Source organism: Nonomuraea sp. NBC_00507 (genome assembly GCF_036013525.1).
In the GTDB taxonomy this organism is placed as follows: domain Bacteria; phylum Actinomycetota; class Actinomycetes; order Streptosporangiales; family Streptosporangiaceae; genus Nonomuraea.
In genome coordinates, this window is record NZ_CP107853.1 from 6164649 (window position 1) to 6279991 (window position 115343).

Here is a 115343-nt window from a genome sequence, read left to right on the forward strand (position 1 = left end):
CCCCCGCGAGCTGCGCCGTCTGCGTCGCTTGCGTCGTGCCCGCCGATCGCGCCGCCCGCGCCGCCCGCGCCGCCCGCGCCGCCCGCGCCGCCCGCGCCGCCCGCGCCGCCCGCGCCGCCCGCGCCGCCCGCGCCGATCGCGCCGCCCGCGCCGATCGCGCCGATTGCGCCGCCCGCGCCGATCGCGCCGCCCGCGCCGATTGCGCCGCCCCCGACGGTCGTGGAGCCGGGAGGCGTCGTGAGGGCGGGCAAGCTCGGCGCCCCCGCGGCGGCCGTGCTGAGGCCGGCAACCCCTCGCGTGCCGTAGGCCCCGGCGGGAAAGCCGTTCATGCCGGGCGGGGCGAAGACGCCCACGATGTAGCCGTGGTCGGCGCTCGCCCACTGGCGGGCGCCCGCCCCGCTGGCCAGCTCGGCGTTGAACAGCAGCTCCGACACCGCCTTGGCGCCCGAGGCGAAGCGCCACTGCTCGTCCCCGAGCAGCGCTGTGATCGAGGCGATGAACGACGACTTACCGGCGCCGTTGGAGTCCTTCGGCCCGGCGCCCGCCACGACGATGAGCGTGCCGGGGACGGTGGGCACCGGATGGGTCGACAGCCGCGAAATGTTGACCGCCTGCACGGCGATCAGCACCCGGTCCCCGACGACGTTCTCCACCTGCGACACCTGTGACCCCCGTAGACCTTCCAGAGAACATGCTCATTGCGCGGATCTCCGCGCCCGGACAGCGACCGCCAGCGGCGTGTTCGGCCCCGCCGCCAGGATCAGCTCCTCCTGCAGCCGCCGCCGCGCCGCCGGGGTGAGCCGGTGGAACTGCGGCCCCGGCACATAGCCGCCCGCCTCCTCACCGGCCTTCACCTGGCTCAGCAGCCCGGCGTGCCGCAGCGTCCGAAGCGCCGCCTCCAGCTCGCCGATCGGCAGTTGCGTGTGACGGCGCAGCTCGTCGGCCGGGGTGGGGTGCGGCGACAACCACGAGTCCTCGGGCAGCAGGCCTTCGGCCCGCGGAATGGCCACCGAGTGCACCAGCACCAGCGTCAGCACCGCCCGCTCGCTCACCCCCAACGGCGTTGCGCCAGGCTCCACGGTGGTGAGGGCGTCGTCGTAGCCGGAGATCCAGCGATCGCGGTGCTGGATGAGAGTGCGGCCGCGCCGGGCCAGCATCTCGCCCAGCGTGCGGCGCAGCGCAGGGTCGCGCAGGGCGGCGAAGCGGACTTCCTGCACCGGCTCGGCGGCGTGCTCCACCACCATGAACGCGGCCACCAGCTCGGCTCGCCGCCGCTCGTCGTAGCCGCCCAGCAGATCGTCGAACTCGGCCGTGCCGCCCTCGGCGCGCACTCCGGCCTCCGCCTCCGGAGAAGGGGCCGCCTCGGCGGGGCGGGCGGTGGCCACGATGTCGGCGTCGCGCACCACGGTGAGATCGGGCCGCTCCGGCTCGGGCAGGCGCCGCACCAGCTCCTGGAGCTGCGCGTGCGACTCCACCGGCCACAGGGCGCAACGCGGGCCCAGCACCACCACGCCGTCATCCAGGACGATCCACGCCGAGTCGTGCAGGCGACGCAGCGCCCCGATCGCCCAGTTGCGCATCAGATCGTCGGTACGCCCGATCAACGCCCGGTAGGTGTCCAGCACCAGCTCCACGGGCGCCGGATCCCCCGGCCACGGATCCACGGACAGGTCCGTCCAGCAACACTTCAGCACGGCGGCCAGAACCCGCCTGGTCTCGCCGGCCCGCTCCACGGGGACGGCCGCCACCTGGTATTCGTCCAGCAACGACGGCGTCACCCCGTCGGGCCACACCGGCACGGCATGCCCGGTGGAGTCCGGCCACGTCAGGCGCACCATCCCGGCGGGCGCGGCCACCGAGGCCCCGAGCGACAGCGGCCCGCCCGAACGGGCCCGTGCATGCGCGACCCGCCCCTCGAGCGCCCCGGCAAGCGTCTGCGCGGCGCCGGGCTTGTCCGTCGTGCTCATTGGACCCGCTCCAGCCATCCGTGCGACAACCACGCCGGCTCGCGGCCGGGGTCGATCGTCAGCTCATCGGACCAGGCCAGCCGGTAAGGCAGCTCGGGACGCAGGTCGACCGTGGTCAGGTCGGCCAGGAGGCGGCGGGCCGACGGCCAGTCGGGGCCGAGCACGTCGGCGAGCGCCACCCGGGAGGCGTCGCCCAGCAACGACTCGGCCACCGATCGAAGCCGCTCCATCGCCGCGCCCGGTGAGGAGTCGAGCGCGTCGGAAGGCCCGGGATCGGGCAGGGTGGAGCGCGGGGGAGTGGGCTGGGCAGGCGCCGGTCGCGGCGCCTCGTCCACGGCGCGGGCGATGGCGGCCGGGTCGTGCCACGGCGCCGGCGCGTCGAACACGAACCCGTCGAGCACGGCGGCCAGCCGCTCCTTCGTGGCGGTCTGCGCGAACGTCCGCCACGTCTCCGTCGGCAGCAACGTCAGATTGCGCGTGGTGCCCGCCGAGTCGGCCAGGCGACCGGCGGCCCGGCGGGAGGCGTCGCTGTAGGAGTAGATCGCCGCCCGCAGATCGGTGCACACCCGGTCGAGCTCGGGCCAGCGGGTCAGGATCGTGCCATGCAGCCCCTGCGCGCGCCGGGCGATCTCCTCGGTGCCCCACAGCTTGGGCGCCTGCTCACGCAGCTCCTCGATGGTGCCCGTGGTGAGCGTGATCAGCTCCAGCGCCCACAGCCGGAACGCCCGCGCCAGGTTGACCGCGCTCTGCCTGGCCTCCTCCATCGTGGTGCGCGGGTCGGCGACATTGAGGTCCTCGAGGGCCAGCAGCCGGTGCATCTCCGACTGCCCGCCGTCGTCCATCATCCGGCGGATGAACATCAGCCCGACCACGCTCGTGAACGACGCCCGATAACGCAGCTGGTTGGGCTTGGGGAACACCTCGCGGATCGCGCCCAGCCCCTTGAGCACCCGCAGCCGGTTGTCGAACTGGTCGCTCGGGTAGGCCCGGCAGGCGAAGCGCATCTGCTCGTGCGTCAGCCACTCCTCGCCCGCCTCCGCGAACGCCGCGAACAGCGTCTCGGCGATGTCCACCAGGGCCGGGTCGTCCACCACGGCGCCGCTGTCGCGGGCCAGCGCGGCGAACATGCGGCGGTAGGTGGACAGCACCGCCTCGTCGGTGAGGACGGTGTCGAGGGTCAAGGGCTGTTCGGGCACGCGCACTAAGGTACGACGTCCGACCGACACTCACGGAACCCAACGCGGCTACCAGCCGGTACGCACACGCCGGCGGCGCAGCGGGTGCCCACCACTCGCCTGCGCCGGCGACTGCTCCTACGATGATCCACGCGATGAGAAGCATCGAGGCACAACTCCTGCACCGCCCGTCCGGCCTGACCGCGGGCGAGATCGTCCGACGCCTGGTGGCCGTGCAGGCCCAGGACGTGCCCGCCGCCCTTCTCGCCTTCCGCGCCCGCTCGGCCACCCTCAGCCCGGCCGACGTCGAGGCCGCCTGGCACGGTCGCGAGATCGTGAGGACCTGGGGCCCGCGCGGCACACTCCACTTCGCCCACATCGACGACCTGCCCTGGGTCCATGCGCTGACCAGGCGCGACACGCACATCCTGCGCCGCCTGCGCGAGGAAGGCGTCACCGCCGACGACCCCCTCGGCCTCATCGCGGGAACGCTCGACGGCCAGGGCCCGCTCACCAAGGCCGACCTGGAGGACCGCCTGACCGGCCGCGCCCGCGGCCAGGGGATCGTCGCCCTCGTGGCGCTGGCCGCGTACCACGGACTGGCCGTGCTGGGCCCGCTCCACGCGGGCAAACCCACCTACGTGCACGCGGCCGACTGGCTGGGCGCTCCCGTCGTCCCCGAGCCTGACCACGAACGCGCGCTCAAAGAGCTGGCCATCCGCTACCGCCGTGCCCACCACCCCGCCGCGCCCGAGGACCTGGCCGCCTGGTCGGGCCTGCCGCTCGGTCAGGCCCGCGCGGCCTGGGGCATGAGCGCGGACGAGCCGCCGCCCGACCGGGAAGGGCCGGGGGCACGCCTGCTGCCCGCGTTCGACGAATACCTGATGGGCTGGCGGAGCCGGGACCCGATCCTGGCCGCCGAGCACGCGAAGCAGGTGTTCCCCGGCGGCGGCGTCCTGCGGCCCGTCGTGCTGGTGGACGGCGTGATCAAGGGTGTCTGGGGGAGAAAGGGCGCGCAGGTGAGCGTGCGGCCGTTCGAGTCACTGCCGGCCGGCCTGCTCGACGACGAGATCGCCGACGTGCGCCGCTTCCTCGCGGGGGAGCCGTGAAAGCAAACCGGTGTATCGGGAGATAACAAACGACCACTGATACATCGGAAGGGTGCACATGACGGGGGAGACCATCGCGGCGGCGGTGCCGTGGGCCGCACGCGCACCCGGGGCCCTGCACGCCGACGGGTTCGCCGAGGTGTTCGGCGCCTACTTCGGGGAGATCCACACCTATGTCGCCCAACGGCTCGGCCCCGACCACGCCGAGGACGTCGTCGCGGAGACGTTCCTCATCGCGTTCCGCAAGCGCGCCACCTATGACCCGTCCCGCGCGGCCGTACGCACCTGGTTGTACGGCATCGCCACCAAGCTCATCGGCAAACACCGCCGCCTCGAGGCCCGCGCCCTGCGCGCGCTCGGCCGCTGCGGCCCCGACGGGGACTCCCCGGGGCACGAGGACGCGGTCGCGGTCCGGGTCAGCGCCCAGAGCCTGCGCCCCGAGCTGGCCGCCGCCCTCGCGGAGCTGGATCGGCGCGACCGGGACGTGCTGCTGCTGGTCGCGCTCGCCGGGCTGAGCCACGACGAGATCGCCACCGCGCTCGGCATCCCGTACGGCACCGTCGGCTCCCGGCTGAGCCGGGCACGGAAGAAGCTGCGCGCCCTGCTCGGTGAGGCGGTGCTGGTCCATGGATGACCTCGAGCTCGTCCGCGACCTGTACGGCCGGCCGCGGCCCGGCCCGGACGCCCAGGACAGGGTGTGGCGGCGCGTGGTGTCCCGGCGCCGGCGACGGCGGCTGTCATGGCTGGCGGTCGTCCCGGCCATGGCGGCGGCGCTCGCCCTGGTCTTCACCGTCCACCAGCCCCAAGAGCTGTCCGGCCGGTCGATCCTGCTCTCGGCGGCCACCACGGCCGCCTCCGGATCGGGCGGGACGTACTGGCACGTCAAGAAGCTGCACGACGGCGGCCGGGTGACCGAGCTCTGGGTGACCAGGCAGGGCCAGGCGTGGGCCGCCGAACAGGGCAGGATCACGCGCGTCACCGGCAGGTCGCCGTTCAGCATGGCCGGGCGGGACCTGACGGTCCAGCAGATCCAGAGCCTCCCCGCCGAGCCGGGCGCGCTGCGGAAGCGGGTTGCCGCGATGTTGCCCGCCGGCTCGGAACGGCTCCTCGCCGACGCGCTCGCCGGCCTGCTGTGGACCAAGCCGTCCGCTCCGGCCGTGCGCGCCGCCGCCTACCGCGCGCTCGCCGACCTGCCGGAGGTCCGCTACCTCGGCGCCCGTACGGACACGCGGGGCCGCGCCGGTGAGGCGTTCTCCTTCAGCCTGCCCGCCGGCGGCCGGCGCACCCTGATCATCGACCAGGCCACCTCACAGGTGTTGTCCAGCGTGGACAGCGGCGGCCGCGCCGAGATCGTGCTCGGCGCGGGCTGGACCGACCGCGGCCCCGACCTTCCCTGACCCTTCCCCCCGCAACAGGAGCCGCGAGGTGTTCTGGCGTGCCCGCACGACCTCAGGCAGGGCCATTTGCCTGAGCGACCGGTTTCCCGTGATCAAGGTGGAGGAGGTGATGCGCGGCCGGGTCACGTTCGCCGGGCTGCCGCCCGTCGAGCTCGGCGCCGACGTCGACTGGACCGCGAACCCGCTCGGCAACCGCTCCTGGGCGCTCAACCTGCACACCCTGCGCTGGCTGGGCGGCCTGGTCGCCGCATACGAGCGGACCGGCGAGAGCACGTACCTGGACCGCGCCCGCACCCTGGCCGAGCACTGGATCCGCGAGAACCCGCGCGGCGCCCACGGGATCAGCCCGTGGGCGTGGGCCGAGCACGCAGTCGCCCTGCGCGCCCCGGTGCTGGTGTGTCTCAGCGAACACCTCCGCACCGGCGTGCTGTGGGACAGCCTGGCCGAGCACGGCGAGATCCTCGCCGACCCCGCGCTCTACCGGTCCGGCCACAACCACGGCCTGGACCAGGACATCGCGCTGCTGGTCGTCGGCTGCCGGCTGGGCCGCGGCCGCTGGCGGGACCTGGCCGTGCGCAGGATGACGGCCTCCGCCGAGTTGGCCATCGACGCCCAGGGCGTGCTGCACGAGCAGGCCCCCCGCTACGGCCTGTACGTGCACCGCCGGCTCGGCATCGCCCTGCGGGCCATCCGCGAGAGCGGCGCCGAGCCGCCGGAGCGGCTGGTGGCCAGGCGGACGGCGCTGGAGGCGTACATCGCGCACGCCACCCAGCCCGACGGCCGGCTCGTCCCCATCGGCGACAGCCCGGCCGACGTGCGCGCGGACGGGTTTCCCCATGATGGGCCGGTGGTGCGAGTGTTCGATGGCGGGTACGTCTTCGGGCGGACCGCCTGGGACGATCCGCGTTCCGCCTACTACTCGATCAGGTTCGGCCCGGGGCGGCGGCTGCACGGGCACGAGGATCACCTGGGCGTCACCTACAGCGCCCAAGGCCGCCGGATCCTGGTGGAGGCCGGGTTCCACTCCTACGAGCGGACCGGCTTCGTGGAGTGGACCCGCTCGCCCGAGGCGCACAACGTGCCGGTCGTCACCGGGACCTTCAGGCCCGGCACGGCCACCCGCCTGACCGGCTCCACGATCGGGCCGTCGCGCCAGGCCTTCGAGCTGGCCGACGAGGCCTACGGGGTGCGGAGGACCCGGCACGTCCTCGTCAACCACGGGCCCGACCTGATGGCCGTGCGCGACACCGTCCGGCGCGGGACGCTGCGCAGCTTGTGGCACTTCGACCCGGCGCTGGAGGTGGTCTCCCGGGGCGACGGCGCGGTGGTGCTCGGCGACGGGGACCGGCGGGTGACGCTGCTCCAGCTGCCGGGGGACGGGCAGGCGGTGCGTCCCGGGCTGGTGTGCACCGGGTACCTGCGTACGGCGGAGGCGGTCACCGTGCTGTCCCCCGAGGCGGTCGGCGTGCTGACGGTGATCGTCCCGGGCGAAGCCAAGCTGTCCGCATCCGGAGACGTCGTGACCGTCCACACGCCGGATGGCCCCGTTCAGCTGCCGTACAGCCAGTCGACGTAGGTGTGGCTCGCCATGTCCCTGGTGCGGAACAGCTCGTTACGCAGCACCCTCGCCACCCCGTCCACGTGCCAGATGTCGCCCCACAGGCGGGCCGTGGTCTGGACCCGCGCCGTGCGCGGGACGCGGATCTCCTGGTAGGCGGCCAGCGCCCGGTCCCAGTCCCCGCCCGCAGCCTGCTCGGCCAGGACGTGGGCGTCCTCGATCGCCTGGCAGGCGCCTTGGGCCAGGTACTGCAACATCGGGTGGGCCGCGTCCCCGAGCAGGGCCAGCCGTCCCCGTACCCACGTGTTGATGGGCGGCCGGTCCAGCATGGGCCAGTGGCGGTCCCGCCACAGGTAGGGCAAGCCCTTGCCGATCTCCGCGCAGCAGCCGCCGAAGGTCGCCTCCAGCTCGCCGGGGCCGCGGAAGACGGCGACCTGGTTGAGCAGCTCGCCGCCGCGCAGGGCGTACTGGACGAAGTGGCACTCGGGCCCGATGTACGCGACCACGTCCGCGGTGTCGAAGTCCCCCGGAAGCGGACACGTACCTCTATAGGCGACATATCCGGAATTCTCGGGTTCGTCGGACGCCAGCTGCGCACGCAGACCCGACTGCAGCCCGTCCGCCGCCACCACCACGCTGCCCTCGTGCACCGACCCGTCCACGCAGTGGGCCCGCGCCCGCTCGCCCTCGGTCGTCACCCGCTCGACGTGCTGCCCGTTCAGCAGCTCGACGCCTGCCTCGGCGCAGGCGTCGAGCAGGATGGCGTGCAGATCGCTGCGGTGTGCCACGACGTACGGCGCGCCGTAGCGCCGCCTGAACTCCTCGCCCAGGTCCAGGTGCGTGAGCTCCTCGCCGGTCAGGGCGTCGCGGAAGACCAGCCGCCGGGGCAGCACCCCGGCCGCGACCACCCGGTCGAGCAGGCCCCAGGCGGCCAGCGCGCGGGTGGCGTTCGGGCCCAGTTGCAGGCCCGCGCCGACCTCGCCGAACTCGGGCGAGCGCTCCAGCACCCGCACCGACCGCCCGGCCCTCGCCTGCGCGAAGGCCGCCGCCAGCCCGCCGATCCCACCGCCGACGACCAGCACCTCACTCACGACCACACCTGTCTCCCGCGCGCCGGCCGGCACTCATCGGCCATGGCGGCGCGCCATGTTCACCAGCTCCCCGACCCCGGCGATCCGCGTCACGACCTTGCTGCCGTCCGCCAGGTAGCGCGGCGGCTTGCGGGCATGCCCGACGCCGCCCGGCGTGCCGGTGGCGATGACGTCGCCCGGCCGCAACGTGAGGATCTCCGACAGGTACGCGATCAGCTCCGCGGGCGAGAACACCAGGTCGCCGACGTCCGCCTGCTGCATCCCCTCCCCGTCCACCTCGCACACCATGGTCATCGGAGCCCCGTCCACCTCGTCCGGTGTCACGAGATAGGGGCCGAACGGCGTGGTGGCCTCGAACGTCTTCCCCTGGAGCCACTGCAGCGTGCGGTTCTGGTAGTCCCGGGCCGTCACGTCGTTGAACACCGAGTAACCCGCGATGCACGCCGGCGCCTGCTCGGCGGGCACGTGCCGCGCCGTCGTACCGATGATCACCGCCAGCTCGGCCTCCCAGTCCATGGCCTGGGAGACGGCCGGCAGCACGATGTCGTCATACGGCCCGATCAGCGCCTCGGCGAACTTCGCGAACACCGTCGGATGCTCGGGCAGCTCCCGCCCCATCTCCAAGATGTGGTTGCGGTAGTTGAGCCCCACACAGATGATCTTCCCGGGCCGGGGCACCACGGGCGCGAGATCAGCCGTGGACAGCGGATGCCTGGGGCCGTCGGCGGTGGCCGCGATCTCCCGCCACTGCGGATCGGCCAGCAACACGCCGACATCGGGCGCGCCGATCTCCACAGCGTGATCATCGTCGATGCGGGCGGCCGTCGTCCGGCGCGGCAGCCGCAGTGTCGCGAGCCTCACCCGAGCCCTCCTTGGGGCGTGCCGTCGAATAGGAGCGTCATGGGCCCCCACGCTATGAGATGCGTTCCGCGCGCCGCATCAGCGTTCTGCTGTGAAGAACGAGCCCGTGCTCGCCCTCGGCTATCCGCCGTCGCCCACGGGTGGAGCCGGAGTGAAGCGCACGGGCATGGACTCGTACCCGGAGACGAAGTTGGCGGCGCGGTAGGCGGGCTCTTCCTCCTCGACCGGCTCCATGTCCGGGAGGCGGGACAGCAACCGCTCGAACATCACCCGCAACTCCAGCCGGGCCAGGCTGTTGCCGAGGCAGAAGTGGCCGCCGAGCCCGAACGCGATGTGGTCGTTGGGCCGCCGTCCCACGTCGAAGCGGTCCGGGGCGGTGAAGACGTCGGCGTCGCGGTTGGCCGAGGGGTAGAGCAGCAGGACGTTGTCACCCTTGCGGATGAGCTGGCCGCCCAGTTCGACGTCCCGGGTGGCGGTGCGGTTCATGTTCTTGATCGGTGACACCCAGCGCAGCATCTCCTCCACCGCGACGGGAATGCCCTCCGGGTCGTCGATCAGCTTCCGGCGCTGCTCCGGATGCTGAAAGAGCTGGTACGCGCCTCCGGACAGGACGTGCCGGGTGGTCTCGTCCCCGCCGATCAGAATGAGCAGCGACTCGTACACGAGCGAGTCGTGGTCGAGCCGCTCGCCGTCGGTCTCGGCGTGCACCAGCACGCTGATGAGGTCCTCCCGCGGCCCCGCGCGGCGATCGGCGATCACCGTGCTCACGTAGGCCTGGTATTCCTCGAACGCCTCACCCGCGCGGATCAGCTCCGTGTCGTCGGAGATCCCCGTCAACCCGCGCAACATGTCGTCGGACCACCTCATGAGGTCCTCGCGGTCTTCCGGCGCGACCCCGAGGGCGTCACCGATCACGATCAGCGGCAGCGGCGCGGCGAGGTCCCACACGAAGTCGCAGGTGCCGCGCTCACAGACCCGGTCGATGAGGCCATCGCAGATCATCCGGATCCGGTCCTCCTGCGCGGCGACCCGGCGCGGTGTGAAGCCGCGGTTCACCAGCCTGCGCCGGCTGAGATGCTCGGGGTCGTCCATGTCGATCATCATGGGCAGCCGGCCGGTCTCCACCCGGATGCCTCCGGCACTGGAGAAGATCTCCGGGTGCAGCGACGCGTATCGCACGTCGCGGTGTTTGGCCAGGCCCCATGCGTTGGATTCGTCATCCCGGTACACCGGGGCGTTCTCCCGCATCCACCGCAGCTCGTCGTGCGGGTTACGGCCCCAGAACGCGCCGCTGATGAGCGCGATGGCGTCGTTGGTCGGATGGTCGGCCATGAGACTCTCCTTTGCGGAACCGGAACCGGTGTCGCGCCTCATGGCGATCATTACTCGACTTCCCGATAGACGCCATCGCCCTGTCACGCGACCTTGGAAGCGGCTGCCGTCCAGGTGTTGCACGCGCCCGGCCGGCCCGACTCGTACCCCTTCTTGATCCAGGAGAGGCGGTTGGCGGTCGTGCCGTGGAATCGGTTCTTCCAGAAGTCCGGCACCTTGATGACGGGCTTCCAGTCCTTGACCACCCGCCCCACGCTCTTCGCCGAGACCCCCGCGAAGCAGTCGATCTGCAGGTAATACCGGCGGTTGTGCTCATCCATGACGGATTCCACGGCGCCGTTCTCCAGCGACCACCATGCCTCGCCGATGCCGGTCTGGCCGGTGACGACCCCGCTCCACGTCCTGACGATGGACGTGAAAACCTTGAGATCGTCCTTCGCCTTGATCCAGTCATCGGCCAGCCGCACGCTGATGGTGGTGGCGCAGATCTCCGACATGGAGCCGGAGAGGTCCATGCCGGTGGAGCAGGACCGTTTGTCAGAGGTCCCCTTGAATGTCACCTCGACCGGCTTGAAATCCTTGATGGCCGGCTTCCACGCCGTGTTCAGGCAGCCGACAAGCTTGGTGACGTATTTCCTGGTCGAGGCGGAGCTCGTGCCCTTGCTCAGCTTGCAGGAAACCTTCGGGAGCTTGGCCGCCTTGTAGAGCTCGTTGTGGGTCAGCTCAGGGGCGCCCTTGATCGGCTCGGCGTGCGCCGCCGCACCGGAAAACAGCGCCAGGCCGGCGGCCGTCCCCGCTAATACACGATTGATCATGAACGTGCATACTAGAGCCAATCCCGCCGTTTGAAGACCACGTAGAGAACGAGGCAGACGACGGCCATGAGCAGGATCGCGAACGGATAGCCGAACGCCCAGTGGGTTTCCGGCATGAAATCGAAATTCATCCCGTAAATGGTCCCCACCAAAGTCGGCGCGAACAGGATGGCCGCCCAGGCGGAGATCTTCTTGACCTCTTCGCCCTGCTGGATGCTCGCCTCCGTCATGCGCGCCATCTCCGCGTTCTGCGCCTGCGTCACCAGTGTCGAGTTGACGACCAGGATGTTCTGCAGCATCTGCCGGAAGGCCGAGATCCGCTCCGCGACCGTGATCGCGTGGTCGGCCACGTCACGCAGGTAGCTCTGCAGCTCGTCGTTGACCCCGTACTTCGCGGCCCCCGCGATGAGGCCGTGGATCATCCCGACCAGTGGCGCGGTGGCTCGCTGGAACTCGATGACCTCGCCGGACAGCTCGTACACGCGGCGCGACACCGACGGGTCCCCGCCGAAGACCTGGACCTCGATCTCCTCGATGTCCTTCTGCAGCCCGGCCACCACCGGCGCGTAGCCGTCGACCACGGCGTCGAGTATCGCGTAGAGCACCGCCTGCGGGCCCTGCCGGAGCAGGTCGGGGTCGGACTCCATGCGCTTGCGCACCGCGTGCAGATCGGGCGCCTCGGCATGCCGTACGGTGATCACGAAGTTGGGGCCGATGAAGACGTGTACCTCGCCGAAGGCGACCTCCTCCACGTCGTCCAGGTAGCGGGCGGCGCGCAGCACCACGAACAGCGTGTCTCCGTAGCGGTCGGCCTTGGGTCGCTGAGAGCCGACGATGGCGTCCTCCAGCGCCAGCTCGTGCAGCTCGAACTCCTCGCCGAGCTTGACCAGCTCCCACTCCTTGGGCCGGTACAGCCCGATCCAGGCCATGCTGCCCGGCATCTCCTTGAGGCGTTCGAAGGCGTCGGCCAGCGAGCCGGGGTTGTCGACGCGCTCACCGTCCTGGTAGATCGCGTTGTCGATGACCGTCGGCCGGTACGGACGCTCTTCTGCGGCGCGTGGGTCCATCGAGTGTTCGGGCGCCTCCTCGCGGGCCTCGCCGCTGCGCCTGAAACCTCTGACCCTGGCCATGTTCACACTCCCGAACGACTGCTGTGCGGGGCCGAGTTGCTGCGCGGTCCGGCCCCTGATGGTCTTGCGCCATATCGGCGTCCACCCGAAGGGCACCGCGTGCGGTCGGCCGCGACCAGTGCCGGACCTCGAGCCTGTCGTGATGGCGGACAATTCAGATTGTCGTCGAATCTGAACTGTGCGTCGATTTCGCCATCCATCCCGGACTACCTGCCCGTGGTCCATACCCGGCCAGAATGTTGTTCTGTGGCCGCGGCCGAGTCTTTGCCCGGATAGGGTTTCTCCTCGATGGACAACTTCTGGGCCCACCTGATCAAGGTTCAGCCTGACCCCGACCCTTGGGTCGTGGTGGTCTCGGCTCTGGTCGCGCTCGTGATCGTCGGTTTCCGCATGTCCTGGCAGCTGTCCCGGGGCCTGATCACGATCGCCCACGAGGGCGGCCACGCGCTGATGGCACTGGTCACCCGGCGCAAACTCGAAGGCATCCGCCTGCACTCCGACACCTCCGGCGTGACGTTGACCAGGGGCCGGCCCACCGGGCCCGGCATGATCCTGACCGCGCTGGCGGGCTATCTGGCGCCGCCGCTGCTCGGTCTGGCCGCCGCCTGGCTCACCGCGCAGGGGCGCATCACGCTGCTGATCTGGACCGTCCTGCTGTTCCTGGTCTGCATGCTGCTGCTGATCCGCAACCTCTACGGCGCGCTGATCCTCCTGACGACGGGCGGCGCCGTGTTCGCCCTGATCATGTACGCGGCCGCCGAGATCCAGCAGGTCGTCGCCCTGGTCGCGGTGTGGTTCCTGCTGCTGGGCGGGATCCGGCCGATCATCGAGCTGCAGCAGAAGCGGCGCAGGCGGCAGGCGAGGGACTCCGACGCCGACCAGCTGGCGCGGCTGACGTTCCTGCCGGGCGGCTTTTACGTGTTCTTCTTCTTCCTGGTGTCGCTCACCGCCGCGGTCTTCGGTGGATATCTCATGAATCCGCTCTAGTCCCGGACATTCGCACAAGCTCTCACCCGCAGCACGGCGAGAGGCGCACGGGCCTCAGCCGAGGAGCTTGCGTGCCGCCTGCTCGATCTCCTCCTCCGACAGCAGCACGTGATCGGCCGCCGCTCCCAGAGGGATGAAGCTGTCGGCCGAGGTCACCCGGGCCACCGACCCGGTGTATCCGGCGTCGGCCAGCTCGGCCATGATGCCCTCCGAGACGGCCCCGGTGTGCCGGGTCTCGTCGGCGATCAGCACCTTGCCCGTCAGCTCGGCGGCCCGCAGCAGGTCGTCCAGCGGCAGCGGCGCCAGCCAGCGCAGGTCGAGGACGCGGCAGCCGTATCCCTCCTGGGTCAGCCGCACGGCGGCCCGCAGGCTCATCCGCAGCCCGTTGCCGAACGTCACGATCGTCAGGTCGCGCCCGTCGCCGTAGGAGCGCGCCCGCCCGATCGGCACGTGTGTCTCCGCCCACCGCGCGGGCGGCACGTAGGGCGACAGCCACCCCCCGTCGCCGTCGTCGAACAGATCCCGCGTGTGGTAGAGCGCGATCGGCTCCAGGAACACGCACACCGACCCGCACGTCTGAGCCGCCGCCAGGCACGTGCGGAGCATCGCGGCCGCGTCGTCCGGCCGCGACGGCGAGGCGATGACCAGCCCCGGGATGTCGCGCAGCGCGGCGATCGCGTTGTCGTTGTGGAAATGCCCGCCGAACCCCTTCTGGTAGGCGTAGCCGGCCACCCGCACCACCATCGGGTTGCGGTAGGCGTGGCGCGAGAAGAACGACAGCGTGGCCGCCTCGCCGCGGATCTGGTCGAGCGCGTTGTGCAGGTAAGCCAGGTATTGGATCTCCGGGACGGGCAGCAGGCCGGACACGCCGGCGCCGAGCGCCAGCCCCAGGATGGCCTGCTCGTCCAGCAGCGTGTCGAACACCCGCGCCGCCCCGAACCGCTTCTGCAGCCCCCGGGTTACGCCGTAGACACCGCCCTTCTTCGCGACGTCCTCGCCGAACACCGTCATGTCCGGGTAGACGGTCAGCGCGTCGGCCAGCGTACGGTTGATCGCCATCGAGAGCGTCATCGGCTTGTCGTTCTCCGGCAGCGACCCGGCGAACGCCTTTTCCCTGGCCTGACCCGACGCCGCCATCGGGCTGATCTTGGCGATCAGCTCGGGATTGCGCGGCGCGATCGGCTCCATGATCTCCCTGGCGGTGCCCAGCCGCGGGCTGCGCGTGGTCTCCAGCGCGATGCGCAGCACGTGCTCGCGCATGGACTCGTAGGTCTTGAGCAGCTCCTCCGGAGTCTCCAGTCCCGCCTCGACCAGCAGCGCCGCCGTGCGCACCAGCGGGTCGCGCTCGAGGTCGGCCCTGATCTCGCGCTGCGTGCGGTAGGCCACCTCGACGTCCGACCCGGCGTGCCCCATCAGCCGCACCATGGACAGGTGCAGGAACGCGGGGGAGCGGTGGGTGCGCACGTGCTCGACGGCGCGTACGGCGACGTCATAGGCGTCGGCCAGGTCGCAGCCGTCGGCGGCGAAGTATTCGATGCCAGGACGCCGCGCGGCCGCCTCCACCCAGCCCTTGGGCGTGCGGACGCTGATGCCGATGCCGTTGTCCTCGCACACGAACAGGATCGGCAGCGGCTGCCCCTGGAAGGTCGCATAGGAGGCGGTGTTGAAGCCGGACAGCGCGCTCGCGTGGTTGATCGAGGCGTCGCCGAAGCTGCACACCGTGATCGCGTCGTCCTGCTTCCACCGGGAGGGCGTGCCGAGGGCCCTGGCCCGCTCGATGGCGAAGGCCACTCCCACAGCCCTGGGCAGATGGCTGGCGATCGTCGAGGTCTGCGGGATGACGGCCAGGTCGGGGTGGCCGAACACCTTGTGCCTGCCGCCCGCGATCGGCTCTTCCGCCGATGCGGCCACGCCCATGAGCACATCTCTGATGCCCTGCTCGGGGACCCGCTCGGCCTGCTCCGACCGGGTCAGGTAGAACGCGCCGGAACGGTAGTGGAGCAACGCGGGGTCACCGGGCCGCAGCGCGGCGGCGACGGCGGCGTTGCCCTCGTGGCCGGCCGAGCCGATCGTGTAGAAGCCCTCGTCCTGCTCGCGCAGCCAGCGGGCGGCGATGTCGAGCAGGCGGCTCTCGAGCTGGCGGCGGAACAGCGACCTGCACTGCTCGCCGGTCAGCGTCGTGCCCGCGCGGACCGGCAGACCGGGATCTCGCGCGGGACCTGCCGTCAGCGTTGCAACCGTCTGGGTGAAATGAGTCTCAACAGTGTCGCGCGCCACACCATCGATTATGTCTTTGATCGGCGCTGCCGTCTGCTGGACGCCGGTGACATGTTGTGGACCGGTGTTATTGACCCCGATCAATAACGGTTTGTCAGTATCCACAACTTTCTCGGCCGTGTGCACGTCTACTGAGATGACACACGTGGCACCCTCAATGCCGCGTTGGACGACAGGGGTCTCCAGAAAGGAACCCACATGTTACAACGCATCCGTGTCGCCGCCCTCGCCGTCATAGTCGGCGCGGGGGCCCTGGTAGCCCTCGCACCGACCGCCGCGACGGCGGCCCCGGCACCCATCCTCACTCCCGTGGGCATCAGTCCCAGCCCGCCGATCGACGTCACCAAGGGCGCGGTCACGGCGACGTTCAGCTTCCTCACCAAGAACGCGGGGAAGGCGGAGCTCATGCTCAAGCCGCCCGGCGAGGTGAGCGTCGAGTCGCCCGTCACGCTGACGCCGTCCCCGCACGGCACCTGGACGAAGTGGACCGGCACCAAGTCCTTCGACTCCGCGAACGCCGGCAAGTGGAGCTGGCGCGCCCTCGCCCAGGGCGATGGCGACGCCTCCCGCAGCGGCACGTTCGAGGTCGTCGTCAAGAAGGTGCTCGACACCAAGATCGTCGACTTCGACGCCCGCCCGGACCTCGTCGACCGGGGTGACCTGATCAAGGTCTCCGGCCGGCTCCTGGCCGACGGCGAGGGCTACCCCGGTCAGAGCGTCTCGATCACCTTCCGCGAGCGCGGCTCCGACACCTACCGCGAGGTCACCAAGGTGACGACCGGCCGCGGCGGATGGTTCGGCGCCACCGTGCGGGCCAACGCCACCGGCTGGTGGCGGGCCGAGTTCGCGGGCACGTCGGCGGCCAAGCCCTCCGTCAGCGACGCCGACCGGGTCGACGTCAAGCGCCGCAACCTCGGTAGCAAGATCGTCGGCTTCGACGCCAGGCCCGAGCCCGTGGACAAGGGCGACAAGCTCTCCTTCACCGGCGCCCTGCTGGTCGAGGGCCGCGGCGGCGTGGCCGGCGAGCGCGTGTCGATCTTCTTCAAGGCCGGCGGCTCGTCCAGGTGGGAGTACGTCACCAGTGACGTGACCGGCCGCCACGGCCGCTTCTGGGCCTCCGCCGAGGCAGCCACCTCCGGCTGGTGGCGCGCCGAGTACGCGGGCACACGCGGCGTCAACGGCTCGGTCAGCGCGGGCGACTGGGTCACGGTCGAGCAGCCCGCCCCGCCGCCCGTGGAGAAGGCGGACACGCGGCTGTTCAAGTTCAACGCCTATCCTGAGCCGATCAAGCGCGGTAGGTACCTGAAGTTCACGGGCAAGCTGCAGATCGACGACGAGGGGTCCTGGGAGGGCTACTCGGGCAAGGTGGCGCTGTTCTTCAAGCCGCTCAAGTCGAAGAAGTGGCAGTACGTGAAGTCGTTCTGGTCCAGCGACAGCGGGCGGCTTTACACCAAGGTCAAGGCCTGGAACTCCGGGCACTGGAGGTTCGTGTTCGGCGGTGACGAGGACACCTACGGCTCCAGCAGCCGCAAGGACTATGTCCGCGTGAAGCGCTGAAAGTCATGAAATGAGCTGAGGCCCGGGGCACACCACCCCGGGCCTCAGCTTTGCCCGGCTTAGTTGACCTGCTGGTCGGGCAGCTTGCTCTCGATGCGGACCAGGATGGTCTTGATGTCGGCGATCTCGCCATCGACGGCGTTGAACCGCTTGTCCACCGCGTTGAACCGCTTGTCCACCGCGTCGAACTGCTTGTCCACGGCGTTGAACCGCTCGTCCACGGACTTGAACCGCTGGTTCACCTCGCGGGCCTGCTTCTCGATGAGCGCTTCGAGGTGCTGGAACCGCCCATCGTGCTGGTCCAGCCGGACGTTGACCTTGTCGAGCCGCAACTCGACTCTCGAGATGTCGCCGTCGACTCGATCCAGCCTCGACGCTGTTGCCGTCGTCAAGCCGTCGATCCGCCGACTCATGTCGCGGATCTCCTCATCGACGGTGCTGAAGCCTTCGCTCATCCGCTGATCGACATCGTTGAACCCCTTGCTCATCCGCTGATCGACATCGCTGAAACCCTTGCTCATCTGCGTCGTGATTTCGGCTGCCTTTTCGTCGATCTTGGCGAGGATGTTCTGCCCGACGAGGCTGACACGGTTGTGGAGCCCGTCGAAGCGTTCGGCGATGCTGTTGCCAGGCACGCCACTAACAGTAGCCTTCTCCAGCGCTGCGACTCGGACATCGAGCTCACGACACTTGGCTCGGAGATCGAACATCATCGGGTGTGCTCCTTTTCGAGCGGAGGGAGACAGAAAGCCGCGCGGCGCATCAGGAAAGTTACCCTCCGTACATGATCGACCGCAGCCCGAACCCGAAAGCCCGTCCTATTCCGCGCGCCGGAACTCCGCGATCCCGATCCCCAGCAGCACGGCACCCAGCGCCGCCACGACCCCCAGCTCCAGCGGCACCGGCACCTGGTAGCCGAACCACTGCACCCCCGGGTTGAGCATCGCGTTCACCTGCGGCGGCACGTCCAGATGGGCGAAGACCGCCTGCCTCATCGGATCCACCGCGTACGTCATCGGATTGACCACGGTCAGCACGTGCAGCCACGAGGGCAGGTTCGCCAGCGGGAACATCGCCCCCGACAGGAACATCATCGGCATGATCGCCATCTGCATCAGCCCGAAGAAGGTCTGCATGTTCTTCATCCGCGCGGCCAGCATCACCCCGAAGGCCGTGATCGTGAACGCCGCCAGGAACATCTCGGCCAGCAGCGTCACCATCAGCACGGGCGAGTAGGGCACCCCCACCAGCCCCGCCATGGCGAGGATGATGATGCCCTGCGCGGTGGCGACGAGCGCGCCGCCCAGGCACTTGCCGACCACGATCGCCCCGCGGGAGACCGGTGCGACCAGCATCTCCCGCAGGAAGCCGAACTCGCGGTCCCACACGATGGACCCGGCCGAGAACATGCCCGTCATGATCACGGTCATCGAGATCATGCCGGGATACATGAACGTCCGGAAGTCGATCCCAGGGATCGAGCCCTGCACCAGCGACCCCAGCCCCGTGCCCATGACGAACAGCCACAGCACGGGCTGCACCAGCATCGAGAGCATACGGGTGCGGTCGTTGACGAAGCGCAGGATCTCCCGGTGGAGAACGATCTTGATAGCCCGCAGGTCGTGCCCGGCACTGCGCGCGGGCACCCGGACGCTTATCGCCTCAGTAGCCATGACGTCATCGCCTCGCCATCGCGCGCATGAAGGCCATGTTGCCGTCGCCCGCCTCGGCGTCGCGGATCGTGGAGCCGGTGTACGACATGAACACGTCGTCCAGGGACGGCCGCGCCACGCTCACCGCCTTGATCGGCATGCCGAGCTCCGCGAACAGCCTGGGCACGAACTCCTCGCCCGACGCGACCGCGAACGTCACCGCCCCCTCGCGCACGGCCGCCTCCAGCCCGAACTGCTCCCGCAACGCCTCGATGGCCTTGGCATCATCGAGGGTGTGGATCTGCACGCGGTCCTTGCCGACGCTGGCCTTCAGCGCCTCAGGCGAGTCGATCACCACGACCTCGCCGTGGTCGATGATGGCGATCCTGTCGCAGTACTCGGCCTCGTCCATGTAGTGCGTGGTCATGAAGATGGTGATGTCCTCGGTGAGGCGCAGCTGGTTGATGTACCCCCAGATGGCCGAGCGGGTCTGCGGGTCCAGGCCGACGGTCGGCTCGTCCAGGAACAGCACCCGCGGGGAGTGCAGCAGGCCGCGGGCGATCTCCAGCCGGCGCTTCATGCCGCCGGAGAAGGTCATGACCTTGGCGTCCTTGCGGTCCCACAGCGCGACCATCTCCATCACCTGGCGGATGCGGTCGCCGACGACGTCCTTCGGCACGCCGTACAGCTCGGCGTGGAAACGCAGGTTCTGCTCGGCGCTCAGGTAGCCGTCGAGGGTGGGGTCCTGGAAGACGAGGCCGATGTTCCTGCGTACCTCGTCACGCTCGCGCACCACGTCGTGCCCGGCCACGGTGGCGCTGCCGCCGGTGGGGTTGACCAGGGTGCAGAGCATGCTGATGGTGGTGGTCTTGCCGGCGCCGTTCGGGCCGAGGAAGCCGAACACCTCACCGGGACGCACCTCGAAGTCGACGCCCTTGACGGCCTCGACCTTCCCGTACGTCTTCCTCAGGCCCCGTACGGCGACGGCCGGTTCGCCGCTCATCAGTCCTCCGCCAGAATCTGGAAAACGGCTTTGCGGGTCTTCTTGATCAACTGTTTGGCCTCCTCCACCTGCCGGTCCCCGGCCGTGCGCACCAGATGGGCGAAGGCCTCGTTGAGCTGGGCCCACAGCAGGCGCAGCTCGTGGCGGTCGTCCGAAACCGACCTCGCGACCTCCTCCCACGGCGCCTCCTCGGCGTGCCGGGCGGCCTGCTCGCGGCCCTCCTCCGTCAGCTGGTACGTGCGGCTGCCGCCCGACTCGTTCGCCGTCACCAGCCCCTCGTCCTCCAGCTGCTGGAGCGCCGGGTAGACCGAGCCGGGGCTGGGGCGCCACACGCCGCGGCTCCGTTGCTCGATGTCCTGGATCATCTGGTAGCCGTTCTGCGGCCCCTCCAGGAGCAGGGCCAGCAGGGCCGCCCGGACGTCGCCGCGGCGTACGCGCGGAGCGGGCGCCTCCCAGTGGATCATCGCGCCGAACTCCGGCGCAGGCGGTGCGAACGGGTGGTCAGGCCCGAACGCCGCCCGCCGTAACCTCTCCGGGCCGGGCGGTGGGCCCGGTGGGCCCGGTGGGCCCGGCGGGCCCGGCGGGCCCGGCGGGAACGGGGGAGTGGGAGGGGCAGGGGGCGGCGGGGCGTCCCAGAAATCTGGATCTCGCATGACGTCCTCCAACTATCGAGATACCGTGACGATATATCTAGATAGTTGGGCCAACAAGGCCTTTATGGACGAAGCAGATGAGTTAGCGTTCGCTAACAACGGCGGCGATCGCCGCCTTCGCCATCGCGTGCAGCAGCGGCCGCATGTCCCGGCCCGGCAGCTCGCCCGCGCTGTGCGGGGTCGAGTTGAGCAGGCCGAAGACGGCGTGGGTGGCGGCGCGCAGGCGGGCCGCCGGGCACCCGGGGTGCAGCTCGGCCAGCACGGTCACCCACTCCTCGACGTAAAGCCGCTGCAGTCGCCTGATCTGCCGCCGCTGCGGCTCGGGCACGTTGCTCAGCTCCCTGTCGTGCACGGTGATCAGCGCCGGCTGCTCGATGGAGAACGTGATCTGCACGTTGAGCAATGCGTCGAGGGCCTGCCGCGGGTCCGGGGCGGACGTGGCGACCGCGACGGCCGACTCGCGCAGCCGCGAGCTGATGTCCAGGAGCATCTCGGCGAGCAACGCGTCCTTGCCCCTGAAGTGCCGGTAGAGGGCCGGACCCGAGACGCCCACCGCGCCGCCGATGTCCTCGATCGAGACGCCGTGGAAGCCGCGTGCCGCGAACAGCCGGGCGGCCGCGTCCAGGATCTCCGCGCGCCTGTTGCGCCGAGGGCGGGTAGAGGTGGTGGGAGCCGTGGTCACGTCTCACATACTAGACGGCTACGTTAATGATGACTAACATCCGTGCCATGAGAGGGGACTCATGAGCAGCGACTGGCCGGTGCTGAAGTCGGTCGCCGACCCGGGGAGCGAGGCGTACAAACACAACGCCGAGCTCAACGAGCGGCTCGCCGCCGAGCTGCTCGAACGCCTCGCCGTCGCCGCGCTCGGCGGCCCCGAGCGGTCCCGGCAGCGGCATGTCGAGCGCGGCAAGCTGCTGCCGCGCGACCGCGTCGACGGCCTGCTGGACCCGGGCTCCCGCTTCCTGGAGCTGTCGCCGCTGGCCGCGAACGGCCTCTACGACGACCAGGCGCCCGCCGCCGGGATCATCACCGGGGTCGGCCGGGTCTCCGGCCGCGAATGTGTGATCGTCGCCAACGACGCCACCGTCAAGGGAGGCACCTACTACCCGATCACCGTCAAGAAGCACCTGCGCGCGCAGGAGGTGGCCCTGCACAACCACCTGCCGTGCGTGTATCTCGTGGACTCCGGTGGAGCGTTCCTGCCCAAGCAGGATGAGGTGTTCCCGGACCGCGAGCACTTCGGGCGCATCTTCTACAACCAGGCCACGATGTCGGCTCGCGGCATCCCGCAGATCGCCGCGGTGCTCGGCTCCTGCACGGCGGGCGGCGCGTACGTGCCCGCGATGAGCGACGAGGCCGTCATCGTGCGCGGCCAGGGCACGATCTTCCTGGGCGGCCCGCCGCTGGTGAAGGCGGCCACCGGCGAGGAGGTCACGGCCGAGGAGCTAGGCGGCGGCGACCTGCACGCGCGGGTCAGCGGCGTCACCGACCACCTGGCCGAGGACGACGCCCACGCCCTCGCCATCGTCCGCGACATCGTCTCCACGCTGGCCCCGCGCCCCCCTCGGCCGTGGGAGACGATCGCGCCGGAGCCTCCCCGGCACGACCCGCGCGACCTGTACGGGATCGTTCCCGGCGACACGCGGCAGCCGTACGACGTGCGCGAGGTGATCGCCAGGATCGTGGACGGCTCGCGTTTCCTGGAGTTCAAGGCGGAGTACGGCTCGACGCTCGTGACCGGGTTCGCCCACGTTCACGGCCACCCGGTGGGGATCGTGGCGAACAACGGCATCCTGTTCAGCGAGTCCGCCATGAAGGGCGCGCACTTCATCGAGTTGTGCGACCAGCGCCGCATCCCCCTGGTCTTCCTGCAGAACATCAGCGGGTTCATGGTCGGCAAGGCGTACGAGGCGGGCGGCATCGCCAAGCACGGCGCCAAGATGGTCACGGCCGTGTCCTGCGCGCGAGTGCCCAAGTTCACGATCGTGATCGGCGGGTCGTTCGGGGCCGGGAACTATGCGATGGCCGGGCGGGCGTACGCGCCCAGGTTCCTGTGGATGTGGCCGAACGCCCGCATCTCGGTCATGGGCGGAGAGCAGGCCGCGAACGTCCTCACCACTGTCGGCAACGCCGACGCCGATGCGATCAGGGCCCAGTACGAGCACCAGGGGAACCCGTACTACTCCACGGCCAGGCTCTGGGACGACGGCGTGATCGACCCGCTCGACACCCGCACCGTTCTCGGCCTGGCGCTGTCCGCCGCGGCCAACGCCCCGCTCGAGCCCGCAGGCTACGGCATCTTTCGGATGTGACGGATGTGACCATGTTGTTCGACCGTGTTCTCATCGCCAACAGGGGCGAGATCGCCGTACGGATCGTCCGCACCTTGCGCGGGCTCGGCCTGACATCGGTGGCCGTGCACACGGCGTCCGACGCGGGCGCCAAGCACGTGCTCGAAGCCGACATAGCCCTCCAGGTGCCGAAATATCTCGATATTGAGGCGATTGTGGGGGCGGCTCGGGATTCCGGGGCGCAAGCCATCCATCCCGGATACGGGTTTCTCGCCGAGAACGCCGCGTTCGCGCGGCGGTGCGCCGCGGCCGGGCTGGTCTTCGTCGGCCCGCCGGCCGAGGCCATCGAGGCGATGGGCGACAAGATCCGCGCCAAGGCCACCGTGTCGGCCGCCGGAGTGCCAGTGGTGCCGGGCGCGGCCGAGCCGGACGAGGCGCTGGAGAGCTGGCGGGACTTCCCCGCGCTCATCAAGCCGTCCGCCGGCGGCGGTGGCAAGGGCATGGTGCTGGTGCGGTCGGCCGCTGAGCTGCCCGACGCGCTGGAGTCGGCCCGCCGTACGGCACGGGCCGCCTTCGGGGACGGCACCCTGCTGATCGAGCGGTTCGTCGAGCGCCCCCGCCACATCGAGATCCAGATCCTGGCCGACGGCCACGGCAACGTCGTGCACCTGGGCGAGCGCGAATGCAGCCTGCAGCGCAGGCACCAGAAGATCATTGAGGAGGCGCCGTCGCCCTTCGTGACGCCGCCGATGCGCGCCCGGATGGGGGCGGCGGCGGTAGAGGCCGCGCGGGCGGTCGGGTACGTCGGCGCCGGCACGGTCGAGTTCATCGTGGACGGCGCCACCGGGGCCTACCACTTCATGGAGATGAACACGCGCCTGCAGGTCGAGCACCCCGTCACGGAGCTGGTGACCGGTGTGGACCTGGTGGAGCTGCAGCTGCGGGCGGCTGCGGGGGAGCGACTGCCGTTCTCGCAGGAGGACGTCCGGCTCGACGGGCACGCGGTCGAGGCCCGGGTGTACGCCGAGGACCCGGCCCGCGGCTTCCTCCCCACAGGGGGCCGCGTCCTTCTCCTCCGTGAACCAGGTCATCTCCCTCCCGGCGGCGTTCCTTCGCGCGCCCCTGGGCACCCTTCCCGCGCGCCTGGCGGCCTTTCGCACACGTCGTCTGGCGACCCGTCCCGCGCGCCTGGCGACGCGCCGCTCGGGCCGCCGGCGGGGGGCTCGGGCGGGCCGGCTCAGGCCGGTTGGCGCAGGGCGGCCGCGTCGGTCGTGCGGGTGGACTCCGGGCTGGTCGAGGGCGGGGTCGTGGGCAGCGAGTTCGACCCGATGTTGTCCAAGGTCGTGGCCTGGGCGCCGGACAGGGAGGCGGCGCTCGGGGCGCTCGATCGGGCCCTGGCCGGCACGGCCGTCCTGGGCGTGGTCACCAATGTCCCGTTCCTGCGCGCTCTGGCCGCCCACCCGGGCGTCGTGGCGGGCGAGCTGGACACCGGCCTGGTCGAGCGCGTCCTCCCGGGCCTGATTCCCGGCGTTGAGGTGCCGGACGAGGTGCTCGCCGCCGCCGCGCTGGTCTTCCACGCCCTCCCGCAGGGCGACGACCCGTGGGAGGTCACCGACGGCTGGCGCGTCGGCGAGCCCGCGTGGACGACCTGGCGGCTGGAGTCCCGGGACGGCGTGCACGCGGTCCAGGTGCGCGGCCTGCCCGAAGAGTCCGCCGAAGTCCTGATCAACGGTGAGAGGGTGGCCGCGCGGATCCGGAAGGGCAGCGGTGAACAGGCCGGGCTGGCGGTCAGCGTCGGCGGCCGTACCGAGCACTACCTACATGTCCGTGACGCCGACACGCTCTGGCTCGGCAAGGACGGCCGGGCGTGGGCGTTCACCCGTCACCTCATCGGCGACCCCGGCGACCGCCCAGGCGCGGCGGCGGCCGGCGACGGCGTGGTCAGGAGCCCCATGCCGGGCACCGTCCTGGTCGTCAAGGCGCAGGTCGGCGAGCGGGTGAGCGAGGGGCAGCCGCTGGTCATCGTGGAGGCGATGAAGATGGAGCACACGGTCACCGCCCCGTGCGACGGCGTGGTCTCCGAGCTGTCCGTGGAGCCCGGCCGGCCGGTCGACATGGACGCCGTCCTGGCCGTGGTTACCAGCGAGGAGGCGTGATGCCGTACCCGATGGAAGGCCTTCCGCAGCAGGTCACGATCTACGAGGTCGGGCCGCGCGACGGGCTGCAGAACGAGTCCGCGGTCGTGCCCGTCGAGGTCAAGGCCGAGTTCATCGACCGGCTCGCGGACGCGGGGCACAAGGTGATCGAGGCGACCAGCTTCGTGCACCCGAAGTGGGTGCCGCAGCTGGCCGACTCCGACGAGCTGCTCACCAGGCTGCACCGTAGGCCGGGCGTGCGCTACCCGGTGCTGGTCCCGAACCTGCGCGGCCTGGACCGGGCGCTCGACCGGGGCGTGGACGAGATCGCGATCTTCGCCAGCGCCACCGAGACGTTCGCGGCCAAGAACCTCAACCGGAGCCTGGAGAGCCAGTTCGAGATGTTCGAGCCGGTCGTCGCCAGGGCGGTGGACAACGGGGTCAAGGTGCGGGCGTACGTGTCGATGTGCTTCGGCGACCCCTGGGAGGGGCCGACGCCGATCTCTCAGGTGGTCACGGTCGGCGAGCGGCTGCTCGGACTCGGCTGCTACGAGCTGTCGCTCGGCGACACCATCGGCGTCGGCACGCCCGGCCACGTGACGGCGCTGATCAAGGCGTTCCGCCGGCCGGACCGGCTCGCCGTGCACTTCCATGACACCTACGGCCAGGCGCTCGCCAACACGCTGGCCGCGCTGCGGGCGGGCGTGACCACCGTGGACGCCTCCACGGGCGGCATCGGCGGCTGCCCATACGCCGAGTCCGCCACCGGCAACCTCGCCACCGAAGATCTCGTGTGGATGCTGCGCGGACTCGGCATCGAGACCGGGTTGGACTTGGGCAAGCTCGTCGCCACCAGCACTTGGCTGGCGGAGCTGCTCGGCCGGCCCAGCCCATCCCGCGTCGTGCAGGCCCTGTCCAAATAGGCCCTGTCGAAATAAGCGCTGTCGAAAGGCTGACATGCTCAAGGACGAGTACGAAGAGCTGCGCAAGACGGTCGAGGCGTTCGCCCGCGACGTGGTGGCGCCCGTGATCGGCGACTATTACGAGCGCGAGGAGTTCCCGTACGACATCGTGCGTCAGATGGGCGCGATGGGTCTGTTCGGCCTGCCGTTCCCCGAGGAGTACGGCGGGATGGGCGGCGACTACTTCGCCCTGTGCCTGGCCTTGGAGGAGCTGGCCCGCGTCGACTCCAGCGTGTCGATCACCCTGGAGGCGGCGGTGTCGCTGGGCGCGATGCCGATCTACCGGTTCGGCACCGAGGAGCAGCGCGCACACTGGCTGCCCAGGCTCACCTCCGGCGCCGAGCTGGGCGCCTTCGGCCTGACCGAGCCGGGCGGCGGCACGGACGTGCCGGGCGGGATGCGGACCACAGCCGTGCTGGACGGCGCGGAATGGGTGATCAACGGGACGAAGGCGTTCATCACGAACTCCGGCACTGACATCACCAGCGTCGTCGGCGTGGCCGCGCTCACCGGCGAACGGGAGATCTCCACGATCCTCGTCCCCAGCGGCACCCCGGGCTTCACCGTCTCCAAGAAGTACTCCAAGGTCGGCTGGAACGCCTCCGACACCCGCGAGCTGTCCTTCGCCGACTGCCGCGTGCCCGCCGGGAACCTCCTCGGCGGCCGCGGCCGCGGCTACGCGCAGTTCCTCCAGATCCTGGACGAGGGCCGCATCGCGATCGCCGCGCTCAGCGTGGGACTGGCCCAGGGCTGCGTGGACGAGTGCCTGAAGCACGTCAGGGACAGGAAGGCGTTCGGCCATCCGATCGGCCACTACCAGGCCATCCAGTTCAAGATCGCCGACATGGAGGCGCGGGCCCACACCGCCCGTCTGGCCTACTACCACGCGGCCGAGCGCATGCTGGCCGGGCAGCCGTTCAAGAAGGAGGCGGCGATCGCCAAGCTGGTGGCGTCCAACGCGGCCATGGACAACTCCCGCGAGGCCACGCAGGTGTTCGGCGGGTACGGGTTCATGAATGAGTTCCCCGTCGGCCGCTTCTACCGCGACGCCAAGATCCTGGAGATCGGGGAGGGCACGAGCGAGGTCCAGCGTATGCTCATCGCCCGCCAGCTCGGCCTCGGCGACCTGTAGGGGGTATTTGCGCAGGCGATGCAGCACCGTCTAGTGTCATTGCTCATGACGGCTGACGATCTTCTCATCAGGAGGGCGGAGAAGTCGGACGCGGACGAGGTGTTCGCGTTGGCGCGCGACTTCGGGCTGACGTTCCGGCCCGAGCGCGAGGCTTTCGACGCCGCCCTGCCCGAGCTGCTGGCGAACCACGACGCCCTGCTGCTCACGGCCGTCGTGAACGGGCACGTCCACGGTTACCTGCTGGGGTTCGTGCATTTGACGTTGTTCGCGAACGGGCCCGTCGCCTGGGTCGAGGAGGCGATGGTCCAGCCGGGGTCGCGCCGGCAGGGGCTCGGGCGGGCGCTGCTGGAGGAGTTCGAGCGGTGGGCCCGCTCACGCCAGGCGGGATACGTGGCCATGGCGACGCGACGGGCGCCGGAGTTCTACCACGCGCTCGGATACGAGGCCTCGGCCACGTTCTTCCGCAAGGTGCTGCGCTAGCTCCTGCTTCCCGCATCCGGCGCCGGCCGCCGGCCAGGGCTGCCACCAGAGCGCGGCCGTCTCAAGGGCTGGCGGGCCGGAACTTCTGTCGGAGACGGATGGCATCCTTGCCTACGTGAGTATCCACGCCGTGAGCCCCTTGTTCGTGGGGCGTGCCCGCGAGCTCGCCGTGCTCGGAGACGCTCTGGCCAGAGCGCGTGCCGGGGTGCCGTCCACCGTGCTGGTCGGCGGCGAGGCCGGGGTCGGCAAGACGCGGCTGGTCGGCGAGTTCGCCGGCCGGGCCGACGACGCCAGGGTGCTCGTCGGCGGCTGCCTGGAGCTGGGCACGGAGGGCCTGCCGTTCGCGCCGTTCACCGCCGTTCTGCGCGGGCTCGTGCGGGAGCTGGGCCGCGACGGGGTCGCGGCGCTCGTGCCCGGAGGCGCGACGGGCGGTCTGGCGCGGCTGCTGCCCGAGTTCGGCGAGCCGGACAAGGACGGCCCTGAGGCCAGGGCCCGACTGTTCGAGCTGGTGCTGGGACTGCTGGAGCGGCTGGCCGAGGAGCGCGCCGTCGTGCTCGTGGTCGAGGACGCGCACTGGGCCGACCGGTCCACCCGTGACCTGCTGTCGTTCCTGGTCCGCTACCAGCGCACCGCGGGCCGGTTACTGATCGTGGTCACCTACCGCACCGACGAGCTGCACCGCACCCACCCGCTGCGGCCGATGCTCGCCGAGCTGAGCCGGGTGGAGTGGGTGGCCAGGGCCGACCTGCGCAGGCTGACCCGCAGGGAGGCGGTCGCCCAGGCGGCCAGCATCCTGGAGCGGGAGCCGTCCCCCGCCGACATGGACCTGATCTACGCGCGCAGCGAAGGCAACCCGCTGTTCGTCGAGGCGCTGCTCAGCGAGGCCGGCGGCGGCGACGCGCTGCCCGAGTCGCTGCGCGACCTGCTGCTCGCCAGCGTCGAGCGGCTGCCGGAGGAGACCCAGGAGCTGCTGCGCGTGGCCAGCGCGGGCGGCCAGCGCCTCGAGCACGACCTGCTCTCCGCGGTCGCCGGGCTCGACGAGAGCGCGCTCTCGCGCGCGCTGCGGCCCGCCGTGGCCGGCAACGTGCTGGTGGTCGACGGCGAGGGCTACAGCTTCAGGCACGCGCTCATCCGCGAGGCGCTCCACGACGACCTGCTGCCCGGCGAGCACACCCGCCTGCACGTGCGCTACGCCGAAGCGCTGGAGCGCGACCTGTCCATCCTGCCCGCCCCGCGCGGCGCGATCGAGCTGGCCCACCACTGGCACTCCGCCCACGACTCCACCTGGGCGCTGGTCAGCGCATGGCACGCGGCCGCCGCCGCCCGCAAGTCCACCGCCTACGACGAGCAGCTCGGCATGCTGTCCAGGGTGCTGGAGCTGTGGGACCAGGTGCCCGACGCGGCCGAGCGCATCGGCTGCGACCGGCTCGACGTGCTCAAGCAGATCGCCACGGTGGCTCACCTCGCCGGCGAGTACGAGCGGTCCATCGCCCTGGCCAGCGCCGCGCTGGCCGAGCTGGACCAGGAGGCCGACCCGATCAGGACCGCCGTCGTGCTGCGCCAGCGCGGGCTGACCCGCTACGACCTGGGACGCTCCGGCTACCTCGACGACCTGCGCCGCGCCGCCGCGTTGGTGCCCGCCGACCCGCCGAGCAAGCTCCGCGGGCAGGTGCTCGAGACCCTGTCACGCATGCTCCACGGGCCCGAGGACTGGCCGGAGAAGATCGCCACGGCCGAGCAGGCCAGGCAGATCGCCCGGGAGGTGGGCGACGCCAACGTCGAGGCGCACGCCCTCATCAATCTCGCCTGGGCGCGCTTCGGCTATTCCGAGGTCGAGGCCCAGATGGCGGCCTTCGCCGAGGCGCGAGGCATCGCCGCCGGCGGGGGCGCGTACAACGCGCTGATGCGCTGGGCCATCTCCGAGTCCGACGCGCTGGAGGGCGCGGGCTGGCACGAGCGGGCCGCCCAGGTCGCCAGGGACGGCGCCGAGGAGGCCGCCCACTACGGCCTGGCCCGCACGTCGGGCACGTTCCTGGCGATCAACCTGGCCGAGCCGCTGGTGTCACTCGGGCGGTGGGACGAGGCGCTCCAGGTCATCGAGCACGCGCTCGACCTCACACCGCCGGCTCCCTACCGGGCCAGCCTGCAGGGATTCGTCACGGACATCGCCCTCGCACGTGGGCAGTTCGACCGGGCGGAGCAGATGCTGGGGGCCTCGCGCAGCGTGTTGTCGCGGGGGACCTACCGGGATCAGACGGTGCTGCCGCATCTGTGCAGGGAGGTGCAGCTGCTGCAGGGGCGGGGTCAGATGGAGGAGGCGGTACGCGTGGCGGCGCGTGTGCTGGAGGAGCGCGATCTGGTGTCCAGCCCGCGTTATGTCTGGCCGGTGCTGGTGACCTTCGCCCGGCTCCTGCTGGCCGTCGTGCCGCCCGCGCTGCGCTCCTGGTCCACCGCCGGTCTCGCCCAGTCCGGTGCCGGTGTGGACGCTACTCAGTCGGGCACCGGCGGGGGCGCTGCTCAGTCCGGCTCCGCCGTGGGCGCTCAGTCCGGCTCCGCCGCGGGCGCTCAGTCCGGCTCCGCCGCGGGCGTGGGTGCGGCGCACGCTTCCGGCCCGCTCGCGCAGTTCGGTCTGGCGCTCCTGCCGCGGCTGCGGGCGCTGGGGCAGGGGCTCGCGGTCGTGGGGGATCTGCAGCAGGCGCACCGGCTCACGTTCAGCGCGTTGACCGGGCCGGAGACCCCGATCGAGGACGCAGCGGAGCTGGCCGCCTGGCAGGTCAAGGCATGGGATCTGGCGGCGGGGGCGTGGGCGGCGCTGCGACAGCCGTACACGGAGGCGAGGAGCACGCTGGGGGCCGCGCAGGCGGCGCTGGCGACCGGGGACCGGCAGGAGGCGGCCGTGCGGCTGACGCGGGCGCGGGAGCTGGCCGCGCACCTTGGGGCCACGCCGCTGCTGGAGCAGATCGACGTCTTCGGACGGCGGGCCAGGATCGGGGGCTCCGAGGAGTCGGCCGCGGACGGGCAGCCGACACTGGGTTTGACGGCGCGGGAGCTGGAGGTGCTGCGCGAAGTGGCGAACGGGCGGAGCAACCGGGAGATCGCCGAGGCGCTGTTCATCTCGGTCAAGACGGTGAGCGTGCACGTATCGAACATCCTGGCCAAGCTCGGGGCCGCCACCCGCGGCGAGGCCGCTGCCACCGCCCACCGCCTCCACCTCTTCGACGCCCCGTGACGGGCGCACCTCCCGCGCCGAACGGCCGCTCGTGTTATCGACCGCCCACCTATCGACCGCCGCGTCCGTGACCCGGCCTCGTGCCGGTCCCGTGCCGGTCCCGTGCCGGTCCCGTGCCGGTCCCGTGCTGGCCCGCCCGTGCCAGCCCGGCCTGTCTGGTCCGTGCCCGTGCTGGCCATGCTGGCCCGCCCATGCTGCCCCGCCCATGCTGCCCCGTGCCCGTCTGCCCCGTGCCCGTCTGCCCCGTGCCCATGCTGCCCCGTGCCCGTCTGCCTCGTGCTGGCTGGCCCGTGCCGGACGTGTCCGTGCTGCCCCGTGTCCGTCTGCGTCGTGCTGGCCGTGTCCGTGCTGCCCTGCCCATCTGATCCGTGCCCGTGCTCGCCCGTGGCGTCTCGTGTCGGCCTATGCCGATCGTGTGCTGGCCCGCGTTGGTCGCACGCTGGCCTGGCGCTGGCTTGGTGGTTTGGCTTTGTGCGGGCCGGGGCCCGTGCAGCCGTTGCGCCGCTTGTTGTTCGCGCTTCGGCAGTGCGGCCGATCTCGCACCTTGCGTCACGCGGCCGTGTGGCTTCGTGCGGGGCGTGGTTCGGTGCTTCTGCGTCGTGCCGGGCTGTGGCTCGTCTCATGGCACGGCTACGCGCCTTGGCCGCTGGGGTCGACAGCGCGCGTCGGCGGCCGCAGCTCCCCAGACGCGGGCTTTCCGATCCACCCCATCTTGTACGGCTTCGCCACGTGGACCGCCACCCGCCGCACGTGGCCGGGGGCCTCCAGGAAAACGCCCTCTGACCCCGCACGGGGCCGGGCGCCGTTACGTGCGCACCGGACCCGATGGCCGTGGTGAGCGCTCAGGCGGTCAGCTGGGCTTCCAGGCGATAGCCGTCCACCGTGACGTACACCTGGTCGCCCGGGCGCGCGTTCAGCCGCATGAGCACCGGCTGGAGCGAGTCGAAGACCGGTTGGTGACCTTGCCAGACCAGGACGATGGCGTTGTCGCCGGGACCGGTGACCGACAGCAGGGTGCCGGGACGCATGCCGAGTTGCGCGGCGTAGCCCTCGGGCACCGGCACAGGGCCGCCGCGCAGGTGCTCGGGGGTGACCTCGATGCGCTGCCAGCGGCGCGGGTCCGAGGATGGGCTCGGCAGCGGCGGGGGCGGGGTGGCCGGGGCGCCCGCCACGGGCAACATGCCGGAACGGCCGCTCGACAGCGCCGACAGCGTGGCCAGAGCGGCGGACGGGTCGATGGAAGCGGTGGTCGCGGGCGGGATGGGCTGGCCGCCCCGGTGGTGGTGGCCGTTGGCGCCCGGGGTGCGGCGAGGCAGAGGCTGGGCCGGTGACGGCGACGAGGCGACCGGGTCGGGCGCGGTCTCGGAGGGCAGGGCGTCGAGCCACGCCTTGGCCGAGTGGGCGCGGATGCCCAGCTCCGCCATCAGCTCGACGACGTCGGCGTCGGGCGGGCTGGAGGCCAGGAGTTGCCGCGTACGGGCCTGCAGGCCGTGGATATCGCCCACCACCAGCCAGCCGTCCTGGAGGCGCCGGTCGGGCATGAGCGTGACCAGCACCCGCCACAGCGGGGTACGCAGCGACGGCACCGTCACCGGGTGGGCCGGGTCGGCGCCGATGAGCTGGTCTTCCGTGGCGGCGGCGCCGAGCCACTCGGTCAGGCGGAACATGTGTCCCGTGACCGGGGCGGACTCCGACGAGCGCAGCCAGTGCAGCACACGCTCCTCAGCGGTGCGCTGGGCATGCGAGAGCGCATCCCGGTCGACCAGCATCTTGTGTGCGAGGGTGCGCAGGCTGACCGGGTCCTCGGCGAACAGCCGGTGCACGGCCACCGCCAGCTCGAGTTTGTCCAGGCCGCGGAACAGGTTGTCCACCACTCGAACCATGGCGTGGTCGGTGTCGGACGGCACGGGGCCGGCGGATGCCGTGCCGGGCGTCGGGTACGCGGGAGTCCGCGGGGCGCCGCCCTTGGAGGCGTCCCCCCCAGGGACGGCGGGCAACGATCCGGTGCTCGGACCGCCGGGGACGGCCGGGAACGACCCGGTGCTGGGACCGCCGGGGACGGCTGGCAACGACCCGGTGCTGGGACCGCCGGGGACGGCTGGCAACGACCCGGTGCTCGGACCGCCCGGGATGGCCGGGAACGACCCGGTGCTCGGACCGCCGGGAACGGGCCCGCCCGAGCTCGGGATGCGGGGCAGGGAGCCGGTGTCCTGGCGGCCGGACTGGGGGCCTGCGGGGCGCTGCGGGAGGCGTTCGGGCTGACCGGGGCGCTGGGGGAGGCCGCTCTCGCCAGCGTGGCCCTGGCGCGGGCTGCCGCCGCCTTGCGGTTGCGCGGGGAAGGAGCCGGTGTGGCGCTGTGGGCCGCTCTCCGGTTGCGCGGAGCCGGTCTGGCGTTGCGGGCCGCTCTCCGGCTGCGCGGGGAAGGACCCCGCCTGGCGTTGCGGGCCGCTCTCCGGCTGCGCCGGGAAAGACCCCGCCTGACGCTGTGGGCCGCTCTCCTGCTGGGCGGGGACGGACCCGGTCGGACGCCCGCCGTCCGATGGAGGCGCCGTCTGGTGCTGGGAGCCGGCATCCGCGGCAGAGAAGGGGGTCGCCTGACGCTCCGGCGGCTGGCCGGGGAAGCCGGCGTTCTGGCGTTGCGGCGGGCCGTCACCCTGGGCGGCGGCGAAGGGGCCGGCGGTTTGCGGTTGCCGCGCGGGGCCTTCCGGCCGCGCCGCGGGGGAACCACCCTGGGCGGGGGCGAACGGACCGCTCTGGGCGGCGAACGAGCCGGTCTGCGGCTCCGGCCCCGTCCTTCTGGTCTCGTCCTGAGCGGGGGTGGCGCCGCGCTGCAGCGGGCGCGTCACCTCCGGGTGATCCGGCTGTCCGGCCTGGCGCTGGACGGGGATGCGGCCGAGGATCTCGCGGAAGATCGAGCCGATCACGACTTCGGGCGTCGCGGACGGGGTGCTCAGGTCGCTGGGGGACAGGCGGCGCAGCCGCTGCCAGCCGCCGAGACCGGTGATCGCCGTACGGGTGGCCTCGGGCCAGCCGGGCAACGCCGGGTCGACTTGGTGGACCGTCAGCGCGGGCAGCAGGTCGATCAGCGGCAGGTGGTCCCAGCGAGAGAAGGCCAGCCTGGCGAGGCGTTCGCAGATCCAGTCGAGGCCCGCCATGCCGAGCGCCTTCGACAGGGCGAGCGAGGACCACCACCCCGCGGGCAGGCGCGGATCGCCCAGCGCCTCGGCCACCTGCTGTGGTCGGCTCCAGCGCAGAGCAGGGACTAGGTCGCTCAGGCAGATCGATGACTCGACTTCCATCGGCGGACCTTATCCTCCCCAGTGAGCCGCGTGGTGGCGCCCGTTACGCATGTGGCTAATGGTGCAGCCTACGCGGCAAGCTATCAATCAGTGTGAATTGGGTAAAGACGGTTCAGATCCAAACCGTACCGTGGACGGCCGCCCACCTGGGCCACACATGCGGCACCCGCACGGCAACCTGACTCCAAAGCGCCCCGCTCGCCGACCCCCTGCAAACTTGCTGTGAGAAACCCCGCGGCGAAGGCGTCACCTGCTCCGGTGGAGTCTACGACCTCGGCGGGCAAAGCGGGGGCCGTTGCCACGATCGCGCCGTCCACGGCGGCCAGCGCGCCCTCGGCGCCCTGCTTCACGACCGCTGTGCCATTTCTCTCACTCAGCAGTACGGCGGCGCGCTCCGCGGTTGAGGCACCGGTGAGCAGAAGGGCTTCGTCGAGGTTGGGGATGACCAGGTCGGCAGCGGCGCTCTCACACAGGAAACGTTCAACGCCGAAGTCCCGCAGCGGTCCCGTCGAGGCCGGGTCGACGCTGATCGCCACGCCCGCGGCCGCCGCGTCCGCCATGGCGACCCTGGCCAGGCGCAGACCAGGTGCGGTGAAGAACACGTATCCGGACAGATGGAGCCGGCCGACGCCGTCCAGCAGGGCGGGGTCCCAGTCCTCGTCGGAGATCAGGCCGCCCGCGCCGCGGTTGGTGAGCATCGAACGCTCGCCGCTTCTGTCCACCATCGCGATCACCACGGCGGTGGGATGGTCGGGATCCACCGTCACGTGGGGGCGCACCCCGGCCTTGACCAGTTCGGCGGTGTGCCAGTCGCTGCTGTCGTAGCCGAGCCTGGCCAGCAGGCGGGTATCGGCGCCCAGGCAGGCGGCCCAGGCGGCGGTGTTCGCGCCGGAGCCGCCGGGGCGCAGCACGATGTCGGCGGTCGTGTCGGTGCCCGACATGACCGGCGAACCGTGCAACGCCACCACATCGGTGACCACGTCACCGATGACCAGCAGGCCCCGGTCCGTCACAGCGGCCTCAGATGTCACCGTCGCGCCCAGGCAAGGGCGATCCGGGTGGCCAGGGCGGTGTTGCCGCGTACGGCGGCCAGGTTCGCCTCCAAGGAGGCGCCGCCGGTGCCGTTCACCAGGTAGCCCAGCAGGAACGGGGTGATCGCCTGCCCCTTGACGCCCTCGCGCTCGGCGGCGGCCAGCGCCTCGGCCAGCACGCGGTCGTGCAGCTCGGGGTCGAGCTGCAGGTCCTCGCGGACAGGGTTGGCGACGATCAGCGCCGTCTCCTGGCCGCCGAGCGCGTCCTGGCCGCGCATGATCTCCGCGGCCTCCTCGGGCGACTCGATCCGCCAGTCGATCGGCTGACCGGAAGAGTGCAGGTAGAAACCGGGGAAGGTGTCGGTGCGGTAGCCCACCACGCTCACGCCCCTGGTCTCCAGCCGCTGCAGCGTCGCCGGCACGTCGAGGATGGACTTCACGCCCGCGCACACGACCGTGATCCGGGTACGGGCCAGCGTGTCGAGGTCGGCGGACTCGTCCTGATCCTCGGTCCAGCCACGGTGCACGCCGCCGAGCCCGCCGGTGGCGAACACCCGGATCCCGGCGCGCGCGGCCAGGAACGACGTGGCCGACACGGTGGTCGCGCCGCTGGCCTTCAGCGCCGCCGCCACGGGCAGGTCCCGCTGGCCCAGCTTGCGCAGCCCGGACTCGGTCGCGATGCGCTCCAGCTCCACCTCGGTCAGGCCGATCCTGGGCACGCCGTCCAGCACGGCGATCGTGGCCGGCACGGCTCCCGCGGCGCGGACGACTCCCTCCAGCTCACGTGCCACCTCCAGGTTGCGCGGCTGCGGCAGTCCGTGGGAGATGATCGTGGACTCCAGCGCGACCACGGGCGCGCCGTTGGCCAGAGCCTCGGCCACCTCGTCGGACGGCTGGAGTACGGGGTCGGTGGTGCGGCGCATGGTCGGTTTCGTGCTCCTCGCGTAATCCTTGCCCTGCTCAGGGCGAACGTGGAAGTTTACGGCATTTCCGGGGATCCGTAGGTCGCCGGGCCTCGGTGTTCCCCGTGAGGTGATGTTTCCTGGAACGTGCCGTCCCGAGCAGCATCGCATCGCGAGCCCGAGCCGATCAAGAAACCCTTCCCCCGGCGTTGACGAGGGTCGTGGTTTGGGCTTTAAAGTGCGGGGATGAGGTCGTATGACGTGATTGTCGCAGGGGGCGGGCACAACGGGCTGGTCGCGGCCGCCTACCTGGCCGGGGCCGGCCGGCGGGTCCTGGTGCTGGAGCGGTTGGACCATGCGGGCGGGCTGGCGATCTCGGCGCAGGCGTTCCCCGGCGTGGACGTGCGGCTGTCGCGCTACTCCTACCTGGTCAGCCTCCTGCCCTCGAGCATCGTCCGCGATCTAGGGCTAGACCTGGAGCTGCGGCGGCGCCGCTACGCCTCGTACACACCCACAGGTGACACCGGGCTGCTGGTCGACAACGAGGACGCGGCGCGTACGGCGGCCTCGTTCGCGGCCGTCACCGGCGGCGGAGCCGATCACAAGGCCTGGGACGACTTCTACGGCATGACCGCGCGGGTGGCGCGGGCCCTGGCCCCCACCCTGCTCGAACCCCTGCGCACCCCCGCTGAGATCGAGCGCCTGGTCGGCGCCGAAGCATGGCGTGAGCTGTTCCAGCGGCCGATCGGCGAGAGCGTCGACGAGCGGTTCGGCGACGACACCGTGCGCGGCGTCGTGCTCACCGACGCGCTCATCGGCACGTACGCCGATCCGGCCACCGACCTGCTGGCCAACCGGTGTTTCCTCTATCACGTGATCGGCGACGGCACCGGCGAGTGGAACGTGCCCGTCGGCGGCATGGGCGCGGTGTCCGGGGCGCTCGAGGCGGCGGCCCGGCGGGCGGGCGCCGAGATCAGGACCGGTGCGGAGATCATCGGGATCTCGCCGTCCGGTGAGGTCGCGTTCGTTGACGCGGACGGCGAGCACGCGGTGAACGGCGGGCATGTGCTGGTCAACCTGCCGCCCGCGGTGCTGGACCGGCTGCTCGGCAGGCCTGAGGCGGTGCCCGAAGGGGCGCAGCTGAAGGTCAACATGGTCCTCAGCAGGCTGCCGAGGCTGAAGGACACCTCCGTCGAACCGCGGGCGGCCTTCAGCGGGACGTTCCACATCAACGAGGGGCGCGACCAGCTGGCGACGGCGTACGCGCAGGCGGCGCGGGGGGAGATCCCGGCGCTGCCGCCGGCCGAGGTCTACTGCCATTCGCTGACCGACCCGTCGATCCTCGGGCCCGGGTTGAGGGGGAGGGCGGAGACGATGACGTTGTTCGGGCTCCACATGCCCGCCCGACTTTTCCGGAAAAATCCCGATAAGGCGCGTGACGATGCTCTCCGCGCCACCTTCGCCTCCATCAATTCCGTTCTCGCCGAGCCCATCGAGGACTGCCTGCTCCAAGCCCCCGACGGCACCCCGTGCGTGGAGGCCAAGAGCCCGGTGGACCTGGAACGGGAGGCCGGGCTGCCCGGCGGCCACATCTTCCACACCGACCTGAGCTGGCCGTACGCCGAAGAAGGCCAGGGTGGATGGGGCGTGGAGACCGAGCACGAGCGTATCCTCATGTGCGGCGCGGGCGCCCGCAGAGGCGGCGGCGTGAGCGGCATCGGCGGCCACAACGCCGCGATGGCCCTCCTCACGTCCTGATCCTCAGGAAACATGGGTGAGCGCGTTTATGAGCTTTTCATGATGAGCCCTTAGCGTTTGCACCATGAGTGAGCCCGCACGGTTGCTGGTGGTGGACGACGAGCCCGCGTTGCGCGAGGCGCTGCAGTCGAGCCTGGAGTTCGAAGGCTACAAGGTCGTCACGGCCAACGACGGGCAGGCGGCGCTGGACGAGCTCGCCCGCGAGTCCTATGACGCCGTGCTGCTCGACGTCATGATGCCCCGCCTCGACGGGCTGACCGCGTGCCGCAGGCTGCGTGGCTCGGGCAACCACATCCCCGTCCTCATGCTCACGGCTCGCGACGCGGTCGGCGACCGCGTGTCCGGGCTGGACGCCGGCGCCGACGACTACCTGGTCAAGCCGTTCGAGCTGGACGAACTGCTGGCCCGGGTCCGCGCCCTGCTGCGGCGAGGCGCGCTGAGCACGGGTCCTGAGGAGGACGGCACGCTGTCGTACGGCGACCTGCGCATGGACCCGGCGACCAGGGAGGTCACCCGGGGAGCGCGCCGGCTCGACCTGACCAGGACCGAATACCTGCTGATGGAGCTGTTCCTGGCGCATCCGCGTCAGGTGCTGACGCGGGATCAGATCCTGAGCGAGGTGTGGGGGTTCGACTTCGAGCCGACCTCCAACTCGCTCGACGTGTACGTGATGTATCTGCGGCGCAAGACCGAGGCCGGGGGTGAGCCACGGGTGATCCACACGGTGCGCGGGGTGGGTTATGTGCTCCGGACGTCGCCGTGAACTGGCGCAGCCTGCGCACCCGGCTCACCTTCCTGGTCGCGGCCGCGGTCGCACTGGCCATCGCGATCAGCGCGGGCGCGTGCTTCATGATCGTGCGCAAGCAGCTCTACGACCAGGTGGACCGGGAACTGAAGCCGAAGGCCAGCAGCAGTCTGCCCTGGCTGATGGAGAAGTGCGGGCCGGACCCGGCGCCTGCCGGCCCTTACGGCCCGCCGCAGTCGACCCAGATCATCTACAGTGACGGCCGTCCCACCTGCTACTACGGCTTCGCGCTGAAGGTCACGCCGGACGATATCCAGATCGCGCGGGAGGGCGGCCGGCCTCACATGCACAACGGGGTCGCCGAGGACGGCAGCCCCATGCGCATCCTCACCATCAACGTCGGCCCGGGCATGGCCGTCATGGACGCCCGGCCGATCGGTCACCTGCAGGACACCCTGCGCAATGTCGCGATGCTGCTCGGTTTCGTCTCCGCGCTCGGCGTGCTGGGCGCGGCCACCGCCGGCCTGCTCATCGCCCGCACGGCCCTGCGTCCCGTGGGACGGCTCACACACGCCGTCGAGCACATCGCGCAGACCGAGGACCTCGACACGCGCATCCCCGTCAAGGGCAACGACGAGATCGCCCGGCTCAGCTCCTCCTTCAACGCCATGACCACCGCGCTCGCCGGTTCTCGCGAACGCCAGAAACAGCTGGTCGCCGACGCCGGGCATGAGCTGCGCACCCCCCTGACGACCCTCCGTACCAACATCGACCTGCTGCTGCGCAGCGAGCAGACCGGCCGCAGCCTCGACCCCGATGCCAAGCGGCGCCTGCTGGTGAACGTGAAGGCGCAGTTCGCCGAGCTGTCCACGCTGGTCGCCGACCTGCTCCAGCTGGCCAGGGGTGACACCGAGCACGAGCCGCACGTCGAGCTGCCCTTCCATGAAGTGGTGACGGCGGCCGTGGAACGGGCCAGGCTGCGTGGCGCCGAGGTCGTCACGGACCTCACCCCTTGGTACGTCGTCGGCAGCGCCGCCTCGCTCGAACGCGCCGTGCTCAACCTCATCGACAACGCCGCCAAGTTCAGCCCCGACAGCCAGGTCGATGTTTCGCTGAAGGACGGCCGGCTGACCGTGCGCGACCACGGCCCGGGACTGCCCGAGGAGGAGCTGCCGCACGTCTTCGAGCGGTTCTGGCGCTCACCCTCCGCCCGTGGCCTGCCCGGATCCGGGCTCGGGCTGGCGATCGTCGCCCAGTCCGTCCAGGAGGCCGGCGGCAAGGTCAGCCTGGCGAACGCGCCGGGCGGCGGGGCGATCGCGACGATGGATCTCCCGGGAACTCTCAGCCGAGGCTCGGAATCGGAGACGCTGGAATCCTCCGGAACTCTCATCCGTACCTCAGAATCGGATAAGTCGCGTTAAAGGCGTGAACCGTGTGCTAGATGCATGCACACGACAGCAATCAGGACACGCCTGGTCGAGGTGGTCGTCCCGGTCTACAACGAGCAGCGGGCGTTGCGCGCGAGCGTCACCCGTCTGCACGCCTACCTGACCGGGAACTTTCCCTACGGTTTCCGGATCACCATCGCGGACAACGCCAGCACCGACAACACCTGGCAGATCGCCACCGAGCTGGCCGGGGAGCTCCCGCACGTGCGGGTCGTGCGCCTCGAGGAGAAGGGCCGCGGGCGGGCCCTGCGGCGGGTCTGGTCGCAGAGCGACGCCGACGTCGTCAGCTACATGGACGTGGACCTGTCCACCGATCTGGACGCGTTCCTGCCGCTCGTGGCGCCGCTGCTGTCGGGCCACAGCGACCTGGCCATCGGCACCCGGCTGGCACGCGCGTCGCGGGTCGAACGCGGCCCCAAGCGCGAGTTCATCTCCCGCTCGTACAACCTGCTGCTCCGCTCGGTGATGGGGGCCGGGTTCTCGGACGCGCAGTGCGGCTTCAAGGCCGTCCGTACGGAGATCGCCCAGGCCCTGCTGCCCGGGGTCGAGGACGAGGAGTGGTTCTTCGACACCGAGCTGCTGCTGCTGGCCGAGCGCCACGGGCTGCGCATCCACGAGGTGCCCGTGGACTGGGTGGACGATCCGGACAGCCGGGTCGACGTCTTCCGGACCGCCCTCGACGATCTGCGTGGCATGGCCCGGGTGGCGCGCAGGACGCTGTCCGGGGCCGCGCGCATCCCCGTGCCCACGCGGGTGCAGCGGGCCGAGCTGCCGAAGGGGATGGCCAGGCAACTGCCCAGGTTCGCGATCGTCGGGGTGGTCAGCACGCTGGCGTACCTGGCGCTGTACTCGCTGCTGCGGCTGCTCGTCTCGCCGCTGGCCGCCAACGCGGTCGCGCTGCTGGTCACGGCCGTGGCCAACACCGCCGCCAACCGGCGCTTCACCTTCGGCGTCACCGGCTCGGCGGGGGCGATGCGGCACCAGTTCGAAGGGCTGATCGCGTTCCTGGTCGGGCTGGCGCTCACCTCGGGCAGCCTGTCGCTGCTGCCTGACGGGGTCTCGCACGGGGTGGAGCTGCTCGCGGTCATCGTCGCGAACGCCGCCGCCACGCTCGTGCGCTTCCTGCTCCTGCGCGTGTGGGTCTTCAACCCGAAGCGGAGGACCGTACGATGACCGCCACCGCGCTGCGGCCCGCGCACCGGGCCGCCGAGAGCCGTTCCCTGCCCGCCCGCCTGTTCCTGGGCGCCGAGGGAGATCCTCGCTGGTCGCGACCCGCGTTGTGGGCGGTGCTGGCGACCGCGTCCGTGCTCTACACATGGGCGCTGAGCGGCAACGCCAACGCTTACTACGCCGCCGCCATCGTCTCGGGGACCCAGAGCTGGAAGGCGTTCTTCTTCGGCGCGCTCGACGCCGGGTCCTTCATCACCGTGGACAAGCCGCCGCTGGCCCTGTGGGTCATGGGGCTGTCGGCGCGGATCTTCGGCTACAGCACGTGGAGCATGCTGATCCCGCAGGCCCTGGCCGGCGTGGCGGCCGTCGGGCTGGTCCACTCCGCCGTGCGGCGGGCCTTCCCACAGGCGGGGGTACGGGCGGGACACGTGGCCGCGCTGGTCGCGGCCGTCGTCATGACGCTCACGCCGATCACCGTGGCGATCAACCGGGACAACAACCCCGACACGGTGCTCGTGCTGCTGCTGGTGCTGGCCGCCTGGTTCTGCCTGGAGTCGCTGCGGACCGGGCGGCTGCGGTCGCTGCTGTTCGCCGCGTTGTTCGTGGGGCTGGCGTTCAACGCCAAGATGTTGCAGGCGTACCTGGTGGTGCCGGCGTTCGGGGTGGCGTACCTGGCGTGTGTCCGGGTGTCGTGGCTCAAGCGGGTGGGGCATCTGCTGGCCGCGGGCGCGGTGCTGCTGGTGTCCAGCGTCTGGTGGATGGTCATCGTGGACCTGTGGCCGGCCGAGTCGCGGCCCTACATCGGCGGCTCGACCGACAACTCTGTCTGGGACCTGGTCATCGGCTACAACGGCCTCGGCCGGATCTTCGGCCAGGGCGGGCCCGGCGGCGGGGGCGGCGGCGGTGCAGGCTTCGGCGGGGAGTCCGGGGCCGGGCGGCTGTTCAACGACATCATGGCCGGGCAGATCTCCTGGCTACTGCCGTTCTGCTTGGCGGCGCTCGCGTTCGCGGTCGTGATGCGGGTGCGGCGCATGCCGTCCGAGGACGCGCCCTCGGGGGCGGCGTGGCTGGTGTGGGGCGGCTGGCTCGTCGTCCACTACGTGGTGTTCAGCTTCTCCAGCGGCACCTTCCATCCGTACTACACGACCGCCATGGCGCCTGCCGTGGCCGCGCTGAGCGGGATGGGCGTGATCGCCATGTGGCGGGCATACCGGCGGTCCCGGGCCTGGGCGTGGGTGCTGCCGCTCGCGGCGGCCGTGACCGGTGGCTGGTCGTTCACGGTGCTGCGTCGTACGCCGGACTGGGCGCCGTGGCTGGCCTGGGTCGTGCTCGGGGCGACCCTGGTGGCCGTGCTGGTGCTCATCCTGGCCCGGATGCGGGCGCAGGTCACGGTCAAGGTGGCGGCGATCGCGCTGGCGGCCACCGTGATCGCCGGGCTGGCGGGGCCGGCCGCGTACGCGGTCACCCCGCTGCAGTCCCAGGTGAACGGGACCAACCCGACGGCCGGGCCGGCGACGGGCGGCTTCGGGCGGGCGGGTGGCATGCCCGGCGGCGGTCAGTTCCCCGGCCGGCCGCCCGGACAGGACGGGACCACGCAGCGGCCTACCGGTGCTTCCATGCGAGGTGGGCCTGGGGGCGGGGTGAGCGACACCGTCGCCAAATACCTCGTCGCCAACCAAGGCAAGGCCACGTGGCTGGTCGCGGTGAGCAGCGCGCAGCAGGCGTCGTCCCTGATCTTGTCCACCGGCAAGCCGGTGATCGCCATGGGCGGCTTCACGGGCAGCGATCCGGCCATGACGGTGGAGCGGCTCAAGGAGCTCGTGTCGTCGGGACAGCTCCGTTATGTCATGGCGGGTGGTGATCAGGGTGGGCCCGGTGGCCGGGGGAACGCCGAGGTGACGAGTTGGGTGCAGGAGAACTGCACGGCGGTGGATGGGCAGGACGGTCTATACGACTGCACGACGTAATGACACAAGGGGCGCCGCGCGGTCGGCGCCCCAATTTTCTTCATCAGGAAATAGGTGGATTAGTCCGAATTTAGTGTCGTGATCTGCCCTCTGACCTGGAGAAACTTTTTTCGGATTCGTTTCCGGGCGGCGATCAGCGGAGTATTCTCGACGCAGTCGACGGGACCGGAGATGCGATAGATCCCCGGTCCCTCCCCCCAACCTACGGGAGATCATCTTGGGTTACAAGGAAATCGGCTGCGCGCTCGGCACCTCCCTCGACAACGACTTCATCCAGGTGCGCGCCGACCACGCCGAGCTGGCACAGGACCTCACCGAGCGGATCAACGGAGTGGCCAGCCGCGTCAAGACACTCGACGGGAAGGTGACCGTGCTCGATGAGCGGGTCACTCGGGTCGAAGACAAGGTCGACAAGCTCGACAAGCGGGTCGCCCGGGTCGAGGTCAAGGTCGACATGCTCGATGAGCGGGTCACTCGGGTCGAGGACAAGGTCGACAAGCTCGACGAGCGGGTCACTCGGGTCGAAGAGAAGGTCGACAAGCTCGACGCCAAGGTCGACAGGCTCGAAACGAAGATGGACGCCAAGTTCGAGCAGGTCGACGCGCGCTTCGAGCAGGTCGACGCGCGCTTCGAGCAGGTCGACGCCAGGTTCGACAGGCTGGAGTCGAAGGTGACCGATATGCAGGGGAGCCAGCTGGAGATGATGCAGATCCTCGTCGCCATCCAGCGCAAGCTCGACATCGACCGGCCCGACATCGACAAGGCCGACCTCAACTAACGCGTCCCCATGCCGAAGAGCGGGCCCGTCTGTGCCACGGGCCCGCTCTTCTCAACAGCCGACGTCAGGCGGGCAGGGCCGCGAGGAGGAAGGCGAGGCGAGCGGCGGCGGATTCCACGTCGTCGGTCGTGCCCAAGCGGTAACCCCACGACGTAATGAACGCCCCCTCGTCCGAACACGTCACGGTCTCCGCGAGCGTGGCCGAGAAGCGGTTGCGGACCGATACGTAGGCCGGATCGCTCGACAGCGCCAGGGTCTGGACGGACAGGTCGGCGTGACGACCTGCGTGCCAGGCGAACCGCTCGAGGCTGAGCGCGGTATCAAGCATCATGTGTCACCTCCGCATCGTCTCGCGCCAGAATTGCACGATCTTGCGGTGGGAGGCAAGCAATTGCGGCAGTTAATGTGGGTCTTGTTTACGGTAAGCGTGAAGAATGCGGATCAGAACCTCCCGCCCGCCCTCATCGAACTCGGCCACTTTCGCATAGGCGTCGAACGCGTTGACGTAGAAGGCGATGTCATCGGGATCGCGTAGGACCAGGTCTTTCGTCATGGTGGCCACGCCCACCATGGCGTCGTTGTAGATCCAGAACCCGTTGATCGGCGCGGACGGCAGCTCGGTGCCGAAGGGGATCACGCCGAACTCGACGTTCGGCAATGTGCTGACCGCGAGCAATCGATCAAGCTGGCCGCGCATGACGTCGGCCGGGGCCAGCGTGGTGTGCAACGCAGACTCCGGCACCACGAACCTGAAGGTCCTGCTCCGGTCGTACAGGATCTCCTGGCGCTGCATGCGCACCCGCACCGCCGCGTCGATCTGGTCGGCGGCGCTGTAGAGGCGCTTGACCTTGCGGAAGACGTGCCTGGCGTATTCGGCGGTCTGGAGCAGGCCCACGACGATGCCCGGCTCGAAGGCCCGGAACAGTTTGGTCCGGGCCTCGAGGTCCCGCATGTCCTCCTGAATGGCGGCCAGGCCGCTGCGGTAGCGCTGCTTCCAGCTGTCGTGCCGCTCCGCCAGGGCGATGACCTGCCTGATCAGCTCGTCGGTCGTGTCGGGCGTGGCGCTGACGGCCTGCGCCCACGCGACCACGTCATCCTCGGTAGGCGTCTGCCGGGCGTTCTCCAGACGTGAGACCTTGGACGGCTGCCAGCGCAGCCGCTCGGCCAGCTCTTTGCCCGACAGGTGGACGGCCTCGCGCAGCTGCCGTAGCTGACCGCCGAGGTCGATACGCGCCTGCTGAAACGACGTCACGCCGCAAGAGGCTAGTCCCGATTGCGTCGATCATGCCAGCTCCCGCCGCAATTGTGATCAACCGGTTGCCGTGGGTGTTTCTCCGCTGGTCGGGAAAGCGGTTGCCGCGCCGTCGGGCAGGACCCGGCGGGCGATTTCGGTGATGAGTTCGCGAGGGACCTCGACCGCGGTCTCGCCGTCGAGGACGTCGCGGAGGTCCGCGAGCGCCTCCGCGTCGGTGACTTCGAGTCCTTGTATGACGATGGTGCCGCGGTCGGTCTCGTACAGGGTGGGACAGGCGCCCGCCTCCGAGGTGGAGCCGAGGAACCGCATGCGCATGACGATCCTTCCCCGAAATATCAGTGCAATTGCGCGCAATTGTACGTCTCGGAGAGGAGCGATGATCGTGCTTTCCGAAAATTGCGATATACGGTCAGCCGAGAACGCCGTCCCTGAACTCCCGCGCCCGCTCGAACAACTCCAGCGTCGTCGCGTGCAGCAGGTCGCCGATGTCCTTGGGCGCCTTGCCGGCGAACGCCCGGGCGTGCGTGCCCTCCAGCACGATGCCGAGCTTGAAGCAGGCCATGACCGCGTACCAGTCGATCGCCGACAGGTCGCGCTCGGACAGCGCCGCGTAGTAGGCGACGAGCTCCTGCGGCGACGGCAGCCCGGGCACGTGGCCGTTGTTGACGGGCCAGGTGGCCAGCAGCCAGCCCAGGTCGAGCAGCGGGTCGCCGATCGTGCACATCTCCCAGTCCACGATCGCGGCCACGCGGGGGCCGTCGCAGGCGAACATGAGGTTCGCGAAGTGGAAGTCGCCGTGCATGATGCCGGGCGTGAACGATCGGGGGAGGTGGCGGGTCAGCCAGTCGGCGGTCTCGCGCAGGCCGGGGATGTCGGGGCCGGGGTAGCCGTCGAGGTCACCGTAGGAGTCGAGCTCCTTGAGCCAGCGCGGCACCTGCCGCTCCAGGAAACCCTCGGGCCGGCCGAAGCCCGGCAGCACCCCCGGATCGACCCGCCCCAGCTCGGCCAGCGCGGCGGCGGCCTCGAGCCCCATCCGGTGCCTGATCGCCGGGTCGGACGCGTGCGGCTCGGGCAGCCCCACCGACGGGTTGAACCCGTCGACCGGCTCCATCAGGTAGAAGACCGGCTCCCGCGCCGTCTGCGCGGCCACCAGCACGGGAGCGGGGACCGGCGTGTCACGCAGCGCCGCCAGCAGCCGCGCCTCGCGGCGCAGCACCTCGTTGCTCTTCTGCCGGGCGTGCAGGGGCGGGCGGCGCAGGATGTACGGGCGGCCGCCGCGTTCGAGCCGCACCATGACGTTCTGCGTGCCGCCGAGGACCGGCGCCACACCCGTGATCGGACCTCCAGGCAACCCTTGGCCGTCCATCCACGCGCCGAGCGCGTCGAAGTCGATGGCGCCGACGTCGATGTGGGTGGAGGTCATGTACCGCCCCTCGAAGGCCAGTTCGCGCATGCACAAAGCCGCCGGGCCGCCGCCGGCCGGCCGACTACCGGACAGAACGATATTCTGGTGGTGACCCTATGAAGGCGCCGCGCCCCGGTCAACCCAGGGCCTGCATGAACGGCAGAAACTGGCGGGCGGGATCGCCGGGCAGGCCGCTGCCACGCACCATGCGCGAGACCTGCCACGAACTGGTGACGCCGTGCTCGGCCGCCCACCTGATCATGGACTCGCGGGTGAGGTCGAAGTCCATCCGCACCTCGCCCTCCGCCCCCAGAGCCAGGTCGCCGATGAGCGCCCGCGCGGTCTCCTCGTCCCGCGCCACGACGGGGCCGATGACCGTGTTGTCGTCGTTGCGCCAGCGGTGACCGAAACCGCCGTCGGCGATCCTGACCTCCTCGCCGAAGGTGAACATGCGGCGCAACACCGCGGACCTGTCCGTTCCCAGCGCCTCGGCGTCCAGTGCCAGGATCGTGCCGAGGTCGTCCGAGGTTGCGGGGCGCGTCCGGCCGGAGGGTTCGCCGCTGAAGTGGCCCGCGTGCTTGCCCGCCGTGCGGACGACGCGGAAGCCAAGTCGTTCGTAGAGTGGTCGGCCGTACTCGGTGGCGTAGAGGGAGACCGTCCGGTCCCCGGCCCGCTCCAGCACGTGCTCCATGAGGCGGAGGCCCAGGCCGCGCCTGCCGAACCTGGAAGCCGTGAGCACCATGCTGATCACGGCGTGGTCGTCGCCGTAGCAGGTCAGGATGTTCGTCGCGGCCAGGCCGTCGCCGTCCGGCGCGTCGATGCCGTACGGCTCGCCGACCTCGAGCAGCAGGCCCCACTTGTGCTGTTCGGGCAGCCAGCCGCGGTCCTTGGCCAGACGCGTGCAGTCGTCCAGGTCGTCGAGAGTGAGACGGCGAGGGGTCATAGGGGACATCTTTCTCTATGGGGGATGCTGATCTCAAAGTGATTGTTGGAGGGCGGGATGGAATGCGTTGCGGCGGTCGATGTCGGCGGGACCACCATGAAAGGTGGACTTGTCGCCCGTGACGGGACGATCCTCTACGCCGAGCGCCGGCCCACGCCGCGCGCGGAAGGGGCGGAGCGGGTGATCGCCGCCATCTCGGCCTTCGTCAGCGACCTGTGCGGCCCGCGGGCCGGGATGCGGCCGGTGGCCGTGGGGCTGGCGGTGCCGGGGCTCGTCACGGCCACGCACGCGGTCTTCTCCGCGGCGTTCGGGTGGCGAGACGTTCCGGTCTCCGCGTTCACGGACGTCGACCTGCCCGTGGTGCTGGGGCATGACGTGCGGGCCGCGGGGGAGGCCGAGCTGGTCTACGGAGTGGGTGGCAGGGATGTGTTGTTCCTGCCCATCGGCACGGGCATCGCGGGCGCGGTCGTCCTGTCGGGCTCCCCGTACGGGGGCGCGGGCGGATGGGCGGGGCAGATCGGGCACATCCCGGTCCGGCCGGACGGGCTGCCGTGCGGGTGCGGGCAGCAAGGCTGCCTGGCGGCCTACGCATCGGCCGGGGCCATCGCGGCGCGATGCGGCGAGCCGTCGGCCGAGCACGTTCTCCGCAGGATGCGGCAAGGGGACGATGCAGCGGCCGAGGTATGGCGGGAGGCGGTCGAGGCGCTCGCCCTGGCGCTGGCCACGTACACGCTGCTGCTGGATCCGGCACTCGTCGTCATCGGCGGCGGACTGTCGCAGGCGGGTGAGGCCCTGCTGGAGCCGGTACGCGCCCGCCTGGCCGAGCGCCTCGCCTTCCGTCCAGCTCCGGACGTGCGCGCCTCCCGGCTCGGCGTGCAGGCCGGCCTGTTGGGGGCGGGGCTGCTGGGGTGGCGGGCGCACCGCACGGACGCGCGCTGAATGGAGGCCGGGCGGGGCGGCCGGCCCTCAGGGGCCGGGCAGGAGCATGGCGGGGATATCGGTGAGCTGGGCGCGTAGTTCCTCGCCCAGGGCCTTGGCCTGCGGATCCATCCGCGGGCTCGCCGCCACGCCCCGGCCCAGCAGGCCGTGGACGACGAAGTTGAGCGCCAGGATGTTCGGCAGCTCGAAACGCTCGATCCGGTACGGAGCCAGGGCCGGGAGCAGTTTCCTGAGCGTGGCGATTGTGAGATGGCCGGCCAGCCAGCCGTACCGGTCGGCGGTGTCCGCCCAGACCCCCAGGTTCGCGTTGCCGCCTTTGTCGCCCGACCGAGCCCCGGCGACCCGCCCCAGCGGCGCCCGCACCACGGGACCGTCGACCCTGGACGTCACGTCGCGCTGCGCGGGGGCCGGGAGCGGCTGCGCGGCCGTCGCGGTGTGGGAGGCCGCGTCAGCGAGGGTCAGCTCGTCGCCGTTCATGAACACCCGAGGCCGGACCTCGGCGGCCGGGACGAGGACCGGCCAGTACACGCCGTACGGCGAGGCGTCGCCCGGCGGCGTCAGCCCGTAGAAGCCCGGATAGCTGGACAGCCCCGTCTCCACCACGGCCGAGGAGAAGGCCCGGCCGGCCGTGCGCCGGTCGGCGTCCATGACCGTGATCCGCAGCAGCCCGCCGTCGGTCAGCGTCACGTCCACCTGGTCGAACGACTCACGCGGGATCCGCGCCCAGATCGCCTCCTCCGCGACCCTGGCCTTCGCCTCCACGTCCAGCCCCGTCAGCACGAGCGTCATCGTATTGCGGTAGCCGGCCAGGTAGTTGACCGCGACCTTGAGCGTGTCCGGCGGCGGCTCCCCCCGGACCCCGGACACGAGCACCCGGTCCGGCCCGTCCTCGGACAACGTGATCGTGTCGAACCTCGCCACCACATCCGGACCGGGATAACGCGGGCCGCCGATCTCGTAGACGAGCTGCGCGGTCACCGTGCCGATCGAGACCAGGCCACCCGTGCCCGGATGCTTGGTGATCACGGCCGACCCGTCGGCCCGCAGCTCGGCGATCGGGAAGCCGCAGTGAGCCAGGTCGGGCACCCGTTGGAAGAACGCGTAGTTGCCCCCGGTCGCCTGGCAGCCGCACTCGATGACGTGCCCGGCGACCACCGAGCCGGCCAGCGCGTCCAGATCGCCGGGACCCCAGCCGTACCGCCACATGCCCGGCCCGGTGACCAGCGCCGCGTCCGTCACCCTGCCGGTCACCACCACGTCCGCCCCCGCCGACAACGCGGCCGCGATGGGGCGCCCGCCCAGGTACGCGTTCGCGGTCAGCGGGGTCGCGTCGAGCCGCTCACCGGTGTCGGCGTTGACCAGGTCGAGCGGCCGGCCGGTGAGGTCGTCGCCGGTGACGTGCGCGACCCTGGGGGACAGGCCGAGCCGGGCGGCCAGCTCATGCACGGCCTCGGCGCACCCCGCCGGGTCCAGGCCGCCCGCGTTCGAGACGATCTTGATGCCTCGGTCGAGGCAAGGGCCGAGGACGTCCTCCAGCTGCCGCAGGAACGTGGGCGCGTAGCCGGGACGGCCCTTGAGCCGGTTGCCCGCCAGGATGAGCATGGTCAGCTCGGCCAGCCAGTCCCCGGTCAGCACGTCGATCGGCCCGCCCTCGACCATCTCCCGCGCCGCCGAGAGCCGGTCGCCGTAGAAGCCGCTGCAGTTCGCGATCCGCAGCGTCACGGGGACGCCCACTTCGGAGGGCGTTTGTCCCAGAATGCCGCGATGCCCTCCTGGCCCTCCTCCGAGGTGAACCGCTCGGCGGACAGCTCCGCCATGCGTCGCAGCCCGTCCGCGAACGACAGCTGAGGCACCTCCCTGACCAGCCGCTTGGTGATCGCCAGCGCCTCCGGCCCGCCCTTGATCAGCAGCTCGGTGTAGTGCGCGACCGTCGCGTCCAGCTCCTCCTCCGGCACGGCCCGCGACAGCAGCCCGATCTCGGCGGCCCTGGCGGCGTCGAACACCTCGCCGGTCAGGAAGTATTCAGCGGCTGCCCGGGGATCGAGCCGCCTGAGCACCGGTACGGAGATCATGGCGGGCACGACGCCGAGGCGTACCTCCGTGAACGCGAACGACGCCGTCAGCGGCGCGATCGCGAAGTCGCAGGAGGCCACCAGCCCCAGGCCGCCTGCACGGGCGGTGCCGTTCAGCCGGCAGACGACCGGCTTCGGGCTCTCCCAGAGCAGCGTGAAGATCTCCGGGAGCGACGCCGTCACCGGAGCGCCCGCCCCCTTCTGCTCCTTCAGATCGGCGCCCGAGCAGAACACGGTCCCGGTGGCGGTCAGCACGATCACCCGGGCCGCGGGCTCGGCCAGCGCCCAGGTGAGCGCCTCCATGAGGTCGGCGAGCAGGCGTGTGGACAGGGCGTTGCGGTTGTGCGGCGAGTCCAGCGTGACGGTGGCGACGCCGTCCGCCAGATCCTTGCGCACGAGGCTCGTCATTGGTCCCCCTCCTGAATGATCGCCAGTACGGCGCCCGCCTCGACCTGCTGTCCCTTCTCGACGTGCACGCCGGAGACCACGCCGTCGGCCGGGGCGGCGATCCGATGCTCCATCTTCATCGCCTCCAGCACCAGCACCGACTGGCCCTTCGTCACGCGGTCGCCGGCCGCCACCTCGACTCTGAGCACGCTGCCCGGCATCGGGGCCAGCAGGGATCCCGGTGCGACGCGCTCGACGGGCTCGGGCAGGCGCGGTACCGGGGTCAGCTCGGCGTGGCCGCCGGGATGATCCACGTAGACGGTGCCGCCCTCGTCGTACTGGGCGATCTCGAACGTGTGCCGGACGCCGTCGCGTTCCAGGACCACCTGGTGCGGCTCGGCGCTGATCGTGACGACGCCGCCGGGCAGAGGGTCGTAGACGACCTCTGCCCCGGCGAAGCCGGCCCTGCGGGGCTGGGAACGGACGTTGCGCCAGCCGCTCGGCAGGCCGGCCAGCACGCGGGCGCGGCGGCGGTTCGCGGCGGCCAGGGCGAGGGCGGCGGCCAGCGCGGGCAACTCGTCGGCCCGCTCAGCGGCGTCAGCGCCGACGGGACCGCCGGGAGCCAGGGCGTCAGCGCCGACGGGACCGCCGGGAGCCAGGAAGCCGGTGTGGGTGTCACCGGCCACGAAAGCCGGATTTGTCAGGATTTTCAGCAACAAATCGCGATTGGTGGTGAGGCCGTGTAGCCGCGCTCCCCGCAGCGCCGCCACCAGCTTCCGCAGCGACGCCGCCCGGGACGAGCCGTGCGCGATCACCTTGGCCAGCATCGGGTCGTAGTACGGCGAGACGACCGATCCCGACTCGACCCCCGAATCCACCCGCACGTCCCCGCCGATCTCGAACCGCCGCAACACCCCCGACTGCGGCAGACAGTCTCCGTCCTCCGCATACAGCCGCACTTCCACGGCATGCCCGGACGGATCGGGCGGCACGGGCGGCAGCGCGGCGCCCTCGGCCACCTCCAGCTGCAACCGCACGAGGTCGACACCGTAGACCAGCTCGGTGACCGGATGCTCGACCTGCAGCCTGGTGTTCATCTCCAGGAACGCCACCCGATCGCCCTTGACCAGGAACTCCACCGTCCCGGCCCCGACGTACCCGATCGTGCGCGCGGCCCTGACCGCGGCCTCGCACAGCCGCTCCCGCAGCTCGGGCGAGATGCCCGGCGAGGGGCACTCCTCGACGACCTTCTGGTGCCGCCGCTGCACGCTGCACTCCCGTTCGCCCAGCGCCCACACGCTCCCGTGCGTGTCGGCCAGCACCTGCACCTCGACGTGCCTGGCCCGCTCCAGCAGCGGCTCGGCGAACACGGCCGGGTCGCCGAAGGCCGACTCCGCCTCCCGCCGCGCGGACTCGACCTCCCGCGCCAGCTCGCGGGCCTCCCGTACGATCCGCATGCCGCGTCCGCCCCCACCGGCCGACGCCTTCACCAGCAGCGGGAACTCGGCGGGCGCGGTCAGGTCGAGGGAGGGCAGGACCGGGACCCCGGCCTCCTCCATCAGCCGCTTCGCCGTGATCTTCGTCCCCATGGCCTCAATGGCCGCGGGCGGCGGGCCCACCCAGGTCAGCCCCGCAGCCAGCACCGCCTGCGCGAACGCGGCGTTCTCCGACAGGAAGCCGTAACCGGGATGCACCGCGTCCGCCCCGGACGCCCGGCAGGCCTCGAGAATGCGGTCCGCGGCCAGGTAGGTCTCGGCGGGGCGGGCGCCGCGCAGCCGTACCGCGAGGTCGGCCTCGGCAACGTGCGGCGCGTCCGCGTCGGGGTCGGCGAAGACGGCGACCGTGGAGATGCCGAGCGACCTGCAGGTACGGAAGACGCGGCGGGCGATCTCGCCCCGGTTCGCGACGAGCAGACGGGTGATCATGGCCGGAACACCCCGAATCCCCTGGGCTCCGGGACCGGGGCGCTGTTGATCGCCGACAGGCACATGCCCAGCACCGTACGCGTGTCACGCGGATCGATCACGCCGTCGTCGTAGAGCCGTCCCGACAGGAAGAACGGCAGCGACTCCGCCTCGATCTGGGCCTCCACCATGGCACGCATCGCCGCGTCGGCCTCCTCGTCGTAGACCTGCCCCTTGGCCTGCGCCGATGCCCGCCCCACGAGGGACAACACCCCCGCCAGCTGCGCCGGGCCCATCACCGCCGACTTGGCGCTCGGCCAGCTGAACAGGAAGCGGGGCTCGTAGGCGCGCCCGCACATGCCGTAGTTGCCCGCGCCGTACGAGGCTCCCATCACGATCGTCAGGTGCGGGACGGTCGAGTTGGAGACCGCGTTGATCATCATGGCGCCGTGCTTGATGATGCCGCCCTGCTCGTAGTCCTTGCCGACCATGTAGCCGGTCGTGTTCTGCAGGAAGAGCAGCGGGGTGCGGGACTGGTTCGCCAACTGGATGAACTGTGTGGCCTTCTGCGACTCCTCGCTGAACAACACGCCGCGCGCGTTGGCCAGCACGCCCACCGGGTAGCCGTGGATCCGCGCCCATCCCGTCACCAGCGAGGCCCCGTACAGCGGCTTGAACTCCTCGAAGTCGCTCCCGTCCACCACCCTGGCGATCACCTCGCGCGGGTCGAACGGCACCTTGAGGTCCTCGGGCACGATGCCCAGCAACTCGTCAGCCGGATATTCCGGATCCCGCACGGGGAGTGGGGTGAGTCCTTGCTTGCGCCAGTTGAGCGACCGTACGATGCGCCGCCCGATCCTGAGCGCGTCGTGCTCGTCCTGGGCGAGGTAGTCGGCGAGCCCGCTGACCTTGGCGTGCATCTCCGCCCCGCCCAGCGACTCGTCGTCGGACTCCTCCCCGGTCGCCATCTTGACCAGCGGCGGGCCGCCCAGGAACACCTTTGCGCGATCCCGCACCATCACCACGTAGTCGCTCATTCCGGGCACATACGCGCCGCCGGCCGTGGAGTTGCCGAAGACCAGCGCGACGGTCGGGATGCCGGCGGCCGACAGCCTCGTCAGGTCCCGGAAGACGCGGCCGCCCGGAATGAAGATCTCCTTCTGCGTCGGCAGATCCGCGCCGCCGCTCTCGACCAGGTTCACGTAGGGGAGGCGGTTCTGCAGCGCGATGTCCGCGGCCCGCAGCGACTTCTTCAGCGTCCACGGATTCGACGCCCCGCCGCGGACCGTGGGGTCGTTCGCCGTGATCACGCATTCGACCCCTTCGATCACCCCGATCCCGGCGACCATCCCGGCTCCGACCTGGAACTCGCTGCCCCAGGCCGCCAGCGGCGACAGCTCGAGGAACGGTGAGTCCGGGTCGACGAGCAGCTCGATGCGCTCCCTGGCCGGCAGCTTGCCCCGCCTGCGGTGCCGCTCGACGTACGTCTCCCCGCCCCCGGCCACCGCCTTGGCGTGCTCGGCGTCGAGCTCGGCCAGCTTGGCCAGCATCGCCTCGCGCCGCTGCCGGTATTCGTCGCCGTGCGGGTCGATCCTGCTCCTGATCATGAGCCCTCCGTAGTTGACGTTCGCGTCAACCCGATGGCCTGCGCCCACAGCCGCGTCAGATGATCGACGGCCAGCTCCTCGTCAGCCTGTTCGCCGAGATCAAGCCAGACATGAGCGAAATGCTCCACCATCCCGCCCAGCATGATGGCGGTGAGCCTCGGATCCAGCGCCGGATCGGCCAGCCCCTGCTCCTGCAGCCGCCGCAGCCCGTCCGCGCCGCGCCGCACGAACACCTCGCGCAGCTCCAGCAGCAGCCTGCCGAACCTGTCCTCGGCAACGGCCGCCTGCTCCACCATCCGGACCAGCCGCGAGTTCGCCGCCCACGCCCGCAGATAGAGCCGGTTGGCCGCCTCGATGCGCGCGTACGGGTCGCCTGAGGTCGTGTCCCCGACGACGCTGGCCGCGAACATCTCCCCGACCACTGCCTCCGCCACCTCGCCGAACAGCGCTTCCTTGGAGCCGAAGTAGGTGTAGAAGGAGCCGTGCGAGACTCCGGCGCGGCGGCACACGTCGTCGATCCGCACGGCGTCGTATCCGTGCTCCTCGAACGCCGCGCGCCCGGCCTCCAGCAACGCGGCCCGCGTCCGCTTGCCGCGCGGCGTCAGTACCGGCGACGACCTGACGATCACGTCAACTACGGTAGCCGCCAGGTCGTGTGACGGGAAGGGGGAGCCGTCGCGGGCGACACGGTCGCCCGCGAGCCTACTTGCAGTGGCTCCAGCCGGACTTCCAGCTCATGCCGGCGAACGAGCCGCCCCAGATCACGCACTTCTTCACGGCGGACAGCCGGACCGGACCCGCGTAGGCGGTGAACCGACCGGGGTTGCTTCCGCTGGCGCCGCCCTTGACCTGCAGGATGGCGTTCATCTGCACCTTGCCGGGGTAGACCACGCTCGACATCGTCACCACGCAGTTCTTGCCGGCGGTGCCGTTCCACAGCAGGTAGATCCTGGCGCGGCCCAGCGCGTGCGAGTTGATCACTTTGTACCCGGATCCGCACACAGTGGTCGGCTTGTAAGGGTTCGGCTTCAGTGTCGGGGTGGGCTTGGGCGAACTGGGCTTGGGCGAGCTGGGCTTCACGGTGGGTTTGGTGGTCGCCGGGATGGTGGCCGTCTGATCCGGAGTCGGTCTCTCCGTCGGCTCCGCTCCCGGGTCGATCACGTTCGTCTTCTTGGTCTTGGTCGGCGAGGGCTCGGGGTCGGGCCTCTTCGTCGAGGTCTGGGGTCGCGGCGCGGCGGTCTCGGCCGTGGTCGGGACCTGGGCGATGGGCTCCTTGGACTTCTTCGGCTCCTTGGTCTCCTCAGGGAGCTCGATGTCCATCGTGGGGACCGGGTCCGAGGATTCGGTCGGGATGACCGGCGCGGGGGTCTGGTCAGTGGTCGGAGGCTCGACGGGCTGGCCCGCGCCCGAGCCGTCACCGGGGGTGCTCTGGCTCGCATCGCCCACGGCCACCACCGGGACATGCTTGCTGTTGCTGTTGGCCTGCACCACCACGGCGCCGACCACCACGAGCAGGGCCGCGGCGGCGGTTCCGGACAGGGCGAGGGCCAGGGTGCGGCGCTGCCTCGCGGGCGCGCCGTCACCGGGCCGAGAGGATCCGCCGGGCCCACCTGGGCCGCCCGTTCCACCAGGCGGCCTGCCGGGCCCGCCTGGCCCGCCCGAGCCAGCGTGCCCGCCTGGCGCGCCGGGGCCACCGTGACCGCCCGGGCCACCATGCCCAGCCGGACCACCTGGACCACTCGGACCGCCCGGGCCGCTGTGCCCGCCCGGGGCTCCGCCTTGGAACGGCCCGGCGGCGGGGATGCCGGAGGCGGCGCCCTGAGGGCCGTCGGTGGGAGCGCTCCGGGCGGCGCCGCCATGCGGGGCGCCACCCTGGGGCGATCCCGGGTGCTGACCGTTGCCGGGCGTCGCGTGCTGGGAGCCGGCGGTTCCGGACTGGGGGCCGCCGGGCGTCCCGGCTGGGGCGCCGAGCTGCAGGCCGCCGGGCGTTCCGGGCTGAGAGCCGCCGAGTTGAGGGCCACCGAGTGTCCCGGGGTGCGGGTGGCCATGGGCTGGGCCGCCTCCAGGGGCCGTCCCCATGGGGGAGGCGCCCTGACCGGGGCCGTTCTGGGCGGCCGCGGGGACACCGTAGGGGCCTGTCTGCGGCGGTGTTCCGGGCACCGAGGGTTGAGCGGGCTGCCAGGGCCCGGAGTAGGCGTCCTGGCCCGCGTGGGGCCCGCCGGCCTGCGGCTGCGCGCCGGCGGCGACCCCGAGCTGCTGCCCCGTCACCGGCTCGATGGCTGACTTCGGCACGGGCTGGCCCGTGAGGCGCAGGATGAGGTCGTCGGCGCTCGGGCGCTGGGTCGGGTCCTTGGACAGGCAGGCGGCCACCAGGGTGCCCAGCTCGCCCTCCATCTTTCCGAGCTCCGGCTCCTCGTTCAGGATCCGGTTCATCACCACCGGAATGGAGTCCGCGCCGAACGCGGGCTTGCCGGTCGCGGCGTACACCATGGTGACGCCCCACGCGAACACGTCGGCCGCCTCCGAGACCGCCGCGCCGCTCAGCTGCTCCGGCGCCAGGTACGACGGCGTCCCCATCGCCATCCCCGTGGCCGTCGCGCCCGGCGAGTCCAGGGCGCGGGCGATGCCGAAGTCGATCACGACGGGACCCTCGGGGCCCATGAGCACGTTGGCGGGCTTGAAGTCGCGGTGCAGGATCCCCGCTCGGTGGATGGCGGCGAGCGCGGTGGCCGTGCTGATCGCGAGTCGTTCCAGCGCCGCGCCCCGCCGCGGCCCCTCGTTGATGACCAGCTCGCGCAGGGAGGGGCCGGGGACGTACTCGCTCACGATGTACGGCCGGCTCCCGTCCAGGTCGGCGTGGAGCACGGGGGCGGTGCAGAACCTGGCCACCCGCTGCGCCACCGCCACCTCGCGCAGGAACCGGGTCCTGGCGTCGGCATCGGCCACCAGGGCGTGGTGCAGCAGCTTGACCGCGACCTGTTCCCCGGAGTCGCTCTTGCCGAGATAGACAACGCCCTGGCCGCCCTCGCCGAGCCGGGCGACGATGTCGTACGCCCCCAGCCGTCGCGGGTCGTCCGCCGCCAACGGCTGGAACTGATTCACGTCGGACCCCCATCACAACCCAATAGATGAGGCAAAACGCTACCAGCGTGATGCTTGGGGCGTCTGCCGGACCAATCAGAAGTTTCGTCTTTTGACGTGCCTAGTCAGGCTTTCGGTGCAGGTCGTGTGCCTGGCGACGTCCAAGGTCACGGCTTGGTCAAGAGCGGCTCAGATGGCCTTGCCCGGGTTGAGGATGCCCAGCGGGTCGAAGACGGCCTTGATGCCGCGCTGGACCTCGGCGGCCACCGGCCCGGCCTCCATCGCCAGCCAGCGCTGCTTGAGCAGCCCCACGCCGTGCTCCCCGGTGAGCGTGCCGCCCAGTTCCAGCGCGTGGGTGAAGATCTCGTCCGCCGCCGCCCACACCTCGGCGGGCGGCTCCAGCGACCCGCGGTCGAAGATGAAGACCGGGTGCAGGTTGCCGTCTCCGGCGTGCGCGACCGTGCAGATCTTCACCCCGTGCCGGGCCGCCGCCGCCTCGACCGCGGTGATCATGTCGGGCAGCACGGATCGCGGCACGCAGACGTCTTCCACCAGGCACGCCCCGAGCCGCTCCTTGGCGTCGTACGCCATCCTGCGCAGCCCGATCAGCTCCTCGGCCTCCTGCGGGCTGGAGGACACGGCCACGAACGAGGCGCCGTTGTCCATGCAGATCTGCTCCATGCGCTCGGCCACCGCCTGGCCGTCGGCCGCGTCGGACTGGCCGATGAGCATGGCCGTCGTCTCGGCCTCCAGGCCGAAGTTGCGCAGGTCGTTGATGGCCTCCAACGTCGCGCGGTCGAGCAGCTCCATGAGCGACGGCTGGCAGCCGGCCGCCATGATCGCCGACACCGCCGCCCCCGCGTCCCTGAGCGAGCCGAACTCGGCGGCGAACGTCGCGGGCGGCGCGGCCGGCGCCCGCCGCAGCCGCACCGTGGCCGCGGTGATCACGCCCAGCGTGCCCTCCGAGCCGACGAACAGGCCGGTCAGGTCGTAGCCGGTGACGCCCTTCATGGTGCGCCGGCCGGTGTTCAGCACCCGTCCGTCGGCCAGCACGACCTCGAGGCCGAGCGCCGAGTCCCTGGTCACGCCGTACTTCACGCACCGCAGCCCGCCGGCGTTGGTCGCCAGGTTCCCGCCGATCGTGGAGATCTGGTACGACGACGGGTCCGGCGCGTACATGAGACCGTGCTCCCTGGCGGCCCGGTCCAGGTCGGCGGTGATGACCCCGGGCTCGACGACGGCGATCTCGTCGGCGGGGGAGAGCTCCTTGATCGCCGTCATCTTGGCCAGCGACAGGATGATCGCGCCGTCGCCGGCGACGGACGCGCCCGCGAGGCCCGTGCCCCCGCCGCGCGGTACGACCGGCACCCGGTGCTCGCTCGCCCACGTCATCGTGGTGACCACGTCGTCGCGGGAGGCCGCGAGGACCACGCCGAGCGGCTTGCCGGGCTCCAGGAACGTCCGGTCGCGGGCGTAGGAGTCGATCACGTCGGGGTCGGTCAGGACCCGGCCCTCGGGCAGGGCGCTCACCAAGGCATCAATCGGTCTCACACCATGCAGCTTATGGTTTGCGCAGAGTGCTCCTTAAGGACAAACTGCCCAGGTGGAAGTCAGGTGCCCGGTGTGCTCGCGTACTGACCAGGTCGTCGCGGTCCCCGGAGCGGTCGCCGCGGGGACCACGTACAAGATCGGGCGGGTCAGGTTGCCGGGCACGCGGGAGGTCGCCGATCTGCCCACTGCCGCGACGCTGGGGGCATCCAAGCACGTGATGAGCCGCACGCAGCTCGCGGTCTGGATGTCCTTTCCCAGCCGCCACTACACCCCGTGGGCGAGGAACCAGGGCTACATCATGTTGTGCGCGGCGGCGCTGGTGCACCTGGTCGTGTCACTGGTGATCGCGATGGGGCAGGACCCGCAGTGGGGCGAGGTCCTGCTCGCCCCGTTCTGCCTGACCGGGCTGTTCTGGGGGTTCGGGCTGCTGAACGTGCTCGGCGCGTACGGCGCGCGCAAGCGCGACAACGTCGAGGCCCCGGCCAGGGAGAAGGCCCTGGCCGTCTGGGAGGGCCTTTACTACTGCGCCCGCGACAACGTCGTCTTCGAGCCGGAGATCGGCGTCTCGTTCCACCCGAGCGAGACGCGCGACTACATCTTCGGCTTCAGGCCGGGCCGCTAGGCGGTCAGCCGCGCTCCTCGGCGACCAGGCGCACGCACACGGCCAGGCCGTTGATGGCCTGCTCGAGCTCGTCCAGGTCCGGGTAGGTCGGCGCGATCCTGATCGTGCGGTCGTCCGGGTCCTGGCCGTAGGGGTGCGTGGCGCCGGCCGGCGTCAGCGCGATGCCCGCGGCCTTGGCCCTGGCCACCACCTCGGCCGCGTGCGGCACCTCCAGGCTGATGAAGTAGCCGCCCTTGGGGCTGGTCCAGGTGGCCAGGCCGCCGAGCTGCTCGGTCAGCACCTTGTCCACCAGCTCGAACTTCGGCCCGATCAGTTCGGCGTGCCGCCGCATGTGCGCGGCCACGCCCGCGCCGTCGCGCAGGAACTCCACGTGACGCAGCTGGTTGATCTTGTCGGGGCCGATGGACTGCTTGGCGGTGTTGTGGAGGAACCACTCGGCGTTCGCCGGCGAGGAGCCGAAGAACGACACGCCGGCCCCGGCCAGCGTCACCTTGGAGGTGGAGGCGTAGACGAACACCCGGTCGGCGTTGCCGTGCTCGGCGGCCAGCGCCAGCAGGTCGGCCAGCTCGGCCGGGGTGTCGGTGAGGTGGTGCACCGCGTAGGCGTTGTCCCAGAAGATCCGGAAGTCGGGGGCGGCGGCCGGCATGGCGGCCAGCCTGCGGACCGTCTCGTCGCTGTAGACGATGCCGGACGGGTTGCTGTACTTCGGCACGCACCACATGCCCTTGACGCTCGCGTCGGCGGCGACGAGGCGCTCGACGACGTCCATGTCGGGGCCGCCGGCGTTCATCGGCACGGGGACCATCTTGATCCCGAGCCGCTCGCAGATTGTGAAATGCCGGTCATAGCCGGGCACCGGGCAGAGGAACGTGATCTCCGGCTCCTCGATCCAGCGCCGCTCGGCACCGGGGACCTTGGACAGCAGCGCGTGGGCCACCGTGTCGTGCATGAGCGCCAGGCTGGCGTTGCCGCCCACGACGAGTTGCTCGGCGGGCACCTGGATCAGCGGCGCGAACAACGCGCGCAGCTCGGCGAGGCCCTGCAGGTTGCCGTAGTTGCGGCCATCGGTGCCGTCGGCCGCCTTGTAGGACGACGGCAGCGTGAGCATGTCGTTGGAGAGGTCCAGCTGGCGCGGTGACGGCTTGCCTCGGGTGAGGTCGAGCGAGAGCCCCCGCTGGACGAGGGCGGCGTAGTCACGCTGAGCGGTCACAGAGATCTCTCCTTGAAATCGGTCCCAGACCGCAAGGATAGAAGAACTCCGGACGCGGCACCGCCGCCGGTCTGCCTCATGCGACCAGCCGCGGGCAAAATCATCGGCCGCCAATGTCAAAGAACGACTTCCCGCGCGGCTGCGGTTGGCGTGGAATGGGTAGATCGGGGCAGGCCCAACTCCGCACTGGAGGGAGCAGCCGTGACGACCGTTCGCGAGCCCTCGATCGAGCAGGTCCGGCGCCGCCGTACCGGGACCGTCATCGCCTCCTGGTTGTCGACGACCGACCACAAGGTCATCGGATACCTCTATCTGATCACCTCGTTCGGGTTCTTCCTCGCGGCCGGGATCATGGCGATGATCATCCGGGCCGAGCTCGCGCAGCCGGGCATGGATCTGATCAGCCAGCAGATGTACAACCAGCTGTTCACCATGCACGGCACGATCATGCTGTTGCTGTTCGCCACGCCGCTGTTCGCCGGCTTCGCCAACGTGGTGATGCCGCTGCAGATCGGCGCCCCGGACGTGGCCTTCCCGCGGCTGAACGCGGTGGCGTACTGGTTGTTCCTGTTCGGCGGGCTCATGGTGCTGGCCGGGTTCTTCACGCCGGGCGGGGCGGCCGACTTCGGGTGGTTCGCGTACACGCCGCTGTCGTCGTCGATCTACTCCTCGCAGGTCGGCGGCGATCTGTGGATCATGGGGCTGGTGCTGTCGGGGCTCGGCACCATCCTCGGCGCCGTCAACTTCATCACCACGATCATCGGCATGCGGGCGCCCGGCATGACCATGTTCCGGGTGCCGATCTTCACCTGGAACGTCCTGCTGACCAGCGTGATGGTGCTGCTGGCGTTCCCGGTGCTGGCCGCCGCGCTCCTCGCGCTCGAGTCGGACCGCAAGCTCGGCACGCAGATCTTCGTGAGCGAGAACGGCGGGCCGTTGATCTGGCAGCACTTGTTCTGGTTCTTCGGCCACCCCGAGGTGTACATCATCGCGCTGCCGTTCTTCGGGATCATCACCGAGGTGATCCCGGTCTTCAGCCGCAAGCCGCTCTTCGGCTATCTGGGGATGGTCGGCGCCACGATCGCGATCGCCGGGCTGTCGATGACGGTGTGGGCGCACCACATGTTCGCGACCGGCCAGGTGCTGCTGCCGTTCTTCTCGTTCATGACGTTCCTCATCGCGGTGCCGACCGGGGTGAAGTTCTTCAACTGGACCGGGACCATGTGGCGGGGGCATCTGTCGTTCGAGTCGCCGATGTTGTTCTCCGTGGGTTTCCTGGTGACGTTCCTGATCGGCGGGCTCACCGGGATCATCCTGGCCTCGCCGCCGCTCGACTTCCACATCAGCGACACCTACTTCGTGGTCGCCCACTTCCACTACGTGGTGTTCGGGACCGTCGTGTTCGCGATGTTCGCCGGGTTCTACTTCTGGTGGCCGAAGATGACCGGCAGGATGCTCGACGACCGGCTCGGCAAGGTGCACTTCTGGACGTTGTTCATCGGCTTCCACACCACGTTCCTGGTGCAGCACTGGCTGGGGCAGCTCGGCATGCCCAGGCGCTACGCCGACTACGGGGTGGCCGACGGCTTCACCTGGCTCAACCAGGTCTCCTCCGTCGGCGCGTTCCTGCTGGGCGCCTCCACGCTGCCGTTCCTCTACAACGTGTTCAAGACCGCCAGGCACGCCCCCAAGGTCACGCTCGACGACCCGTGGGGCTACGGCAATTCCCTGGAGTGGGCGACCTCCTGCCCGCCGCCCCGGCACAACTTCACCAGCATTCCGCCCATCCGCTCCGAGCGGCCCGCCTTCGACCTGCACTACCCCCGGCAGCTCGAGGAGCGCCCCTCGGCGGTGGGGGAGGGCGGCGAGGCCGAGGTGTCGCCCCGCCAGGACACATCCGACTGACCTTTCCCGAAACAGATCGCGGTGCTTGTGTGGAGATGACGTTTCGCCCATCTAAGGAGATCGGCGATGACAGGCACGAAGATCCCCTTCGACCCCGAGACGGCCCCCTGTGGCAAGAAGTCCGGAGGTGAGCGCCTCGTCGACGACGACGGCTACGGCCTGCTGATCCGTGACCAGTTCTTCGACTGCGGCTGCCGCCGGATCCGCCACGAGTACCACGACGGAAGCATCCACCTGTCCGCCATCCGCCACGACGGCAAGCGGGTGAAGGACCCGATCCAACCCGACCACGGGAGCTGAGGCATCAAATGATCGACGTGCTGATCGTCGGGGGAGGCGGGGCGGGCCTGCGCGCGGCCATCGCGGTCGCCGAGTCGGACCCGTCCTTGAAGGTGGCGGTCGTGTCGAAGGTCTATCCGATGCGCAGCCACACCGTCTCCGCCGAGGGCGGCGCGGCGGGGGTGATCGGCCTCGACGACACGCTCGACGAGCACTGCTACGACACGATCTCCGGCGGCGACTGGCTGCCCGACCAGGACGCGGTCGAGGCGTTCGTGTACGAGGCGCCGCGCGAGCTGATGCAGCTCGAGCACTGGGGCTGCCCGTGGAGCCGCGAGCCGGACGGCCGCGTGGCCGTCCGGCCGTTCGGCGGTATGAAGAAGATGCGCACCTGGTACGCCGCCGACAAGACCGGCTTCCACCTGCTGCACACCCTGTTCCAGACGACTCTGAAATACCAGGACATCATCAGGTATGACGAGTGGTTCGTCACCCAGCTCGTCGTCGACGACGGCCGCGTGCACGGCGTCGTGGCCGTGGAGATCAGGACCGGCCGCATCGAGACCATCGCCGCCAGGACCGTCATCCTGGCCACCGGCGGCTGCGGCCGGGTCTTCCCGTTCACCACCAACGCCGCCATCAAGACCGGCGACGGCATGGCCCTGGCCTACCACGCGGGCGCGCCGCTGAAGGACATGGAGTTCGTCCAGTACCACCCGACCGGCCTGCCCTTCACCGGCATCCTCATCACCGAGGCGGCCAGGGCGGAGGGCGGCTGGCTGATCAACAAGGACGGCTACCGCTACCTGCAGGACTACGACCTCGGCAAGCCCACGCCCACGCCGAAGCTGCGCAGCATGGAGCTCGGCCCGCGCGACCGGCTCTCCCAGGCGTTCGTGCACGAGCAGGAGAAGGGCCGCACCGTCGACACGCCGTACGGTCCAGTCGTCTACCTGGACCTGCGCCACCTCGGCGAAGGCAAGATCGACACTCGCATCCCGTTCGTGCGCGAGCTGTGCAAGAGCTACCAGAACCTCGACCCGGCGACCGACCTCATCCCGGTGCGCCCGGTCGTGCACTACATGATGGGCGGCGTCCACACCGACATCGACGGCGCCACCCCCATCGCCGGCCTGTACGCGGCCGGTGAGACCGCCTGCGTGAGCATCAACGGCGCCAACCGGCTCGGCTCGAACTCCCTCCCCGAGTGCCTGGTCTTCGGCCGCCGCGCCGGGACCGCCGCCGCCGAGTTCGCCCGTTCCCACCGGGACGGCGAGGCGGCGGCCGTCCGCAGCCAGGGGGAGGACGAGCGGCGGCGCTTGGAGCGGGCGCGCGAGGGCAGGAGGACCGGCGAGCGGGTCGCCGACCTGCGTGAGCAGATGCAGCACACGCTGGAGGGCGCGGCCGGCATCTACCGCAACGGAGACGTGCTGGCCAAGGCCGTCGACACGCTGGCCGAGCTGCGCGAACGCGCCGAGGAGGTGTGTTTCGACGACACCGGCGCCGCCTTCAACACCGAGCTGATCAACCTGCAGGAGCTGCACACCATGCTGGACGTCGCGCAGACGATCGTGGCCTGTGCGCTGAACAGGCAGGAGTCACGCGGCGCGCACCAGCGCACCGACTTCGCCTCCAGGGACGACGCCGCCTACCTGGCGCACTCGCTGGTGCACCGCGCCCCCGACGGCACCCCGTCAGTGACCCTGCTTCCCGTAACGATCACCCGCTGGCCGCCGGGAGAAAGGGTCTATGGCCGTGACTGAGACGAAGGAAGCGATCGAGCGGACGGCGTCGAAGACCATCCGGCTGGAGGTCACGCGCTATCGGCCGGGCGAGGACGACGCGCCGTCCTTCGAGGCCTACGACGTGCCGCTCATGGAGGACTGGGCCGTGCTCGACGGGCTCAACTACGTCAAGGACCACCTCGACGGCAGCCTGACCTACCGCTGGTCGTGCCGGATGGGCGTGTGCGGCTCCTGCGGCATGAACGTCAACGGCGAGCCCCGCCTGACCTGCGGCACCTTCCTGTCGGAGTTCGGCGACGGGCCGGTGCGGATCGAACCGCTCAAGGGCTTCCCGGTGATCAAGGACCTGGTCGTGGACATCGACGACTTCCTGGCCAAGCTGTCGTCCGTGCGGCCCTGGCTGGTCAGAGAGGGCGAGGAGCTGCCGCTGAGCACCGAGTACGCCCAGACGCCCGCGCAGCTGGAGGCGTACAAGCAGTACAGCATGTGCATCAACTGCCTGCTGTGTTACTCGGCCTGCCCGGTCTACGTGCTCGACCCCGACTTCCTCGGCCCGGCCGCCATCGCCCTCGCCCAGCGCTACAACCTGGACTCGCGGGACATGGACGACCGGTTCGACGTGCTCAATCTGGACGACGCGGTGTGGGGGTGCACGTTCGTCGGCGAGTGCACCCGGGTCTGCCCCAAGCACGTCGACCCGGCCGAGGCCATCCAGCGTTACAAGCTGACCGCCGCCATGCGCTCGGTGCTGCCCTGGAGCAGACGATGACGACCGCCTACCGGCCGCGCCGCGACAACCTGTGGTTCGCCCGCACCCGCAACTACACGATCTTCGTCCTGCGCGAGCTGACCAGCGTCTTCGTGGCCTGGTCGATCGTCTTCCTGCTGATGTTCCTCGACGCCGTCGTCGGCGGGAGCCTGCCGGAGTTCATCGCGCTGGCCGGGCAGCCGTGGATGATCGCGATCAACGTGGTCGCCCTCGCCGCCACCTGCTTCCACGCCATCACGTTCCTCAACCTCGCGCCCAAGGCCACCGTCGTCCGCCTGGACGGCTGGCGGGTGCCCGCCTGGATGATCCAGGGCGGCAACCATTCGCTCTGGTTGCTGGTCTCCGCGGTGATCGCCTACTTCGTGCTGAGGTCGCCATGAAGCGCACGCTGGAGCCGTACCTGTGGTTGTTGTTCAGCGGCGGGGGAGTGGTGGCGGCGCTGGTGCTGCCGGTGCTCGTGCTGCTGTTCGGGGTACTCATGCCGCTCGGCGTGCTGGACTGGCCCGCTGCCGAGGACCTGCGCGCGCTGGCCGGCCACGTGCTGGTGCGGCTCGCGCTGCTCGTGGTCGTCGTGCTGTGCCTGTTCCACGCGGCGCACCGGATCAGGTTCACCAGCGAAGAGCTGCTCGGGATCGCCAGGTTCGATCTGGTGATCGCGGTGATCTGCTATGGCGGCGCGGTCGCGGGCGGAGTGGTGGCCGCCCGTTTGATGTTCTGAATGTCGTAGTTTGATCACGTTTCAACAACGTACTTTACGATCGGTTGATTGACGCTCTAACGTCCGGCATTGCACACCCCTATGGCCATGCGCCCGGCGATCCCGGGCAGAGAGGGTTCCTGGTGCCCAGTACGAAGCGCTTATTAGCAGCCTTCCCGGCGGTCGCCCTTCTCGGCGCCGCCCTGTCCGTGCCCAGCGCTCAAGCGGCGTCCGTCGCCCATTACGAGCCCGCGGCCTCGGACTTCTACATCAACTACGCGCCGCCCACGGTCGGAAAGGACCCGGAGGAGCCGCGTCTGACCGATGTGAGCGCACGCTCGCTCACTCCGGCGCAGAAGTTCGACAGGAAGTTCTCCAACGGGAATCCGGCCTCCGGCCGCATTCTTGCCGCGCGGGAGAACGAGGCCATCAGGACCGGCCGCAATCCGGCTGAATGGATATTCAAAAACTCCAAGCAGACCCGCACCGCCAAGCTCCTGACCCTGCTGGTCGAATTCAATGAGCAGGCCGGCGACGACTTCTCCGGCTTCAACCGGCTGCGCACGGTCAACAGCGGACCGGACGACTGCCTGGTCGAGCCGCCGGGCACGCTCAAGAACGGCCCCCTGCACAACAACATCCCGGACCCGGCAACGCTCCCGCACAAGGACAACAACTCCTTCTGGGTCAAGGACTTCAGCCCTGAGCACTTCAACAAGATGCTCTACACCGACAGGGGCATCACCGAGCGCGTCCGCCCCGACCTGAAGGACCCGCGCGACGGCAGGCCCGGCATCGACATCTCCGGCTTCACGATGAAGAAGATGTACGAGGAGATGTCGAAGGGCGCCTACTCCGTCACCGGCTCCGCGGTCGGCTGGATCAAGGTCCCGCACTCCGAGGCCTGGTACGGCGCCGCGGCCTGCGGCGGCGCACCCCAGGACATGTCCGGCCACCCGGACAACCCGCTCGGCGCCCAGCAACTGGCCATCGACTCGGTGACCACCCTCGCCCAGACCCAGCCGGACTTCCCGTGGGCCGACTACGACGTCGAGGACATCTCCGACGCCGACGGCGACGGCAACCACCAGGAGCCCGACGGCGTCATCGACCACCTGGTGCTGGTGCACGCAGGAAAGGACAAGTCCTCCGACGGCGGCGCCGAGGGCACCTACGCCATCTGGGCCCACTCCAGCGCGGTCGCCGGCGGCTACAAGGTCCCCGGTACCGACAAGAAGATCTCCAACTACATCGTGCAGCCGGAGGACTCCGGCGTCGGCGTCTTCGCCCACGAGTACGGCCACGACCTGGGCCTGCCCGACCTGTACGACACCTCAGGCCAGGCCAGCTCGGCGGTGGACTTCTGGGACCTGATGTCCAGCGGCTCCCACTCCGGCCCGATCTTCCAGTCCATGCCGACCCACATGGGCCTGTGGGACAAGTGGGTGCTCGGCTGGGCGAACCCGACCACGCTCAACCCCGGCGACGCGGCCAAAGTCGTCACGGTCGGCCAGTCCTCGCGCACGCCCAAGCTCACCGCCGACGGCGTCCGGGTGAACCTGGCCTCCACACCGCAGAAGATGATCGACGTCCGCAGCGGCTCGAACGCCTGGTGGACCGGACTCGACCAGGATTGGGCGAACCTCACGCTGACCCGTGACCTGCCCGTGCCCGCCGGGACCGATCTCAGGTTCTGGATGTGGAACAACTACGTGATCGAGCAGGACTGGGACTTCGGCTTCGTCGAGGTCTCCACCGACGGCGGCGAGACGTGGGCCCAGCAGAAGGTCTACGACGAGGCCGGCGCCGAGGTCAGCACGCCTGACGACTACCCGGACCCGAACAAGAACCTCAAGTCCTTCGGCAACAAGAAGTACGGACTCACCGGGGACAGCGGCGGCTGGCGCCACGACTACGTGAACCTGACGCCGTTCGCCGGCCAGACGATCAAGCTGCGGCTGACGTTCAACACCGACGCCGCTTTCCAGGAGCGTGGCTGGCACGCCGACGACTTCCAGCTCACCAACGGCGGCACCGCCGTGTGGAGCGACGACGTCGAAGGCGGCGACAACGCGTGGAAGCCCGTCGGCGGCACGTTCACCAACACCAGCGGCCAGGGCTGGACGCGCAACAACGGCGAGCGCGAGATCTCCCGGTTCTACCTGGCCGAGTGGCGTAACTTCGACGGCTTCGACAAGGGCCTGCAGCACACCTACGACACCGACTACCTCCGCGACGGGGCGTGGAAGGTGCAGAAGCTGAAGTACAACGCGCCGGGCCTGCTGGTGTGGTACCGCGACTCCACGTTCGTCAACAACAACCTCCTCAGCACCCTGCGGCTCCCGCCGAGCGTCGGGCCCAAGGGCAGCCTGCTGGTCGTGGACTCGCACTACGAGCCGCTGCGCCGCACCGGGACCGCGGCCGAGAAGGACCCGACGGCCAACAAGAACCTCCAGGGTCGGGTGCAGACGTCCAACGCCGCGTTCGGGTTCGGCAAGACGTACCCGTTCAAGGAGTGCCTGGAGGCGCCGGACGAGCCGTTCAGCGAGTACTGCACGGACTTCCCCGCGCAGAAGGGCGTCTCGCACTTCACCGACGCCAAGACCTGGTACCCGGGCATCGAGGTGCTCAACGGCGCGCTCGCCTTCCGGGACTTCGACGCCTCGGTGGTCGTGCCGTCCAAGGGCGACCAGACGTACACCACGCGCGTGGTGCACGCCGACGGCACGCCCGCCACGGAGCTGTACGGCCAGGTGGCGGCGGGCTCCGTGCTCGGTACCGGCAACCCCGGTGACGAGAGCAAGGCGCTCGGCGTGCAGTTCAAGCTGATCTCCCCGCTGCCGGGCAACCTGGGTGCGATTGTTCAGGTAGTCCCGCCCAAGAAGTAAATTCGTAGGGCCGCCGAGGTACCCCGGCGGCCCTACGATTGATGACCATGAGCGAACTGCGCACCAAGACCGAGCACACCGAGGCGATCCTGAGGGATCGCCGGGTGGCCGTGGTGGTGAACACTCGCTCGCGCCGGGGCCGCCGCCACTACTTCGAGGTGATCGAGCAGATCCACAACCTCGGGTTCGAGCCGCTGGCCGAGCTGTCGGTCTACAACCCCAAGCGGCTGCGCGACCTGCTCGACACCGCCCTGGCGACCAAGCCGGACCTGCTCATCGTGGGCGGCGGCGACGGCACGCTCTCCTCGGCGGTGCGCCACGTGGCGCACCGCGACGTGGCGCTGGGCGTGCTGCCGCTCGGCACCACCAACAACTTCGCCCGCAGCCTCGGCCTGCCGCTCGACCTGGCCGGGGCGATCAAGGTGTTCGCCACCGGCAAGGTGGCCGACATCGACCTGGGCATGGCCGGCGACCGGGAGTTCGCCAACCTGGCCAGCTTCGGGGTGTCGGTGGAGGTGGCGGGCAAGGTCAAGCCGTGGCTCAAGCGCATCGTGGGCCGGCCCGCCTACCCGCTGACGGCGCTGACGATCCTGCCCAACCACAAGCCGTTCCGGGCCTACATCACGGTCGAGGGGCAGCGCCACGAGCTGCTCACCCACCAGCTCAACATCGCCAACGGCCGCTTCCACGGCGGCTGGCAGGTGGCCAAGGACATCAGCATCGACAACGGCCTGCTGGTGGCCTACCAGCTCGGCTCCGGCAAGAAGCTGCGGCTGCTCGGCGAGACCCTGCTCAGGGCGACCACCGGCCGCTGGCGCAGCCTCGCGGGCGGGCCGTTCGTGGTCGGGCGGGAGATGTATCTGGAGACCGACCCGCCGATGGCCGCCGACGTGGACGGCGAGGTGCGGCTGCGCACCCCGATCAGGCTCCGCGTGGTGCCCAACGGCGTGCGTGTCATGGTGCCCGCCTCGTTTGAGGATCGCTAACCCAGCCGCCGATACGCCGGACCGAGCACCCGCGCCAGGTCGGCGGGCGGCGGGAAGACCCGCAGCAGCAGGTCAGGGGCGGCGGCCGCGGGGCGACGCTCGGGCCGGTGCGCGGTGGCGCCGGGGGCGTAGAAGTCGGCCAGCCGGTCGGCGAACGGCACGTCCTCGACCTGCAGCTCCTCCGCGGCCTCGCCGGCCAGGGAGCCGAGCAGCTGCTCCCGGGTGCGCCCGCGCCAGGCCAGCACCAGGAACGGGTCGTCGTCGAACGACTCGGCCAGCAGGTAGAGCACCGCCGACAGGTGCTTGCACGGGAAACCCCAGTCCGGGCACGAGCAGTCCATATCCAGGTCGCGCGGGAACAGATCGACTCCCATCGCGGCGAACAGCTCCTCGATCTCGACCGGCATCTCCCCGGCCAGCAGCTTGGCCCGGTAGACGGCCTGCGCCGCGATGGCCTCCTCGAGCGTGGCCCACCGGCTCTCGTCGTACACGTCGATCCTGATCACGATCTCGTACGGATCCGGCCGCGAGCCCTGCACGGCGGCCCTGACCTCGCCCGCGGACAGGTCGATCGACAGGACCTGGCCCTGCCGGGCGTAGGCCCGGCCGCGCGAGAGCCGGCCCTTGTCGCAGATGCGCTCCAGGATGTCGATGAACCGCCGCGACCACCAGGTCGAGCCGATCGAGCCACGTTGCGTGCGGGCCCTGATGCCGCCGTCGACCTTGATGGGCCTGCCGCCGTCGAACCACGCCACGTCAGCTCACCCCCTCCGCGGTCAGGCGGAACACCTCGCGCAGCTCGTCTGTCGACAGGTCCGTGAGCCACTCCTCGCCGGTGCCGACCACCCGCTCGGCCAGGGCCTTCTTGCGCTCGATCATCTCGTCCACGCGCTCCTCCAGGGTGCCCGCGCAGATCAGCTTGCGCACCTGCACGTTTTTGTGCTGCCCGATGCGGAAGGCGCGGTCGGTGGCCTGGTCCTCGACGGCCGGGTTCCACCAGCGGTCCACGTGCACGACGTGATTGGCGGCCGTCAGGTTGAGCCCGACGCCGGCCGCTTTGAGCGACAACACGAACAACATCGGTTCCGGGTCCTGCTGGAACCGCTCGACCAGCCGGTCGCGGGTCTTCTTCGGCAGGCCGCCGTGCAGCCACAACACCGGGCGGTCCAGCCGCTGCGCCAGATAGGGCTGGAGCATCGTCCCGAACTCGGCGTATTGGGTGAAGAGCAGTGCCTTCTCGCCTTCCGCCAGGATCTCCTCGGCCAGCTGCTCAAGACGGGCCAGCTTGCCCGACCGGCCCGCCAGCCGGGAGCCGTCCTTGAGCAGGTGGGCCGGATGGTTGCAGACCTGCTTGAGCTTGGCCATGGTCGCCAGCACCAGGCCGCGCCGCTCGATGCCCTCGCTGTCGTCGATCTTGGCCAGCATGTCGTCCACGACCGCTTGGTAGAGCGAGGCCTGCTCGGGCGTGAGCGGGCACCACTCCTTGACCTCCATCTTCTCCGGCAGATCGGTGATGATGGATTTGTCGGTCTTGAGGCGGCGGAGGATGAACGGACCCGTCGCCCGCTTGAGCGCCCGGGCGGCCTGCTCGTCCTGGCGGGCCTCGATGGGCTCCTGGAACCGGGTCCTGAAGCGCGAGCGCGACCCCAGCAGTCCCGGGTTGGCGAATTCCATGATCGACCAGAGCTCGGCCAGGTGGTTTTCCACCGGGGTGCCGGTCAGGGCCAGCCTGGTGGGCGCTGGGATGGACCGTACGGCCTGGGCCTGCAGCGTCCCGCTGTTCTTGATCGCCTGGGCCTCGTCGCACACGACCCTGCGCCATTCGTGCTGCTTGAGGGTCTCCAGGTCGCGTTGCGCGGTGCCGTACGTGGTGATCACCAGGTCGGCGCGCCCGATCTCGGCCGCGTCCCTGCCGCTGCCGTGGTGCACGTAGACCCGCAGCCCCGGCGCGAACCTGGCCGCCTCCCGCTGCCAGTTGCCCACCAGCGACATCGGGCACACCAGCAGTGTCGGCACGTCCGACCGCTCGTGCACGAGCAGGGCCAGCGTGGTGATGGTCTTGCCCAGCCCCATGTCGTCCGCCAGCACCCCGCCGAGGCCCAGCTGTGACAGGAAGCTCAGCCACGCCAGGCCGCGCTCCTGGTAGGGCCGGAGCATGGCGTCCAGGCCGGCCGGGGTCCTCAGCGGCTCGAGCCGCCGCTCGGCCTGGCCGGACAGCAGGTCGCCGAGCACACCGTCGGCGTCGACCTCCAGCAGCGGCAGCTCGTCGTCGCCCCAGAGATCGGCGCCGACCACGTGCTGGAGGATGTCGGCGGCCGTCACCTCGCCCGTGCGCTCGCCCTCCACGGCCCTCAGGGCCGCCTTCAGCTGCCGGTCGTCCAGCTCCACCCACTGGCCACGCACCCGGACCAGGGGCACCTTGAGCCTGGCCAGCTCGGCCAGCTCCGCCTCACTGATCGTCTCGTCGCCCACCGCCAGGTCGATGCGGAAGTCGACCAGCTGCCGCATCCCGAACCCCTGGCTCACGGCCGCCGTCTGCGCCTTGGTCCTGGTGGTGAGCTTGAGCCCCAGCTTGGTGCGTCCGGCCCAGCGGGGCAGCTGCACCCCGAACCCGGCCGCCTGCAACAGCGGCGCCGCCTGCCGCAGGAACCCGAACGCCCCCGCCGTGTCCAGCGCCAGCTCGCTCGGCTCCGGCACGCGCAGGGCCCGGTCCAGCTCGGGGTAGAGCCGCACCGCCCGGCCCAGCCCGGTCAGGAGCTCGCGCTCCGGTATCGGCGGCAGGCCGGGCATCCGCGTGCCGCGCCACACCTCCGCGGCGGGGACGTAGAGGCTCGGGTCGCCGGCGGCCTGCAGCGCCAGCTCCACGCGCCAGTCGTCGGTGTCCGCCGGCTCCAGCAGCCGGAAGCACACCCGTGCCGCGCCCTCGGCCGCCGTCGCGGCGTCGTGCCACTTCTCCAGCTCCCGGCGCAGGTCGGGGACGTCGGGGCAGGTGGGGTCCGCGCCGGTCAGCGCGGCCAGCCAGCGGTCCTGGAGGGTCTTGGGGCGGGCGACGAGGGGCTCGATGAGCGTCTGGCGCACGAGGGCGTCGGTGAAGGCTTCGAGTGCCTCGCGGAGCACGCCGGCGGAGGGGCGCTCGGTGCGGGAGGTACGGCACGCGGGCGGCATGGCCAGCGCCAGATCCCGGAAATATCCGGCATCCACCCCGGTCACCACAGGCCGCCACACGGCCCGCGCGTCGGCCTGGGGAACCCCCCACATGTCGCCGTCCACATGCCCTGCGACCGGTGGCACGAGCTGGGGGATGACGCGGCCGCGGCGTACCAGGTCGCGGGCGAAGTCGGCGACGGCGGCCCAGTGGCGCAGGGTGGCGGTGCCGGTGCGCCCGCCCAGCACCCGCAGCGTCGCCGCGGCGGGCGGCACGACCGCGGGCACCTGCCACAGACGCAGCCGCGGCCGGGCCACCGCCGAGAGCCGGCCGGTCTCCGGCGACGGCAACGGCTCCTTGACCGAGCCGGGCAGCAACAACTCCAGCGTCCGCCCCGGCACGTCGTCGAGCCCGAGCACGGCCGCGACGCCGGATGCGGGCGCGGCGAACGGATGCGACTGCGGCTCACCGCTCCGCACTGCGCGGCCCCGCGGCGGTGGGCCGGCGGCAGGCGCGGACGCGTCGTCGCCGTTCTCCGCCCAGAAAGCGAGCCCATCGGCCGCCCAGACCCCGTGTACCAGCACCACGGCAGGTTACCTCCGAGAGCGGAAGATCAGGTCCGGCCAGGATCCCGCCGCCCCGCGACGTGTCCTGGACGTCGGCCGGCACCTCCTCTGCGAGAGGTCCGGGAGTTAGCATGGAGATATGAACCCTCCCGGATCGTGGTGTGAACGGCCGAAGCCGCAGGCCCCGCCGTGCGAGCTCCCGTCCCCGTGGAGCAAGCCGCGGCAACCGGACAACTGGTGTGATGTGCCGAAGGACCCCGTTCTCTCGGTTCTGGGCCTCCTGCTCAAGGGCGGCAAGCGGAAGTAGCGGCGCGTGATAGAAGGCCTTCCGCCTGGGTAGTCGCCTTCCTCAGCGGAGGAGGCGAGCGTCGTGAACGACACCCACAGGTTGGTCAACGATCTCTCCGAGCAGGTCTCCAGGCTCGTCAAGGACGAACTCCGCCTGGCCAAGATGGAACTCGCGGAGAAAGGCAAGCGCGCGGGCTTCGGCGCGGGCCTGTTCGGCGCGGCCGGCACGGTCGCGTTCCTCGGTGGCGGCACACTGGTGGCGGCCGTCGTCTTGCTCCTCGCTCTGATCATGCCCGGGTGGGCGGCTGCCGCGATCGTGGCGGGAGCGTTGTTCGTCCTCGCCGCCGTGCTCGGCCTGATCGGTAAGAACCAGGTGAAACGAGCCGCGCCGCTGGTCCCCCAAGAGACCGTCGCGAGCGTCAAGGCCGATATCGACATGGTCAAGGGGAGGGTACGGCGATGAGCGAGACCGACCCCGGATACGACAGCGAGCACCACGCGGGCGACGTCGGCGCCCGCAGGGCGAGGGTGGGCACGCCGACCGAGCGTGAGTCGATCAACGTGCCACCGACGAGGCCCGGCGCGGCCGAGAACGCGCAGCGGGCGGAGGCCGCCCGCGAGGAACACGAGACATTCATTCCGGAAGCCCCCATCCGCGACGAACGATCCGAGGCAACGGAAAGCCTGCGTACCGAGGAGGAGTCGCTGCAGCGGACGCACGGGGACGCCGATGACCAGGGAGAGGGCGACGTGCGTAAAGACATCAAGGAAACGCGGCAGGAACTGGGCGACACGGTCGGCGCGCTGGCCGGCAAGGCCGACCTGAAAGGCAAGGCGAGCAACGCCGCCGAGACCGCCAAGGACAAGGCGGGCGAGGCGGCCGAGGCCGTGAAGTCCAAGGCGGGCGACGCCGCCGAGGCCGTGAAGACCACCGCCACTGACGCCGCCGAGGAGGCGAAGAAGCGGCCCGTGCTGCTCATCGCCGCCGCCGGAGCCGTGGTCGCCTTCGTGGTGCGCCGCATCATGAGGCGCCGCAAGGGCAAGTAGGACGGACGGTGCCGCCCAGAGCCCCGGGACCGGCCGGAGGCCGATAGCCTGCCGGAATGAGGCTTCGAGCGGCCACCTGGCTCGCCGTGCTGGCCGTCGCGGGATGCGGCGGCGGGACGGCGGTGAGCGACTACGGCCTGGTGGTCAAGGGCGCCAAGGGGACGACCGTAGCCGTCGAGGTGCGGCCCGGCCAGCGGTTCTCGCTGGCCGTGGCCGACAACCCGTCGGTAGGCGACGACTGGTCGCTGGTGGCGGTGCCGGACACGAAGGTGGCCTCGTTCATCAGTGAGGAGCACGAGAGCGAGGGCGGCGGGCCCGGCTCCGGCGGCACGACGTATTTCGTCTTCAACCCCAAACGGCCGGGCAGAACCGAGATCCGGTTGTTCAACTGCTGGCGCTGCGGCCAGGACCGGACACCGGCGACCGAGGAGAGCAGGCGGCAGTCCGGTGAGGCGATCTTCGCGGTCACTGTGAAGTAGCCTGCGGATCATGGACTTCATTCGGGTACGCGCCTCCGCCGACGGAGCGGAGACGATCTCGTACTGGACCGGCGACGTCTACGGCTGGCAGGACGACGACGGCCCGCACCACCTGTTCGGGTTCGAAGGGATCAACGTGGCCAGGGCGGTCCAGGCCGACGACGGCTGGCGGCTGCTCACCAGGGAGGCGGCGCTCTACCTCGACCCGCGGACGAGGGAGGTGCTCGACACGTGGGACAACCCGTTCACCGGGCGGGCGGTCGAGGTGCTCCATGTCTTCAACGACCCGGTCAACCAGCGGCTCGGCGCCTACCCCGTGCCGGTGACGCGGCTGGGGGACCAGGTGGTCTACAACGTCGACGTGCGGCTGGCCTACCCGTCGCCGCTCAAGGTCGCCGACTACCCGGAGAACTCGGCGAGCGACACGTACCGGGCGCTGGAGTTGTTCCAGTTCTTCGCCGCCGCGAAGGATCTGGAGTCGGGGATGGCCGACGTGCCGTGCGTGTTCTCCTGGTGCCGGGTGTCGCCGTGGCTGCCCTGGATGGCGATGGGGCAGCGCGGCGGCGGGCTGGTCTACCACTGCCGGGGCGCCAAGGTGCCCGAGGTGCCCGCGCGGCTGCGCGAGCGCGTGGGCGAGCGGTTCCTGCACGCGCCCGAGGAAGAGTCCGGGCCGAATATGACGAGCTGGACGGCCTTCGCCGATAGGGTCAAACGGTGAGCAACGACCTGTTCTGCGAGATCATCGCGGGGGAGCGGTCCGCCTACGTGGTGAGCTCCGACGAGGTGGCGGTCTCCTTCCTCGACGCCCGGCCGGTCTTCAAGGGACACGTGCTCGTCGTGCCCAGGGTTCACGTGGAGACGCTGGCCGACCTCGCCGACGTCGGGCCGTTCTTCGAGCGGGTCCAGGCCATGGCCAGAGCCGTCGAGGCGGCTCTCGAGGCGGGCGGCACGTTCGTGGCCATGAACAACCGCGTCAGCCAGAGCGTGGCCCACCTGCACGTCCACGTGGTGCCGCGCAACAAGAAGGACGGGCTGCGCGGGTTCTTCTGGCCGCGGACGACGTACGACTCCGCCGAGGAGGCCGAGTCGTACCGGGACGTCATCGCCAAAGCACTATGAGCGGAGCGAACCAATGGACACGGGAGTTACTCAGAGGGCCGACGAAGGAGGCCCTCTGAGTTAGGCTCTGACCCCGTGGAGTACCTGGTCGGGGTCGCCGTGGTCGCGGTGCTCGTCGGCGTGCCCGCGATCGTGTTGTGGCGCGTCATGCGGGGCCGCCGCGAGCTGGGCACGAGCCCGGCCGAGCGGGCCACGTTCGTGACCCTGCACACCGCCTCGCTGGCCGGGCCGCCGCTGCGCGCCGGGCTCACCGCCGACGGCGCCGAGCGCGCCTCGCGGCACCTGCGCGCGCTGCTGGGCTCGGCGGCGCTGGCGATCACCGACGGCGAGCGGCTGCTCGTCTACGACGGCGCCGGCGACCACCACGCCGACCAGGCGTTCGAGCACGCGGCGGCCACGTTGAAGGACGGCCGCACGCAGGTCCTGACCATCGACTGCGACCTGCTCGAGTGCCCGATCAGGCACGCCGTGGTGGTGCCGCTCACCACCGACGACCGGGTCGTCGGCGCGCTGGCCGCCTACGGGCAGAACGCCTCGGCCGGGCTGGTCAGGGCCGCCCAGGAGGTGGCCGGATGGGTGGACTCGCAGCTGGAGCTGGCCGAGCTCGACCGCTCGCGCACGTTGCTCATGGAGGCCGAGGTGCGGGCGCTGCGGGCGCAGATCTCGCCGCACTTCATCTACAACTCGCTCACCACGATCGCCTCGTTCGTGCGCACCGACCCGGAGCGGGCCAGGGAGCTGCTGCTGGAGTTCGCCGATTTCACCCGCTACTCCTTCCGCAGGCACGGCGAGTTCACCACGCTGGCCGAGGAGCTGCGCTCGATCGACCGCTACCTGATCTTGGAGCGGGCCAGGTTCGGCGACCAGCTGCAGGTCACGCTGCGCATCGCACCCGAGGTGCTGCCGGTCGCGGTGCCGTTCCTGTGCCTGCAGCCGCTGGTGGAGAACGCCGTCAGACACGGACTGGAGAGCCGCAACGGCGTCGGCCGCATCACGATCATCGCCGAGGACGCCGGAGCCGAGTGCCGCATCAGCGTCGAGGACGACGGGCTCGGCATGGACCCCGAGCGACTGCGCCGCATCCTCGCCGGTGACATCGCCTCGGCGGGCGGCGTGGGGCTGGCCAACGTGGACGAGCGGCTGCGCCAGGTGTACGGCGACGAGTATGGCCTGGTCGTCGAAACCGGTGCCGGCGCGGGCACAAAAGTCAACATAAGATTGCCGAAGTATCACCCGGGCGTCTCTGCCCGTTGACCTCGATCTTTGTTGTCGGTTTTATCACTATCTATGGCACAACTCCGGGTTCTCGCGGTCGATGACGAGCTGCCCGCCCTCGAAGACCTGTCGTACCTGCTGCGCGCCGACCCCCGCATCGGCGAAGTGGCCACCGCCAGGGACGGCGCCGCGGCGCTGCGGCTGCTCGACCGCGCCATCGCCGACGGCAGGCCCATCGACGCGGTGTTCCTCGACATCAGGATGCGCGGGCTCGACGGCGTCGTGCTCGGGCGGCTGCTGTCGCAGTTCGCCAACCCGCCCCGGGTGGTGTTCGTGACGGCGTACGAGGAGCACGCCGTGGACGCCTTCGAGATCAAGGCCGAGGACTACCTGCTCAAACCGGTACGCCCGGAGCGGCTGGCCGAGGCGATCCGGCGGGTCGCGGTGTCGGCCGACGTGCCCGTGGAGAGCGGCGAGACCGACACGATCCCGGTCGAGCTGGGCGGGGTGACGCGGTTCGTGTCCAGCGCCGACGTGATCTACGTGGAGGCGCACGGCGACTACGCGCGGCTGCACACCGCGGCCGGCAGCCACCTCGTCCGCATCCCCCTGGCCACGCTGGAGGAACGCTGGGCCTCGGCCGGGTTCATCCGGGTGCACCGCAGCCACCTGGTCGCCGTCAAGCACATCGAGGAGTTGCACATCGACTCGGGCAAGTGCACCGTGCGGGTGGGCGACACGGAGATCCCGGTCAGCCGCAGGCACACGCGCGAGCTGCGCGACCTGCTGGTCCGCCGCGCCAGGAAGGGCAGGCAGGAATGAGCCCAGAGCCGCGTCCGGCACGCCGCATCATGCGTGAGGCGCCGCGCCGGGTGGCCGTGACGAGCCCGCGCACCGCCGCCGCCCGCCGTCCCCGCTTCCCCGCCACCCGCGAGATCGACGAGCAGACCCGGCTCGGCGAGGTCTACATGCGCTCCCTGCTGCGCACCCAGTTCCGGCTGGCGTTGTTCGTCTGCACCTTGCTGGCCTGCGTGGTCGGCGGCCTGCCGCTGCTGTTCCTGCTCATCCCGGAGCTGCGCGAGGTGCACCTGCTCGGCGTGCCGCTCCCGTGGGCGGTGCTCGCCGGCCTCATCTACCCCGCCTTCGTCATCGGCGCCTGGTGGTACGTCCGCCAGGCCGAGCGCAACGAACGCCACTTCGCCGAACTGGTCGAGCGCCGATGAGCGAGCGCATCGTCAAGCTGGGGCTCATGCGGCCGGCGGAGCCGATCGCATGAGCCTGACCGCGGTCCTCGTCGTGGTCGTGGCGGCCGTGCTCATCGGGGCGTTCGGCATCAGGGTCTCCCGCACCACCTCCGACTTCTACGTCGCCTCCCGCACCGTCAGCCCGCTCTGGAACGCCTCGGCCATCGGCGGCGAGTACCTGTCGGGGGCCTCCTTCCTCGGCATCGCCGGGCTGATCCTGTCCTTCGGCGTGGACATGTTGTGGTTGCCCGTCGGCTGGACCGGCGGCTACCTGGTGCTGCTGGTGCTGGTGTCGGCGCCGCTGCGCCGCTCCGGGGCGTACACGCTGCCCGACTTCGCCGAGGCCAGGCTCGAGTCGATGACCGTGCGCCGCACGGCCAGCGTGCTCGTCGTGCTGATCGGCTGGCTCTACCTGATGCCGCAGTTCCAGAGCGCCGGCCTGGTGCTGCGGACGATCACCGGCGCGCCCGTCTGGGTCGGCGGGCTGCTGGTCGCCGTCGTCGTGGCGGTGAACGTGCTGTCGGGCGGCATGCGGTCGATCACGTTCGTGCAGGCGTTCCAGTACTGGCTCAAGCTGACGGCGCTGGCGGTGCCGCTGGTGTTCCTGCTGATGGCCTGGCACGCCGACGGCGCGCCCGGCGTCAGCGCGGCCGACGCCGCCACCTGGCAGGTGCCGCTGGCCGGGGCCAAGGAATACGGGCTGTACTCGACGTACTCGCTGATCCTGGCCACCTTCCTGGGCACCATGGGGTTGCCGCACGTGCTCGTACGCTTCTACACCAACCCCGACGGCCGAGCCGCCCGGCGTACGACGCTGGTGGTGCTGTCGCTGCTCGGCGCCTTCTACCTGCTCCCGGCCGTGTACGGCTGGCTCGGCCGCCTCTACACGCCCGGCCTGGCGCGCACGGACACGGTCGTGCTGACGCTGCCCGCCCAGATGATCGGCGGCACCCTGGGCGACGTGCTGACCGCCCTGGTCACCGCCGGGGCGTTCGCCGCGTTCCTGTCCACGTCGTCGGGACTGACCGTGTCCGTGGCGGGAGTGATCGCCCAGGACCTGCTCAAGGGCAGCGTGCGCTCGTTCAGGATCGCCACGCTGATGGCGGTGGCGGTGCCGCTGGTCCTGGCGTTGTGGGCGCGGGCGCTGCCTGTGGCGGACGTGGTGGGGCTGGCGTTCGCGGTGGCCGCCTCGTCGTTCTGCCCGCTGCTGGTGCTGGGCATCTGGTGGCGTCGGCTCACCACCACGGGGGCGCTGGCCGGGCTGTTCGTGGGCGGCGGGCTGGCCTGCGCCGCGGTGCTGGCCACGATCACGGGCGCCCCGAGCGGCTTCACGGCCGCGCTGCTGGCCCAGCCCGCCGCGTGGACGGTGCCCATCGCGTTCGCGGTGATGGTGGCGGTGTCGTTCCTGACCCCGCACCGGGTCCCGTCCGGCGTGGCCAGGACGATGGTCAGGTTGCACACCCCGGAGAACCTCGACCTCGACCGCGGCGACTGGCGCCCCCGGTCTTCCTAAGACTGCGCTGCGGGCACTTCGGCCCGGCTCCCGTTCCTACGGCAGATATGCTTTGGTGATCTTGGCGCGGGGGATGGTGTGGCCTCGATCGCAGTCGTGGCAGTAGCCGGTCACCACGTTGCCCGCGATGGTCAGGTCCTCCATGTAGTGCTCGCGCCGCTGCCACACAATGACGATCACCTCGCCGGTGACGGCGGCCAGTGCCATGGCCTCGCCTTCTGCGTCGGTCCCGTTGCCCTGGAGGATGGCTGCGGCCGCCGCAGCGGTGTCGGTGTCAGTGTGTTTCTTGACGTCCACCGCGAGTCGGCGCCGCTGGATGCTCTCCGCCCTGATCGTTCCGTCTGACGCCACGCTGACTGGGGCGTGGCCTCCCTGGCGCAGCAGCCGCAGGGTCTCGTCGGGTGGCAGGGCGGCGAGCGCGACCGTGGGCGCGATCTGGCGCAGGCCCAGCTTACGGAGCGCCTTCGCGCCGCACAGCTCGGCGATGACCGCGGGGTCGGTGGCGATCACGACGGAGGGTGTGGAGGTCACCTTGATGACGCCGTGCTTGCGGGCGGTGTCGTTGACGAGATAGCGCAGCGGCTGAGGGATCGCCTTGGCGGAGAAGCGGGCGAGATCGGCGAGCAGGGTCTCGGCGGTGGTGCCCGCGTCCAGCGCCCTGCGTATGGTCTTCTCGGAGAACCGCCACACGCTGGCCCGGTCGCGTGACTCCAAGTCGGCGCAGCCGTTCAGGAAGGTGGCCAGATCGGCAGCGGGGATGCCGGACACGATCGCGGTCAGGTCGTTCTGCAGGGTCGCCGTCGTCACCGGCGTGGGGAACAATGCGCTCACTGCACCGGTGTCCGGGTCCTGCTCGCTGTGGTTCGTCTCGCCGTTCCCCAGGAGGGCACGGCCGAGGGAGGTGAGCGCTCCACCGGCGATGATCCCGAGCAACTCGCCCTCGCGCAGGGCCGCGGCGACGAACTCATCGGCCGTCTGCGCGGCCTCCGCGGCCGCCCGCGTACGCCACGCCACCGCGTCCTTCACCCCGGCGGCGTCCGTGCCCAGGCCCGGAGTCAGGGTGCGCAGCGTCTCCAGGGTCGCGCGCCGGATCCGGCCCGCCCCGCATTCGAACTCGTACGGCGGCGGCAGCGGCTCCATATGGTCCTCGCAGCAGCCCACAACGCGGTAGGTGGCCGCCTGCGGCAGCCGGAGCCAGACGTCGGCCAGCGCCCGCCATCTGGCGTCGGGGGAGTGCGCCAGCCAGTCGTCGACCAATGTGGTGCTGACCAGCCGCTCGCCCAGCTCCGAGGCGATCAGGTCGGCGCCGAAGGCGATGTCGAGCCACAGCACGGCTTCTTGCTCGGACACGCCGAGCAGCTTGGCCAGCCGCCTGAGCTCACGGACGCCCACACCGCCGGACTTCAGCTCGGTGATCTGCTCCGTCCCCGCCAGCTCCACGAGGGCTTGGATGCGGTCGATCGCGGCCAGCGCGGCGCCCACGCCGTCGGCCTCGGGACGCGGCCCGGCCGGCACGTCGGGTTGTCCGGTGAGCGCCGGCTTCCAGCCGTCGCCGCGCAGGGCCAGCGCCACCTCCCTGGGCATCTCGTACTCCCAGCCGTCGCGGAGGACGAACCCGGCGTCGACCAGGCGTTGCACCGGATGCGTCCGAGACACCGAGCCGTAGTAGAGCTGCTCACCGCCCAGCACGGGCGCCCTGGACGCCATGGACTCCGCTAACGCGACGGCCTGGCTCGGGAGCTTGGCCGCGCGGGAGCGTACGGAGGCGCCGTCGCGCAGCAGCTCCTCGGCCCGCCTCACCAGGTCGGCCTTGCGGCCCAGGGGCTGCCCGCCGAGCGCCTTCACCATCGTCTTCAGCGCTTCGGCCGTGACCTTCTTCTCGAACTCGCGAAGCGGCCTGCCCAGCGCGAACGGGTGCGCCCACAGGCCGGGATGGTGCGGGGAACGTACCGTGTCGCCGTCGAGCGCGATCAGCCCCCTTCCGGCCAGCAGGTCCAGCACCTCGCCGAGCCGGCCGTGCGGGTCGCGCAGCGTGGCGGACAACATGTCGCGGGTCGTCTCACCGCCGGCGGCCTGTATGGCCTGGCTGACGGTGTGGCAGTCGGCGTCCAGGTCGAGCAGGACGGGGACGGCCAGGTCGGGCCTGGCCAGCAGGCGTTCGAGCACCTCCAGCGAGGGCGCCACGGCCAGCTCCGGCCTGTTGCGAAGGAGACGGGTGAGGTCGGCGGTCACACGAGGCACGAACCGACTGTAGCGGGATGAGCACTGCGCCCGGACAAGGAAGCGCACTTAAGCCCCGGCCCCGGGGACATCTGCCCCGCCACGCGGCATCTCCGGGCTCCCTTTCGCGTGAGGTCAGGGAGGTGGCAGCTCGCCCGAGCCCCTGGCCACCAGCTCCACGGGCACCTTCACCCGGCGTGGCGCCGGCGAGGGGTTCAGCAGGAGGTCCACCGCGCTGTGGGCCAGGCGGGCCACGTCGTAGCGGACCACCGTCACCCCCGGGTTGAACACATCCGCCAGCGCGAAGTCGTCGAACCCCACGTACGCCGGCCGCTCCGGCCGCTCCCGCAGCGCCTGCAGGATCCCGATCGCGGCCCGGTTGTTGGTGGCGAAGAACGCCGTCGGCGGATCCTCCAGGTCCAAGAGCCTGGTGACCTCGCGGGACACCCGCCACGGATCGAAGACCCCCCGCACCACCAGCGTCTCGTCCGCGGTCACCCCGGCCGCGTCGAGCGCCGTGCGGAAGCCGGTGGCCCGGTCGTGCACCGAGCTCAGCCCATTGTCGTCGGAGATCAGCGCGATCCGGCGATGCCCGCGGGCCAGCAGGTGCTCGGTGGCCGCGCGGCCGCCCCGTACGTCGTCGAGGACCACGACGTCCGCCGCCTCCAGCCCCCGCGGCACGCGGTCCACGAAGACCATGCGCAGGGTCGTGTGCTCGGCCAGCCAGGCGTGGTCGGCCGCCGAAGGGACCATGATCAAGGAGTCGACGCCGCGTGCGGACATGGACTCGATGAGCATGCGTTCCTTGTCCGGGCTCTCCTCGTACGAGCCGAACACCACCAGCGCCTCGTGCTCGGCCGCGGCGGCCTCCACGGCGGCGGCCAGGCGCGAGTAGAACTCGTTGGAGATGTTCTCCATCACCAGGCCCAGCGTCAGCATCGTCGCGCCCCGGGCCAGGCGGGCGGCGGCCTCGTTGCGGCGGTAGCCGAGCGCGCTGATGGCCGCCTGCACCCGCTGCTGCAGCGACGCCCGGACGTGGGGCTCCTGGTTGACGACCCGGGAGACGGTCTTCAGGCTCACCCCCGCGTGCTGGGCCACGTCCGCCATGGTCGGCTTGCGTGTTGTCATACTCTGCCCCCATGGATGACGAATGGATCTGTGGCCGGTTGGGCGAGGACGAGCCCTGGGTGCTGGGGGCGGTCAACCCGCCGGTGTTCGAGAACTCGCTGTTCACGTTCGCGACCGCGCAGGAGCTCGGCGAGGCGGTCAGGAACGAGGACGAGCGATACGTCTACTGGCGGGGGACCAACCCGACGGTCGATCTCGCCCAGCGTAAGCTGGCCGCGCTGGAGCGGGGAGAGCGGGCCAAGTGTTTCGGCTCCGGGATGGGCGCCATCTCGGCGACGATCTCGTCGCTCGTGTCGGCCGCCGACCACGTGCTGGTGCTGGGCGCGGTGTATGGGCCGACCACGCAGTTCCTGCGTTACCTGGAGAAGTTCGGCGTCACGCATACGCACGTCGGCGACCTCGCAGAGGGTGACAGCGCTATCAGGGCGGACACGCGCCTACTCTACTTCGAGTCCCCCTCCTACATGGCCTACGCGGTCGTCGACATCGCCGAGGTGACGGGGTGGGCGCGCGAGCGCGGGCTGGTGACCGTGATGGACAACACCTGGTCCACGCCGATCTTCCAGAAGCCGCTGACGATGGGCGTCGACCTGGTCGTGCACTCGTTGTCGAAGTACATCGGCGGGCACAGCGATCTCGTCGGCGGCGTGGTCGTGGGTTCCTCGCGGCTGATCCGGCCGCTGGCGCTGACGGAATACCAGCTGTACGGGGCCGCGATGTCACCGCACGACGCGGCCAAGGTGATCAAGGGGTTGCGCACGCTGCCCGTGCGGATGGCGGCGCACCAGGAGCGAGGGCTGGCGGTGGCGGGGTTCCTGGCCGATCACCCGGCCGTGCGGGTGGTCAACCATCCGGGGTTGCCGTCACACCCGGGGCATGCCGTCGCCCTGCGGCAGATGTCGGGGTTCTCCAGCTTGTTCAGCATCGAGCTGGCGACCGAATCGCGGGAAGAGGTCGCGATCTTTCTCGATAAATTGCGACATTTCAGGATCGGCGTGTCCTGGGGTGGGTTCGAGAGTCTGGTGAACGCTCCCGCCCTGTCCACCGAGGAGAGCGTTCGGGCCACCATGGGCATCCCGGTCGGCCTCGTCCGCCTCTCGGTCGGCCTGGAGCCGGCGGACACTTTGATCAAGGATCTCGGTCTAGCGCTGGAAGGCGTAGGTCGCCTAGCGTGACTGACAGCGCTGTCCAAACCAGCGCTGTCAGAAACACGCGGGAGGCTCCCCATGACAAAGCCCCTCCTGGCGGCCGCGGTCGCCGCCACGCTGGTGCTCACCGGCTGCGGCTCCGGCTCCGGCTCGTCGTCCTCGGGAGAGGTACGACTCCGCATGATCGAGAGTTTGACCAGCCCCGAACGCACGAAGCTCATCAAGACCCTCATCGCCGACTTCGAGAAGGCCAACCCGGGCGTCACGGTCGAGCTCGTCTCGCCACCGCTCGACAGCGCCGACCAGAAGATCACCCAGATCCTGCAGACCAAGAAGGACCTGGACGTGCTGGAAGTACGCGACCACACGGCCAAGTCCTTCTCCAACAACGGCTGGCTGGCCGAGCTGCCCACCGCCGAGTGGCCCGGCTGGTCGGACCTGACCGAGCTGGCCCAGAAGAAGGCCGTGGAGGTCGGGGGCAAGGCCTACCTGATCCCGTACGGCTTCTACCAGCGCACACTGTTCTACCGAACGGACTACGGCATGACCCAGCCCCCGACGACCTGGGAGGAGCTCTACGCGGCCGGCAAGCAGATGACCTCGGGCGACCGCTACGGCTACTCCTTCAGGGGCGGCAAGGGCGGCGCCGACTACGCGGTGATGATGATCAGCGCGTACAACGGCGAGGCGCTCAACCCCGAGAAGTCCTTCTACCTGAAGGACAAACGCACGATCTTCTCCACGCCCGAGGCCGCCCAGGCCATGGAGCTCTACGTCAAGATCTTCAAGGAGGCGTCGCCGCCCGACTCGGTGTCCTGGGGTTACCCCGAGATGGTCCAGGGCTTCACCTCGGGCGTCACCGGCATGCTCATCCAGGACCCGGAAGTGATCAAGACGGTCGAGGACAGCGGCGTCACCGCCTGGTCCACCGCCCCCATCCCCAAGGGCCCCACCGGGTACGCCTTCCAGCCCGTCGGCTACGCCGGCTGGGGCGCCACCTCCTTCACCAAGCACCCCAAGGAAGCGGTCAAGCTCGTGCAGTTCCTGTCGGAGGCCAAGCAGAGCATCGCCTTCGCCAAGGGCAACTCGCTCATCCCCATCTCCAAGCAGGCGCAGAGCGACCCGCAGTTCTCGCAGGGCGCGTGGAAGGCGTACCTGCAGGCGCAGCAGGACCCCAAGCAGGTGATCACGATCAGGCCGGTCGACTACCCCGGCTGGAGCCAGTTCCTCGTCGACTCCGATCGTGACGTCCAGGCGCTGATCACCGGCAAGACGACCGTCGCCGACGTGCTCAAGTCGTGGGACGCCTTCTGGATGGATCAGGCCAAGAAGGTTTCATGAGGACCTTCAACGTCCGAAGGGCCAGGTTCATCGCGCTGTGCCTGCTGCCGGGCGTCGTGTTCGTGGCGCTGTTCACGTACTACCCGGTGCTCCGCGGCGCGGTGATGGCCTTCCAGCAGTACAACCTGTTCGACCTCACCTCGACGCCCTTCGTCGGCCTGGAGAACTTCCGTGCCGTGCTGGGCGAGGACCGGTTCTGGACGGCGCTGCGGAACACCGGGACGTGGGTGGTCGTGTCGCTGTTCTTCCAGTTCTTCCTGGGGTTCGGGCTGGCGCTGCTGCTGCGGCGGCACTTCCGGGGGCGCGGCCTCTACCAGGCGTGGGTGTTCTTCCCGTGGGCCATGTCCGGGTTCCTCATCGGGCTCCTGTGGCGGTGGATGTTCAACGGGCAGTTCGGCGTGATCAACGACCTGCTGCTCAAGACAGGGATCATCGACCAGCGCATCGGCTTCCTGGCCTCGCCGGGATGGGCGATGACGTCCGTGATCGTGGCCAACGTCTGGTACGGCGTGACGTTCTTCGCCATCATGATCATGGCCGCGCTGCAGTCGGTCCCGAAAGAGCTGTACGAGGCGGCATCCGTGGACGGGGCCTCGCGGCTGCGGCAGTTCTGGCACGTGACGCTGCCACACATCCGGCCCACGCTGGCGCTCATCGTGTTGCTGCGGATCATCTGGATCCTGAACTTCCCGGACCTCATCTATTCGATGACCGGCGGCGGCCCCGCCGGCAGCACCGACATCATCACGACCTTCCTCATCCAGCAGGTCATCGGCGGAGACTACGGCCGGGCCGGCGCGGTGGGCCTGCTGATCCTGGGTCTGCTGCTGTCCTTCAGCGTCTTCTACCTCAACGCCACGAGATTCGAGAAGTCCCGATGAGACGTGTCGCGACGCTCGCCAAAGTGGTCGTGCTGACCGCCTGGCTGCTGATCACCCTCTTCCCCCTTTACTGGATCGTCATCACCTCGCTCAAGCCCAAGCCCGAGATCTTCGCGGTGCCGCTCAAATACTGGCCCGGCACGGTGACGTTCGAGCACTACGCGGAGCTGTTCTCCTTCGCCGACTTCGGGACGTATCTGCTCAACAGCCTCATGGTCTCCCTCGTGGCGGCCGGGTCGGTGACGGCCATCGGAGTGCTCGGCGGCTACACCCTGGCCCGCTTCGCCTTCCCCGGCCGGGGAGCGCTCATGCTGGCGTTCCTGGTCACCCAGATGATCCCGCTGTTCATCGCGCTCGGCCCGCTCTACCTGCTGATGTCCGACCTCGACCTGCTCAACCGGCTCGCCGGGCTCATGCTCGTGTACGTCGCCATGCTGGTGCCGTTCTCCACGATCATCATGCGCGGCTTCTACGAGCGGGTGCCGGTCGCGCTGGAAGAAGCCGCGCAGGTGGACGGGGCGTCGCGCCTGGTGGCCATGGTCCGGGTGGTGATCCCGGTCATGCTGCCGGGCATCGCGGCGACGTTCATCTTCGCGTTCGTGCAATGTTGGAACGAATTGTTCCTGGCGATCACGTTCATCGACAGCGAGGACGCCAAGACGATCCCGGTGGCCATGAACTCCTTCATCACGCAGTACGACATCGACTGGGGCTCGATGGCGGCCGCCACCGTGGTGTCCGTCGTGCCCACGCTCGTGATGTTCGCCGCCATCCGCCGCTACATCGTCGAAGGGCTGACGGCGGGGGCGGTCAAGGGCTGACCCGGTAGCGGATGTCGCGGAAACGGGACTCGGCCCGGCCGGACCCGTGGTGGTAGACGCCGTTCTTGAAGTGGCGGATCGCCGGGCCGCGGTCGGAGACGGTGGCCACGTGCCGGTCGTCGACGTAGACGTCGATCTTCCCGGCGGTGTCCGAGCCCTCTGACGTACGTGAAGCTCACCTGCCGCCATGCGGCGGCGTGGGCCGGGTCGGCGCCCAGCAGGATCGTGATGGCGGCGACGGCCATCGTGCGTTGTAACGGCATGCGTGTGTTGTACCGGCGCCGGGGCGCGATGTCCAGATGCATCCGATGATTTGGCCGCTCCGGGAATGTGCGGTCGCCGAACGGAAAACCTTGGTAGTGCTATCTCCGCAGCTCAAGTAGGAAGGAAGGTTTCCTGAAGGTTGACGGATGAGCACAAGATTCCTTGACGGCGGTGAATCTATGTGTCATACAGGCGAAAGATCCGATCTCTTTCTGGAGAGCCCCGATGACACCTCCCATCGAAGACCCGACCCGCCGAGCCGTCATCGGCGGTTTGGGGCTCGCCCTCGTCCCCATCACCACCGCCTCGCCCGCGCAGGCAGCGGACGGCTGGCGCCTGCAGGAGCACGTGCCCTGGGCGGAGTTCATGAAAGGCCAGGACCTGCTCTGGGGCAAGCTGCCCAAGGCCTGGCACGAGGGCCCGTTCCTCGGTGACGGGCTGCTGGGCAGCATGATCTACCAGGAGCCGGGCCAGAACAAGATCCGCTTCACCGTCCAGCACGGTCGCGTCCAGGACCACCGGCCCCAGTTCGGCAGCGGCTGGGGCACCTGCCGCCTTCCCGTCGGCCATGTCACCCTCGACCCCGCCGGCACGATCACCGCCGTCGACTGGCGGCTCAGCCTGTGGGACGCCGAGGTCACCGGCACCGTCACGACCGACAAGGGCACGCTCGTCTTCTCCGCGTTCGTGCACGACGAGATCCTCGTCGCCAAGGCCGAGGCGAGCGGCGAGGAGCAGGTGCGCTGGGTCTTCCACCCGGCGGAGGCCATCAGCCCGCGCGCGGCCACCGAGGCCCCGCCGAGCGGTTACACCCGCAACCCGCCCTGGACCACCGCCACCGCCGACGGCGTCGAGCAGGTCGTCCAGCCGCTCGCCGGCGGCGGGCAGACCGCCACCGCCTACCGCGTCCAGGGCGGCACACTCCAGGTGGCCGTGGCCCACAGCTTCCCGGCCGCCGACGCGCAGGAGAGCGCGCTCGGAAAGATCCGGAACGCCGCGCCGTCCGGGATCTTACGGAAGCGGCACCGGGACTGGTGGCACCACTTCTACGCCAAGAGCTTCATCTCCCTGCCCGATCAGCGGCTGCAGAGCTTCTACTGGATCCAGCTCTACAAGGTCGCCTCGGCCAGCAGGGCGGGCGGCCCCGTCATGGCCACCACCGGCCCCTGGCTGGAGCCCACCCCGTGGCCGGCGGTCTGGTGGAACCTCAACGTGCAGCTCGAATACTGGCTCATCAACGGCTCCAACCACCTGGAGCTCGACTCGCTCACCACCACGCTGGACCTCAACCGGCAGCAACTCGTGGACAACGTGCCGGCGGCCTACCGCGCCGACTCGGCAGGCGTGGGCCGCAGCTCCGACATGTTCGCCAACCGCAGCGTCGGCACACCAGGCTCGGGGGCGGAGGTCGGCGACCTCACCTGGGCCCTGCACAACGCGTGGTTGTCCTACCGGCACACCATGGACGACCAGGTGCTGCGCGACACGGTCTTCCCGCTGCTGCGCCGGGCGATCAACTACTACCTGCACTTCCTGACCCCTGGCGCGGACGGCAGGCTGCATCTGCCCAGCACGCTGTCACCTGAATACCCCGTCACACCGTCCCAGGACACCAACTACGACTTGGCGCTGATCAGGTGGGGGTGCGGGACGTTGCTGGAGTCCGCGGCGCGCCTGGGCATCGACGACCCGCTCAAGCCGAAGTGGCAGGAGGTCCTGGACAAGCTCGCCGGCTACCCGGTGGACGGCAACGGGTTCATGATCGGCGCGAACACGCCGTACGCGCAGTCGCACCGCCACTACTCCCACCTCCTCATGGTCTACCCGCTCTACCTGGTCAACTGGGACCAGCCGGAGAACCGGGCGCTCATCGAGAAGTCCGTCGTGCACTGGCAGTCGTTGACCAGCGCGCACCGCGGCTACAGCTTCACCGGCGCGGCCTCGCTCTACGCGATGATGGGCCGGGGCGACACCGCCCTGTCCTATCTCGAGAGGTTCTTCGATCCGGCCGCCCGTTACCCGTGCCGGGCCAACACCCACTACGCCGAGGGCGGGCCGGTCATCGAGACGCCGTTGTCGGCGGCCCAGTCGATCCACGACATGCTCTGCCAGAGCTGGGGCGGGATCGTGCGGATCTTCCCCGCCGTGCCCGCGGCCTGGCAGGACGTCGCGCTGCACGACTTCAGGACCGAGGGCGCGTTCCTCGTCTCGGCCGTACGCAAGTCCGGACGCACGGAGTTCGTCCGCGTGCGGAGCCTGGCGGGGGAGCCGCTGCGGATCCTGCACGGGCTCGGTGGGCCGCTCACGGCGGTGCTCGACGACGGCCGGCCGGCTCAGGTGAAGGATCTGGGGGAGGGCGTGGTCGAGATCACTCTGAGCAGGGGACGGGAGGTCCTGCTCTACAGCGGTCGGCGGCCCGGCCTCGTCGTCGCCCCCGTGACGATCGCCGAGCCCGGTGAGCCGTGGGGCCTGCCGCCGGTCCCGCCGCCCGGGGCCACCACTCCGGTGGACCTGTCGGCGCACTTCGACAACGACGGCGTCTCCACCCACGAGGTCATGACCGACGGCAACGTGGACGGGTCCGGCTACACCTACCCGGCCGAGGAACTGCCGCCGGCCGGGCCGCTCACGCACGAAGGGCTGAGCTTCGTCTTCCCCGCCTACGGCGACGGGGTCGAGAACAACGTCACCGGGCAGGGGCAGACCATCGACGTGCCGCCCGGCACGTACGCCAAGGTGCGCCTGCTCGGGGCCGGCACCTCCGGCAGCGTCAGCGCCGCGCTGACCGCCACGTACGCCGACGGCTTCACCGCCCAGGTGCCGTTCATCCTGCCCGACTGGGGCGGCCAGGCCGGCGCCGGGACGACCGAGGTGCTGCGCTGCACCCACCGCCACGGCCAGAACGGCACGAACGCGCTACGCGTCGGCCTGTTCGAGACGCAGGCGGCCCTGGACCCGGCCAAGGAGCTGCGCTCGCTCACCCTCCCCACGCTCACCCGCCCGCAGCTCCACCTGTTCGCCCTCTCCCTGGAGGCGCCACGGTAGAGGCCGTAATGGGGTGAAAGGGATGGCCGACCGCTCGTCGCGTTGAAAGGACCTTTCGCCGCAAGCCATCACCAACTAATCGCCGCACGCCGTCGGCTCAGCGAACAACCCAGCTACGGATCTCCCCGGCGGGTAGGTTGCGCTCTTACCTTGAGCGTGATCCGCATCACAGTGGAGGTCCCGTGACAACAAGAGAACATGACGCGTCCGTATATGAACAAGTCCAGGAGAGCACCGAGTTCCAAGAACTAAAGAAACGATTCCGCGCCTGGACTTTCCCCATGACCGTGGCGTTCCTCGCGTGGTACCTGCTGTACGTCGTGCTGTCCGGGTGGGCGCGCGACTTCATGGGGATCAAGCTGCTCGGGGAGATCAACGTCGGGCTCGTCTTCGGCTTGCTGCAGTTCGTGTCCACGTTCTGGATCGCGTGGGCGTACGCGAGGCACGCCGAGAAGAAGCTGGACCCGATCGCCGACAAGCTGCGTCACGAGGTTGAGGAGAAGTCCAAGTGAGCTCGACCACGCTGGGAATGATCCTCTTCCTCACCTTCGTCGCCGCGACGCTGGGGATCACGTTCTGGGCGAGCCGCCAGACGAAGACGGCCGCCGACTACTACGCGGGCGGCCGGTCGTTCACCGGCGTGCAGAACGGCCTGGCCATCGGCGGCGACTACATGTCGGCCGCGTCCTTCCTCGGCATCGCGGGCATCATCGCCTTGTCCGGCTATGACGGGTTCCTGTACTCGATCGGGTTCCTCGTCGCCTGGCTCGTGGCGTTGCTGCTGGTGGCCGAGCTGATGCGGAACTCCGGCAAGTTCACCATGGCCGACGTGCTGGCGTTCAGGATGAGCCCGCGGCCGGTCCGTACCGCCGCCGGCGTGTCCACGATCGTGGTGAGCATCTTCTACCTGCTGGCGCAGATGGTCGGCGCGGGCGCGCTGGTCGGCCTGCTGCTCGGCATCACCACTCCGGCGGGCAAGGCGTGGACGATCGTCGGCGTGGGCGCGCTGATGATCGTGTACGTGGTGTTCGGCGGCATGAAGGGCACCACCTGGGTCCAGATCGTCAAGGCCGTGCTGCTGATGGGCGGTGCCGCGCTGGTGACGGCGCTGGTGCTGGGCAAGTTCGGCTTCAACCTGTCGGCGCTGCTCGGCCAGGCCGCCGCCACCAGCGGCCCGAAGGCCAACCCCGGCAACTTCCTCATCCCCGGGCTGAAGTACGGCACTGACGCCCAGGGCTTGGCCGGCAAGATCGACCTCATCAGCTTGGGTCTGGCGCTGGTGCTCGGGACGGCGGGCCTGCCGCACATCCTCATCCGCTTCTACACCGTCCCCACCGCCAAGGACGCTCGCAAGTCGGTCCTGTGGGGCATCGGCATCATCGGCACGTTCTACCTGCTGACCCTCATCCTCGGCTTCGGCGCGGCGGCCCTGGTCGGCAAGGACGCCATCGTCGCGGGCGACAAGGCGGGCAACACCGCGGCGCCCCTGCTGGCCCAGGCCGTCGGCCAGGACATCTTCGGCGATGTCGGCGGCACGCTCCTGCTGGCGCTCATCGGGGCCGTGGCCTTCGCCACGATCCTGGCCGTGGTCGCCGGCCTCACCCTCGCCTCCTCCTCCAGCTTCTCCCACGACCTGTACGCGCACGTCTTCAAGCGCGGCAATGCGACGGAGCGGCAGGAGGTCGTGGTGGCCCGCATCTCCGCGCTGGTCATCGGCGCCGTCGCGATCGGCCTGGGCATCCTCGCCCAGGGTCAGAACGTGGCGTTCCTGGTGGCGCTGGCGTTCGCTGTGGCGGCCTCGGGCAACCTGCCCGCGATCCTCTACAGCCTGTTCTGGAAGCGGTTCAACACGGCGGGCGCCGTGTCGGCGATCTACGGTGGCCTCGTCTCCGCCCTGGTGCTGGTGATCTTCTCGCCGGTGGTGTCCGGTGGGGAGACGGCGCTGTTCAAGACGGCCGACTTCGCCTGGTTCCCGCTGAGCAACCCGGGCATCCTGTCCATCCCGATCGGCTTCCTGTGCGGCTACCTCGGCACGATCATGAGCAAGGAGTACAACGCCTCCAAGTACGCCGAGATCGAGGTCCGCTCCCTGACCGGGGTCGGCGCGGAGAAGGCCGTCCAGCACTGAGTCCCTGCCCCCCATCGAGGCGCCGCCTGCCCTGAGGCGCCTCCCCGCCGAAGGCGTCCCACCCCCCGCCCGGGGCGTCTTCCGCGCCGAGGGCCCGGCCTCCTCGCGAGGCCGGGCCCTCCTGCTCTTCCACTCCCCACCAGGCGTGTACTGCGACCGGCCCGGGTTCAAGCTCATCCACATCGACTACGCGACCGGCGTACGGACCATCGAGAATTCCGGGTGATACTACGCCAGGCTCATCGCAGGGGGCGGACCGCTCCCGACCTGCCCAGGATCGAGGCATTCGGCCAACACATGCGCATCACCACCACCGACCAGGCCTATCACCTGGACAGCGGGCACTACCGGCTGACCGTCTCCCGTACCGACCCCAGCGCCGAGCTGGAAGGCTGGATGACGCTCAGCCTCCTCGCCTCTGTCGGCACCGCGAGCGGGCGGGACGAGACGTACGAGACGCTCCCGACCGTGCTCGTCGAGCGCGGCAACGTGGCGATCTTCGATGTCCCGCAGCGCACGACCGCGTGGGAGACGAAGATCGTCCGGCTGACCTGCTCTCCCGAGACGATCGCGCTGGAGGTGCGGGTCGAGGGCGACGGCGTGCTCGGCGACGTGACGCTGATGGGCGGGCGGGCCGTGCTCAACAGGGGCACGGCCGGCACGTTCCGCAGCGGGCTGCATGCCCGCGGCGTCTTCAACCCCGCTCCCACCCATCCTGTGCAGGTCGTGCGGCCGGTGTCCGTGCCGCTCGCGCTCACCGTGATCGGCGACGCCTCGCCGGGCCGGTTGCACGCGGTCTTCTCCCCGCCGCCGCTGGTCCTGGCCTTCACCAAGGAGGAGCCGGACGGCGCCACCGCCGTGCCGGACGGGCCGTGGCTGGGGGCCTCGGTACGCGCCGGGATCGCCGACCTGACCTTCACCGAGCTCGCGTACGAGCCGCTCGACGGCGGGGTGATGCTGCGCTTCGACTACGAGTGCCACACGGTGGTGCGTGGCTCATGGACGTCACCCGCGGTCGTCTTCCGCACCGCGTCCTCCCCGTGGGAGGCGATCGCGCAGCACCGCGAGGACCTGGTCGCGCACGGCCTGGCGCCCGCCGGGCCCGTCCACGAGCGGCACGACTGGTGGAGCGAGCCGATCTTCTGCGGCTGGGGGGCGCAGTGCGCCAGAGCGGATGGCCGGTCGCCGGTGGAACTGTCCCGTCAGGACCTCTACGACGAGTGGCTGGCCAGGCTCGAACGCCACGGCGTCGTGCCGGGGACCGTCGTCATCGACGACCGCTGGCAGCTGACGTACGGGGACATGGAGCCAGATCCGGCGAAATGGCCCGCGCTGCGCGAGTGGATCGCGGCCAGGCACGCGCGCGAGCAGCGGGTGCTGCTGTGGTGGCGGGCCTGGTCGGCCGACGGGCTGCCGGCCGAGGAGTGCGTGCTCGACGGCGGCGGCCGGGCCGTGGCCGCTGACCCGTCGAACCCCGCCTACCGGCTCCGCGTCCAGCGGATCATGGAGCGGCTGCTGGGCGACCTCGGGGCCGACGGATTCAAGATCGACTTCACGCAGTGGTTCCCCAGCGGGTCGCATCTGAAGTCGTACGGCTCGACCTGGGGCCTGGCCCTCCTGCACGAGCTGCTCGCCACCATGTACGACGCCGCCAAACGCGTCAAACCCGATGCCCTGATGGTCACTCACACGCCGCATCCCGCCTTCGGGGACGTCAGCGACATGATCCGGCTCAACGACTTGCTCGAGTACGACGCCCGTGGCGAGCTCGTGCCAGCCGCCGACCAGCTCCGCTTCCGCCACGCGGTCGCCACCCACGCCATGCCCGGCCATCTGATCGACACCGACCAGTGGCCGATGCCCAGCAGGGCGGACTGGCTGGCCTACGCCGAGGCGCAGCCGTCGCTCGGCGTGCCCGCGCTGTACTACGCCGAGCGCATCGACAACTCCCTGGAGGAGATCACCGGAGCGGACCTCGAACTGGTCGCGAGGTGGTGGCGGCGATGAGGCGGACCGCCAGGGCATCCATGTGGGAACGATACCGGATAGAATCGCGCCTCGATGAGCAGTGATGTGACCGAGGTTGTGCCCGGGGTGTTCCGCGTTGCGGACACCTGCCACGTTTACGTCGCGGCGGCCCCCGCGCAGGCGGGGGAGGAGCGCACCGGGATCGCGATCGACTTCGGTTCCGGCCGCGTGCTCGACCTCCTGCCCGAGATGGGGATCGACCGCCTCACCCACGTCCTGATGACCCACCACCACCGCGACCAGGCCCAGGGCCTGGCGAGAGCGGTCGGCGCGGGCATCCCGATCCACGTTCCGCCGGTCGAGCGCGACCTGTTCGAGAAGGTCGGCGAGATGTGGGCGGGGCGCCAGATCAGCAACGACTACGACCTGCGCGACGACCGGTTCTCCCTGCTCGACCCGGTGCCGGTGGCCGGCGTCGTGCCTGAATACCGGACGGCGACGTACGGCGGCGTGCAGGTGCGCGTGCTGCCCACCCCAGGGCACACCCCCGGCTCCGTGACGTACGTCGTCGGCAAGGCCGCCTTCACCGGCGACCTCATCTACGCCCCGGGCAAGGTATGGTCTCTGGCCGCGACCCAGTGGTCGTACACCGAGAACGAGGGCCCGGCCATGGTCATCCTGAGCTCCGAGCTCCTCCAGCGGGAGGAGCTCGAGGTGTTACTGCCGTCGCACGGCGAGCCGATGACCGACCCGCACGACGCGCTCCGGCAGCTCTCCCAGTCCATGCAGCGGTATGTGAACTTCCGTCGCCCCCACCCCTGGGACGTACGCGGACTCCTCCACAACCCCTTCGTCGAGGTGACCTCCCACCTGCTGATGAACCGGAGCGCCAATTCCCACAGCTACGTCCTGCTGTCGGACTCCGGCGCCGCCATGGTCTTCGACTTCGGCTACGACATGTCCACCGGTCTGGTGCACAACACCTCACGCGCGGCCCGCCGCCCCTGGCTGGCCTCGCTCCCCGCCCTGCGTGAGCACTACGGCGTCACCAGCATCGAGGTCGCCCTCCCCACCCACTACCACGACGACCACGTGGCCGGCATGCCGCTGCTGCGCGACGTCGAGGGTACGCAGATCTGGACCCCGTCCCACATGGCCCCCATCCTGGCCACGCCACTCCACCATGATCTGCCCTGCCAGTGGTTCGACCCCATCCCCTCCGACCGGGTGCTCGAGCTGGGGGAGACCGTGCGGTGGCGGGAGTACGAGATCACGGTGCACGACCTGCCGGGGCACACGTTGTTCGCGGCGGCGTACGAGTTCCAGGTGGATGGCCACCGGGTGCTGGTCACCGGCGACCAGCAGGACGGCATGGGCATCCCCGGCGAACGCCAGGAGAGCCTGAACTTCCAGTACAAGAACAGGTTCAGGATCGAGGACTACCGCAAGAGCGCCGCACTCTACCGGCGCCTGCGCCCCGACCTCATGGTCAGCGGCCACTGGCGCCCCCGCTGGGTGGACGACGACTATCTGCACATGCTGACCGAACGCGGCGAGGAACTCGTCGCCCTCCACTACGACCTGCTCCCGCTGGACCACCTGGACCTGGGGGCGGACGGGGTGCTGTGCCGCCTGACGCCTTACTACGCGAGCGTTCCCGCGGGCGGCGAGCTGGTGCTCACGGCCACCGTGCGCAACCCGTTCCCGGACAAGGTCGTGGCCACCATCGAGCCCGTCGTTCCCCCGGGCTGGCAGCGGGAGCAAGGGTCCCTGACGCTAAGGCTGCCCGGAGGGGGTATGGAGCAGGTGCATCTCCGTCTCGGCGCCGACGTCGTGCCGCGACGCCGCGTTCGCCTGGCAGTCGACGTGACCATCGGCGATCTGCGTCTCGGGCAGCACGCCGAGGCGCTGGTCGACGTGGTCGGGGAAGGGCCTCGATGACCTTAGAGCGGCGTACCCCCGTCAGCCGTTCCCGGCGGCCCACCATCAAGGATGTCGCAGAGGCCGCCGGCGTCTCCCGCTCCACCGTCTCCCGCGCGCTGACCGGCCGCGGGTACGCCGCCAGCGACGTGCGCGAGCGGGTCCTGCGCGCGGCCGCCGAGCTCGGATACGTTCCCGACGTCATGGCCCGCACGCTCAAACAGCAGGTCAGCAGGTCCGTCGGGATCCTGGTGAGCGACCTGCGCAACCCGTTCTACGCGGAGCTGGCGGCCGGGGCCAGCAGGGAGGCCCGCGAGCGCGGCTACACCATGGTGCTGGCGGACACGAGCCTGTCGGCCGAGGCGGAGAGCGAGGCCGCCGAGGCGCTCGTCGCGCTCAGGGTGGCGGGCGTGGTGGTGACCCCCAACTCCTCGGCCGTGTCCACCTACCTCTCCTCCCACGGCATCCCGGTGGTCGAGGTGGACCGGCAGTTCGCGCCCGGCTCGACGGACGGGGTGGTGGTGGGCAACCGCGTCGGCGCCCGTACGGCCACCGCGCACCTGGTCGCGCTGGGGCACCGCAGGATCGCGCTGTTCATCGACGAGACCGACTGGACCACCGGCTACGAGCGTTACCAGGGTTACCTCGAGGCGCTCGGCGCGGGTGACATCAAGGTGGATCCCGGCCTGGTCGTCTCGTCCGGCTGGGACGTGGCGGACGCGCGGCGCCGGGCGCTCGACATGTTGCGCGGGCCCGACCGGCCGACCGCCGTGTTCGCCGCCAACAACGTGCTCGCCGAGGGCGTCTGGCGGTCCATCCGCGAGCTGGGGCTGAGGGTGCCGGACGACATCAGCCTGGTCGCCTTCGACGACGCGCCCTGGATGAGCATGGTCTCGCCCATGGTCACCACCGTCTCGCAGGACACCTTCGGCCTGGGTGCGACGGCGATACGCAGGCTGGACGAGCGGATCGGGATGCCGGAGGCGGACTCCGTCACGACTGTGCTCACTGTGCAGCTCGTGGCCCGCGAATCGACTGCATCACCGCCCATAATCTGACATTTCACCCATTGGGTGCGTTGACCGACGGGAGAGGTCGCCCTAGGATCCGCTGTGGGAACGATGTCACAAGCCCTTGACGCGGCAGCCGTTCCCGTTGGAGGCCCCATGGAGCACGTTGGCGCAGACCCGGCCTGGGCGCACGGGGGGCCGCTGCCGGCGGTGCTCGCGGCACACGTGGAAGGACATCTCGCCGCCGCGCGGGGCATGGCGGCGCTGATCCCGGACGTGGAGGCCGCCGCGGACCTGATCATCGCGACGTTCGCGCACGGCGGCACTCTTTACACGATGGGCAACGGCGGCAGCGCGGCCGACGCCCAGCACCTCACCGGTGAGCTGATCGGCCACTACAAGCGCGAGCGCCGCCCGCTGCCCACGGTGACGCTGACGACCGACGCCACGGTCATGACGTGCATCGCCAACGACTACGCCTACGACAACGTGTTCGCCCGCCAGGTGCAGGCGCTGGCCCGTCCGGGCGACATGGTGGCGGCGTTCACCACCAGCGGCAACTCGCCCAACGTCATCAGCGCGCTCAAGGCCGCACGGAGCAAGGGCGCGGCGACAGTACTGTTCGGCGGCAGAGACGGAGGTGCCGCCGCCGAGCACGCCGACCACCTCCTCCTCGCCCCCTCCTCAGAGACGCCGCGCATCCAGGAGATCCACACACTGATGCTGCACATGATCAGCGAGAAGGTCGACGCTTGGGCGGCCGCATGACCCGGCGCCCGGCACCCATGGCCAACGCCCCCTCCGGCGCCCAGCCGTCCGGCCTGCCGCGTGCCCCCCGCCCGGCGGCCACCCCCGGCCGCACCCTGCACATGATCGGCAACGCGCACCTCGACCCGGTGTGGCTGTGGCCCTGGCAGGAGGGATATCAGGAGGCCCGCGCGACGTTCTGGTCGGCCATCCACCGCATGGACGAATACCCCGACTTCGTCTTCACCTGTGACCAGGTCGTGCTGCTGTCCTGGGTGGAGGAGTCGGACCCGGAGCTGTTCGCCAGGATCCAGGAGAAGGTGGCGGAAGGCCGCTGGGCGATGGCCGGCGGCTGGTGGGTGGAGCCCGACTGCAACATGCCCTCCGGCGAGTCGTTCGTCCGCCAGGGCCTGTACGGGCAGCGCTACCTGAAGGAGAAGTTCGGCATCACCGCGACGGTCGGCATGAACGTCGACCCGTTCGGCCACAACGCCATGCTGCCCGCGATCCTGCGCGGCCAGGGCATGGACTCCTACTGCTTCCTGCGCCCCGGACCGCACGAGGCCGACCTGCCCTGCACGATGTTCTGGTGGGAGAGCCCCGACGGCAGCCGCGTGCTGGCGTACCGGATCCCGTTCGAATACTGCAGCCCGCCCGGCGAGGTCGCCGGCCAGACCGAGAAGGCCCTGGGCCAGCTCGACCGCTCGCTCGGCGACCTGATGATCTTCTACGGGGTGGGCAACCACGGCGGCGGCCCCACCAAGGCCAACATCGAGTCCATCCACCGCTACGACCGGATGGGCACCTTCGGCGAGCTGACGATGTCCTCGCCGCGCCGCTACTTCGACGAGATGGCCAAGCGCCTGGGCGAGCAGGGCCTGGCCGAGCTGCCGGTGTGGCACGACGATCTGCAGCACCACGCCGCCGGCTGCTACTCCGCGCACTCCGGCGTCAAGGCGTGGCAGCGCCGGGCGCAGGCCGCGGTCCTGTCGGCCGAGCGGTGGGCGGCCGTTGCCGGCCACGACGTGCGCGCGGACCTGGAGCGGGCCTGGAAGCAGGTGCTGTTCAACCAGTTCCACGACGTGCTGCCCGGCTCGGCGATCGAGCCCGCCTACGACGACGCCCGCGACCAGCTCGGCGAGGCCGTCGCGATCGCCAAGCGGATCATCACCCGGGCCCACAACGTGATCGCCCGTGACATCCGCATCCCGCAGGAGGACGGCACCCAGCCGGTGGTCGTCTTCAACCCGCACCCGTGGCCGGTCACGACCCGGGTCGAGATGCAGTACGGGCTCGCGCCGGCGGGCGTGCGGGTCGTGGACGCGGACGGCGCCGACGTGCCCTGCCAGCGCACGCAGTCGGTCGCCACCACCGACGACAAGGGCCGCGGCGCCACGGTCTTCCAGGCCGAGCTGCCACCGCTGGGCTACCGCCTCTACCGCCTGCGCCAGGGCGCCGCGACGGCCCCGAGCGGCCTGTCGTGCGGCGAGACCCACATCGAGAACGACGTGCTCCGCCTGGAGCTCGACCCCGCGACCGGCTGGCTGTCCAGCCTGCTCGACAAGCGCACCGGCGTCGACCTGGTGGCCGGCGCGGCGGGCGAGCACACGGTGATCTGCGAGGACCCGACCGACACCTGGGGGCACCGCGTCATCTCCTACGACTGGCCGGGCGAGGCGATGGCGGTCACGAACATCGTGCTGCGCGAGCAGGGCCCGCTGCGTGCCCGCATCCGGGTGGAGCGGGAGTGGGGCCGCTCGACGATGGTGGAGGAGTTCATCCTGGGCGCGGGCGGCGACGACGCGGTCGAGGTGCGGGTCACCATCGACTGGCGGGAGCAGGCCCACCTGATGAAGCTGCGTTTCCCGGTCGCGCTGGAGTCCCCGGCCGCCACCTATGAGATCCCGTTCGGGCACTTGAGCAAGCCACTCGACGGGGCCGAGGAACCGGCGCAGTCGTGGGTGGATCTGTCGGGGGCCGGCGCCGGCCTCGCCGTCGTGAACAACGCCAAGCACGGCTACGACGTATCGCCCGGCGACCCCGGCCGCAGCCCCAGCATCGGCATCACCGCCGTGCGCAGCCCCGTCTACGCCTGGCACGACCCACGGCTGCTGGACCCGGAAGGGTACTACTCCTACCAGGACCAGGGGACGCAGCGGTTCACGTACCTGCTGGTGCCGCACGCCGGCGACTGGCGGGCGGCCGGGCTCGCGCGGCGGGCCGCGCTGCTCGGCTCCCCGGTGCGCGCCATGCTGGAGAGCTTCCACGACGGCGCGCTCCCCGCCGCCCGCGGCTACCTCGACGACAGCGGCGGCCAGATCATGGTCACCGCGGTGAAGGCGCACGAGGACACCCCACGCGACCTTGTCGTCCGCGCCGTCGAGACCACCGGGCGGGCCGGCGTGGCCACCTTCGACATCCCGCTCGCCGGGGTCCGGCTCACGGCGGACTTCGGGCCGAGCGAGATCCGTACGTTCCGGATCCCGCTCGACGATCCGCTCTCCGCGGTCGAGACGAACCTCGTCGAGCTGACCACCCGCAAGGGCGCGTTCACAGTGGAAGCATGGTGATCATCGCCGACCGCCGAGGGCGGCGAGCTGGTCGTCGAGGCGCCCGAGCCGGGCATGGCCGCGTGGCGGTGGGGCGAGCGGCTGCCGAAGGGCATGTACCTGAAGCTGTCGCACGCGTGGAGCGTGGGAGTGCTGCTGGCCTGCGAGCAGGTGCTGGCTCGAGACCGGGTGCCCCTGGGTCAGGTCAGGCGGGCACGTCCTTGATGAAGACGATCCCGTCGTTCTCGCCGAGGTGGGCCGGGTCGAGCGCGAAATAGCCGTAATTAGCAGATATGTCGGTCCGCGGGACCGGCTTCGTGCCCGCCTCGGCGAGGGCTGCGGCCAGCCGGCGGGCGTCGATGAGGGAGCGGTTGCCCGGCAGCGTGTACAGCAGCCCCTCCAGGGTCTCGGGGTGGGGAGCGGGAAGCGCCTGATGCGGGATGGCGCCGAGTGCCGAGGCCAGGAAGGCGTACTGGCCGCCCAGGCGGGCGCTGACGATCGCGCCGGCGCTCCACCACTCCAGTGCCATGTCGGCCAGCTGCCAGGTGCTCTTGTCCCGCTGCAGGTGGCGGTTGTGGGCGTAGACGAGTGCCGGGCCGTGCTCGGCGATGGCCTGGAGGTTGCCGGCCATCATCGCATCCCGCAGGGCCATCAGCCGCCAGACCCTGGCGGGGGACGTGTCGGCCATCCAGAAGTGGTAGCGGAGCAGCCCGGTGGCGGTGCGCCCGTACGTGCTCGCCCGCCACCACTCCTCCCGCGAGGTCGACGCGATCAGGTGCGGCGCGTACACGTCCAGCAGCGTCACGAGGTCGTCCGCGAGCAGTCGCAGCTCCCTGACCTCGGCGGAGCGGCCCACGGACTGGGAGGCGTCCATGGCCGCCGCGGGATTGGTCCACCGGTCGTCGCCCCCGATCAGGCGGTCGAGGGCGTCCGCGGCGCAGGGGAGCAGACCCGCGTCCAGCCCGGCCGCGAGGTAGCCGTGCAGCGCGGTCAGCGCCTGGCGGGGACTGGCGGCCACGGTCATCTCCAGCGGGGCGTCGAACCCGAAGAAACGCAGCCGCTCCGCGACGGGCCGGCCCTCGTTGTACGCGCGCATCCAGCGCACGAGCTCCCGGTTGGCCGCCGACGCGCCGAACCCGTGGCTGAAGCCGCCCTCCATGACGTCGTCGAGCGTGCCCGTGCCCGTGCCCGCCGTGACGTAGTCGTCGACGGCCAGGCCCATGAGGCAGTCGCTCTCGATGGCGAACGATCGGTAGCCCTCGTGCTCGACGAGATGCCGGAAGATCTCGTTACGCAGCTCGGGCAGCGCCTCCTCGCCGTGCGTGGCCGCGCCGAGCCCGAGCAGGCGGGGCCGGCAGGGAAGAGTCCGCAGCAGCCTCGTGACGGCGGCGACGCCCTCGCCGTCGAGAGAGGTCGCGGCGTCCTGGACGAGCGGGTCTGGTCTCCTCGATGACGACATGCCCTCAACGATATCGTTGAACTTTCAGTGTAAACTTTCCGCACAACACGCTCACGCCCACCTGGGCCAACCTTCAACACGGTGACGCACCCATGGCATCCCGCGAACGGCTGAGGCCGGTGGATCTCGCCCGCGAACACGGCCTGTCCACGCAGGCGATCAGGAACTACGAGCAGGCCGGCATCCTCCCTGGCGCCGGTCGCACGCCCCATGGCTATCGCACCTACACCGTGCGGCACGCGCAAGCCCTCCGCGCGTTCCTCGCCCTGGTGCCCGCCCACGGCCACCAGACCGCGACCTCGATCATGCAGGCGGTGAACCGAGACGCGGTCGAGGACGCCCTGAAGATCATCGACGAGAGCCACGCCCAGCTCCTCGACGACCGCCGGACCCTTCTGGCCGTCGAGAACGCGCTCCGCGACCTGGCGCCCTCCGCCCCTCCAGGACCGGGCGTCACGTTCATCGGTCCCCTGGCCAGGAAACTCGGGATCCGGCCCGCGACGCTGCGCAAATGGGAGCAGGCCGGGCTGGTGCGGCCACGGCGCGACCGGCAGACCGGTTACCGGGTCTACACCGCGGCCGACGTACGGGATGCCCAGCTCGCGCACCAGCTCAGACGGGGCGGATACCTGCTGGAGCAGATCGCGCCGCTGATCGAGCAGGTGCGCGCGGCCGGCGGGCTGGCGCCCCTGGAGGCCGCCCTGCGGGACTGGCACGGCCGGCTGTCCACCCGCGGGCGCGCGATGCTGAGCGGCGCCGCCGAACTCGACGCCTACCTCCGCCACACCGCCGCCTGACAAGGCTGCGCTCAGCTGCCGACCGGCTCCGCGCGCAGCCTCGCCGAGTGCTTCACCAGGGCGATCAGGACCTCCCTGCTCGACTCCCGTTTCCTGGCGTCGCACATGATGATGGGGATCGACGGGTCGAGCTGGAGCGCGAGACGCACCTCGTCCAGCTCGAACGTCGGCGCCCCCTCGAAACAGTTGACCGCGACCACGAACGGCGTGTTCCGCCGCTCGAAGTAGTCCACCGACGGGAAGCAGTCCGCCAGCCGCCGCGTGTCCGCCAGGATCACGGCGCCCAGCGCACCCTCCGCCAGCTCGTCCCACACGAACCAGAACCGCTCCTGCCCGGGCGTGCCGAACAAATAGAGCACGTAGTCGTTGTTCAGCGTGATCCGGCCGAAGTCCATCGCCACCGTGGTGGTGCGCTTGGCCTCCACGGAGGAGAGGTCGTCCACACCGATCCCGCGGTCGGTGAGCACCTCCTCCGTCCGCAGCGGCCGGGTCTCGGAGACCGCGCCGACCATCGTCGTCTTTCCCGCGCCGAACCCGCCGGCGACCAAGATCTTGATCGCCGTCGGCAGGCGCGGGCGGTCAGAGCGAGCGAAGACCATCGAGCACCGCCCTGTACATCTTCATGTCACGCATGTCCACCTCGGATTGTGGTTCCTGGGCAGAGACGAGTTCGCGGTCGAACAGGTCGCCGAGCAGCACGCGGATCGTGCCGGCGGGCAGGTCGAGATGCGCGGCGATCTCGGCGACGGACTTGGGTTCGCGGCAGATCTGGAGGATCCGCAGGTGCTCGGGGTCCAGCCCGGCGTCCGGGCCCGGCGGGCCGCCCACCGCCAGGGCCATGGAGATCAGGTCGAACTTGCCGTGCGCCGGCTGGGTCCGGCCCCGCGTCACCACGTAGGGCCGGACGATCTCCGGGTCGACCCAGTGCTCATCCCTCGGACCGTCGGCGCCTGTCACCGCTCGCTCCTGGCGATGGCCTCGGCGTTGCGAGCGCCCGAGGTGAGGTATTGGCCCACCCGCGCGACCATCATGGCCATCTCGTACGCGATCAGCCCGATGTCGGCGTTCTGCGCGCACAACACGGCCAGGCAGGCACGCTCGCCCGCCGTGGTCACGATGAGGAACTGGCTCTTCCACTCCACGACCGTCTGCCGTACCGCGCCGCCGGAGATGTGCTCCGAGATGCCCTTGGCCAGGCTCTGCAGCCCGGAGGCCACGGCGGACAGATGCTCGCCGTCGGTGCGCTGCAACCCGGCCGAGGAGGCCATCAGCAGGCCGTCGGAGGACAGCACGATGGCGTGGTCGGCCTCCTTGACGCGGCTGACGAGGTCGTCGAGCAACCAATTGAGATCGGTGCCCGCGGTGGGGGTCATGGTGCGTCGCCTCCCGGCTGTTCATCCAGCATCTTGGCCGCCTGCGTACGGCCAAGGCGGGTGCCTGACTGAAGAGATCCCATCATCGCGCGGATCTCCTCCGGGGAGCGCTCGTCATCGTCCTCCTCGTGGTCTGGCAGCGTGGGCGTGTCCTCGCGCAGCGCCGCCGCGAGGTTCGCCTGGGGCACGCGGAGCGGCAGCCCCGACGGTGTGAATTCGGCCACGGGCTGCTGCTCCGGTTCGGCTGGCGGCTCGGGTACTGATGCGAGGGCCGGCTCGGGCGCGGGTGCGGGGGCCGGCTCGGGAACGGAGGCGGGGACCGGGCGGGCGGGTTTGAGCGTGCGCACGTTCTCCCCGGCGGCGGGGCGCGCCATCTCTCCGGCGACGGGGCGGGCAGCCGCCTCTCCCGCGGCGGGGCGGGCCACCGTGGCCACCGCCGTCGGCCGGCGCGGCAGCCGCTCCCCGCCGTCGCCGCGCTGCGGCTCCGGCCTGGGGTCGAGCTGGACGAGCTCCTGCGGCAACAGCACCACGACCGTGGTCCCGCCGTACGGCGACGCCTTGAGCACCACCTGGATGTCGTGCCGCTTGGCCAGTTGGCTGACCACGTAGAGGCCCAGGCGGGCGGTGCCCGTGATGCGGAACTCCGGCGGGTTCGCGATGCGCTCGTTCGCGGCCTCCAGGTCCTCGGGCTTCATGCCCAGGCCCCGGTCCTCGATCTCGATCACGTACCCGTTGGCCACGAGCTGGCCGCTGACCTGGACGTTCGTGTACGGCGGCGAGAACGACACGGCGTTCTCGATGAGCTCGGCCAGCAGGTGCACGACGTCGCCGACGGCCCGGCCGACGAGCACGACCTCGCCCATCGGCATCAGCGTGACCCGCGTGTAGTCCTCCACCTCGGCCAGCGCGCCGCGCACGACGTCGACCATGGGGACCGAGCGCCGCCACGTGCGGGCGGGCGAGGAGCCGGAGAGCACGATGAGGTTCTCCGCGTTGCGCCGCATGCGGATGGCCAGGTGGTCCAGCCGGAAGAGCTCCTTCAGCTCCTCGGGGTCGGTCTCCCGGCGCTCCATCACGTCGAGCACGGTGAGCTGCCGGTGCACCAGGCCCTGCGTCCTGCGGGCCAGGCTGAGCAGGATGTCGCGGATGCTGCGGCGCAGTTCCGCCTGCTCGGCCGCCACCTTGATCGCGGTGCGCTGCACGGTGTTGAACGCCTGGCCCACCTGGCCGATCTCGTCGTCACCGAAGTCCAGGTCCGGCGCCTCCTTGACCAGGTCGACTTCCTCGCCCTGACCGATGCGCTCGACGACGCCGGGCAGCCGGTCGTCGGACAACTCGTGGGCGGCGTCGCGCAGCTTCCGCAGCTGGGCGAGCAGCTGCCTGGTGGTGGTGATGGACAGGATGATCGAGGCGATAACGGCGATCAGGCCAAGACCGCCGGCGAGCAGCAGTCGTACGATGACGCCGGCCGCGACGGGCGTGATCCGCTCGAGCAGCCGGTCACCGCCGGCGAGCGTGACTGTCTGCATGCTGGTCAGCGTGGCGTCGGCGGCCTTGTGCCACTCCTCGCCGCTCACCGGCAGCGAGTCTATGGCGGGGTCGTGCCGGATGAGCTGCGTCTCCATGGCCTGGACCCGGGACACCGGCGCGGTCTTGAGCCAGGCGTCGAAGGCTGCCTGGTCCTCTGCCGGCAGCTTCGCCAGCGCCTCGCTCAACGTGTAGCGGAAGACGCCGGCGGTCTCGACGAATTCGGCGTGGTCGGTCCTGGTGAAGCCGCCCTTGGCGAAGACACTGGCCAGCAGCGCGTCCTCGCGGGCGAAGATCTCCCGCGAGCGGTGCATCTCGGCCAGCGTTCGGCCGTCCTTGGCGATCTCCTTGTCGTCGAACTCGGCCACCGAGTCGTACATGCGGTAGAAGGAGTCGATGACGGCGTTGTACTGAGCTGCGGCCTGCGCGACGTTGGTCTTGCCCGTGTCAATCGACTTCCTGGTGGCCGCCAGCTTGCCGAGCTGGCCCTTGACCTCGCCCAGGCGGCGGCGGAGCGCGTCGTCCATGGCGAACTCGGCCGCCGTGCTCTCGGATGCGGAGTCGAACTCGGAGGTCAGCGCATCGGTCTTGGCTCGCTGGGCACGCATCGGCTGGTCGACGTCGCGCCTGTTCGCGCCCAGGTGGGCGAGCGCAAGGCGGCGCTCGCGCTGGAGCTCGATAAGCAGTGGCTCGCTTGGGTCGACGACGTTGCTGTTGACCGTCGCGGCCCACAGTAGGTTCACGCCCTCCCGCAGGGTTACCCAGGCGGCGAACGCCCACAGGCAGGCGAGCGAGACGATGAGTGCCGTGACCTTTGCCCGGACACTGGCATTACGGAAGCGCATCGAGGCCACCCGGAGAGAAAGCAGCGCGGTCAGCGTGCCATGTCAAGAGGAAGAAATGGGCATCCCAGGAATCTGACACTCGGGTCACCCTAGCAACGCAACAATGCTCACTCAACATGAAAGAGCGCCATTAGGTCGCTATGTCCTACTTTTCGGTCGAAGTTCTCCTTCCAGATGAACGCTGGGTTACGTGTACGGCGGCCAGCACCGCTGCGCGGACAATTGCTGTCGGCGTGTAAAGGTCCTTGTCATGCCAGAGTGGAGGGTAATCCGATAAATCGCCCACATGGGTGAGGAACGTGTAGCCACGCGCCGCCGCCTGTCGGCACCGTTCGTCCGGCTCCGGCCCCGAGAGCAGCAGTGTCTGCACCGCGTACGCCGTCTCCTCCGGCATGCCCATCCACCGGCCCCACGATCCGTCGTCGCGCTGGGTCGCCACCACCCATTCCCGGGCGGCGCGCACCGTGTCCGCGTATTCCGGCCCTCCGAACTCGCCGAGCGCCAGAGCGCAGCTGAGCGTGGCGTAGTAGGGGGAGGCATGCCACCTGTCGCGCCAACTCCCGTCGGGCCGCTGCCGCACGGCCAGCCACCGCGCCACGCGCGCCATCAAAGGCCGGTACGTGCCCGCCGTCTCCGGCCTGGCCCGCACGTACTCCCCGAACGCGTCGAGCACATGGGCGTTGACGCTGACCGAGACGCCGTCCTCGCCCTGCCAGGTGCAGAAGTGCTCCCCGGTGTCGAAAGCCTTGAGCGACTCGGGCTCGCACGGCATGCCGAGCAGTGCGAGCGCATGGAGCGCGACGCTGGTCGTGTCGGCGTCGGCCGGCAGCCCGGCCCCGGCGGGAGTGCCGTTCGGGCCGATCGCGGCCCGCAGGTCCGCGGTCATTTCCGGTGGCAGCTCCACCGGCGCGCCCGCCCTGAGCAGCCAGCTCAGCACCCAGCCGCGCTCGAAGACCGTGATGGGGAGCCCGACGGGGACGGGCCCGCCGTACCGCTTCGCCACCGCCTCCAGGTGCCTCCTGGCCGAGTCGGCCGAGTCGGGCGGCGCGAGAGTGTCCAGCCAGGCGGCCGTCGCCGCGGGTGAGGCACCGACGGTGCCGATGGGCGTGGGGCTCACGGCGCTGGTGATGGAAGCCGTCGCGCCCACCACCTCGAGGGCGTGCAGGAGTTTCTGTGGCGGCTCGCCGCCGGACTCCAGAAGGTGCCGCACCATGCCGAGGCGCCTGCCGTCCATGCCGGGTGGCAGGGGCAGCGGATCAGCGCACCCGTGGTCGTTGATGAGCGAGACGAGGTACGGCACGATCAGGTCGATCGCCGGCGTGTCGGGCAGCTCGCGTGGCTCCTGGAGCATCGACCGCAGCGCCTTCAGCCCGGCGCGCGCGGCCGGCATGAGCACGGCCGGATCGCCATCGCCCCGGGCCGCAGCGGTGAGCAGTGCCTCGGTGGCGCTCAGGGTGGGCACGAGCCCGTAGCCTTCGGGGGCGCCCCAGAATCCGTCGTCGCGCTGCTCGCCCAGGAGGTACGCCACGCGCTCCCGCTGCCCGACCAGCCAGGGGGCGATCGTGACCAGCCGCCCGGTCTCGTAGACCGAGGGGGATACCTGGCCCCAGGGCTTAGCCATGAGCCCGGAGACGAGGTCATTGGCCTCGCGGAAGACGTCGATCACGACTCGGCCCAGAAGTCGGAGAGGCCGTAGAAGCCGGCGCTGTAGTTGATCTGCCAGGTGAGGTACTCCGCGGCACGCGGGTACGCGTCCCGCAGCGGCTCGATCAGCTCGGTCGCTTCGTCGGCCAGCTCTGACAGCTGCTCGATCACTTCGTCCAACTCCATTCCCAGCGTGAATGCGTTGACGTCTCCTGAGCCGGACTCCCTGCGCCACGTGGCCAGGTCGTTGAGCAGGCGCAGATAGCGCTGCACGGCGTCGGCGGCCGGGCGCAGCCGGTCCAGGTCGCGGGGTGCCTCGACCAGCCCTGTGTGAATCCAGTGCGACAGGCCGATGAAGAGTGCGCCGCAGCTGTCGGCGTTGGCCAGGTACTCCTGCCTGGTGGGCGGGTGCTCGGAGCCGCTCCAGTCCCATTCGCGGGCCATGGCGCGAAGCATGCGTTCGAGCTGATCGCGCCAGGCCCGGTCGAGCTCAGGCGGGGCGGCCAAGTCCGATCGCAGGTCCGCGACGAAGGCGGCCGCCTGTGATTCGGGCGCGGCCCCGCCCGCCGCAGGGCCGCCCGCCGCGGCCAGGCACTCACCGACCAGGGCGCCGACCTGCTCTCGCGAGCTCGCCTCCTCGTCGATCAGTCGGTCCAGGGCGAAGACCAGCAGTGAAGCCCGGTTCACGGCGCGCAGGCCCTCGACCGTCGCCCAGGGCGCGCAGAACGCGCCTGCCATGGACAGCGCGCCGTACAGCCCGGCGTCGAACGACTTCTCAGGGAAGAGCCCGTCGTAGCGGGTCGCGAATCTGGCCAGTTCGCGGCCGCTGGCCACGGCCAGGGCGCATGTTCGGCCAGTCTCGAAGGAGCCGTTCACCGCCGCCCCACCGGCACCAGCGTCATCGACAGGCCGGCGGTGGGACGCAGCGAGGAGGCCAGCCGGGGGGTCACGGAGCCGTCGTGGTGCACGATCGGGCGGTACTTCCGCAGGATGCCGGCGATCAGAAGGGGCGCCTCCATCATGAACAGGTGCTGCCCGAGGCACACGTGCGGGCCCGCGCCGAACGGCCAGTACGCGTATCGGTGCCGCTTGGCCTCGTTCGCCGGCGCGAAGCGCTCGGGGTCGAACTCCAGCGGCCGTTCCCAGAACCGCGGCAGCCGATGCGTCAGGTACGGGCTCAGCATGACGGTGGAGCCGGCCTCAACGGTGATCCCGCCCACGACGTCCGTCTCGACCGTCTTGCGCGGCAAGATCCAGCCCGGCGGGTAGAGCCGCAGCAATTCGGTGACGAACATCCTGAGGTAGACCAGGTCCGGCAGGTGCGCGGTGCTGACGGGGTCGTCGCCGACCACCCGCTCGACCTCCTCGTACAGCTTGGCGGCGACGTGCGGGTACGCCTGCAGCACGGGCCAGGCCCAGGTCAGCGCGGTCGCCGAGGTCTCCGTCGAGGCCCCGTGCATGGCGACCAGGTCGTCCCTGATGCGCCTGTCGCCCTCGGCGCCCTCGATGTCCTGGCGGGCCTTGACCAGCCGCGACACGACGTCGTCCCCCTCCTGGTCCTGCGATCTGGCCTGCCGGATGCGTGGGTAGACGACCTCGTCAATGGTCTTGATCGCGCGCTTGAACGACTGGTCGCCCGGCATCGGGAACAGCTCCGGCACGAACGGCATCAGCAGGCGGATGGCCTTGGCGGTGACGGCGACGTCGTAAGCGGGCACCAGTCGGTTGATGTCCGCCACGGAGATCTTCGCGCCGAAGAACAGCCGTACGATCGTCGGGTGCACGATGGCGGACACGCCCTTGGCCACGTCGAAGGGCCGCCCCGGGATCACCGTCTCCTCGATGAGCTCGTTGATGATCTCGGCCATGTGCTCGGCGAGCGAGTTCACGTACTTGGCCGTGAACAGCGGCTGCAGGATCTGGCGGCTCTCCGCCCAGCTCTCGCCGTCCGACAGGATGCCTTCGCCCAGCAGCGGGGCCAGCGGGTCCCAGAACATGCCCTCGCGCACGTAGTTCGGCTGCTTCCTGGCGAGCACGTGCTGGACGTGGTCGGGATGGGTCACCAGATACGGGCGGAAGGGGCCCATGCTCAGCCGGACGAGATCCCCGTTGGCCTGGGTGCCGGCTTCTTCGAACGCGTTGACAGGGACGCGCGCATGTCTCGTGAGCTTACGGAGGAAAGGCAACGTTCTGGTAGGGGCGGCGTCAATCGCCACTGTTTTTCCTCCATCGCATACGGTGTCCGTCTCACATCCCGGACATTTCCTGACAAATGTCAACCGTTGAGGTGGAGTATCACATGCTTATGCATGTAGATTCAAGATCGTACTTGGGTAGGAGTTCCGATTGAATCTCAGCCATCCCCTGGGCGGCGGCGCCATGCCCCGTTTCCGGGGCCTGCTCGAACCCGCCCTCCGTGAGGCGGTCTCGAACCTGCATCCGTGGGGTGCCAGGATGGCCGCGTTCGCTCTGGGCTGGTCGGACGCGGATGGCAGGCCGTACCACGGGGACGGCGGCAAGGGCGTGCGACCCGCCATCGCCATGCTCAGCGCCGAGGCGGTCGGGGCCCCGGCCGAGTCGGCGCTGCCGGCGGCGGTCGCGGTGGAGCTGGTGCACGCGTTCTCGCTGGCGCACGACGACATCATCGATCACGACGAGCGGCGCAGGCACCGCGAGGCGCTCTGGAAGGCGTACGGCGTGGGGCCCGCGCTGCTCACCGGCGACGCACTCCTCGCCCTGGCGGTCCAGCAGCTCGCCGGAGCGCCGGAGGCCATGAGGTTCCTGTCGGCGGCGCTCGTCGAGCTCGTGAACGGGCAGAGCGCCGACATGGCCTTCGAGAACCGGCCCTGGCGCGGGCCCAAAGAGGTCACCATCGGCGAGTACACGGAGATGGCCGCGGGCAAGACCGGCAGTCTGCTGGGAGCCGCCGCGGCCGCCGGCGTGGCCCTGGGCGGCGGCGCGCCCGAGATCGCGGACCGGATGTGGGCCGTGGGCCGCGACCTGGGGGTGGCCTTCCAGATCGCCGACGACATGCTCGGCATCTGGGGCGATCCCCGCGTCACCGGCAAACCCGTCCACAACGATCTGCGGCGCGACAAGAAGACGTTGCCCGTCCTCGCCGCCCTCGCCACCGACTCGCCGGCCGCCCGCGAGCTGTCGGCCGTGCTCTCGGCCGGCGTCACGGACGAGGAGTCGGTACGCCGGGCCGCCCGGTTGGTGGAGGAGGCGGGCGGGCGGGCCGCCGCGCTTGCGATGGCGGATCGCTACGTGGCGTCGGCCGTGGACATCCTGGACGAATGCCTCCCCGGCGCGACCGAACTGCGCACTTTGTGCCACGGCCTGGTGAATCGCATCCACTGAACCCAGCCGCCCGAGTCGTACCCGGGCGGCGCGGCAGGGTCAGGGGCGCGAGGCCTCGTCCAGGAGGGCGAGCTCCTCCGTGCTCAGCGTCAGCTCGGCGGCCGTGATCAGGGCCTGCAGTTGCTCGACGCTGCGCGCGCTGGCGATCGGCGCCGTGATCGTCGGCTGGGCGGCGAGCCAGGCCAGCGCCACCGAGGCCGGGTGGACCACACGCTCGGCCGCCACCTTGGTCAGCGCCTCCAGGGTGCGCCGCCCGTGCTCCGTGGCCAGGTATTCGCCGGCCTTGCCCGCCCGCGGGCTCTCGACGGTGACGCCGGGCGCGTACTTGCCGGTCAGGAAGCCGCGCGCCAGCCCGAAGTACGGCGTGCTGCCCAGCCTCTCCCTGGCCACCACATCCCGCAGCTCGCCCTCGTAGCCACGCTCGACCAGGTTGTACTCCTGCTGCAGCGCGACGTACCTGACCAGCCCCTCCTCATCGGAGATCTTGAGTGCCTCCGCCAGCCGGGCGGCGCTGTGGTTGGACGCGCCGGCGTAGCGGATCTTGCCCTCGCGCACCAGCGCGTCGAAGACGGCCAGCGACTCCACCATCGGCGTGTCGTGGTCGTCCACGTGCGCCCAGTAAAGGTCGATGTAGTCGGTACGGAGCCGCCGCAGCGAGTCCTCGACCGCCGTGCGGATGGTCGCCGGGGCCAGGCCCCGGAGCCCTTCGAGCATGCCGACCTTGGTGGACAGGACGAGCGAGTCGCGGTTGTGCCGGTGGGCCAGCCACTCACCGATGATCATCTCGGACGCGGAGTCGCCGGTCGCCCAGTACGGATAGACGTCGGCGGTGTCGAGGAAATTGCCGCCGTTCTCGACGTATTCGTCGAGGACCGCGAACGACGTCTCCTTGTCCGCCGTCCAGCCGAAGACATTGGTGCCGAGCGCTATCGGGAAAACGGACAGGTCCGTGGTACCTACTGATCTCATCCTGCCATTATCCGCGCGTCCCATGAGGAGGCTTCGATGGCACTCCGATGACACGGTTGCCTGGTCGGCGCGCCGGTCCTCGGCGGCCCCGCGCAGCGGCACGCCTCGAACGCGGCTCAGCGATGACCGGCGGACAGGTCCAGGCCGCGCGGCGTCAGCAACCACACCAGCACCGCGCCGGCCAGCATCAACGCCGCGCCCGCCCCGCTGGTCAGCGCGAGTGAGTGGGTGAAGGCCGCCGTCGCCTGCTCGGCCAGCCGCGCGCCCTCCGCGCTGAGCTGGAAGCCTTCCGCGCCCAGCCGGGCACCTTCCGCGCCCAGTTCCCTGGCCACGTCGATCGCGCCGCCCAGGGACTCCCGCGCGACCCCGGCCGCCGGCCCGTCGTAGTCCAGCCCGCCGCGGTAGACGGCCGCCGCCACGCTGCCGAGCACGGCCACGCCGAGCGCCCCGCCGAGGTCGTAACTGGTCTCCTCGATGGCCGCCGCGCTGCCCGACTTCGCCGCGGGTGTACCCGACATGATCACCGCGGAGGCGATCGCCAGAGCGCCGTTCCCGATGCCGATCAGCGTCAGCGCGCCCGCCACCGGCCAGTAGTCCAGCGGCGCCGGCGCCAGGAAGAGCAGCAGGAACCCCGCCGCCGTCACCGCCAGGCCGCCCGCCAGCACCGTACGGGCGCCGATCCTGGCCGCCAGCGACGGAGCCAGCGGCGAGGCCACGAGCGCGGCCAGCGCCGCCGGCAGCAGCCGCACGCCCGTCTCCAGCGGCGAGTAGCCCCGCACCAGCTGCATCCACTGCGCGAGCAGCAACAACACCGCGCCCATCGCGATCGCGGTGGTCAGCGCCGTCGTCACCCCGGCGGAGAAGGGGCCGCTGCGGAACAGCCGGAGCTCCAGGAGCGGATCCGGCCGGCGCAGGCAGCGCAGCACGAACCAGCCCAGTGTCACCGCCGCGACTACGGTCGCCAGCAGGGCGCCGGCCGAGGCGGGGCCGTACTTGCCGAAGCTTTTGACGGCGTACACCAGCGTCACCATGCCGGCCATCGACAACACCGTGGCGAGCGCGTCCCAGCGGCCGGGGCTGGGGTTCCTGGACTCGGGCAGCAGCACCAGCCCCGCGCCGATCGCCGCCGCCATGACCGGCACGTTCACCAGGAACGCCGCATGCCACGTGAAACGCTCCAGCAGCAGCCCGGCCAGGATCGGTCCCAACGCGGCGCCCACCGCGGCCATCGCCGACCATATGCCCAGCGCCTTGGCCCGCTCGCCGGGGTCGGGGAACAAGTTACGGATCATGGACAGCGTGGACGGCATGATCATGGCGCCGCCGACGCCGAGCAGCGCCCGCACCGCGATCACCTCCGCCGGGGCGTCCGCCGCGAGCACCGCCAGCGAGGCCAGCCCGAACACCGCGAACCCGGTCAGCAACATCCGCTTGCGACCCCACC

Annotated in this window: 96 protein-coding genes (2 of these 96 cut by a window edge); 52 read left to right on the forward strand and 44 right to left on the reverse strand. The window is 70.6% G+C overall.

The features are described from left to right. The 3 genes in view from OHA25_RS29860 to OHA25_RS29870 are tightly spaced (at most 42 nt apart) and all read right to left on the reverse strand, a layout consistent with a single transcriptional unit that may run on beyond the window. On the reverse strand, positions 1-653 hold the 5' portion of the coding sequence (locus OHA25_RS29860; RefSeq protein WP_327590765.1) for a chromosome partitioning protein ParA. It extends 2908 nt beyond the left edge of the window; only the first 653 of its 3561 coding nucleotides appear in the window; it begins with the start codon at positions 651-653; its stop codon lies beyond the left edge, outside the window. A 42-nt stretch (positions 654-695) separates the two neighbouring features. Then, the gene (locus OHA25_RS29865) at positions 696-1967 is read right to left on the reverse strand and encodes a hypothetical protein (RefSeq protein WP_327590766.1); all 1272 of its coding nucleotides are present in this window, start codon (positions 1965-1967) and stop codon (positions 696-698) included. Further along, positions 1964-3163, reverse strand: coding sequence for a hypothetical protein (locus tag OHA25_RS29870; protein ID WP_305921820.1), 1200 nt, complete (start codon positions 3161-3163; stop codon positions 1964-1966). Before OHA25_RS29870 ends, OHA25_RS29865 begins: the two co-directional genes overlap by 4 nt. Positions 3164-3297: 134 nt before the next feature. Here OHA25_RS29870 and OHA25_RS29875 point away from each other — a divergent pair, with 134 nt between their 5' ends. The 4 genes from OHA25_RS29875 to OHA25_RS29890 are packed head-to-tail and all read left to right on the forward strand — an operon-like array spanning position 3298 to position 7224. Next, positions 3298-4251, forward strand: coding sequence for a winged helix DNA-binding domain-containing protein (locus OHA25_RS29875; protein ID WP_327590767.1), 954 nt, complete (start codon positions 3298-3300; stop codon positions 4249-4251). A gap of 58 nt (positions 4252-4309) precedes the next feature. Beyond that, positions 4310-4885, forward strand: a complete 576-nt coding sequence (locus OHA25_RS29880) for an RNA polymerase sigma factor (protein WP_327590768.1) — start codon at positions 4310-4312, stop codon at positions 4883-4885. Continuing rightward, complete coding sequence (locus OHA25_RS29885; protein ID WP_327590769.1) at positions 4878-5648, forward strand: hypothetical protein; 771 nt, start codon at positions 4878-4880, stop codon at positions 5646-5648. The genes OHA25_RS29880 and OHA25_RS29885 overlap by 8 nt, the downstream gene beginning before the upstream one ends. Positions 5649-5676: 28 nt before the next feature. Next, entirely contained in the window at positions 5677-7224 is a 1548-nt protein-coding gene (locus tag OHA25_RS29890) for a heparinase II/III domain-containing protein (protein WP_327590770.1), read from the forward strand. On the opposite strand, the gene OHA25_RS29895 is transcribed toward OHA25_RS29890, so the two are convergent. The 5 genes from OHA25_RS29895 to corA form a co-directional block, all read right to left on the reverse strand. Further along, complete coding sequence (locus OHA25_RS29895; protein ID WP_327590771.1) at positions 7197-8297, reverse strand: FAD-dependent monooxygenase; 1101 nt, start codon at positions 8295-8297, stop codon at positions 7197-7199. The two genes, OHA25_RS29890 and OHA25_RS29895, sit on opposite strands and share 28 nt — an antisense overlap. Positions 8298-8330: 33 nt before the next feature. After that, positions 8331-9158, reverse strand: a complete 828-nt coding sequence (locus tag OHA25_RS29900) for a fumarylacetoacetate hydrolase family protein (protein ID WP_327590772.1) — start codon at positions 9156-9158, stop codon at positions 8331-8333. 120 nt (positions 9159-9278) lie between these two features. Beyond that, positions 9279-10490: a cytochrome P450 gene (locus OHA25_RS29905; RefSeq protein ID WP_327590773.1), complete on the reverse strand. Its 1212-nt coding sequence runs from the start codon at positions 10488-10490 to the stop codon at positions 9279-9281. Positions 10491-10573: 83 nt separating this feature from the next. Continuing rightward, the gene (locus tag OHA25_RS29910) at positions 10574-11305 is read right to left on the reverse strand and encodes a hypothetical protein (RefSeq protein ID WP_327590774.1); all 732 of its coding nucleotides are present in this window, start codon (positions 11303-11305) and stop codon (positions 10574-10576) included. Positions 11306-11316: 11 nt separating this feature from the next. Further along, positions 11317-12435: a magnesium/cobalt transporter CorA gene (corA, locus tag OHA25_RS29915; RefSeq protein ID WP_327590775.1), complete on the reverse strand. Its 1119-nt coding sequence runs from the start codon at positions 12433-12435 to the stop codon at positions 11317-11319. Positions 12436-12723: 288 nt separating this feature from the next. Here corA and OHA25_RS29920 point away from each other — a divergent pair, with 288 nt between their 5' ends. Further along, complete coding sequence (locus OHA25_RS29920) at positions 12724-13422, forward strand: M50 family metallopeptidase (RefSeq protein ID WP_327590776.1); 699 nt, start codon at positions 12724-12726, stop codon at positions 13420-13422. A gap of 54 nt (positions 13423-13476) precedes the next feature. Here the strand turns inward: OHA25_RS29920 and OHA25_RS29925 are convergent, their stop codons facing one another. Continuing rightward, positions 13477-15699, reverse strand: a complete 2223-nt coding sequence (locus OHA25_RS29925; protein WP_327590777.1) for a thiamine pyrophosphate-dependent enzyme — start codon at positions 15697-15699, stop codon at positions 13477-13479. 198 nt (positions 15700-15897) lie between these two features. Between OHA25_RS29925 and OHA25_RS29930 the strand changes: the two genes are divergently transcribed. After that, positions 15898-17256, forward strand: a complete 1359-nt coding sequence (locus OHA25_RS29930) for a hypothetical protein (protein ID WP_327590778.1) — start codon at positions 15898-15900, stop codon at positions 17254-17256. Between the two features lie 59 nt (positions 17257-17315). Here the strand turns inward: OHA25_RS29930 and OHA25_RS29935 are convergent, their stop codons facing one another. The 5 genes from OHA25_RS29935 to OHA25_RS29955 all read right to left on the reverse strand — a co-directional run bounded on the left by OHA25_RS29935 (position 17316) and on the right by OHA25_RS29955 (position 21246). Next, positions 17316-17891 carry a hypothetical protein gene (locus tag OHA25_RS29935; protein WP_327590779.1) on the reverse strand — a complete coding sequence of 192 codons (576 nt, stop codon included), beginning with the start codon at positions 17889-17891 and terminating at the stop codon, positions 17316-17318. 183 nt (positions 17892-18074) lie between these two features. Next, entirely contained in the window at positions 18075-18929 is an 855-nt protein-coding gene (locus OHA25_RS29940; protein ID WP_305921834.1) for an ABC transporter permease, read from the reverse strand. Positions 18930-18933: 4 nt separating this feature from the next. Then, positions 18934-19911 carry an ATP-binding cassette domain-containing protein gene (locus tag OHA25_RS29945; RefSeq protein WP_327590780.1) on the reverse strand — a complete coding sequence of 326 codons (978 nt, stop codon included), beginning with the start codon at positions 19909-19911 and terminating at the stop codon, positions 18934-18936. Further along, positions 19911-20564, reverse strand: a complete 654-nt coding sequence (locus tag OHA25_RS29950; RefSeq protein ID WP_327590781.1) for a PadR family transcriptional regulator — start codon at positions 20562-20564, stop codon at positions 19911-19913. Before OHA25_RS29950 ends, OHA25_RS29945 begins: the two co-directional genes overlap by 1 nt. Positions 20565-20646: 82 nt before the next feature. Further along, positions 20647-21246, reverse strand: a complete 600-nt coding sequence (locus tag OHA25_RS29955; RefSeq protein WP_327590782.1) for an SACE_7040 family transcriptional regulator — start codon at positions 21244-21246, stop codon at positions 20647-20649. A 61-nt stretch (positions 21247-21307) separates the two neighbouring features. On the opposite strand from OHA25_RS29955, the gene OHA25_RS29960 reads away from it, so the two are divergent. The 6 genes from OHA25_RS29960 (at position 21308) to OHA25_RS29985 (ending at position 30796) form a co-directional block, all read left to right on the forward strand. Next, on the forward strand, positions 21308-22879 hold the full coding sequence (locus OHA25_RS29960) for a carboxyl transferase domain-containing protein (RefSeq protein ID WP_327590783.1): 1572 nt from the start codon (positions 21308-21310) through the stop codon (positions 22877-22879). 11 nt (positions 22880-22890) lie between these two features. Next, the gene (locus OHA25_RS29965; RefSeq protein ID WP_327591063.1) at positions 22891-25014 is read left to right on the forward strand and encodes an acetyl/propionyl/methylcrotonyl-CoA carboxylase subunit alpha; all 2124 of its coding nucleotides are present in this window, start codon (positions 22891-22893) and stop codon (positions 25012-25014) included. Next, a complete protein-coding gene (locus tag OHA25_RS29970; RefSeq protein WP_327590784.1) occupies positions 25014-25916 on the forward strand; it encodes a hydroxymethylglutaryl-CoA lyase in 903 nt (300 codons plus the stop codon). Before OHA25_RS29965 ends, OHA25_RS29970 begins: the two co-directional genes overlap by 1 nt. Before the next feature lie 34 nt (positions 25917-25950). Continuing rightward, a complete protein-coding gene (locus OHA25_RS29975; RefSeq protein ID WP_327590785.1) occupies positions 25951-27087 on the forward strand; it encodes an acyl-CoA dehydrogenase family protein in 1137 nt (378 codons plus the stop codon). A 45-nt stretch (positions 27088-27132) separates the two neighbouring features. Beyond that, the gene (locus OHA25_RS29980; RefSeq protein ID WP_327590786.1) at positions 27133-27567 is read left to right on the forward strand and encodes a GNAT family N-acetyltransferase; all 435 of its coding nucleotides are present in this window, start codon (positions 27133-27135) and stop codon (positions 27565-27567) included. 115 nt (positions 27568-27682) lie between these two features. Next, entirely contained in the window at positions 27683-30796 is a 3114-nt protein-coding gene (locus OHA25_RS29985) for a helix-turn-helix transcriptional regulator (protein WP_327590787.1), read from the forward strand. A gap of 842 nt (positions 30797-31638) precedes the next feature. Here OHA25_RS29985 and OHA25_RS29990 read toward each other — a convergent pair. From OHA25_RS29990 to OHA25_RS30000, 3 genes are all read right to left on the reverse strand, one after another. Continuing rightward, a complete protein-coding gene (locus OHA25_RS29990; protein WP_327590788.1) occupies positions 31639-34095 on the reverse strand; it encodes a hypothetical protein in 2457 nt (818 codons plus the stop codon). A gap of 83 nt (positions 34096-34178) precedes the next feature. Further along, a complete protein-coding gene (locus OHA25_RS29995; protein ID WP_327590789.1) occupies positions 34179-35108 on the reverse strand; it encodes a carbohydrate kinase family protein in 930 nt (309 codons plus the stop codon). Between the two features lie 14 nt (positions 35109-35122). Further along, entirely contained in the window at positions 35123-36049 is a 927-nt protein-coding gene (locus OHA25_RS30000; RefSeq protein ID WP_327590790.1) for a pseudouridine-5'-phosphate glycosidase, read from the reverse strand. A 225-nt stretch (positions 36050-36274) separates the two neighbouring features. On the opposite strand from OHA25_RS30000, the gene OHA25_RS30005 reads away from it, so the two are divergent. The 6 genes from OHA25_RS30005 to OHA25_RS30030 all read left to right on the forward strand — a co-directional run bounded on the left by OHA25_RS30005 (position 36275) and on the right by OHA25_RS30030 (position 43894). After that, a complete protein-coding gene (locus tag OHA25_RS30005; protein WP_327590791.1) occupies positions 36275-37786 on the forward strand; it encodes a phytoene desaturase family protein in 1512 nt (503 codons plus the stop codon). Between the two features lie 64 nt (positions 37787-37850). Further along, positions 37851-38549, forward strand: a complete 699-nt coding sequence (locus OHA25_RS30010; RefSeq protein WP_327590792.1) for a response regulator transcription factor — start codon at positions 37851-37853, stop codon at positions 38547-38549. Beyond that, entirely contained in the window at positions 38546-39952 is a 1407-nt protein-coding gene (locus OHA25_RS30015) for a sensor histidine kinase (protein WP_327590793.1), read from the forward strand. The genes OHA25_RS30010 and OHA25_RS30015 overlap by 4 nt, the downstream gene beginning before the upstream one ends. Before the next feature lie 24 nt (positions 39953-39976). After that, a complete protein-coding gene (locus tag OHA25_RS30020) occupies positions 39977-41152 on the forward strand; it encodes a bifunctional glycosyltransferase family 2/GtrA family protein (protein WP_327590794.1) in 1176 nt (391 codons plus the stop codon). Continuing rightward, on the forward strand, positions 41149-43116 hold the full coding sequence (locus OHA25_RS30025) for a glycosyltransferase family 39 protein (protein ID WP_327590795.1): 1968 nt from the start codon (positions 41149-41151) through the stop codon (positions 43114-43116). The genes OHA25_RS30020 and OHA25_RS30025 overlap by 4 nt, the downstream gene beginning before the upstream one ends. Positions 43117-43333: 217 nt before the next feature. Beyond that, entirely contained in the window at positions 43334-43894 is a 561-nt protein-coding gene (locus OHA25_RS30030) for a DUF16 domain-containing protein (protein WP_327590796.1), read from the forward strand. Between the two features lie 64 nt (positions 43895-43958). On the opposite strand, the gene OHA25_RS30035 is transcribed toward OHA25_RS30030, so the two are convergent. The 5 genes from OHA25_RS30035 to OHA25_RS30055 form a co-directional block, all read right to left on the reverse strand. Next, positions 43959-44225, reverse strand: coding sequence for a hypothetical protein (locus OHA25_RS30035; RefSeq protein WP_305921852.1), 267 nt, complete (start codon positions 44223-44225; stop codon positions 43959-43961). Positions 44226-44294: 69 nt separating this feature from the next. Then, complete coding sequence (locus OHA25_RS30040) at positions 44295-45146, reverse strand: helix-turn-helix domain-containing protein (RefSeq protein ID WP_327590797.1); 852 nt, start codon at positions 45144-45146, stop codon at positions 44295-44297. 57 nt (positions 45147-45203) lie between these two features. Further along, the gene (locus OHA25_RS30045) at positions 45204-45464 is read right to left on the reverse strand and encodes a hypothetical protein (RefSeq protein WP_305921854.1); all 261 of its coding nucleotides are present in this window, start codon (positions 45462-45464) and stop codon (positions 45204-45206) included. Between the two features lie 94 nt (positions 45465-45558). Continuing rightward, positions 45559-46572, reverse strand: coding sequence for a phosphotransferase family protein (locus OHA25_RS30050; protein ID WP_327590798.1), 1014 nt, complete (start codon positions 46570-46572; stop codon positions 45559-45561). A 118-nt stretch (positions 46573-46690) separates the two neighbouring features. Continuing rightward, positions 46691-47497, reverse strand: a complete 807-nt coding sequence (locus tag OHA25_RS30055; RefSeq protein ID WP_327590799.1) for a GNAT family N-acetyltransferase — start codon at positions 47495-47497, stop codon at positions 46691-46693. 57 nt (positions 47498-47554) lie between these two features. On the opposite strand from OHA25_RS30055, the gene OHA25_RS30060 reads away from it, so the two are divergent. After that, the gene (locus OHA25_RS30060) at positions 47555-48436 is read left to right on the forward strand and encodes an ROK family protein (RefSeq protein ID WP_327590800.1); all 882 of its coding nucleotides are present in this window, start codon (positions 47555-47557) and stop codon (positions 48434-48436) included. A 27-nt stretch (positions 48437-48463) separates the two neighbouring features. Here the strand turns inward: OHA25_RS30060 and OHA25_RS30065 are convergent, their stop codons facing one another. The 7 genes from OHA25_RS30065 to OHA25_RS30095 form a co-directional block, all read right to left on the reverse strand. Then, positions 48464-50158, reverse strand: a complete 1695-nt coding sequence (locus OHA25_RS30065; protein WP_327590801.1) for an acyclic terpene utilization AtuA family protein — start codon at positions 50156-50158, stop codon at positions 48464-48466. After that, positions 50155-50916, reverse strand: a complete 762-nt coding sequence (locus OHA25_RS30070; RefSeq protein WP_327590802.1) for an enoyl-CoA hydratase-related protein — start codon at positions 50914-50916, stop codon at positions 50155-50157. Before OHA25_RS30070 ends, OHA25_RS30065 begins: the two co-directional genes overlap by 4 nt. Beyond that, positions 50913-52820, reverse strand: a complete 1908-nt coding sequence (locus OHA25_RS30075; RefSeq protein ID WP_327590803.1) for an ATP-binding protein — start codon at positions 52818-52820, stop codon at positions 50913-50915. The genes OHA25_RS30070 and OHA25_RS30075 overlap by 4 nt, the downstream gene beginning before the upstream one ends. Then, the gene (locus tag OHA25_RS30080) at positions 52817-54406 is read right to left on the reverse strand and encodes an acyl-CoA carboxylase subunit beta (RefSeq protein ID WP_327590804.1); all 1590 of its coding nucleotides are present in this window, start codon (positions 54404-54406) and stop codon (positions 52817-52819) included. The genes OHA25_RS30075 and OHA25_RS30080 overlap by 4 nt, the downstream gene beginning before the upstream one ends. After that, positions 54403-55035: a TetR/AcrR family transcriptional regulator gene (locus tag OHA25_RS30085; protein ID WP_327590805.1), complete on the reverse strand. Its 633-nt coding sequence runs from the start codon at positions 55033-55035 to the stop codon at positions 54403-54405. Before OHA25_RS30085 ends, OHA25_RS30080 begins: the two co-directional genes overlap by 4 nt. A 73-nt stretch (positions 55036-55108) precedes the next feature. Continuing rightward, complete coding sequence (locus OHA25_RS30090; protein ID WP_327590806.1) at positions 55109-57508, reverse strand: protein kinase domain-containing protein; 2400 nt, start codon at positions 57506-57508, stop codon at positions 55109-55111. Between the two features lie 168 nt (positions 57509-57676). Beyond that, the gene (locus tag OHA25_RS30095) at positions 57677-59038 is read right to left on the reverse strand and encodes an FAD-binding oxidoreductase (RefSeq protein ID WP_327590807.1); all 1362 of its coding nucleotides are present in this window, start codon (positions 59036-59038) and stop codon (positions 57677-57679) included. A 52-nt stretch (positions 59039-59090) separates the two neighbouring features. On the opposite strand from OHA25_RS30095, the gene OHA25_RS30100 reads away from it, so the two are divergent. Further along, entirely contained in the window at positions 59091-59660 is a 570-nt protein-coding gene (locus OHA25_RS30100) for a hypothetical protein (RefSeq protein WP_327590808.1), read from the forward strand. Between the two features lie 4 nt (positions 59661-59664). On the opposite strand, the gene OHA25_RS30105 is transcribed toward OHA25_RS30100, so the two are convergent. Then, complete coding sequence (locus OHA25_RS30105; protein ID WP_327590809.1) at positions 59665-60870, reverse strand: aminotransferase class I/II-fold pyridoxal phosphate-dependent enzyme; 1206 nt, start codon at positions 60868-60870, stop codon at positions 59665-59667. Between the two features lie 201 nt (positions 60871-61071). Between OHA25_RS30105 and ctaD the strand changes: the two genes are divergently transcribed. From ctaD to OHA25_RS30145, 8 genes are all read left to right on the forward strand, one after another. Next, positions 61072-62775, forward strand: a complete 1704-nt coding sequence (gene ctaD, locus OHA25_RS30110) for an aa3-type cytochrome oxidase subunit I (RefSeq protein ID WP_327590810.1) — start codon at positions 61072-61074, stop codon at positions 62773-62775. Between the two features lie 66 nt (positions 62776-62841). Next, positions 62842-63075 carry a hypothetical protein gene (locus OHA25_RS30115; RefSeq protein ID WP_305921868.1) on the forward strand — a complete coding sequence of 78 codons (234 nt, stop codon included), beginning with the start codon at positions 62842-62844 and terminating at the stop codon, positions 63073-63075. 8 nt (positions 63076-63083) lie between these two features. Then, positions 63084-64817: a fumarate reductase (quinol) flavoprotein subunit gene (gene frdA / locus OHA25_RS30120; protein WP_327590811.1), complete on the forward strand. Its 1734-nt coding sequence runs from the start codon at positions 63084-63086 to the stop codon at positions 64815-64817. Next, complete coding sequence (sdhB, locus tag OHA25_RS30125) at positions 64810-65568, forward strand: succinate dehydrogenase iron-sulfur subunit (RefSeq protein WP_327590812.1); 759 nt, start codon at positions 64810-64812, stop codon at positions 65566-65568. Before frdA ends, sdhB begins: the two co-directional genes overlap by 8 nt. Then, positions 65565-65948 (forward strand): hypothetical protein, encoded by a 384-nt coding sequence (locus OHA25_RS30130; protein ID WP_305921871.1) that lies wholly within the window; start codon positions 65565-65567, stop codon positions 65946-65948. Before sdhB ends, OHA25_RS30130 begins: the two co-directional genes overlap by 4 nt. Next, positions 65945-66286, forward strand: coding sequence for a fumarate reductase subunit FrdD (gene frdD, locus OHA25_RS30135; protein WP_305921872.1), 342 nt, complete (start codon positions 65945-65947; stop codon positions 66284-66286). The genes OHA25_RS30130 and frdD overlap by 4 nt, the downstream gene beginning before the upstream one ends. Positions 66287-66408: 122 nt before the next feature. Next, positions 66409-69153 (forward strand): immune inhibitor A domain-containing protein, encoded by a 2745-nt coding sequence (locus OHA25_RS30140; RefSeq protein ID WP_327590813.1) that lies wholly within the window; start codon positions 66409-66411, stop codon positions 69151-69153. A 47-nt stretch (positions 69154-69200) separates the two neighbouring features. Further along, the gene (locus OHA25_RS30145; protein ID WP_305921874.1) at positions 69201-70139 is read left to right on the forward strand and encodes a diacylglycerol/lipid kinase family protein; all 939 of its coding nucleotides are present in this window, start codon (positions 69201-69203) and stop codon (positions 70137-70139) included. Here OHA25_RS30145 and OHA25_RS30150 read toward each other — a convergent pair. Both OHA25_RS30150 and OHA25_RS30155 read right to left on the reverse strand, forming a co-directional pair. Next, a complete protein-coding gene (locus tag OHA25_RS30150; protein WP_327590814.1) occupies positions 70136-70894 on the reverse strand; it encodes an SWIM zinc finger family protein in 759 nt (252 codons plus the stop codon). The two genes, OHA25_RS30145 and OHA25_RS30150, sit on opposite strands and share 4 nt — an antisense overlap. 1 nt (position 70895) lies before the next feature. Then, positions 70896-73868 carry a DEAD/DEAH box helicase gene (locus tag OHA25_RS30155; protein WP_442942156.1) on the reverse strand — a complete coding sequence of 991 codons (2973 nt, stop codon included), beginning with the start codon at positions 73866-73868 and terminating at the stop codon, positions 70896-70898. Between the two features lie 352 nt (positions 73869-74220). On the opposite strand from OHA25_RS30155, the gene OHA25_RS30160 reads away from it, so the two are divergent. The 9 genes from OHA25_RS30160 (at position 74221) to OHA25_RS30200 (ending at position 80755) form a co-directional block, all read left to right on the forward strand. Continuing rightward, positions 74221-74601 (forward strand): phage holin family protein, encoded by a 381-nt coding sequence (locus OHA25_RS30160; RefSeq protein WP_327590816.1) that lies wholly within the window; start codon positions 74221-74223, stop codon positions 74599-74601. Continuing rightward, positions 74598-75185, forward strand: coding sequence for a DUF3618 domain-containing protein (locus tag OHA25_RS30165; RefSeq protein ID WP_327590817.1), 588 nt, complete (start codon positions 74598-74600; stop codon positions 75183-75185). Before OHA25_RS30160 ends, OHA25_RS30165 begins: the two co-directional genes overlap by 4 nt. A 56-nt stretch (positions 75186-75241) precedes the next feature. Continuing rightward, complete coding sequence (locus tag OHA25_RS30170) at positions 75242-75664, forward strand: protease inhibitor I42 family protein (RefSeq protein ID WP_327590818.1); 423 nt, start codon at positions 75242-75244, stop codon at positions 75662-75664. Positions 75665-75674: 10 nt separating this feature from the next. After that, entirely contained in the window at positions 75675-76382 is a 708-nt protein-coding gene (locus OHA25_RS30175; protein ID WP_327590819.1) for a DUF1838 family protein, read from the forward strand. Next, on the forward strand, positions 76379-76783 hold the full coding sequence (locus OHA25_RS30180; protein WP_327590820.1) for an HIT family protein: 405 nt from the start codon (positions 76379-76381) through the stop codon (positions 76781-76783). Before OHA25_RS30175 ends, OHA25_RS30180 begins: the two co-directional genes overlap by 4 nt. 75 nt (positions 76784-76858) lie before the next feature. Next, a complete protein-coding gene (locus OHA25_RS30185; RefSeq protein ID WP_327590821.1) occupies positions 76859-78037 on the forward strand; it encodes a histidine kinase in 1179 nt (392 codons plus the stop codon). A 33-nt stretch (positions 78038-78070) separates the two neighbouring features. Beyond that, positions 78071-78820, forward strand: coding sequence for a LytR/AlgR family response regulator transcription factor (locus tag OHA25_RS30190; protein WP_327590822.1), 750 nt, complete (start codon positions 78071-78073; stop codon positions 78818-78820). Next, positions 78817-79221, forward strand: coding sequence for a hypothetical protein (locus tag OHA25_RS30195; protein WP_327590823.1), 405 nt, complete (start codon positions 78817-78819; stop codon positions 79219-79221). The genes OHA25_RS30190 and OHA25_RS30195 overlap by 4 nt, the downstream gene beginning before the upstream one ends. 49 nt (positions 79222-79270) lie before the next feature. After that, entirely contained in the window at positions 79271-80755 is a 1485-nt protein-coding gene (locus OHA25_RS30200; protein ID WP_327590824.1) for a sodium/solute symporter, read from the forward strand. A gap of 36 nt (positions 80756-80791) precedes the next feature. Here the strand turns inward: OHA25_RS30200 and OHA25_RS30205 are convergent, their stop codons facing one another. Continuing rightward, positions 80792-82996 carry a helicase-associated domain-containing protein gene (locus OHA25_RS30205; protein ID WP_327590825.1) on the reverse strand — a complete coding sequence of 735 codons (2205 nt, stop codon included), beginning with the start codon at positions 82994-82996 and terminating at the stop codon, positions 80792-80794. Positions 82997-83110: 114 nt separating this feature from the next. Then, positions 83111-84103: a LacI family DNA-binding transcriptional regulator gene (locus OHA25_RS30210; protein WP_327590826.1), complete on the reverse strand. Its 993-nt coding sequence runs from the start codon at positions 84101-84103 to the stop codon at positions 83111-83113. 11 nt (positions 84104-84114) lie between these two features. Between OHA25_RS30210 and OHA25_RS30215 the strand changes: the two genes are divergently transcribed. From OHA25_RS30215 to OHA25_RS30275, 13 genes are all read left to right on the forward strand, one after another. Continuing rightward, on the forward strand, positions 84115-85278 hold the full coding sequence (locus OHA25_RS30215; protein ID WP_327590827.1) for a trans-sulfuration enzyme family protein: 1164 nt from the start codon (positions 84115-84117) through the stop codon (positions 85276-85278). A 51-nt stretch (positions 85279-85329) separates the two neighbouring features. Continuing rightward, positions 85330-86592 carry an ABC transporter substrate-binding protein gene (locus tag OHA25_RS30220; RefSeq protein ID WP_327590828.1) on the forward strand — a complete coding sequence of 421 codons (1263 nt, stop codon included), beginning with the start codon at positions 85330-85332 and terminating at the stop codon, positions 86590-86592. Continuing rightward, entirely contained in the window at positions 86589-87473 is an 885-nt protein-coding gene (locus OHA25_RS30225) for a carbohydrate ABC transporter permease (RefSeq protein ID WP_305921890.1), read from the forward strand. The genes OHA25_RS30220 and OHA25_RS30225 overlap by 4 nt, the downstream gene beginning before the upstream one ends. After that, on the forward strand, positions 87470-88294 hold the full coding sequence (locus OHA25_RS30230; RefSeq protein ID WP_327590829.1) for a carbohydrate ABC transporter permease: 825 nt from the start codon (positions 87470-87472) through the stop codon (positions 88292-88294). Before OHA25_RS30225 ends, OHA25_RS30230 begins: the two co-directional genes overlap by 4 nt. Before the next feature lie 489 nt (positions 88295-88783). Further along, positions 88784-91603 carry a glycosyl hydrolase family 95 catalytic domain-containing protein gene (locus tag OHA25_RS30235; protein WP_327590830.1) on the forward strand — a complete coding sequence of 940 codons (2820 nt, stop codon included), beginning with the start codon at positions 88784-88786 and terminating at the stop codon, positions 91601-91603. A 182-nt stretch (positions 91604-91785) separates the two neighbouring features. Further along, positions 91786-92115, forward strand: coding sequence for a DUF485 domain-containing protein (locus OHA25_RS30240; protein ID WP_327590831.1), 330 nt, complete (start codon positions 91786-91788; stop codon positions 92113-92115). A gap of 17 nt (positions 92116-92132) precedes the next feature. After that, positions 92133-93731: a solute symporter family protein gene (locus OHA25_RS30245; RefSeq protein WP_327591064.1), complete on the forward strand. Its 1599-nt coding sequence runs from the start codon at positions 92133-92135 to the stop codon at positions 93729-93731. A 297-nt stretch (positions 93732-94028) separates the two neighbouring features. Next, positions 94029-95738 carry a hypothetical protein gene (locus tag OHA25_RS30250; protein ID WP_327590832.1) on the forward strand — a complete coding sequence of 570 codons (1710 nt, stop codon included), beginning with the start codon at positions 94029-94031 and terminating at the stop codon, positions 95736-95738. A gap of 54 nt (positions 95739-95792) precedes the next feature. Continuing rightward, complete coding sequence (locus tag OHA25_RS30255; RefSeq protein WP_327590833.1) at positions 95793-97640, forward strand: MBL fold metallo-hydrolase; 1848 nt, start codon at positions 95793-95795, stop codon at positions 97638-97640. Then, on the forward strand, positions 97637-98677 hold the full coding sequence (locus tag OHA25_RS30260) for a LacI family DNA-binding transcriptional regulator (protein ID WP_327590834.1): 1041 nt from the start codon (positions 97637-97639) through the stop codon (positions 98675-98677). Before OHA25_RS30255 ends, OHA25_RS30260 begins: the two co-directional genes overlap by 4 nt. Positions 98678-98785: 108 nt before the next feature. Further along, complete coding sequence (locus tag OHA25_RS30265) at positions 98786-99397, forward strand: D-sedoheptulose-7-phosphate isomerase (RefSeq protein WP_327590835.1); 612 nt, start codon at positions 98786-98788, stop codon at positions 99395-99397. Then, entirely contained in the window at positions 99394-101946 is a 2553-nt protein-coding gene (locus tag OHA25_RS30270; protein ID WP_327590836.1) for an alpha-mannosidase, read from the forward strand. Before OHA25_RS30265 ends, OHA25_RS30270 begins: the two co-directional genes overlap by 4 nt. Positions 101947-102000: 54 nt before the next feature. Further along, the gene (locus tag OHA25_RS30275; protein ID WP_327590837.1) at positions 102001-102150 is read left to right on the forward strand and encodes a hypothetical protein; all 150 of its coding nucleotides are present in this window, start codon (positions 102001-102003) and stop codon (positions 102148-102150) included. Here OHA25_RS30275 and OHA25_RS30280 read toward each other — a convergent pair. Beyond that, the gene (locus OHA25_RS30280) at positions 102131-103384 is read right to left on the reverse strand and encodes an erythromycin esterase family protein (RefSeq protein WP_327590838.1); all 1254 of its coding nucleotides are present in this window, start codon (positions 103382-103384) and stop codon (positions 102131-102133) included. The two genes, OHA25_RS30275 and OHA25_RS30280, sit on opposite strands and share 20 nt — an antisense overlap. 92 nt (positions 103385-103476) lie before the next feature. Here OHA25_RS30280 and OHA25_RS30285 point away from each other — a divergent pair, with 92 nt between their 5' ends. Continuing rightward, a complete protein-coding gene (locus tag OHA25_RS30285) occupies positions 103477-104181 on the forward strand; it encodes a TioE family transcriptional regulator (RefSeq protein WP_327590839.1) in 705 nt (234 codons plus the stop codon). Between the two features lie 11 nt (positions 104182-104192). Here OHA25_RS30285 and OHA25_RS30290 read toward each other — a convergent pair whose 3' ends face one another. The 7 genes from OHA25_RS30290 to OHA25_RS30320 all read right to left on the reverse strand — a co-directional run bounded on the left by OHA25_RS30290 (position 104193) and on the right by OHA25_RS30320 (position 111786). Continuing rightward, positions 104193-104780, reverse strand: coding sequence for a GTP-binding protein (locus tag OHA25_RS30290; protein WP_327590840.1), 588 nt, complete (start codon positions 104778-104780; stop codon positions 104193-104195). Continuing rightward, positions 104761-105138 carry a DUF742 domain-containing protein gene (locus tag OHA25_RS30295; RefSeq protein ID WP_305921909.1) on the reverse strand — a complete coding sequence of 126 codons (378 nt, stop codon included), beginning with the start codon at positions 105136-105138 and terminating at the stop codon, positions 104761-104763. Before OHA25_RS30295 ends, OHA25_RS30290 begins: the two co-directional genes overlap by 20 nt. Continuing rightward, entirely contained in the window at positions 105135-105554 is a 420-nt protein-coding gene (locus OHA25_RS30300) for a roadblock/LC7 domain-containing protein (RefSeq protein WP_305921910.1), read from the reverse strand. Before OHA25_RS30300 ends, OHA25_RS30295 begins: the two co-directional genes overlap by 4 nt. Continuing rightward, entirely contained in the window at positions 105551-107926 is a 2376-nt protein-coding gene (locus tag OHA25_RS30305; RefSeq protein ID WP_327590841.1) for a sensor histidine kinase, read from the reverse strand. The genes OHA25_RS30300 and OHA25_RS30305 overlap by 4 nt, the downstream gene beginning before the upstream one ends. A gap of 145 nt (positions 107927-108071) precedes the next feature. Then, positions 108072-109592, reverse strand: coding sequence for a prenyltransferase/squalene oxidase repeat-containing protein (locus OHA25_RS30310; protein ID WP_327590842.1), 1521 nt, complete (start codon positions 109590-109592; stop codon positions 108072-108074). Beyond that, positions 109589-110446 (reverse strand): terpene synthase family protein, encoded by an 858-nt coding sequence (locus tag OHA25_RS30315; RefSeq protein WP_327590843.1) that lies wholly within the window; start codon positions 110444-110446, stop codon positions 109589-109591. The genes OHA25_RS30310 and OHA25_RS30315 overlap by 4 nt, the downstream gene beginning before the upstream one ends. Further along, positions 110443-111786 (reverse strand): cytochrome P450, encoded by a 1344-nt coding sequence (locus tag OHA25_RS30320; RefSeq protein WP_327590844.1) that lies wholly within the window; start codon positions 111784-111786, stop codon positions 110443-110445. Before OHA25_RS30320 ends, OHA25_RS30315 begins: the two co-directional genes overlap by 4 nt. A gap of 130 nt (positions 111787-111916) precedes the next feature. On the opposite strand from OHA25_RS30320, the gene OHA25_RS30325 reads away from it, so the two are divergent. Beyond that, positions 111917-112930 carry a polyprenyl synthetase family protein gene (locus OHA25_RS30325; RefSeq protein ID WP_327590845.1) on the forward strand — a complete coding sequence of 338 codons (1014 nt, stop codon included), beginning with the start codon at positions 111917-111919 and terminating at the stop codon, positions 112928-112930. 39 nt (positions 112931-112969) lie between these two features. On the opposite strand, the gene OHA25_RS30330 is transcribed toward OHA25_RS30325, so the two are convergent. Both OHA25_RS30330 and OHA25_RS30335 read right to left on the reverse strand, forming a co-directional pair. Then, a complete protein-coding gene (locus OHA25_RS30330) occupies positions 112970-113899 on the reverse strand; it encodes an aldo/keto reductase (RefSeq protein WP_327590846.1) in 930 nt (309 codons plus the stop codon). A 116-nt stretch (positions 113900-114015) separates the two neighbouring features. After that, a protein-coding gene (locus OHA25_RS30335) for an MFS transporter (protein WP_327590847.1) crosses the window boundary here: on the reverse strand, positions 114016-115343 show its 3' portion. 226 nt of this gene lie beyond the right edge of the window; only the last 1328 of its 1554 coding nucleotides appear in the window; its start codon lies beyond the right edge, outside the window; the stop codon is at positions 114016-114018.

What these genes read in the sequence shown, in the direction of transcription:
- OHA25_RS29865 (WP_327590766.1), bottom strand. Translation starts at nt 1,967, where the DNA reads ATGAGCACGACGGACAAGCCCGGCGCCGCGCAGACGCTTGCCGGGGCG.
- OHA25_RS29875 (WP_327590767.1), top strand. Translation starts at nt 3,298, where the DNA reads ATGAGAAGCATCGAGGCACAACTCCTGCACCGCCCGTCCGGCCTGACC.
- OHA25_RS29880 (WP_327590768.1), top strand. Translation starts at nt 4,310, where the DNA reads ATGACGGGGGAGACCATCGCGGCGGCGGTGCCGTGGGCCGCACGCGCA.
- OHA25_RS29885 (WP_327590769.1), top strand. Translation starts at nt 4,878, where the DNA reads ATGGATGACCTCGAGCTCGTCCGCGACCTGTACGGCCGGCCGCGGCCC.
- OHA25_RS29905 (WP_327590773.1), bottom strand. Translation starts at nt 10,490, where the DNA reads ATGGCCGACCATCCGACCAACGACGCCATCGCGCTCATCAGCGGCGCG.
- OHA25_RS29910 (WP_327590774.1), bottom strand. Translation starts at nt 11,305, where the DNA reads ATGATCAATCGTGTATTAGCGGGGACGGCCGCCGGCCTGGCGCTGTTT.
- corA (WP_327590775.1), bottom strand. Translation starts at nt 12,435, where the DNA reads ATGGCCAGGGTCAGAGGTTTCAGGCGCAGCGGCGAGGCCCGCGAGGAG.
- OHA25_RS29920 (WP_327590776.1), top strand. Translation starts at nt 12,724, where the DNA reads ATGGACAACTTCTGGGCCCACCTGATCAAGGTTCAGCCTGACCCCGAC.
- OHA25_RS29930 (WP_327590778.1), top strand. Translation starts at nt 15,898, where the DNA reads ATGTTACAACGCATCCGTGTCGCCGCCCTCGCCGTCATAGTCGGCGCG.
- OHA25_RS29940 (WP_305921834.1), bottom strand. Translation starts at nt 18,929, where the DNA reads ATGGCTACTGAGGCGATAAGCGTCCGGGTGCCCGCGCGCAGTGCCGGG.
- OHA25_RS29945 (WP_327590780.1), bottom strand. Translation starts at nt 19,911, where the DNA reads ATGAGCGGCGAACCGGCCGTCGCCGTACGGGGCCTGAGGAAGACGTAC.
- OHA25_RS29950 (WP_327590781.1), bottom strand. Translation starts at nt 20,564, where the DNA reads ATGCGAGATCCAGATTTCTGGGACGCCCCGCCGCCCCCTGCCCCTCCC.
- OHA25_RS29960 (WP_327590783.1), top strand. Translation starts at nt 21,308, where the DNA reads ATGAGCAGCGACTGGCCGGTGCTGAAGTCGGTCGCCGACCCGGGGAGC.
- OHA25_RS29965 (WP_327591063.1), top strand. Translation starts at nt 22,891, where the DNA reads ATGTTGTTCGACCGTGTTCTCATCGCCAACAGGGGCGAGATCGCCGTA.
- OHA25_RS29970 (WP_327590784.1), top strand. Translation starts at nt 25,014, where the DNA reads ATGCCGTACCCGATGGAAGGCCTTCCGCAGCAGGTCACGATCTACGAG.
- OHA25_RS29975 (WP_327590785.1), top strand. Translation starts at nt 25,951, where the DNA reads ATGCTCAAGGACGAGTACGAAGAGCTGCGCAAGACGGTCGAGGCGTTC.
- OHA25_RS29980 (WP_327590786.1), top strand. Translation starts at nt 27,133, where the DNA reads ATGACGGCTGACGATCTTCTCATCAGGAGGGCGGAGAAGTCGGACGCG.
- OHA25_RS29990 (WP_327590788.1), bottom strand. Translation starts at nt 34,095, where the DNA reads ATGGAAGTCGAGTCATCGATCTGCCTGAGCGACCTAGTCCCTGCTCTG.
- OHA25_RS30000 (WP_327590790.1), bottom strand. Translation starts at nt 36,049, where the DNA reads ATGCGCCGCACCACCGACCCCGTACTCCAGCCGTCCGACGAGGTGGCC.
- OHA25_RS30005 (WP_327590791.1), top strand. Translation starts at nt 36,275, where the DNA reads ATGAGGTCGTATGACGTGATTGTCGCAGGGGGCGGGCACAACGGGCTG.
- OHA25_RS30010 (WP_327590792.1), top strand. Translation starts at nt 37,851, where the DNA reads ATGAGTGAGCCCGCACGGTTGCTGGTGGTGGACGACGAGCCCGCGTTG.
- OHA25_RS30020 (WP_327590794.1), top strand. Translation starts at nt 39,977, where the DNA reads ATGCACACGACAGCAATCAGGACACGCCTGGTCGAGGTGGTCGTCCCG.
- OHA25_RS30025 (WP_327590795.1), top strand. Translation starts at nt 41,149, where the DNA reads ATGACCGCCACCGCGCTGCGGCCCGCGCACCGGGCCGCCGAGAGCCGT.
- OHA25_RS30035 (WP_305921852.1), bottom strand. Translation starts at nt 44,225, where the DNA reads ATGATGCTTGATACCGCGCTCAGCCTCGAGCGGTTCGCCTGGCACGCA.
- OHA25_RS30045 (WP_305921854.1), bottom strand. Translation starts at nt 45,464, where the DNA reads ATGCGCATGCGGTTCCTCGGCTCCACCTCGGAGGCGGGCGCCTGTCCC.
- OHA25_RS30050 (WP_327590798.1), bottom strand. Translation starts at nt 46,572, where the DNA reads ATGACCTCCACCCACATCGACGTCGGCGCCATCGACTTCGACGCGCTC.
- OHA25_RS30055 (WP_327590799.1), bottom strand. Translation starts at nt 47,497, where the DNA reads ATGACCCCTCGCCGTCTCACTCTCGACGACCTGGACGACTGCACGCGT.
- OHA25_RS30060 (WP_327590800.1), top strand. Translation starts at nt 47,555, where the DNA reads ATGGAATGCGTTGCGGCGGTCGATGTCGGCGGGACCACCATGAAAGGT.
- OHA25_RS30070 (WP_327590802.1), bottom strand. Translation starts at nt 50,916, where the DNA reads ATGACGAGCCTCGTGCGCAAGGATCTGGCGGACGGCGTCGCCACCGTC.
- OHA25_RS30075 (WP_327590803.1), bottom strand. Translation starts at nt 52,820, where the DNA reads ATGATCACCCGTCTGCTCGTCGCGAACCGGGGCGAGATCGCCCGCCGC.
- OHA25_RS30080 (WP_327590804.1), bottom strand. Translation starts at nt 54,406, where the DNA reads ATGATCAGGAGCAGGATCGACCCGCACGGCGACGAATACCGGCAGCGG.
- OHA25_RS30115 (WP_305921868.1), top strand. Translation starts at nt 62,842, where the DNA reads ATGACAGGCACGAAGATCCCCTTCGACCCCGAGACGGCCCCCTGTGGC.
- frdA (WP_327590811.1), top strand. Translation starts at nt 63,084, where the DNA reads ATGATCGACGTGCTGATCGTCGGGGGAGGCGGGGCGGGCCTGCGCGCG.
- OHA25_RS30130 (WP_305921871.1), top strand. Translation starts at nt 65,565, where the DNA reads ATGACGACCGCCTACCGGCCGCGCCGCGACAACCTGTGGTTCGCCCGC.
- frdD (WP_305921872.1), top strand. Translation starts at nt 65,945, where the DNA reads ATGAAGCGCACGCTGGAGCCGTACCTGTGGTTGTTGTTCAGCGGCGGG.
- OHA25_RS30145 (WP_305921874.1), top strand. Translation starts at nt 69,201, where the DNA reads ATGAGCGAACTGCGCACCAAGACCGAGCACACCGAGGCGATCCTGAGG.
- OHA25_RS30165 (WP_327590817.1), top strand. Translation starts at nt 74,598, where the DNA reads ATGAGCGAGACCGACCCCGGATACGACAGCGAGCACCACGCGGGCGAC.
- OHA25_RS30170 (WP_327590818.1), top strand. Translation starts at nt 75,242, where the DNA reads ATGAGGCTTCGAGCGGCCACCTGGCTCGCCGTGCTGGCCGTCGCGGGA.
- OHA25_RS30175 (WP_327590819.1), top strand. Translation starts at nt 75,675, where the DNA reads ATGGACTTCATTCGGGTACGCGCCTCCGCCGACGGAGCGGAGACGATC.
- OHA25_RS30190 (WP_327590822.1), top strand. Translation starts at nt 78,071, where the DNA reads ATGGCACAACTCCGGGTTCTCGCGGTCGATGACGAGCTGCCCGCCCTC.
- OHA25_RS30195 (WP_327590823.1), top strand. Translation starts at nt 78,817, where the DNA reads ATGAGCCCAGAGCCGCGTCCGGCACGCCGCATCATGCGTGAGGCGCCG.
- OHA25_RS30200 (WP_327590824.1), top strand. Translation starts at nt 79,271, where the DNA reads ATGAGCCTGACCGCGGTCCTCGTCGTGGTCGTGGCGGCCGTGCTCATC.
- OHA25_RS30210 (WP_327590826.1), bottom strand. Translation starts at nt 84,103, where the DNA reads ATGACAACACGCAAGCCGACCATGGCGGACGTGGCCCAGCACGCGGGG.
- OHA25_RS30215 (WP_327590827.1), top strand. Translation starts at nt 84,115, where the DNA reads ATGGATGACGAATGGATCTGTGGCCGGTTGGGCGAGGACGAGCCCTGG.
- OHA25_RS30220 (WP_327590828.1), top strand. Translation starts at nt 85,330, where the DNA reads ATGACAAAGCCCCTCCTGGCGGCCGCGGTCGCCGCCACGCTGGTGCTC.
- OHA25_RS30225 (WP_305921890.1), top strand. Translation starts at nt 86,589, where the DNA reads ATGAGGACCTTCAACGTCCGAAGGGCCAGGTTCATCGCGCTGTGCCTG.
- OHA25_RS30230 (WP_327590829.1), top strand. Translation starts at nt 87,470, where the DNA reads ATGAGACGTGTCGCGACGCTCGCCAAAGTGGTCGTGCTGACCGCCTGG.
- OHA25_RS30235 (WP_327590830.1), top strand. Translation starts at nt 88,784, where the DNA reads ATGACACCTCCCATCGAAGACCCGACCCGCCGAGCCGTCATCGGCGGT.
- OHA25_RS30245 (WP_327591064.1), top strand. Translation starts at nt 92,133, where the DNA reads ATGATCCTCTTCCTCACCTTCGTCGCCGCGACGCTGGGGATCACGTTC.
- OHA25_RS30250 (WP_327590832.1), top strand. Translation starts at nt 94,029, where the DNA reads ATGCGCATCACCACCACCGACCAGGCCTATCACCTGGACAGCGGGCAC.
- OHA25_RS30255 (WP_327590833.1), top strand. Translation starts at nt 95,793, where the DNA reads ATGAGCAGTGATGTGACCGAGGTTGTGCCCGGGGTGTTCCGCGTTGCG.
- OHA25_RS30260 (WP_327590834.1), top strand. Translation starts at nt 97,637, where the DNA reads ATGACCTTAGAGCGGCGTACCCCCGTCAGCCGTTCCCGGCGGCCCACC.
- OHA25_RS30265 (WP_327590835.1), top strand. Translation starts at nt 98,786, where the DNA reads ATGGAGCACGTTGGCGCAGACCCGGCCTGGGCGCACGGGGGGCCGCTG.
- OHA25_RS30270 (WP_327590836.1), top strand. Translation starts at nt 99,394, where the DNA reads ATGACCCGGCGCCCGGCACCCATGGCCAACGCCCCCTCCGGCGCCCAG.
- OHA25_RS30275 (WP_327590837.1), top strand. Translation starts at nt 102,001, where the DNA reads ATGGCCGCGTGGCGGTGGGGCGAGCGGCTGCCGAAGGGCATGTACCTG.
- OHA25_RS30280 (WP_327590838.1), bottom strand. Translation starts at nt 103,384, where the DNA reads ATGTCGTCATCGAGGAGACCAGACCCGCTCGTCCAGGACGCCGCGACC.
- OHA25_RS30285 (WP_327590839.1), top strand. Translation starts at nt 103,477, where the DNA reads ATGGCATCCCGCGAACGGCTGAGGCCGGTGGATCTCGCCCGCGAACAC.
- OHA25_RS30290 (WP_327590840.1), bottom strand. Translation starts at nt 104,780, where the DNA reads ATGGTCTTCGCTCGCTCTGACCGCCCGCGCCTGCCGACGGCGATCAAG.
- OHA25_RS30300 (WP_305921910.1), bottom strand. Translation starts at nt 105,554, where the DNA reads ATGACCCCCACCGCGGGCACCGATCTCAATTGGTTGCTCGACGACCTC.
- OHA25_RS30305 (WP_327590841.1), bottom strand. Translation starts at nt 107,926, where the DNA reads ATGCGCTTCCGTAATGCCAGTGTCCGGGCAAAGGTCACGGCACTCATC.
- OHA25_RS30330 (WP_327590846.1), bottom strand. Translation starts at nt 113,899, where the DNA reads ATGAGATCAGTAGGTACCACGGACCTGTCCGTTTTCCCGATAGCGCTC.